Source organism: Variovorax paradoxus NBRC 15149 (genome assembly GCF_001591365.1).
GTDB lineage: Bacteria > Pseudomonadota > Gammaproteobacteria > Burkholderiales > Burkholderiaceae_C > Variovorax > Variovorax paradoxus.
In genome coordinates this window covers 1,058,042-1,168,153 of sequence record NZ_BCUT01000001.1, presented here as the reverse complement: position 1 = coordinate 1,168,153, position 110,112 = coordinate 1,058,042, and the positions used below count along the sequence as shown (strand labels likewise).

General features: G+C 68.0%; 107 protein-coding genes and 2 tRNA genes (1 of these 109 running past the window's edge). 72 read left to right on the top strand and 37 right to left on the bottom strand.

Annotated features, from left to right (window positions below; all coding sequences use genetic code 11):
• Positions 1–32: 32 nt before the first annotated feature.
• Together VPA02S_RS05540 and purM are read right to left on the bottom strand one after the other, a co-directional pair.
• The gene (locus tag VPA02S_RS05540) at positions 33–1,097 is read right to left on the bottom strand and encodes an AI-2E family transporter (RefSeq protein WP_062362690.1); all 1,065 of its coding nucleotides are present in this window, start codon (positions 1,095–1,097) and stop codon (positions 33–35) included.
• A 42-nt stretch (positions 1,098–1,139) separates the two neighbouring features.
• Positions 1,140–2,180: a phosphoribosylformylglycinamidine cyclo-ligase gene (purM, locus tag VPA02S_RS05535; protein WP_062362687.1), complete on the bottom strand. Its 1,041-nt coding sequence runs from the start codon at positions 2,178–2,180 to the stop codon at positions 1,140–1,142.
• 119 nt (positions 2,181–2,299) lie between these two features.
• Here purM and hda point away from each other — a divergent pair, with 119 nt between their 5' ends.
• From hda to VPA02S_RS05510, 5 genes are all read left to right on the top strand, one after another.
• Positions 2,300–2,986: a DnaA regulatory inactivator Hda gene (gene hda / locus VPA02S_RS05530; protein ID WP_026283844.1), complete on the top strand. Its 687-nt coding sequence runs from the start codon at positions 2,300–2,302 to the stop codon at positions 2,984–2,986.
• A gap of 19 nt (positions 2,987–3,005) precedes the next feature.
• Positions 3,006–4,646, top strand: a complete 1,641-nt coding sequence (gene pcnB, locus VPA02S_RS05525; protein WP_062362685.1) for a polynucleotide adenylyltransferase PcnB — start codon at positions 3,006–3,008, stop codon at positions 4,644–4,646.
• Complete coding sequence (gene folK, locus VPA02S_RS05520) at positions 4,643–5,293, top strand: 2-amino-4-hydroxy-6-hydroxymethyldihydropteridine diphosphokinase (protein WP_155736559.1); 651 nt, start codon at positions 4,643–4,645, stop codon at positions 5,291–5,293. The genes pcnB and folK overlap by 4 nt, the downstream gene beginning before the upstream one ends.
• Before the next feature lie 116 nt (positions 5,294–5,409).
• On the top strand, positions 5,410–6,054 hold the full coding sequence (locus tag VPA02S_RS05515) for a DUF47 domain-containing protein (protein WP_012746613.1): 645 nt from the start codon (positions 5,410–5,412) through the stop codon (positions 6,052–6,054).
• Positions 6,055–6,067: 13 nt separating this feature from the next.
• Positions 6,068–7,078 (top strand): inorganic phosphate transporter, encoded by a 1,011-nt coding sequence (locus VPA02S_RS05510; protein WP_012746614.1) that lies wholly within the window; start codon positions 6,068–6,070, stop codon positions 7,076–7,078.
• Positions 7,079–7,102: 24 nt separating this feature from the next.
• On the opposite strand, the gene VPA02S_RS05505 is transcribed toward VPA02S_RS05510, so the two are convergent.
• Together VPA02S_RS05505 and VPA02S_RS05500 are read right to left on the bottom strand one after the other, a co-directional pair.
• Positions 7,103–7,549: an NINE protein gene (locus tag VPA02S_RS05505; RefSeq protein WP_018903297.1), complete on the bottom strand. Its 447-nt coding sequence runs from the start codon at positions 7,547–7,549 to the stop codon at positions 7,103–7,105.
• Complete coding sequence (locus tag VPA02S_RS05500) at positions 7,546–8,070, bottom strand: GNAT family N-acetyltransferase (RefSeq protein WP_012746616.1); 525 nt, start codon at positions 8,068–8,070, stop codon at positions 7,546–7,548. The genes VPA02S_RS05505 and VPA02S_RS05500 overlap by 4 nt, the downstream gene beginning before the upstream one ends.
• Positions 8,071–8,254: 184 nt before the next feature.
• Here VPA02S_RS05500 and rpsP point away from each other — a divergent pair, with 184 nt between their 5' ends.
• The 7 genes from rpsP (at position 8,255) to hisC (ending at position 13,360) form a co-directional block, all read left to right on the top strand.
• A complete protein-coding gene (gene rpsP, locus VPA02S_RS05495) occupies positions 8,255–8,518 on the top strand; it encodes a 30S ribosomal protein S16 (protein ID WP_007831311.1) in 264 nt (87 codons plus the stop codon).
• Positions 8,519–8,534: 16 nt separating this feature from the next.
• Entirely contained in the window at positions 8,535–9,089 is a 555-nt protein-coding gene (gene rimM, locus VPA02S_RS05490; RefSeq protein ID WP_021006209.1) for a ribosome maturation factor RimM, read from the top strand.
• Positions 9,090–9,105: 16 nt separating this feature from the next.
• The gene (trmD, locus tag VPA02S_RS05485) at positions 9,106–9,852 is read left to right on the top strand and encodes a tRNA (guanosine(37)-N1)-methyltransferase TrmD (protein ID WP_012746618.1); all 747 of its coding nucleotides are present in this window, start codon (positions 9,106–9,108) and stop codon (positions 9,850–9,852) included.
• Positions 9,853–9,945: 93 nt separating this feature from the next.
• Entirely contained in the window at positions 9,946–10,329 is a 384-nt protein-coding gene (rplS, locus tag VPA02S_RS05480) for a 50S ribosomal protein L19 (protein WP_018903298.1), read from the top strand.
• A 159-nt stretch (positions 10,330–10,488) separates the two neighbouring features.
• Positions 10,489–11,208: a CoA pyrophosphatase gene (locus VPA02S_RS05475; RefSeq protein WP_012746620.1), complete on the top strand. Its 720-nt coding sequence runs from the start codon at positions 10,489–10,491 to the stop codon at positions 11,206–11,208.
• A 48-nt stretch (positions 11,209–11,256) separates the two neighbouring features.
• Complete coding sequence (locus VPA02S_RS05470; RefSeq protein WP_062362682.1) at positions 11,257–12,258, top strand: CobD/CbiB family protein; 1,002 nt, start codon at positions 11,257–11,259, stop codon at positions 12,256–12,258.
• Positions 12,259–12,271: 13 nt separating this feature from the next.
• Positions 12,272–13,360 (top strand): histidinol-phosphate transaminase, encoded by a 1,089-nt coding sequence (gene hisC, locus VPA02S_RS05465; RefSeq protein ID WP_062362679.1) that lies wholly within the window; start codon positions 12,272–12,274, stop codon positions 13,358–13,360.
• Here the strand turns inward: hisC and rsgA are convergent.
• From rsgA to VPA02S_RS05450, 3 genes are read right to left on the bottom strand one after another with little or no spacing between them, the layout of a single operon-like run.
• Complete coding sequence (gene rsgA, locus VPA02S_RS05460) at positions 13,354–14,310, bottom strand: ribosome small subunit-dependent GTPase A (protein ID WP_062362676.1); 957 nt, start codon at positions 14,308–14,310, stop codon at positions 13,354–13,356. The two genes, hisC and rsgA, sit on opposite strands and share 7 nt — an antisense overlap.
• A 15-nt stretch (positions 14,311–14,325) precedes the next feature.
• Complete coding sequence (locus VPA02S_RS05455; protein ID WP_062362673.1) at positions 14,326–14,673, bottom strand: 4a-hydroxytetrahydrobiopterin dehydratase; 348 nt, start codon at positions 14,671–14,673, stop codon at positions 14,326–14,328.
• Positions 14,674–14,701: 28 nt separating this feature from the next.
• Positions 14,702–15,967: a M48 family metallopeptidase gene (locus VPA02S_RS05450; RefSeq protein WP_012746625.1), complete on the bottom strand. Its 1,266-nt coding sequence runs from the start codon at positions 15,965–15,967 to the stop codon at positions 14,702–14,704.
• Between the two features lie 58 nt (positions 15,968–16,025).
• Here VPA02S_RS05450 and orn point away from each other — a divergent pair, with 58 nt between their 5' ends.
• The 6 genes from orn (at position 16,026) to VPA02S_RS05420 (ending at position 22,739) form a co-directional block, all read left to right on the top strand.
• A complete protein-coding gene (gene orn, locus VPA02S_RS05445; protein ID WP_026283846.1) occupies positions 16,026–16,622 on the top strand; it encodes an oligoribonuclease in 597 nt (198 codons plus the stop codon).
• A 233-nt stretch (positions 16,623–16,855) separates the two neighbouring features.
• Positions 16,856–18,778 carry a DEAD/DEAH box helicase gene (locus tag VPA02S_RS05440; protein WP_041945457.1) on the top strand — a complete coding sequence of 641 codons (1,923 nt, stop codon included), beginning with the start codon at positions 16,856–16,858 and terminating at the stop codon, positions 18,776–18,778.
• Positions 18,779–18,993: 215 nt separating this feature from the next.
• A complete protein-coding gene (locus tag VPA02S_RS05435) occupies positions 18,994–20,067 on the top strand; it encodes an NAD/NADP octopine/nopaline dehydrogenase family protein (RefSeq protein WP_062362670.1) in 1,074 nt (357 codons plus the stop codon).
• The gene (locus VPA02S_RS05430; RefSeq protein ID WP_062362667.1) at positions 20,057–21,064 is read left to right on the top strand and encodes a 3-hydroxybutyryl-CoA dehydrogenase; all 1,008 of its coding nucleotides are present in this window, start codon (positions 20,057–20,059) and stop codon (positions 21,062–21,064) included. The genes VPA02S_RS05435 and VPA02S_RS05430 overlap by 11 nt, the downstream gene beginning before the upstream one ends.
• Entirely contained in the window at positions 21,061–21,864 is an 804-nt protein-coding gene (locus VPA02S_RS05425; RefSeq protein ID WP_062362664.1) for an alpha/beta fold hydrolase, read from the top strand. The genes VPA02S_RS05430 and VPA02S_RS05425 overlap by 4 nt, the downstream gene beginning before the upstream one ends.
• Positions 21,861–22,739, top strand: a complete 879-nt coding sequence (locus VPA02S_RS05420) for a quinone oxidoreductase family protein (RefSeq protein ID WP_062362661.1) — start codon at positions 21,861–21,863, stop codon at positions 22,737–22,739. Before VPA02S_RS05425 ends, VPA02S_RS05420 begins: the two co-directional genes overlap by 4 nt.
• 30 nt (positions 22,740–22,769) lie before the next feature.
• On the opposite strand, the gene VPA02S_RS05415 is transcribed toward VPA02S_RS05420, so the two are convergent.
• Complete coding sequence (locus VPA02S_RS05415) at positions 22,770–23,246, bottom strand: MarR family winged helix-turn-helix transcriptional regulator (RefSeq protein WP_012746632.1); 477 nt, start codon at positions 23,244–23,246, stop codon at positions 22,770–22,772.
• A gap of 159 nt (positions 23,247–23,405) precedes the next feature.
• Between VPA02S_RS05415 and VPA02S_RS05410 the strand changes: the two genes are divergently transcribed.
• The 23 genes from VPA02S_RS05410 to VPA02S_RS05300 all read left to right on the top strand — a co-directional run bounded on the left by VPA02S_RS05410 (position 23,406) and on the right by VPA02S_RS05300 (position 49,195).
• Positions 23,406–25,598, top strand: coding sequence for a thiamine pyrophosphate-dependent enzyme (locus VPA02S_RS05410; protein ID WP_062362659.1), 2,193 nt, complete (start codon positions 23,406–23,408; stop codon positions 25,596–25,598).
• Positions 25,599–25,602: 4 nt separating this feature from the next.
• Positions 25,603–27,111, top strand: coding sequence for an indolepyruvate oxidoreductase subunit beta family protein (locus VPA02S_RS05405; protein WP_062362656.1), 1,509 nt, complete (start codon positions 25,603–25,605; stop codon positions 27,109–27,111).
• 18 nt (positions 27,112–27,129) lie between these two features.
• On the top strand, positions 27,130–28,122 hold the full coding sequence (locus VPA02S_RS05400; protein ID WP_062362654.1) for a PDR/VanB family oxidoreductase: 993 nt from the start codon (positions 27,130–27,132) through the stop codon (positions 28,120–28,122).
• Between the two features lie 19 nt (positions 28,123–28,141).
• On the top strand, positions 28,142–29,455 hold the full coding sequence (locus VPA02S_RS05395) for an aromatic ring-hydroxylating dioxygenase subunit alpha (RefSeq protein ID WP_062362651.1): 1,314 nt from the start codon (positions 28,142–28,144) through the stop codon (positions 29,453–29,455).
• Positions 29,455–29,943 carry an aromatic-ring-hydroxylating dioxygenase subunit beta gene (locus VPA02S_RS05390; RefSeq protein WP_062362648.1) on the top strand — a complete coding sequence of 163 codons (489 nt, stop codon included), beginning with the start codon at positions 29,455–29,457 and terminating at the stop codon, positions 29,941–29,943. The genes VPA02S_RS05395 and VPA02S_RS05390 overlap by 1 nt, the downstream gene beginning before the upstream one ends.
• Positions 29,944–29,950: 7 nt before the next feature.
• Positions 29,951–31,579, top strand: coding sequence for an AMP-binding protein (locus tag VPA02S_RS05385; protein ID WP_062362645.1), 1,629 nt, complete (start codon positions 29,951–29,953; stop codon positions 31,577–31,579).
• Positions 31,576–32,748: a thiolase family protein gene (locus tag VPA02S_RS05380; protein ID WP_062362641.1), complete on the top strand. Its 1,173-nt coding sequence runs from the start codon at positions 31,576–31,578 to the stop codon at positions 32,746–32,748. The genes VPA02S_RS05385 and VPA02S_RS05380 overlap by 4 nt, the downstream gene beginning before the upstream one ends.
• On the top strand, positions 32,745–33,998 hold the full coding sequence (locus VPA02S_RS05375; protein ID WP_062362639.1) for an SDR family NAD(P)-dependent oxidoreductase: 1,254 nt from the start codon (positions 32,745–32,747) through the stop codon (positions 33,996–33,998). Before VPA02S_RS05380 ends, VPA02S_RS05375 begins: the two co-directional genes overlap by 4 nt.
• Before the next feature lie 16 nt (positions 33,999–34,014).
• Positions 34,015–34,830, top strand: coding sequence for a cyclase family protein (locus VPA02S_RS05370; protein WP_062362636.1), 816 nt, complete (start codon positions 34,015–34,017; stop codon positions 34,828–34,830).
• Between the two features lie 145 nt (positions 34,831–34,975).
• The gene (locus tag VPA02S_RS05365) at positions 34,976–35,698 is read left to right on the top strand and encodes an SDR family NAD(P)-dependent oxidoreductase (protein ID WP_062362633.1); all 723 of its coding nucleotides are present in this window, start codon (positions 34,976–34,978) and stop codon (positions 35,696–35,698) included.
• 53 nt (positions 35,699–35,751) lie between these two features.
• Entirely contained in the window at positions 35,752–36,918 is a 1,167-nt protein-coding gene (locus VPA02S_RS05360) for an ABC transporter substrate-binding protein (protein WP_062362630.1), read from the top strand.
• Between the two features lie 333 nt (positions 36,919–37,251).
• Entirely contained in the window at positions 37,252–38,397 is a 1,146-nt protein-coding gene (locus VPA02S_RS05355; RefSeq protein WP_062362627.1) for an ABC transporter substrate-binding protein, read from the top strand.
• A gap of 21 nt (positions 38,398–38,418) precedes the next feature.
• A complete protein-coding gene (locus tag VPA02S_RS05350; protein WP_062362624.1) occupies positions 38,419–39,744 on the top strand; it encodes an aromatic ring-hydroxylating dioxygenase subunit alpha in 1,326 nt (441 codons plus the stop codon).
• A complete protein-coding gene (locus VPA02S_RS05345; RefSeq protein ID WP_012746646.1) occupies positions 39,741–40,208 on the top strand; it encodes an aromatic-ring-hydroxylating dioxygenase subunit beta in 468 nt (155 codons plus the stop codon). The genes VPA02S_RS05350 and VPA02S_RS05345 overlap by 4 nt, the downstream gene beginning before the upstream one ends.
• Positions 40,209–40,251: 43 nt before the next feature.
• The gene (locus VPA02S_RS05340; protein ID WP_062362622.1) at positions 40,252–41,415 is read left to right on the top strand and encodes an ABC transporter substrate-binding protein; all 1,164 of its coding nucleotides are present in this window, start codon (positions 40,252–40,254) and stop codon (positions 41,413–41,415) included.
• Between the two features lie 43 nt (positions 41,416–41,458).
• Positions 41,459–42,514, top strand: coding sequence for a branched-chain amino acid ABC transporter permease (locus VPA02S_RS05335; protein ID WP_062362619.1), 1,056 nt, complete (start codon positions 41,459–41,461; stop codon positions 42,512–42,514).
• Positions 42,511–44,298 (top strand): branched-chain amino acid ABC transporter ATP-binding protein/permease, encoded by a 1,788-nt coding sequence (locus VPA02S_RS05330; RefSeq protein ID WP_062362618.1) that lies wholly within the window; start codon positions 42,511–42,513, stop codon positions 44,296–44,298. Before VPA02S_RS05335 ends, VPA02S_RS05330 begins: the two co-directional genes overlap by 4 nt.
• The gene (locus VPA02S_RS05325; protein ID WP_012746650.1) at positions 44,295–45,026 is read left to right on the top strand and encodes an ABC transporter ATP-binding protein; all 732 of its coding nucleotides are present in this window, start codon (positions 44,295–44,297) and stop codon (positions 45,024–45,026) included. Before VPA02S_RS05330 ends, VPA02S_RS05325 begins: the two co-directional genes overlap by 4 nt.
• Complete coding sequence (locus VPA02S_RS05320; protein WP_062362615.1) at positions 45,016–46,623, top strand: ATP-dependent acyl-CoA ligase; 1,608 nt, start codon at positions 45,016–45,018, stop codon at positions 46,621–46,623. Before VPA02S_RS05325 ends, VPA02S_RS05320 begins: the two co-directional genes overlap by 11 nt.
• A complete protein-coding gene (locus VPA02S_RS05315) occupies positions 46,620–47,381 on the top strand; it encodes an SDR family NAD(P)-dependent oxidoreductase (RefSeq protein ID WP_062362612.1) in 762 nt (253 codons plus the stop codon). The genes VPA02S_RS05320 and VPA02S_RS05315 overlap by 4 nt, the downstream gene beginning before the upstream one ends.
• Positions 47,382–47,433: 52 nt before the next feature.
• Positions 47,434–48,210 carry an SDR family NAD(P)-dependent oxidoreductase gene (locus VPA02S_RS05310; RefSeq protein ID WP_012746653.1) on the top strand — a complete coding sequence of 259 codons (777 nt, stop codon included), beginning with the start codon at positions 47,434–47,436 and terminating at the stop codon, positions 48,208–48,210.
• Positions 48,210–48,737, top strand: a complete 528-nt coding sequence (locus tag VPA02S_RS05305; RefSeq protein ID WP_062362609.1) for a MarR family winged helix-turn-helix transcriptional regulator — start codon at positions 48,210–48,212, stop codon at positions 48,735–48,737. Before VPA02S_RS05310 ends, VPA02S_RS05305 begins: the two co-directional genes overlap by 1 nt.
• Positions 48,737–49,195: an acyl-CoA thioesterase gene (locus tag VPA02S_RS05300; RefSeq protein WP_062362607.1), complete on the top strand. Its 459-nt coding sequence runs from the start codon at positions 48,737–48,739 to the stop codon at positions 49,193–49,195. The genes VPA02S_RS05305 and VPA02S_RS05300 overlap by 1 nt, the downstream gene beginning before the upstream one ends.
• Before the next feature lie 6 nt (positions 49,196–49,201).
• Here the strand turns inward: VPA02S_RS05300 and VPA02S_RS05295 are convergent, their stop codons facing one another.
• Positions 49,202–49,486, bottom strand: coding sequence for a hypothetical protein (locus VPA02S_RS05295; protein ID WP_018903157.1), 285 nt, complete (start codon positions 49,484–49,486; stop codon positions 49,202–49,204).
• 34 nt (positions 49,487–49,520) lie between these two features.
• Between VPA02S_RS05295 and VPA02S_RS05290 the strand changes: the two genes are divergently transcribed.
• Positions 49,521–49,922 (top strand): hypothetical protein, encoded by a 402-nt coding sequence (locus VPA02S_RS05290; protein WP_062362604.1) that lies wholly within the window; start codon positions 49,521–49,523, stop codon positions 49,920–49,922.
• A gap of 29 nt (positions 49,923–49,951) precedes the next feature.
• On the opposite strand, the gene VPA02S_RS05285 is transcribed toward VPA02S_RS05290, so the two are convergent.
• From VPA02S_RS05285 to VPA02S_RS05270, 4 genes are all read right to left on the bottom strand, one after another.
• Entirely contained in the window at positions 49,952–50,392 is a 441-nt protein-coding gene (locus VPA02S_RS05285; protein WP_062362602.1) for an acyl-CoA thioesterase, read from the bottom strand.
• Positions 50,393–50,668: 276 nt separating this feature from the next.
• Positions 50,669–51,004, bottom strand: coding sequence for a HigA family addiction module antitoxin (locus VPA02S_RS05280; protein WP_062362599.1), 336 nt, complete (start codon positions 51,002–51,004; stop codon positions 50,669–50,671).
• Positions 51,005–51,045: 41 nt separating this feature from the next.
• Positions 51,046–51,315, bottom strand: coding sequence for a type II toxin-antitoxin system RelE/ParE family toxin (locus VPA02S_RS05275; RefSeq protein ID WP_062362597.1), 270 nt, complete (start codon positions 51,313–51,315; stop codon positions 51,046–51,048).
• 252 nt (positions 51,316–51,567) lie between these two features.
• A tRNA-Lys gene (locus VPA02S_RS05270) sits at positions 51,568–51,643 on the bottom strand.
• A gap of 138 nt (positions 51,644–51,781) precedes the next feature.
• Here VPA02S_RS05270 and VPA02S_RS05265 point away from each other — a divergent pair.
• From VPA02S_RS05265 to VPA02S_RS05200, 15 genes are all read left to right on the top strand, one after another.
• On the top strand, positions 51,782–52,489 hold the full coding sequence (locus tag VPA02S_RS05265) for an SDR family NAD(P)-dependent oxidoreductase (protein ID WP_012746658.1): 708 nt from the start codon (positions 51,782–51,784) through the stop codon (positions 52,487–52,489).
• A gap of 258 nt (positions 52,490–52,747) precedes the next feature.
• Positions 52,748–52,894, top strand: a complete 147-nt coding sequence (locus VPA02S_RS31950) for a hypothetical protein (protein ID WP_012746659.1) — start codon at positions 52,748–52,750, stop codon at positions 52,892–52,894.
• A 10-nt stretch (positions 52,895–52,904) separates the two neighbouring features.
• Complete coding sequence (locus VPA02S_RS05260; RefSeq protein WP_012746660.1) at positions 52,905–53,489, top strand: A24 family peptidase; 585 nt, start codon at positions 52,905–52,907, stop codon at positions 53,487–53,489.
• Positions 53,490–53,531: 42 nt separating this feature from the next.
• Complete coding sequence (gene cpaB / locus VPA02S_RS05255; RefSeq protein ID WP_012746661.1) at positions 53,532–54,374, top strand: Flp pilus assembly protein CpaB; 843 nt, start codon at positions 53,532–53,534, stop codon at positions 54,372–54,374.
• A gap of 22 nt (positions 54,375–54,396) precedes the next feature.
• The gene (locus VPA02S_RS05250) at positions 54,397–55,911 is read left to right on the top strand and encodes a type II and III secretion system protein family protein (RefSeq protein ID WP_062362594.1); all 1,515 of its coding nucleotides are present in this window, start codon (positions 54,397–54,399) and stop codon (positions 55,909–55,911) included.
• A gap of 20 nt (positions 55,912–55,931) precedes the next feature.
• Positions 55,932–56,228 carry a hypothetical protein gene (locus tag VPA02S_RS05245; RefSeq protein ID WP_062362591.1) on the top strand — a complete coding sequence of 99 codons (297 nt, stop codon included), beginning with the start codon at positions 55,932–55,934 and terminating at the stop codon, positions 56,226–56,228.
• A 123-nt stretch (positions 56,229–56,351) separates the two neighbouring features.
• Complete coding sequence (locus VPA02S_RS05240; RefSeq protein WP_062362588.1) at positions 56,352–56,567, top strand: Flp family type IVb pilin; 216 nt, start codon at positions 56,352–56,354, stop codon at positions 56,565–56,567.
• Between the two features lie 113 nt (positions 56,568–56,680).
• Positions 56,681–56,857: a Flp family type IVb pilin gene (locus VPA02S_RS05235; protein WP_062362585.1), complete on the top strand. Its 177-nt coding sequence runs from the start codon at positions 56,681–56,683 to the stop codon at positions 56,855–56,857.
• 46 nt (positions 56,858–56,903) lie between these two features.
• Entirely contained in the window at positions 56,904–58,133 is a 1,230-nt protein-coding gene (locus tag VPA02S_RS05230) for a pilus assembly protein TadG-related protein (protein ID WP_062362583.1), read from the top strand.
• Positions 58,134–58,143: 10 nt separating this feature from the next.
• The gene (locus tag VPA02S_RS05225; protein WP_062362580.1) at positions 58,144–58,602 is read left to right on the top strand and encodes a TadE/TadG family type IV pilus assembly protein; all 459 of its coding nucleotides are present in this window, start codon (positions 58,144–58,146) and stop codon (positions 58,600–58,602) included.
• On the top strand, positions 58,599–59,048 hold the full coding sequence (locus VPA02S_RS05220; RefSeq protein WP_062362577.1) for a TadE/TadG family type IV pilus assembly protein: 450 nt from the start codon (positions 58,599–58,601) through the stop codon (positions 59,046–59,048). Before VPA02S_RS05225 ends, VPA02S_RS05220 begins: the two co-directional genes overlap by 4 nt.
• Positions 59,049–59,079: 31 nt before the next feature.
• A complete protein-coding gene (locus VPA02S_RS05215) occupies positions 59,080–60,231 on the top strand; it encodes a CpaE/TadZ family protein (RefSeq protein WP_062362575.1) in 1,152 nt (383 codons plus the stop codon).
• 53 nt (positions 60,232–60,284) lie between these two features.
• Positions 60,285–61,658, top strand: coding sequence for a TadA family conjugal transfer-associated ATPase (locus VPA02S_RS05210; RefSeq protein WP_062362574.1), 1,374 nt, complete (start codon positions 60,285–60,287; stop codon positions 61,656–61,658).
• 9 nt (positions 61,659–61,667) lie between these two features.
• Positions 61,668–62,660 carry a type II secretion system F family protein gene (locus tag VPA02S_RS05205; protein WP_062362570.1) on the top strand — a complete coding sequence of 331 codons (993 nt, stop codon included), beginning with the start codon at positions 61,668–61,670 and terminating at the stop codon, positions 62,658–62,660.
• A gap of 12 nt (positions 62,661–62,672) precedes the next feature.
• Positions 62,673–63,578, top strand: coding sequence for a type II secretion system F family protein (locus VPA02S_RS05200; protein ID WP_062362566.1), 906 nt, complete (start codon positions 62,673–62,675; stop codon positions 63,576–63,578).
• Positions 63,579–63,597: 19 nt separating this feature from the next.
• Here VPA02S_RS05200 and VPA02S_RS05195 read toward each other — a convergent pair whose 3' ends face one another.
• From VPA02S_RS05195 to VPA02S_RS05185, 3 genes are all read right to left on the bottom strand, one after another.
• The gene (locus tag VPA02S_RS05195; protein WP_012746674.1) at positions 63,598–64,287 is read right to left on the bottom strand and encodes a response regulator; all 690 of its coding nucleotides are present in this window, start codon (positions 64,285–64,287) and stop codon (positions 63,598–63,600) included.
• Positions 64,288–64,305: 18 nt separating this feature from the next.
• Positions 64,306–65,994, bottom strand: a complete 1,689-nt coding sequence (locus VPA02S_RS05190) for a sensor histidine kinase (RefSeq protein WP_062362563.1) — start codon at positions 65,992–65,994, stop codon at positions 64,306–64,308.
• Between the two features lie 320 nt (positions 65,995–66,314).
• Positions 66,315–66,390, bottom strand: a tRNA-Ala gene (locus VPA02S_RS05185).
• Between the two features lie 94 nt (positions 66,391–66,484).
• Here VPA02S_RS05185 and VPA02S_RS05180 point away from each other — a divergent pair.
• Positions 66,485–67,351: an alpha/beta hydrolase gene (locus VPA02S_RS05180; RefSeq protein WP_062362561.1), complete on the top strand. Its 867-nt coding sequence runs from the start codon at positions 66,485–66,487 to the stop codon at positions 67,349–67,351.
• Positions 67,352–67,362: 11 nt separating this feature from the next.
• Here VPA02S_RS05180 and VPA02S_RS05175 read toward each other — a convergent pair whose 3' ends face one another.
• Positions 67,363–68,340: a GMP reductase gene (locus tag VPA02S_RS05175; RefSeq protein ID WP_062362558.1), complete on the bottom strand. Its 978-nt coding sequence runs from the start codon at positions 68,338–68,340 to the stop codon at positions 67,363–67,365.
• A 344-nt stretch (positions 68,341–68,684) separates the two neighbouring features.
• Here VPA02S_RS05175 and azu point away from each other — a divergent pair, with 344 nt between their 5' ends.
• The 4 genes from azu to VPA02S_RS05155 all read left to right on the top strand — a co-directional run bounded on the left by azu (position 68,685) and on the right by VPA02S_RS05155 (position 76,990).
• On the top strand, positions 68,685–69,146 hold the full coding sequence (azu, locus tag VPA02S_RS05170) for an azurin (RefSeq protein WP_012746678.1): 462 nt from the start codon (positions 68,685–68,687) through the stop codon (positions 69,144–69,146).
• A 61-nt stretch (positions 69,147–69,207) separates the two neighbouring features.
• The gene (locus VPA02S_RS05165) at positions 69,208–71,637 is read left to right on the top strand and encodes a UvrD-helicase domain-containing protein (protein WP_062362555.1); all 2,430 of its coding nucleotides are present in this window, start codon (positions 69,208–69,210) and stop codon (positions 71,635–71,637) included.
• A gap of 131 nt (positions 71,638–71,768) precedes the next feature.
• Positions 71,769–75,473 (top strand): DUF2339 domain-containing protein, encoded by a 3,705-nt coding sequence (locus tag VPA02S_RS05160; RefSeq protein ID WP_244883382.1) that lies wholly within the window; start codon positions 71,769–71,771, stop codon positions 75,471–75,473.
• The gene (locus VPA02S_RS05155) at positions 75,470–76,990 is read left to right on the top strand and encodes a DUF3999 domain-containing protein (protein WP_062362548.1); all 1,521 of its coding nucleotides are present in this window, start codon (positions 75,470–75,472) and stop codon (positions 76,988–76,990) included. The genes VPA02S_RS05160 and VPA02S_RS05155 overlap by 4 nt, the downstream gene beginning before the upstream one ends.
• Before the next feature lie 10 nt (positions 76,991–77,000).
• On the opposite strand, the gene VPA02S_RS05150 is transcribed toward VPA02S_RS05155, so the two are convergent.
• The 3 genes from VPA02S_RS05150 to VPA02S_RS05140 are packed head-to-tail and all read right to left on the bottom strand — an operon-like array spanning position 77,001 to position 79,291.
• Entirely contained in the window at positions 77,001–77,825 is an 825-nt protein-coding gene (locus tag VPA02S_RS05150; protein ID WP_018903138.1) for a BPSS1780 family membrane protein, read from the bottom strand.
• Between the two features lie 10 nt (positions 77,826–77,835).
• Positions 77,836–78,882 (bottom strand): homoserine kinase, encoded by a 1,047-nt coding sequence (locus VPA02S_RS05145; RefSeq protein ID WP_062362545.1) that lies wholly within the window; start codon positions 78,880–78,882, stop codon positions 77,836–77,838.
• Between the two features lie 43 nt (positions 78,883–78,925).
• The gene (locus VPA02S_RS05140; RefSeq protein WP_062362541.1) at positions 78,926–79,291 is read right to left on the bottom strand and encodes a hypothetical protein; all 366 of its coding nucleotides are present in this window, start codon (positions 79,289–79,291) and stop codon (positions 78,926–78,928) included.
• A 97-nt stretch (positions 79,292–79,388) separates the two neighbouring features.
• On the opposite strand from VPA02S_RS05140, the gene polA reads away from it, so the two are divergent.
• The 3 genes from polA to VPA02S_RS05125 are packed head-to-tail and all read left to right on the top strand — an operon-like array spanning position 79,389 to position 84,439.
• Positions 79,389–82,211 carry a DNA polymerase I gene (gene polA / locus VPA02S_RS05135; protein WP_062362538.1) on the top strand — a complete coding sequence of 941 codons (2,823 nt, stop codon included), beginning with the start codon at positions 79,389–79,391 and terminating at the stop codon, positions 82,209–82,211.
• Between the two features lie 31 nt (positions 82,212–82,242).
• On the top strand, positions 82,243–83,529 hold the full coding sequence (locus VPA02S_RS05130; RefSeq protein ID WP_062362536.1) for a M20/M25/M40 family metallo-hydrolase: 1,287 nt from the start codon (positions 82,243–82,245) through the stop codon (positions 83,527–83,529).
• A 7-nt stretch (positions 83,530–83,536) separates the two neighbouring features.
• On the top strand, positions 83,537–84,439 hold the full coding sequence (locus VPA02S_RS05125; protein WP_012746687.1) for a LysR family transcriptional regulator: 903 nt from the start codon (positions 83,537–83,539) through the stop codon (positions 84,437–84,439).
• Between the two features lie 18 nt (positions 84,440–84,457).
• Here VPA02S_RS05125 and VPA02S_RS05120 read toward each other — a convergent pair whose 3' ends face one another.
• Entirely contained in the window at positions 84,458–85,678 is a 1,221-nt protein-coding gene (locus VPA02S_RS05120; protein ID WP_062362533.1) for a D-amino acid dehydrogenase, read from the bottom strand.
• Between the two features lie 235 nt (positions 85,679–85,913).
• Between VPA02S_RS05120 and VPA02S_RS05115 the strand changes: the two genes are divergently transcribed.
• The 5 genes from VPA02S_RS05115 (at position 85,914) to VPA02S_RS05095 (ending at position 89,914) form a co-directional block, all read left to right on the top strand.
• The gene (locus VPA02S_RS05115; RefSeq protein WP_012746689.1) at positions 85,914–86,801 is read left to right on the top strand and encodes a transporter substrate-binding domain-containing protein; all 888 of its coding nucleotides are present in this window, start codon (positions 85,914–85,916) and stop codon (positions 86,799–86,801) included.
• Between the two features lie 19 nt (positions 86,802–86,820).
• Positions 86,821–87,558, top strand: a complete 738-nt coding sequence (locus tag VPA02S_RS05110) for an aspartate/glutamate racemase family protein (RefSeq protein WP_062362530.1) — start codon at positions 86,821–86,823, stop codon at positions 87,556–87,558.
• A gap of 105 nt (positions 87,559–87,663) precedes the next feature.
• The gene (locus VPA02S_RS05105; RefSeq protein ID WP_062362528.1) at positions 87,664–88,563 is read left to right on the top strand and encodes a dienelactone hydrolase family protein; all 900 of its coding nucleotides are present in this window, start codon (positions 87,664–87,666) and stop codon (positions 88,561–88,563) included.
• A 107-nt stretch (positions 88,564–88,670) separates the two neighbouring features.
• On the top strand, positions 88,671–89,567 hold the full coding sequence (locus VPA02S_RS05100) for a ZIP family metal transporter (RefSeq protein WP_062362525.1): 897 nt from the start codon (positions 88,671–88,673) through the stop codon (positions 89,565–89,567).
• 134 nt (positions 89,568–89,701) lie between these two features.
• Positions 89,702–89,914, top strand: coding sequence for a hypothetical protein (locus VPA02S_RS05095; RefSeq protein ID WP_012746693.1), 213 nt, complete (start codon positions 89,702–89,704; stop codon positions 89,912–89,914).
• Positions 89,915–89,920: 6 nt separating this feature from the next.
• Here the strand turns inward: VPA02S_RS05095 and VPA02S_RS05090 are convergent, their stop codons facing one another.
• The 8 genes from VPA02S_RS05090 to VPA02S_RS05055 all read right to left on the bottom strand — a co-directional run bounded on the left by VPA02S_RS05090 (position 89,921) and on the right by VPA02S_RS05055 (position 99,883).
• On the bottom strand, positions 89,921–91,381 hold the full coding sequence (locus VPA02S_RS05090) for an N-acyl-D-amino-acid deacylase family protein (RefSeq protein WP_062362522.1): 1,461 nt from the start codon (positions 91,379–91,381) through the stop codon (positions 89,921–89,923).
• A gap of 328 nt (positions 91,382–91,709) precedes the next feature.
• Positions 91,710–92,708, bottom strand: a complete 999-nt coding sequence (locus VPA02S_RS05085; RefSeq protein WP_062362518.1) for an ABC transporter ATP-binding protein — start codon at positions 92,706–92,708, stop codon at positions 91,710–91,712.
• On the bottom strand, positions 92,705–93,733 hold the full coding sequence (locus tag VPA02S_RS05080) for an ABC transporter ATP-binding protein (protein ID WP_062362515.1): 1,029 nt from the start codon (positions 93,731–93,733) through the stop codon (positions 92,705–92,707). The genes VPA02S_RS05085 and VPA02S_RS05080 overlap by 4 nt, the downstream gene beginning before the upstream one ends.
• Before the next feature lie 8 nt (positions 93,734–93,741).
• Positions 93,742–94,641 carry an ABC transporter permease gene (locus VPA02S_RS05075; RefSeq protein WP_062362512.1) on the bottom strand — a complete coding sequence of 300 codons (900 nt, stop codon included), beginning with the start codon at positions 94,639–94,641 and terminating at the stop codon, positions 93,742–93,744.
• Positions 94,642–94,667: 26 nt separating this feature from the next.
• Positions 94,668–95,603, bottom strand: a complete 936-nt coding sequence (locus VPA02S_RS05070) for an ABC transporter permease (protein WP_012746698.1) — start codon at positions 95,601–95,603, stop codon at positions 94,668–94,670.
• A gap of 21 nt (positions 95,604–95,624) precedes the next feature.
• Entirely contained in the window at positions 95,625–97,205 is a 1,581-nt protein-coding gene (locus VPA02S_RS05065; RefSeq protein WP_062362509.1) for an ABC transporter substrate-binding protein, read from the bottom strand.
• Positions 97,206–97,237: 32 nt separating this feature from the next.
• The gene (locus VPA02S_RS05060; RefSeq protein WP_062362506.1) at positions 97,238–98,689 is read right to left on the bottom strand and encodes a M81 family metallopeptidase; all 1,452 of its coding nucleotides are present in this window, start codon (positions 98,687–98,689) and stop codon (positions 97,238–97,240) included.
• A gap of 33 nt (positions 98,690–98,722) precedes the next feature.
• On the bottom strand, positions 98,723–99,883 hold the full coding sequence (locus VPA02S_RS05055) for an NAD(P)/FAD-dependent oxidoreductase (RefSeq protein ID WP_062362505.1): 1,161 nt from the start codon (positions 99,881–99,883) through the stop codon (positions 98,723–98,725).
• Between the two features lie 203 nt (positions 99,884–100,086).
• On the opposite strand from VPA02S_RS05055, the gene VPA02S_RS05050 reads away from it, so the two are divergent.
• Positions 100,087–100,821, top strand: coding sequence for a helix-turn-helix domain-containing protein (locus VPA02S_RS05050; protein WP_062362503.1), 735 nt, complete (start codon positions 100,087–100,089; stop codon positions 100,819–100,821).
• 97 nt (positions 100,822–100,918) lie between these two features.
• Positions 100,919–102,187 (top strand): glutamate carboxypeptidase, encoded by a 1,269-nt coding sequence (locus VPA02S_RS05045; protein WP_062362501.1) that lies wholly within the window; start codon positions 100,919–100,921, stop codon positions 102,185–102,187.
• 21 nt (positions 102,188–102,208) lie between these two features.
• Here the strand turns inward: VPA02S_RS05045 and VPA02S_RS05040 are convergent, their stop codons facing one another.
• The 8 genes from VPA02S_RS05040 to VPA02S_RS05005 all read right to left on the bottom strand — a co-directional run.
• Entirely contained in the window at positions 102,209–104,182 is a 1,974-nt protein-coding gene (locus tag VPA02S_RS05040; RefSeq protein ID WP_062362500.1) for a DUF3300 domain-containing protein, read from the bottom strand.
• A gap of 152 nt (positions 104,183–104,334) precedes the next feature.
• On the bottom strand, positions 104,335–104,976 hold the full coding sequence (locus VPA02S_RS05035; protein WP_012746705.1) for a DUF3299 domain-containing protein: 642 nt from the start codon (positions 104,974–104,976) through the stop codon (positions 104,335–104,337).
• 3 nt (positions 104,977–104,979) lie between these two features.
• Positions 104,980–106,242 carry an ABC transporter permease gene (locus tag VPA02S_RS05030; protein WP_012746706.1) on the bottom strand — a complete coding sequence of 421 codons (1,263 nt, stop codon included), beginning with the start codon at positions 106,240–106,242 and terminating at the stop codon, positions 104,980–104,982.
• Position 106,243: 1 nt separating this feature from the next.
• A complete protein-coding gene (locus VPA02S_RS05025) occupies positions 106,244–106,993 on the bottom strand; it encodes an ABC transporter ATP-binding protein (RefSeq protein ID WP_062362498.1) in 750 nt (249 codons plus the stop codon).
• A gap of 4 nt (positions 106,994–106,997) precedes the next feature.
• The gene (locus VPA02S_RS05020; protein WP_062362496.1) at positions 106,998–107,579 is read right to left on the bottom strand and encodes a DUF2796 domain-containing protein; all 582 of its coding nucleotides are present in this window, start codon (positions 107,577–107,579) and stop codon (positions 106,998–107,000) included.
• Entirely contained in the window at positions 107,576–108,484 is a 909-nt protein-coding gene (locus VPA02S_RS05015; RefSeq protein WP_062362494.1) for a sulfurtransferase, read from the bottom strand. The genes VPA02S_RS05020 and VPA02S_RS05015 overlap by 4 nt, the downstream gene beginning before the upstream one ends.
• Positions 108,485–108,522: 38 nt before the next feature.
• Positions 108,523–109,440 carry a DMT family transporter gene (locus VPA02S_RS05010; protein ID WP_012746710.1) on the bottom strand — a complete coding sequence of 306 codons (918 nt, stop codon included), beginning with the start codon at positions 109,438–109,440 and terminating at the stop codon, positions 108,523–108,525.
• A gap of 22 nt (positions 109,441–109,462) precedes the next feature.
• On the bottom strand, positions 109,463–110,112 hold the 3' portion of the coding sequence (locus VPA02S_RS05005) for an aromatic ring-hydroxylating oxygenase subunit alpha (RefSeq protein ID WP_062362491.1). It continues 493 nt past the right edge of the window; only the last 650 of its 1,143 coding nucleotides appear in the window; its start codon lies off the right edge, out of view — the gene reads right to left on this strand; its stop codon occupies positions 109,463–109,465.

Sequence of the window (110,112 nt, the reverse complement as noted above, 5' to 3'; positions counted from 1 at the left end):
GGACCAGAACCGATCAAATCAGGACATCAGGGCTAAACCAGGCCTGCGGCCTGCAGCTCTTTCTTGAGGTACGCATAGAAAAGCGGCGCCGCCACCAGCCCGGCCGGGCCGAACACCGCCTCGGCCACGAACATCACTGCCAGCAGTTCCCACACCCGCATCTGCGTGCGGCTGCCGACCACCTTGGCGTTGATCACGTATTCGGCCTTGTGGATGATGATCAGGAACGCCAGGCAGGCCAGCGCCGTCACGGGCGACACCGACAGCGCCACCAGCGTGATCACCGAGTTGCAGACCAGGTTGCCGACGATGGGCACCAGGCCCGCCACGAAGGTCAGCGTGATCAGGGCCGGCGTGTAGGGCAGGTGAGGGCCCCAGAGCGGCATCAGGAACAGCAGGAAGATGGCGGTCAGCAGCGTGTTGAAGGCCGCGATCCAGAACTGCGCGGCCACGATCTGGCCGAAGGCCTCGCCGAAGATCGCGATGCGCCGGTGCAGCTGCGCGGCGAGCGGCCGGCGCTGCAGCGGCGAAGGCGCAATGGCCGCCAGCCCGCCCACGATGAGCCCCACGTAGGCAAACAGCAGGCCGCCGAGCCATGCCCGTTCGGCCAGCGCCAGCGAACCGGCCTGCGCGCGCAGGTAGTTGGCCACCACGCGCTGCACTTCGGCCGCGCCTTCGGGCAGGTAGACCGCAATTTCGGGTGGGAGCTTGAGCCGCAGTTCGAGCACCGTGCGCGCCGTGTAGTCGAGCAGCTCGCGGTACTGGTCGGGCGCGTCGAGGATGTACTCGCGCGCCTGCGACAGGCCCAGGGAGATCAGCGCGATGGGCGCCAGCAGCACCAGCGTGACGGCCAGCACCCGGGCCGGCACGTCGGCACGTTCGAACGGCAGCTTCAGCCGCGCCAGGCCGCCGACGATCAGCCGCGTGAACCAGCGGGTGGCCAGGAAGCCGATGCACACGCACAGCAGGCCGGGCAGCAGGTGCTGCCACATCACCAGCAGCAGCGCGGCCGGCATCAGCAGGTAGCTGGCCAGCACCACGTTGCGCGAGGCGGGCTGGGGCTTGGTTTCGAAAGTGGCGAGGGAGGGCTTGGCCATCAGGGTCCGGGTGCTGCGCTGGCGAGCCTCGGAGCGAGGAAATCAGCCAACCACGACGGCGGCGCCCGTGCCGCGCTCGGCGATGGTGCCGATCTCGAACACCGATTCGCCGGCCGTGCGCAGCGTGGCAGCGCAGGCTGCGGCCTCGGCCGCGTCGATCACCACCACCATGCCGATGCCGTTGTTGAAGGTGCGGTTCATCTCGATGTCGTCGATGCCGGCCACCTTCTGCAGCCAGGCGAAGAGTTCGGTCTGCGGCCAGCTGCCCTTCCTGAGGTGGGCGGCCGTGCCTTCGGGCAGCACGCGCGGAATGTTCTCGAGCAGGCCGCCGCCCGTGATGTGGGCCAGCGCCTTGATCGGGTGCCTGGCCAGCGCCTCGAGCACCGGCTTCACGTAGAGGTGGGTGGGTTCCATCACGGCTTCGCGGAACGGCTTGCCGTCGAGCGTGGCGGGCAGGTCGGCCCCGGCGCGTTCGATCACCTTGCGCACCAGGCTGAAGCCATTGGAATGCACGCCGGCCGAGGCCAGGCCCAGCACCACGTCGCCGGGCTTCACGTTCTGGCCCGTGAGGATCTTCGACTTTTCGACCGCGCCGACCGCGAAGCCCGCCAGGTCGTACTCGCCGGCCGGGTACATGCCGGGCATTTCGGCGGTTTCGCCGCCGATCAGCGCGCAGCCGGAAATCTCGCAGCCGCGGGCGATGCCGCCGATCACGGCCGCGGCCGTGTCCACCTCGAGCTTGCCGCAGGCGAAATAGTCAAGGAAGAAGAGGGGTTCGGCGCCCTGCACCAGCACGTCGTTGACGCTCATGGCCACCAGGTCGATGCCGACCGTGTCGTGCATGTTCCATTCGAAGGCCAGCTTGAGCTTGGTGCCCACGCCGTCGGTGCCGCTCACCAGCACCGGCTCCTTGTAGCGCTTGGGCACCTCGAACAGCGCGCCAAAGCCGCCGATGCCGGCCAGCACGCCTTCGCGCAGGGTCTTCTTGGCGAGCGGCTTGATGCGGTCGACCAGTGCGTCGCCGGCATCGATATCGACACCTGCATCCTTGTAGCTGAGCGGGGTGGGCGTGGGGGAAGTCATGGTCGGACGGTGTCGAGAAGGGCGGGAAGGTGGAGGCGCCGGCGACCGAAGCGGCCGGGCCGATAGAATTCCTCACGATTTTAAGGGCCCTCCGGGCCCCCTCCATGAACCTTCCCGGGATGAAACAGCTCGCGCTCGATATCGGCATTGCGACGGGCCCCAGCTTCGACGCTTTTTTTGCCGGCCCGAACGAGGCGGCGCTGCGGCACCTGCAACTGTGGGTGGGCGGCGCCGGCAGCGCCGTGCCCCACTCTCCCGTGCCCACCTATCTTTGGGGCGAAGGCGGCAGCGGCAAGACCCATCTGCTCGAATCGGTGCGTGTGGCGCTGCGCGAGCAGGGCGCGAGCGTGGGCTGGCTGCATGCCGGCGTGCTGGAGCCGCCCGAATTCGACGAGCGCTGGGGTGCCGTGCTGCTCGACGACGTGCACCTCTACACCGCCGTGCAGCAGCACGCGGCCTTCAACTGGTTCGTCAACGCGCAGACGCTGCAGCGCGGCGTGGTGGCCGCGGGCGCGCTGCCGCCGGCCGACCTGCCGCTGCGCGAGGACCTTCGCACCCGGCTGGGCTGGGGCCATGTGTTCCACCTGCAGGTGCTGAGCGAAAGCGAACGCCGCGCGGTGCTGCGCCAGGCCGCCGACACGCGCGGCGTCATGCTGTCGGACGAGGTGCTCGACTACATGCTGCACCGCTTCAGCCGCGACCTGGGCAGCCTGATGGAGCTGCTCACGCAGCTCGACGGCTATGCCCTTCAGACACAGCGCGCGATCACGATCCCGCTGATCCGATCCATGCTCGAAAACGAATAGAGAAGAGCTTCAACCAACAATGATCAAGAAATTCATCGACAAGCTGCTCGGCAAATCGGCCGGCGGCGCACAGGGCAAGAGCCGCTTCGGCAAGCGCCAGGAGGTGCCGGCAGAGGTTCACAAGATCGATCCAGCCCTGGTCGACGAACGTGCCAGGAACGTCGTCACCACGCTCCAGCAGGCCGGCTACGAGGCCTACGTGGTGGGCGGCGCGGTGCGCGACCTGCTGCTGGGGCTGCGCCCCAAGGACTTCGACGTGGCCACCAACGCCACGCCCGAGCAGGTCAAGTCGCTCTTCCGGCGTGCCTTCATCATCGGGCGGCGCTTTCGCATCGTGCACGTGGTGTACGGCCGCGGCCGCGAGCACGAGGTGATCGAGGTCTCGACCTTCCGCGCCTACATGGACAACGCCGCCGCCGAGCAGGTGGCCGGCAACGAGCGCACCAGCAAGGGCGAGCTCGCGAGCATGAAGCATGCGGTGGACGCCAGCGGCCGCGTGCTGCGCGACAACGTCTGGGGCCCGCAGGAGGAAGACGCGGCGCGCCGCGACTTCACCGTGAACGCCATGTACTACGACCCCGCCAACCAGGTCGTGGTCGACTACCACAACGGCATCCGCGACGCCCAGAAGCTCACGCTGCGCATGATCGGCGACCCGGCCACGCGCTACCGCGAAGACCCGGTGCGCATCATCCGCGCGATCCGCTTCTCGGCCAAGCTCGCGGCGCTGGGCTTCAAGATGGAAGCCAAGACGGCCGCGCCGCTGGTCGAGTCGAGCAAGCTGCTGGCCGACGTGCCGCAGAGCCGCCTGTTCGACGAAATGCTCAAGCTGCTGCAGACCGGCCATGCCATTGCCACGGTCGAGCAACTGCGCAAGCTGGGCCTCGCCAAGGGCATCTATCCGCTGCTCGACGTGGTGGTGGAGCGGGCCGACCAGCCCTTCGTGAAGGCGGCGCTGCAGGACACCGACCGCCGCGTCGGCGAAGGCAAGCCCGTGGCGCCGAGCTTCCTTCTGGCCTGCGTGCTGTGGGCCGACGTGCGCGACGGCTGGGCCCAGCGCGTCGAGGGCCGGCACGGCCAGCGCCCGCAGCCGCCATTCCCGGCGCTGCAGGACGCGATCGACGACGTGTTCAATGCCCGCATCGGCGATGTGTCGGGCCGCGGCAAGCTCGCCGCCGACATGCGCGAGATCTGGATGATGCAGCCGCGCTTCGACAAGCGCACCGGCTCCACGCCCTACAGCCTGGTCGACCAGGCGCGGTTCCGCGCCGCCTTCGACTTCATGCGGCTGCGCGCCGACGTGGGCGAGGTCAGCGAGGCCATCGCCGAGTGGTGGCAGGAGTTCAGCACCGCCGACGACGTGCGCCAGCAAGACCTGCTGGAGCAGGTGCGCGACGAGCAGAAGACCCGCCAGCGCGTGCGAACGCGCGACCCGGTCGCGCCCAAGCCCTCCCGCGGCGAACCGGCGCCGCGCCAGCGCCAGCCCGAGGCCGACACCCGTCAGGGCGACGAGGCCGAGGAAGTCGAGGTCGAGGCCGGCGCCGTGCCGCCCGATGGCGAGCCGGCCGCGCCGCGCAAGCGCCGGCGCCGCCGCAAGCCGCGCACCGGCGGTGGTGGTGATGGCGGCGGCGAGGGCGGCGGGAGCGCCGCAGCCGAATGAGCGCACCGAACCGGCCGAAGGACGGCAAGAGCGGCGGCGGCCAGGGACGGCCGCCATCGCGCGGCGGCCCTTCGCCGAAGCCGAAGAGCAGCGGACCGGCGCCCGCGCGGCGCGCGCCCAGCCGGCCCGCGGGCAAGGCCGGGTCCGCCGGTGCGCCCCCTCGCCGCACGCGCGAGGACTATCCGACCGTGCAGGCCTTCGTCGCCATCGGCGCCAACCTCGGCGACGCCCGGGCCGCCGTGACGGCGGCCATGGACGCCATCGGCACCATCGAGCGCACCGTGGTGACGGCGCGCTCGTCGCTCTACCGCAGCGCGCCGGTCGATGCGGCCGGGCCCGATTTCATCAACGCCGTGGTGGCCGTGCGGACCGGGCTCACGGCCGAGGCCTTCCTGGCCGAGCTGCACCTGCTGGAGGAGCAGGCCGGCCGCGAGCGGCCCTTTCCCAATGCGCCGCGCACGCTCGACCTCGACCTGCTGATGCACGGCAACGCGATCAAGGACACGCCCGCGCTGGCCTTGCCCCACCCGCGCATGCGCGACCGCGCCTTCGTGCTGAAGCCGCTTGCCGAGATCGCGCCCGACAAGGTGCCGCGCGCGGCGCTTGCCCGCGTTTCCTCGCAGGTCATCGAGCGGATTCGCGACTGAGCGGCCAGGGGCGGCGAACCCCGCCGGCCGGGCGGCTTTGCGCCGCCCATTACACTTGCGCGGTTTTTCATGACGTTGTCACGCATTTGTGGCAGCGGCGAACCCAGGAGAGCGCCATGTTCGGCAAGCTGCTGCCCCGCGAGGGGAATTTTTTCGAGATGTTCAACCAGCACGCCGAGCGCATCGTCGAAGCGGCGCGGGCGTTCGAGCAACTCGTGGCCAATTACAGCGACGTGCACCTGCGCGAGCAGTACAACCGCGACGTCGACAATGCCGAGCGTGCGGCCGACCGCGTCACGCATGACGTCAACCGGCTGATCCACAAGACCTTCATCACGCCGATCGACCGCGAGCAGATCCACAAGCTCATCAATACGATGGACGACGTGGCCGACCTGATCCAGGACTCGGCCGAGACCATGGCGCTGTACGACGTGCGCCACATGACCGACGAGATCGTGCGCCTCACGGCGCTGAGCGTGAAGTGCTGCGACCGCCTGAAGGACGCCGTCAAGTTCCTCGGCAAGATCGCCGACCCGGCGGTGGCCGAGGCCACGCTCAAGACCTGCGAGGAAATCGACCGCCTCGAATCGGACGCCGACCGCGTGATGCGCAGTGCCATGAGCAAGCTGTTCCGCGAGGAGCCCGACGTGCGCGAGGTGATCAAGCTCAAGGCAATCTACGAATTGCTCGAGACGATCACCGACAAGTGCGAGGACGTGGCCAACGTCATCGAGGGCATCGTCCTCGAGAATTCCTGAGCGGTAAGCATCGATGGCAACGGTTCAGGTCGCCCTCTGGGTGGTGATGGTGCTGGTCGCGCTGGCGATCCTGTTCGACTTCATGAACGGCTTCCACGATGCGGCGAACTCGATCGCCACCGTGGTGTCGACCGGCGTGCTCAAGCCGGGCCACGCCGTGCTGTTCGCGGCCTTCTTCAACCTGGTCGCGATCTTCATCTTCCACCTGAGCGTGGCGGCAACGGTCGGCAAGGGCATCGCCCAGCCGGGCGTGGTCGATGTGCACGTGGTCTTCGGCGCGCTCGTGGGCGCCATCAGCTGGAACCTCGTGACCTGGTACTACGGCATTCCGAGCAGCTCGTCGCACGCGCTGATCGGCGGCATCGTGGGCGCCGTGATCGCCAAGACCGGTACCGGCGGCCTGGTGGCGTCGGGCATCTGGAAGACCGTGGCCTTCATCTTCGTTTCGCCCTTCCTCGGCTTCGTGCTGGGCTCGATGATGATGGTGCTGGTGGCCTGGGGCTTCCGGCGCGCCACGCCCTCGCGCATCGACCGCTGGTTCCGGCGGCTGCAGCTGGTGTCCGCCGGGGCCTACAGCCTGGGCCACGGCGGCAACGACGCGCAGAAGACCATCGGCATCATCTGGATGCTGCTGATCGCCACCGGCTACGCCTCGGCCACCGACGCGAGCCCGCCGACCTGGACCATCGTGAGCTGCTACGCCGCGATTGCGCTGGGCACCATGTTCGGCGGCTGGCGCATCGTGAAGACCATGGGCCAGAAGATCACCAAGCTCAAGCCCGTGGGCGGCTTCTGCGCGGAAACGGGCGGCGCGCTCACGCTGTTCCTGGCCACCGCGCTGGGCATTCCGGTGTCGACCACCCACACCATCACCGGCGCCATCGTCGGTGTGGGTTCCGCGCAGCGCGCGAGCGCGGTGCGCTGGGGCGTGGCGGGCAACATCGTCTGGGCCTGGATCTTCACGATCCCCGCGTCGGCCTTCGTGGCCGCCATCGCCTACTGGATCAGCCTGCAGATCTTCTGAGTTTCCGGCGCGCGCTGCGGCCGGCTATTGCGAGATCTTCCGGCCCTCTTCGACCTGGTGTTCGAAGTAGCGCTGGAAGCTGAACACGATGCTGGCCATCAGCACCGTGGTGCCGAACAGGAGCGCCAGCACCACGGCGCCGATCGTGGCCCAGTTGGTGCGGCCCGGCGCGGCGTCCGAAGGTGCGCTGCCGTTGAAGCGGGCGTTCCACTTCTCGGGCGCCATGAGGCCGTAGACGATGGCCGTCAGCGCGCATCCCGCGATGGTGAAGCCCAGGAGCGGAATCAGCACCCAGCTCCAGCCGTCGTCCAGGCCGTACATGCGCGCGCGCTCGATGCCGTACAGGCCGAGCGCCGTGGGAATGGGCAGCAGCCAGCCGAGCCAGTCGCCGATGCCGCGCAGGTAGAACCGGTGCAGGCCCAGCGGGCCGCCCAGGAAGGAGAGCCAGGCGGCAATGGTCTTGTTTTTCATTCGGGTTGGGTGGTGCTGCCTTCGCCGAGCACCTTTTCCATCAGGACCACGTCGCGCCATTGGCCGAACTTCCAGCCGCAGTCCTTGAGCACGCCCACGTGCGTGAAGCCCTGGCTGCGGTGCACGCCGACCGAGCCGGCATTGGCCGAATCGCCGATGACGGCGATCAGCTTGCGCACGCCCACCGCTTCGGCGGCCTGCGAGAGGGCGGCCAGCAGCTGGGCGCCCAGGCCCTTGCCGCGTGCGGCTTCGGACATGTAGATCGAGTCTTCGGCCGAAAAGCGGTAGGCCGGGCGCGGCTTGAACCAGTTGCAGTAGGCAAAACCCAACACTTCGCCATCTTCTTCGGCCACGAGGTAGGGCAGGTTCTTGCCGAGCACGTCGGCGCGCCGCGCGGCCATGTCGGCGGCAGAGGGAGCTTCGGTCTCGAAGGTGCCGGTGCCGGTCAGCACGTGGTGGGCGTAGATGGCCGTGATGGCCGCGATGTCTTGGTCGCGGCTGGGGCGGATGGTGAGGGTCATGCAGGTGGCAAACGGAATGCGGCGGGCGCGGAAATTCGGAGAAAACGCAGGTCGGGCTATAATCGCAGGCTTTTCAGCGTGTCGCTGGCCGGGTGGCCATGTCGCGTGTCTCGACGTTGAAAGAACACTGTGAGCGGGCCTCTTGTCAAAAAAACGGGCTTGCTGCACCACCCAAGGATAAATCATGGTCGTCATTCGACTTTCCCGCGGCGGCTCCAAAGGCCGTCCGTTCTTCAACATCGTCGTGTCGGACAAGCGCGTTCGCCGCGATGGCCGTTTCATCGAGCGCCTGGGTTTCTACAACCCGACCGCCAAGGAAAACGAAGAAAGCATCCGTATTGCCCAGGACCGCCTGGCCTACTGGAAGAGCGTTGGCGCACAAGCTTCGCCCACGGTCCTGCGCCTGATCAAGCAAGCCGCAGCCGCAGCCCCCAAGGCAGCTGCCTAAGCTGCCCGGCACGCCGATGCTGCCCGCACTCGAAGCCGCCGAATTGCCGGCGGATGCGATCGAGGTAGGACGCATCGCCGATGCATGGGGCATCAAGGGCTGGTTCAAGGTCCTGCCCCACAGCGCCCAGCCCGAGGCGCTTTTTTCTTCCAAGCGCTGGTTCCTGCAGGCTCCCGGAGCCTCGGCAACCGCGGCTTTCCGGCTCGCGATCCGCGAAGCCAAGGAACATTCCGACTGCATCGTCGCCTCCTCCGAGGACGTGCCTGACCGCAACGCGGCCGAGGCGCTCCGCGGCGCGCGCGTGTTCGTGCCGCGCTCGAGCTTTCCCACGGCCGGCGACGACGAGTACTACTGGGTCGACCTGATCGGCCTTGCGGTGGTCAACCGCGAAGGCGTGGCGCTCGGCACGGTGCGCGAATTGCTCGCCACTGGCCCGCAGACCACGCTGGTGCTCGCGGCCGAGGAAGACGGCAAGGCCATCGAACGCATGGTGCCCTTCGTCTCGGTCTTCGTCGACAAGGTCGACCTCGCCGGCCGCCTCATCACGGTCGACTGGCAGCCCGATTTCTGATTGCGGGCTCGCGCGCATGCGCTTCGACGTCCTCACGCTCTTTCCCGAACTGTTCGCGCCCTTCATGGCCAGCGGCGTGACGCGCCGCGCCTACGAGTCGAAGCAGGTCGAGGTCGTGCTCTGGAACCCGCGCGATTTCGCGCAGGGCAACTACAAGCGCGTGGACGACCGGCCCTTTGGCGGCGGCCCCGGCATGGTGATGATGGCCGAGCCGCTGTCGGCCTGCCTCGACGCGGCGCTGGCCGCGCGCGGCTCGCAGGCGCCGGTCGTGCTGTTCTCGCCCATTGGCGAGACTTTGCGCCACGAAGCGGTCGAGCGCTGGTCGGCCAGCGAGGGCGCGGTGCTGGTCTGCGGGCGCTACGAAGGCATCGACCAGCGCTTCATCGACACGCGGGTGACGCACCAGGTCAGCCTCGGCGACTTCGTTCTCTCGGGCGGCGAGATCGCGGCCATGGCGCTGCTCGATGCCGTGGCGCGGCTGCAGCCCGGCGTGCTGGGCGACGAGGCCAGCCATGTGCAGGACAGCTTCAATCCCTCGCTCGACGGCCTGCTCGATTGCCCGCACTACACCCGGCCGGAGCAATGGAACGGGCAGGGCGTGCCGGCGCCGCTGCTGTCGGGGCACCACGTGCAGATCGAGCGCTGGCGCCGCGACCAGCGCCTGGCCATCACGGCCGCCCGGCGGCCCGACCTGATTGCCGCCGCACGCGCCGCCGGCCGCCTGAGCAAGGCCGATGAGGCGGTCCTGAAAAAAAAGCTATAATCTTCGGTTCCCCGATCCTCTGCCCGGCCGCGCCTGGCTTGAAACCGAAGGCGCCTTTTGTGTAGCGCGAGCACGATCGAATATCAGGAAATCATGAACCTCATCGAAACCCTCGAGCAGGAAGAAATCGCCCGCCTCGGCAAGAAGATCCCCGATTTCATGCCCGGTGACACGGTCATCGTCAGCGTGAGCGTCGTCGAAGGCACCCGCAAGCGCGTGCAGGCCTACGAAGGCGTCGTGATCGCCAAGCGCAATCGTGGCCTCAACAGCGGCTTCACGGTGCGCAAGATCTCCAGCGGCGAAGGCGTGGAGCGTACGTTCCAGACCTACAGCCCGCTGATCGCCGGCATCGAAGTCAAGCGCCGTGGCGATGTCCGCCGCGCCAAGCTGTACTACCTGCGCGAGCGCAGCGGCCGTTCGGCACGCATCAAGGAAAAGCTGCCGGGCAAGTCGCAAGCAGCGTCGGCCGCCAAGTAAGCCGCCTTCCTGCCGTGCAAAAAGCCGCCGCTCTGGCGGCTTTTTGCGTTGTGCGCCGTGCACGCTTCTTGCAAAAAGAAGGCGCGGCCAGACAGCGCGGCTTTTTTACGCTCTACTCCTTCACTGAAACTCTCTCACTTGACCCACTCCACCGCCCCCATGCAACTCGCGCCCGTCGAACCCGTCAATGCCGTGGTGCCGCCCACGCTGCTGCCGTTCGACCCGCGCGAGGCGCCTGTGGTCGGCGGCCCCGACGGCCTGCCCGCGGTGGCGCCCGCGCAATTGACCACCGAGGCCCTGCGCAGGCGATTTGCCACGCCGCCCGAATGGACGCCCGAATTGCGGCGCGAGCCGCGCCTGACCGACCGCGCCCCGGCGCAGGCGGCCGTGCTGGTGCCCATCGTGCAGCGCCCGCAAGGCGCCACCGTGCTGCTGACCGAGCGCACGGCGCATTTGTCCAACCATTCGGGGCAGGTGGCGTTCCCGGGCGGGCGCGTCGACCCCGAGGACGCCAACATCGCGGCGGCCGCGCTGCGCGAGGCCTGGGAAGAAGTGGGGCTCTCGGCCCAGTACATCGAAGTGCTTGGAAGCCTTCCGACCTACACCACCGTCACCTCGTTCATCGTGACGCCGGTGGTCGCGCTGGTGAAGCCGGAGTTCGAACTCACCATCAATCCCTACGAAGTGGCGCTGGCCTTCGAGGTGCCGCTGGCCTGGCTCATGGACCCGGCCAACCACCGCCGCCACACGGTGCCCGCGCCCGACGGCACCCGCCGCGAGTGGTATTCGATGCCCTACCAGGACGGCAGCGAAGAGCGCTTCGTCTGGGGTGCGACCGCGGGCATGCTGCGCAATCTCTATCGCTTCCTCAGCGCCTGATCTCGGCCCGTGCCGCGCCTGTGCAGGCGCCCTCGCTATCATCGAAGGATGAGCTTCTTTGCCATCCTGTGTGCGTTGCTGATCGAGCAGGTGAGGCCGCTTGCCTCCCACAACCCGGTGTACGGCGGCGTGCTGGCCTGGACGCGCTGGACCAGCCGCAATTTCGACGCCGGCAAGCCGCACCACGGATGGGTTGCATGGGGCCTTGCGGTGCTCGTGCCCACGCTGATGACGCTGGGCATCCACCTGCTGCTGGTGTTCACGCTGGGGCTGCCGTTCGCGGTGCTCTGGAGCGTTGCGGTGCTCTACGTCACGCTCGGTTTCCGACAGTTCAGCCACCACTTCACGGACATCCGCGACGCGCTCGACGAAGGCGACGAGCCGCTCGCGCGCTCGCTGCTGGCGCACTGGCAGGGCGTGGACGCGGCCGAACTGCCGCGCAGCGAAATCGTCCGTCACGTGATCGAGCATTCGGTGATCGCGGCGCACCGCCATGTGTTCGGCGTGCTGGCCTGGTTCTCGGTGCTCGCCGCCCTGGGCCTGGGGCCGGCCGGCGCGGTGTTCTACCGCATGAGCGAGTTCGTCTCGCGCTACTGGCACCACAAGAATGGTGCGGCGGTGCAGCCCTCGAGCGTCTCGGTGCAGCGGGCCGCGGAGAGCGCCTGGCATGCGATCGACTGGCTGCCCGCGCGCATCACCGCACTGGGCTTTGCCGTGGTCGGCAGCTTCGAAGAGGCGATCGACTGCTGGCGCAATGACGCGCGGCGCTTTCCGAGCGAGAACGACGGCGTGATCCTCGCGGCGACCTCGGGCGCGGTCAACGTGCGCCTGGGCGGCGGCGCGCTGAGTCCGATTCCCGTCACCGATCCGCTCCCGCGCGCGCAGGCCGGCGATTCGATGGCCGATGGCCGCCGGCTCGACAGCGGCAGCACGCCGGGCCGCGAGCCCGAGCCCGGCCACCTGCGCAGCGTGGTGGGCCTGGTGTGGCGCTCGGTGGTGATGTGGATGGTGCTGCTGGCCCTGCTCACGCTGGCCCGCCTGCTCGGCTGAGCGGCAGAAAATCATGACCACCCCCGCACCGGCCTTCTGGAGCCCGCGCATCGCCGCGCTCGAACCCTACGTGCCCGGCGAGCAGCCGCGCATCGCCAACCTCGTCAAGCTCAACACCAACGAGAACCCGTATCCGCCGTCACCGCTCGCCATCGACGCCATCCAGCAGGCCGCGGCGAATGGCCTGGAGCGCTATCCGGACCCCGCCTCGCTCGCGCTGCGCGAAGCGGTGGCGCGGCGGCACGGCCTGCAGGCCGGCCAGGTCTTTGCGGGCAATGGCTCGGACGAGGTGCTGGCGCATGCCTTCTTTGCCTTCTTCCAGCAGGCCGAGCCGTTGCTGATGCCCGATGTGAGCTACAGCTTCTACCGGGTCTATGCGCAGCTCTACGGCATCGGCTGCGAACTGCTCCCGGTCGACGAAGGCCTGCGCATCGACGTCGATGCCATGGCGGCCCGCGCCCGCGGCGGCTGCGCGGGCCTGGTGATCGCCAACCCGAATGCGCCCACGGGCATCGGGCTGCCGCTCGCGCGCATCGAGCAGCTGCTCGCAGCCTGTCCCGAGCGCGTGGTGCTGGTCGACGAGGCGTATGTCGATTTCGGCGGCGAGAGCGCGCTGCCGCTCATCGGCAAATATCCGAACCTGCTGGTGGTGCAGACCTTGTCCAAGTCGCGTTCGCTGGCGGGCCTGCGGGTCGGCTTTGCCTGCGGGCAGGCGCATCTGGTCGACGCGCTGGTGCGCGTCAAGGACAGCTTCAATTCCTATCCGCTCGACCGGCTTGCCACCGCCGGCGCGGTGGCGGCGCTCGAAGACGAGGCCTGGTTCCAGACCACGCGCGACAAGGTCGTCGACACCCGCGAAGGGCTCAGCCTGCAGCTCGAAGACCTGGGCTTCGAAGTGCTGCCTTCGCAGGCCAACTTCGTGTTCGCGCGCCATCCGAAGCGCGATGCCGCCGAACTGGCGGCGCTGCTGCGCGAGCGCGCGGTGCTGGTGCGGCATTTCAGGCAGCCGCGCATTGCGCAGTACCTGCGCATCAGCATCGGCACGCGCGAGCAGTGCGGGGCGCTGGTGCAGGCGCTCGAATCGATCTTGGGCGTTCAGTAGCGCGACTGGCTGAGCTCGGCGAAGAGTTCGCCGTAGATCCTGTAGCGCGTGGCGCTGATCGGCCCCGGCTTGCCGGGCGTGTCCACGTTCGCGATCACGCCGCAGCCCGGCTCGTGCAGATGGGTGCAGTTGTAGAACTTGCAGTCGTTCGCATGCTCGGCAATGTCGGGCATCAGGCCCGCGAGCTGCATCGGCGCGATGTGGTTGAGGCCGAATTCCTGGAAGCCCGGCGAATCGATCAGGCTGGTGGTGCGCGCCTCGTCGACCCAGTACCAGGTGGTGCTGGTGGTGGTGTGCTTGCCCGAATTCAGCGCCTGCGAGATCTCGCCGGTCAATGCGGTGGCACCGGGCACCAGCAGGTTGATCAGCGTGCTCTTGCCGGCGCCCGAGGGGCCCAGCACCAGCGTGCTCTTGCCAGCCAGCAGCTTCATGAGCGATGCGTAGTCGGCTTCGCCCGACGCCTTGAGCGAGAGCGGCAGCACGCCATGGTGCATGCGGCGGTAGGGCGCGAGCTTGTTCCATGCGCGCTCGAAGGGCTCGGCCAGATCGCTCTTGTTGAGCGCGATGATCGGCGTGATGCGTTCGGCTTCGGCGGCAATGAGCGCTCGCGCGAGTTGATGCTCCGAGAACTCCGGCTCGGCCGCGATCAGGATCAGCACGTGGTCGAGATTGGCAGCGAACGACTTGGTGCGGATTTCGTCCTGGCGGTAGAAGAGGTTGCGCCGCGGCACGACTTCCTCGATGGTGCCTTCGTCTTCGCTGGCCTGCCAGCGCACGCGGTCGCCGACCACGGCCTGGCTCTTCTTGCCGCGCGGATGGCAGATCAGGCGCTCGCCCGCAGGCGTTTCGACCAGGCAATGGCGGCCGTGGCTCGCGATGACCAGGCCGTCGTGAAGAATGCGCGCGGAGGTGCCGGCCCCCTTGGCGGGAGTGCGGCCCGGCTTAGCCAACGGCGGGTTTCCTCATCACGGCGCCGGGCTGGTGACCAGCGCATTCGCCTGGCGCGCGCATTCGAAGTCGGTGCTCGAGAGCCCGCCCACGTCGTGCGTGTTGAAGCGCACCACGCAGCGGTTGTAGTGCACCGACAGGTCCGGATGATGGTCTTGCGTGTGGGCGATGAAAGCCAGCGCGTTCACGAATGCGATGGTCTCGAAGTAGTTGGCGAAGCTGAAGGTCTTCTCGATGGCCACATGGGCACCGTCGCCGTCGAGCTTCCAGCCGTCGAGCTTGGCGAGGCCGGAGACGATTTCGGTGGCGCTCAGTGCCTTGCGGGGAATGTTTTTCCAGTCTTTGGGCTTGAACATGCTGCTCATGGTCTGGGCTTTCCGGCAAATGTCTTCTTCAGGCCGCCGTCATGCGCGCAAGGCGCTCGGAGGCCGGGGGGTGGGAATAGTAGAACTTGACGAACACCGGGTCGGGCGTGAGCGTCGACGCGTTGTCCTGGTAGAGCTTGAGCAGTGCGGCCGACAGGTCGGCGCCGCTGGTTTGCGCCACCGCATAGGCATCGGCCTCGAACTCGTGCTTGCGCGACAGGCGTGCGGGCAGCGGCGCGACGAAGAAGCCGAACACCGGCACCGCGAGCATGAAGAGCAGCAGCGCGAGTGCGTCGTTGGGCGCCGTTGCCGCCATGTTGGGCTGCACGCCGAGCCCCGTGTAGAACCAGGCCTGGGTCGACACCCAGCCCAGCAGTGCGAAGCCCGCCAGGCTCAGCGCGAACATCGCGACGAGCCGCTTCACGATGTGGCGGTGCTTGAAGTGGCCGAGCTCGTGCGCGAGCACGGCCTCGACTTCGGCCGCGTCGAGCTGGCGCAGCAGCGTGTCGTAGAACACCACGCGCTTGCTCGCGCCAAAGCCGGTGAAGTAGGCATTGGCATGCGCGCTGCGGGTGCTGCCGTCCATCACGAACAGGCCCTTGGCGGCAAAGCCGCAGCGCTTCATCAGCGCCGTGACGCGTTCCTTGAGCGTGGGATCGTCGAGCGGCTTGAACTTGTTGAACAGCGGCGCAATGAAGGTGGGGTACACCAGCATCCCCAGCAGGTTGAACCCCATCCACACGGCCCAGGCCCAGAGCCACCAGGTGGCGCCGGCCGCGCCCATGAGCCACAGGATCAGCGCCGCAATCGGCAGGCCGATCGCGGCGCCGAGCGCCGTCGACTTGAGCGTGTCGGCCAGCCAGAGGCGCAAGGTCATCTTGTTGAAGCCGAAGCGCTCCTCGAGCCTGAAGGTCTGCCAGAGCGTGAAGGGCAGCTCGAGCAGGCCGCCAATGGCCGCAAAGGCCGCCAGCAGCGCCAACTGCTGCACCATGCCGCCGCCGAGCCAGGCCAGCAGCAGCCGATTGAGCGCGTCGAGCCCGCCCAGCAGCGTCCAGCCCAGCAGCAGCGCGGTGCTCCAGGCCATTTCGACGAGGCCGAAGCGCGCCTTGGCAATGGTGTAGTCGGCCGCCTTCTGGTGGGCGGCGAGGCTGATGGTGTGTTCGAAAGCTGCCGGCACCGCGCCGCGGTGCCGCGCCACGTGGCGCACCTGCCGCGAGGCGAGCCAGAACTTCACGAGCAGGCCCGCGACCAGTGCAACGGCGAAGGCAGTGGTGAAGATGAGCGAATAGGACATGACGGGCGAGTTTAGCCCTCGGGTCCGGCCGGCGCAGGCCTTCGACGACAATCCTGCCATGCCCGAATCCCTTGACCCCACGACCGTCGCAACCCTCCCTGTCCTCAAGAAAAGCGACCAGAACCTGGTCTGGCTCGACTGCGAAATGAGCGGCCTCGACCCCGAGAAGGAGCGCCTGCTCGAGATTGCCGTGGTCGTCACCGGCCCCGACCTCACGCCCCGCATCGACGGCCCCGTGCTGGTCATCCACCAGAGCGACGCGGTGCTCGACGCCATGGACGCCTGGAACAAGGGCACGCACGGGCGCAGCGGCCTGATCGACAAGGTGAAGGCCTCGACGCTGGACGAAGCCGCGGCCGAGCAGCAGCTGCTGGAATTCGTGGCCCGCTATGTTCCCAGGAGCGGTTCGCCCATGTGCGGCAACACCATCGGGCAGGACCGGCGCTTCCTGGTCAAGTTCATGCCCAAGCTGGAGGCGTACTTCCACTACCGCAACCTCGATGTCAGCACCCTGAAGGAGCTGGCCAAGCGCTGGAAGCCCTCCGCCTACAGCGCCTTCAAGAAGCAGCAGGCGCACACTGCGCTGGCCGACGTGCACGAGTCCATCGAGGAGCTCGCGCATTACAGGGAAACCTTTCTCAAATTGACGGATTAGGTAAAAACCCCGAGTCGTGCCATAATCGATGGCTTCGCTGATCTGGAGGATTTTCCGGTCAGCGTCTCTTGCATCTCCCTATCTTGCACACCGCGCCCGATCGCATCCGCTGATCAAAAAGGGCCGCAGCCTCCGGCGAAAGCCAGAAGTTGAATGTCGTTGGATGGTTGATGTTTTTAACCACCAACGGGGCGCCGCCTACGGCAGCGCTCGCGTTTGAGATTGATATTCACATGACCGACGCTTTTGAAGCGCAGGGCGAGTTCGCGCCTGTGCAATCCACCAACAACAACGAATTCATCGCTGCCCCGGACACCGTGTCCGAAGCGCCGATCCTCGAGGCGCTCGACGCCGCAGCGCCCGAAGCGGCCGCGGCCGAAGAAGCCCGCGTGCCCAACGGCTTCATCAAGCTCGGCCTCGCACCCGAGCTGATCGCCGCCGTGGCCGACCTGGGCTTCACCCAGCCCACGACCGTGCAAGACAAGGTGATTCCGCTCGCCATGGGCGGCGAAGCCGGCCAGGACGGCAAGGCGCGCTTCGTCGACCTGATGGTCTCGAGCCAGACCGGCTCGGGCAAGACCGCCGCCTTCCTGCTGCCCGTGCTGCACACCCTGCTCAAGCGCCAGGCCGAGGCCGAAGCGCAAGCCAAGGCCGAATTCCAGCGCCTGGCCGCCGAAGCCGCCGCGCGCGGCGAAGCCGTGCCGAAGAAGCCCAAGCGCAAGGACCCGACCAACGCCCGCCATTTCAAGGCCGCCACGCCCGGCGCCCTGATCCTGTGCCCGACGCGCGAACTCGCGCAGCAAGTTGCGCACGACGCCATCGAGCTGGTTCGCCACTGCCGCGGCCTGCGCGTAGCCAACGTGGTGGGCGGCATGCCCTACCAGCTGCAGATCGCCAAGCTGCAGAACGCCGACCTCGTGGTGGCCACGCCCGGCCGCCTGCTCGACCTGCAGCGCTCGATGCAGATCAAGCTCGACCAGGTCAAGTTCCTGGTGGTCGACGAAGCCGACCGCATGCTCGATCTCGGCTTTGCCGACGACCTGGCCGAAGTCAACCAGCTCACCATCGAGCGCCAGCAGACCATGATGTTCAGCGCCACCTTCGCGCCGCGCATCCAGCAGCTGGCCCAGCGCGTCATGCGCGAGCCGCAGCGCATCACCATCGACAGCCCGCAAGAGAAGCACGCCAACATCAAGCAGTCGCTGTACTGGGCCGACAACAGCCAGCACAAGCGCAAGCTGCTCGACCACTGGCTGCGCGACACCAGCATCAACCAGGCGATCGTGTTCGCGAGCACCCAGGTCGAGTGCGACGGCCTCGCCAACGACCTGCAGCAGGACGGCTTCAGCGCCGTGGCGCTGCACGGCGCCCTGAGCCAGGGCCTGCGCAATCGCCGCCTGATGGCGCTGCGCCAGGGCCAGGTGCAGATCCTGGTGGCCACCGACGTGGCCGCGCGCGGCATCGACGTGCCCACCATCACCCACGTCTTCAACTTCGGCCTGCCGATGAAGGCCGAGGACTACACCCACCGCATCGGCCGCACCGGCCGTGCCGGCCGCGACGGCCTGGCCATCACCTTTGCCGAGTTCCGCGATCGCCGCAAGATCATGGACATCGAGCAGTACAGCCGCCAGCAGTTCAAGGCCGAAGTGGTGGCCGGCCTCGAGCCGCAGCAGCGCATGCCGCAATCGCGCCCGCCCATGGGCGAGTACCGCGGCGGCCGTGGCGACAACCAGTCGCGCGACCGCAAGTTCGGCAATGGCGGCGGCGGTGGCTACCGCGGCAACAACGGCGGCGGCTATGCCGGCGCCAGCGGCTTCAACGACCGCAACGCCCGTGGTCCGGCGCAGGGCCAGGGCCCGCGCGGCTTCCAGGGCGGCAACAACGCCGGCTTCGGCGGCGGCCGTGACGACGGCGGCAATGGCGGCGGCGCCGGCTACGGCCGCAAGCCGGGCTGGGGCGACAGCGCCCCGCGCGGCGGCCACGGCCAGGGCCACCACGGCGGTGGCCGCGGCGACGGCGGCTTCGCGCCCCGCGAAGGCTTCGCTCCGCGCGAAGGTTTTGCACCGCGCGGCAATGGCGCAGGCCATGGCGGCCCGGGCAAGGTGTTCGTGCCGCGCGACGCACAGAAGCGTGCGTTCAAGCCCACGCGCTGATCCATTCCTGAGCGGCCTTCCGGCCGCCTCGCCCCAAAAGAAAGCCCGCGCTTCGCAAGAAGCGCGGGCTTTTTCATTGCGGGTTTCCGCGGGGGCCACAGGCGCGAAACTTGATTGACATATGAACTGATGAAAAGTAATGTAATAAGGCATTGCTTCCCCCGGTCCGTACCGCGGCTGCCGGTTCATCGACGTCTGCCTTTCAAAGTCCGAACATGAAAATTGCGATTCTTGGTGGTGGCCACGGCGCCTATGCGGCCGCCGCGGACCTGTCCGAAGCCGGCCATGAGGTGCGCCTGTGGCGCCGCGATGCAGCTGCGCTGGAGCCGGTGGTGCAGGCCGGCGCCATCACGCTGAAGGACGCCGATGGCGCGCGGGAGGTGCCGCTGGCATTGGCCACCGCCGACATCGCCGCGGCGCTCCGGGGCGCCGAGCTCATCGTCATTCCCACGCCCGCCATCGCCCAGCACGACATCGCGCTGGCCATGGCGCCGCACCTGGCCGACGGCCAGGTCGTCTTTTTGCCGCCGGGCACCTTCGGCAGCTATGTGATGGCCAGGACGGTGAAAGAGGCCGGCAGCCGCGCCGACGTGGCCTGGGCCGAGACCGGCACCTTGCCGTACCTCGCGCGCAAGCATGGCGAGCGCGAGGTGAACGTCACGATCCGAGCCATCCGCCTGCCGACCGGCGTCTACCCGGCGCGCAAGGAGGCCGAGGCCATCGAGCTGATCCGCCGCGCCTACCCGGCGGTGCATGGCTGCGGCAATGCGCTCTCGGGTGCGCTCATGAACGCCGGCCCGGTCATCCACCCGCCGCTGATGGTGATGAACGCCGCGCCGCTGCAGCACTTCGAGCGCTGGGACATCCACAACGAAGGCACGCAGCGGGCCGTGCGCGACGTGACCGACCGGCTCGACCAGGAGCGCATGGCCGTGCGCGAAGCCTTCGGGCAGCGCGCGCCGCACTATCCGCTGGCCGACCACTACAACAACGACCAGTGGATGTACGGCGACGCGCACAAGCAGCTCGTCAAGTCGGGCGACTGGCGCGAGAACATCGACCTGCACACGCACCGCTACATCACCGAGGACACCGAGCTCGGCCTCGCCTTCCTGGCCTCGGCCGCGCGCCATGCGGGGGTGGACGCGCCCATCGCGCACGGCCTGCTGGCGATCGTCGGCGGCTTTCTCGGCCGCGACCTGCGGCGCGGCTCGCGCACTTTCGAAAGCCTGGGCCTGGCCGATCTGAGCGCGGCGCAGCTCGAAGAGAGGCTGCACGATGGCGAATGAACGCGCGTCGCCGCCCCGCTTCGCGGCCGTTGGCGCGGGCCGCATGGGGCGCGGCATCGCGATCGCCTTTGCCTATGCAGGCCACCGCATCTCGCTGGTCGACCTGCGCCAGCGCAGCGACGAGGCCTGGCAGCGGCTGCAGGCCGAAGCGAAGGCCGAGATCGAAGCCAGCCTTGCAGGCCTGGCGCAGCTCGGCGTGATCGACGCGGCGCAGGTCCAGCCGATTGCCGGCCGGGTGAATTTCGTGAGCGCCGCCGATGCGCCGCAAGCGCTGGCCGCCGCCGAGCTGGTGTTCGAGGGCGTGCCCGAAACCATGGAGGCCAAGCGCGAGGCCTTCGAGCAGCTCAACCGCCATTGCAGGGACGACGCCATCCTCACGTCCACCACCAGCAGCATCCTCGTGACGCAGCTCGCGGCGCTGGTGCGGCTGCCCGGGCGCTTCCTGAACATGCACTGGCTCAACCCGGCCTATGTGATTCCCGTGGTGGAGCTCAGCTGCCATCCCGGCACCGATGCCGCCGTGCTTGCGCGCACCAAGGCGCTGATGGAGGCCATCGGCAAGCTGCCCGTGGTCTGCGGCGCGTCGCCCGGCTACATCGTGCCGCGCCTGCAGGCGCTGGTGATGAACGAGGCGGCCCGCATGATCGAGGAGGGCGCCGCCACCGCCGAGGAAATCGACAAGGCCACGCGCTACGGCCTTGGCCTGCGCTTTGCCGCGCTCGGCGTGGTCGAGTTCATCGACTTCGGCGGCTGCGACATCCTGCACCACGCGAGCCGCGAGATGTCGGCCTCGATCGACATGGGGCGCTACACCGCGCCGGCCATCGTCGATCGCATGGTGGAGGAAGGGCGGCTGGGCCTCAAGAGCGGCAGCGGCTTCTACGACTACCAGGGCCGCGACATCGCCACCTACCGGCGCGACGTGCTGTCGCGCACGCTCGGCGAGTTGAAGCATGCGGGCCTGTGGCGCGCGCCGGCCGGCGAGACGCTCTCATGACCATCCGCCGCGCCTTTGCCGACCTGTCGGTGGGGCAGGTGCACTACGCGGCGTGCGGCGATGCGAGCGCACCGGCCGTGCTGCTGCTGCACCAGTCGCCGCGCAGCTGGGCCGAATACCGCGAGGTGCTGCCGCTGATCGGCGCGCGGTACCGCGCCGTTGCCATGGACACCGCGGGTTTCGGCGATTCGGCGGACGGCGGCGTGCCCGCGAGCATTGCGCAGTGGGCGCGCGTGGCGGGCGAACTGCTCGACGCACTGGGCATTGCGCAGGCCAACGTGGTGGGGCACCACACGGGCGGCGTCATTGCGGTCGAGCTGGCGGCGGCGTTTCCGGGCCGTGTGCGCAGCCTCGTGCTGTCGTCCACGCCATACACCGGCGAAGCCTTTCGCATCGCAAGGGCCGAGCGGCCGCCCATCGACGAAGTGGCGCCCAGTGAAGACGGCAGCCACCTGGCGGCACTCTGGCAGCGGCGCCAGGACTTCTATCCTGAAGGCCGCCCCGATCTGCTCGAGGCCTTCGTGCGCGATGCATTGAAGGTCGGCCATCGCGTGGAGGAGGGCCACCGGGCCGTCGCGTCCTACCGCATGGAAGAGCGCATCGGCCGCGTGACGCAGCCCGCGCTGATCATCCGCGCCACCGCCGATCCCTTTGCTGCGCCGCATGCAGAGGAGCTGCTGCACCACCTGCCGCAGGCCCGCATCGTCGACATCGAAGGCGGCATGGTCCCCTTGCCCGACCAGATGCCCGAGGCCTTCGCGCAGGCGGTGCTCGGCTTTCTTTCGGCGCTGCCCCCATGAAAGCCATCCGCATCCATGGCTTCGACGCGGTGCCGGTGCTCGAAGACCTGCCCGACCCGGTGCCACAGGCCGGCCGCACCATCGTTCGCATGCAGGCCGCCACCGTCGGCCACATCGACCGCACTGTGTGGCGCGGCAGCTTCCTGCGCCATCCGCCGCTGCCCTACACGCCGGGCGTGGAGGCCGCGGGCATCGTCGTGGCCAGCGGGCGCTTTGCCACCGGAGCGCGCGTGTGGCTGCGCGGCAGCGGGCTGGGCACGCTGTTCGACGGCACCTGGTGCGAGCAGATCGATGCACCCGACGAGGCGCTGGGCCTGCTGCCCGACGCGCTCCCGATGGCGGTGGGCGCCGCGTTCTTCTCGCCCACCACGTCGGCATGGGTGGCGCTGCATGAAGTCGCGAAGCTGCAGGCCGGCGAGCAGGTGCTGGTCACGGGTGCGAGCGGCGCCGTGGGCTCGCTCGCCGTGCAGCTGGCGCGCGAGCTTGGCTGCACCGTGCGCGCGGTCGATCCGGACGCCGCGGCCGCGCCGCCTGCGAGTGCGGACCTGTTGATCGACACGGTCGGCGGCGGCGTTCTTTCGGCGGCCTTGCCGGCCGTGCGGCCCGGCGGGCGCGCCGTGCTCATCGGCTACACCGCGGGCCCGACGCTGCAGCTGGACATTGCGCACTTCCTGCAGCGCGACGTGGCGCTGCTGCCGCTCAACATGTTCCGGCGCGAAGCCGCCGGCCGTGCCGCGGCGCCCGAACTGCTCGCGCGGCTGGCCGACGGCCGCCTGCATCTGGAGGTGCGCAGCTTCGCGCTGGCCGATGCCGCCGTCGCGCTCGAATGGATCGCGCAGCGCGGCCATCGCGGCCGCGCGGTGCTGGTGCCTTAGCCGCCCCCCGTACGCAAGGGGCGGGGCGCTTCAGTCTTCTTCCGGCTCCTCGACCGGCACATGCACGTGCAGGTCGATCATCTGCCGCAGCGTCTGCTTCAGTTCCTCGGCGCGCCGCAGGCCGAAGGGTTCGAGCACGCGCCGCTCATGCTCGCGCGCGAGCTCCATGAGGTGCTCCACCGCCTTCAGGCCCTTGCGCGTGATGCGCACCAGCGTGATGCGGCGATCACTCTCGTGGGGCAGCCGCTCGACCTGTCCGCGTGCCTCCATGCGGTCGAGCAGCCGCGTGACGGTCGGCTGCTTGGTCACCGTCACCTGCGCGAGCTGGCCGATGCTGATCGGCTCGCTGCCCGCGAGCGAGGCCATCACGCGCCACTCCGACACCGAGAAGCCGTGCTGCCGCGCCACCTCGTGGAACTCCGAGGAGATCAGCTGGCTGGCCTGCGCCAGCAGCGCCGGCAAGTAGTCGTCGACGAAGCGATGTGTTTCAGGAGGTTGCTCGGCCATGGAGGCACCTCACGGCCAAGCGCCTCGAACCAGCCGCGGGCACGCTGCTTGCATGTCTAGGGTAATTCATGATTGTGGATACATTCATTTGTCAACATTATAGAAAGCACGGTGCGGCAGCTTGCACGCACCGTCCCACGAGAGAGAACAAGGACCGACATGGCTGAGCGTTCGTTCGTCGAAGAAGTCAAGAAGCTGCGGCTTTCTGGCGGAGATGTGTTTCGCGGTGAAGGCATTCTGGCGGTCACCAAGGCTTTGCTCGAATCGGGAGTTTCCTATGTGGCGGGCTACCAGGGGGCACCCATCTCGCACCTGATGGATGTGCTGGCCGATGCGCAGGACATCCTCGCCGAGCAGGGCATCCGCTTCGAGAACAGCGCGAGCGAAGCCACCGCGGCCGCCACGCTGGCCGCTTCCGTCAACTACCCGTTGCGCGGCGCCGTCACCTTCAAGGCTACCGTGGGTACCAACGTGGCCTCGGACGCGCTGGCCAACCTGGCTTCGGGCGGCGTGACCGGCGGCGCGCTGATCATCGTGGGCGAGGACTACGGCGAGGGCTCCTCGATCATGCAGGAGCGCAGCCATGCCTTCGCGATGAAGTCGCAGATCTGGCTGCTCGATCCGCGGCCCAACCTGCCGAGCATCGTCGATGCGGTGAAGCAGGGCTTCGATCTTTCGGAGGCCAGCAACACGCCCGTGATGCTGCAGCTGCGCATCCGCGCCTGCCATGTGCACGGCCACTTCATTGCCGGCGACAACAAGCGCGCGAAGTTCACGCTGAAGGACGCGCTCGAAAATCCGCAGCGCGACGTCGGCCGCATCGTGCTGCCGCCCGCGAGCTTCGTGCACGAGCAGGAGAAGGTGCGGGACCGCTGGCCCGCGGCCGTGCGCTTCATCGAGGAGCGCCAGCTCAACGAGTTCTTCTCCGAAGACGCCGACGACATCGGCATCATCGTGCAGGGCGGCAGCTACAACACGCTGCTGCGCGCGCTCGAGCGGCTCGGCCTGGCCGACGTGTACGGCAACACGCAGGTGCCGCTCTATGTGATGAACGTGGCCTACCCGGTCATCGAGAGCGAGGTGATCCGCTTCTGCGAAGGCAAGCGCGCGGTGCTGATCGTGGAGGAGGGCCAGCCCAACTTCGTCGAACAGAACCTCGCGACCATCCTGCGGCAGGCCGGCTCGGCCACCGCGCTGCATGGCAAGGACATGCTGCCCGTGGCCGGCGAGTACACCGCATCCGAACTGCTGAAGGGCGCGCGCAGCTTCTGCGAGCGCTACGGGCGCCTCGCGCCGCTGCCGGTGCCTGCGCCGGTGCGCAAGGTGATTCCGCTCAAGGAAGTGGCGGCCATCGGCGTCGATGCCGCGCCGGAGCCGGCGCAGCCGTCCACCGCGCTCGCCGAGGTCGTGCATGCGCGCCCGCCGGGCTTTTGCACCGGCTGCCCCGAGCGGCCCATCTTCAGCGCGATGAAGCTGGTCGAGCGCGAGCTGGGTCCGCACCACGTGAGCGCCGACATCGGCTGCCACCTGTTCTCGATCCTGCCGCCCTTCAACATCGGCAACACCACCATGGGCTACGGCCTGGGCGGTGCCGGCGCGGCGGCGCTCAATGCGCCGGCAGGCAAGCGCGCGATCTCGATGATGGGCGACGGCGGCTTCTGGCACAACGGACTGACCAGCGGCGTGGCCAACGCGGTGTTCAACAAGAGCGACAACCTCACCATCGTCGTCGACAACAACTACACCTCGGCCACGGGCGGGCAGGACATCCTCTCGTCGAACGCCGTCAACAAGACGCGCAGCACCGGCCACGAGATCGAGCGCGCGGTGCGCGGGGTGGGCGTGGAATGGGTTAAGACGCTGCGCCGCACCTATGACGTCGCCGGCATGCGCGACGCGCTGAAAGAAGCGCTCACCACGTCGAAGAAGGGCCCCAAGGTGCTGATCGCGCAGTCGGAATGCATGCTCAACAAGCAGCGCCGCGAGAAGCCGCTGGTGCGCAAGGCCATCGCCGACGGCAAGCGCATGGTGCGCGAGAAGTTCGGCGTCGATTCCGACACCTGCACGGGCGACCACTCGTGCATCCGCCTGTCGGGCTGCCCCTCGCTCTCGATCAAGCCCAACCCCGATCCGCTGCGCACCGATCCGGTGGCCACCGTGCTCGACAGCTGCGTGGGCTGCGGCGTGTGCGGCGAGGTCTCGCATGCGGCGGTGCTGTGCCCCTCCTTCTACAAGGCGCAGATCGTGAGCAACCCGAGCCGCTGGGACCTGCTGCGCGAGCGCCTGCGCGCCGCCATTATCGGCTGGCTGCAGCGCGGCGAAGCGCGCCGCCGCGAAACCTATGCCTTCTGAAGCGATGACGAACAAGGCGCAACCGATCAAGATCGCGATCCTTGCCATGGGCGGCGAGGGCGGCGGCGTGCTGGCCGACTGGATCGTCGACATGGGCGAGGCCAACGGCTACGTCGCGCAGACCACCTCGGTGCCCGGCGTGGCGCAGCGCACCGGCGCCACCATTTACTACGTCGAGCTGTATCCCAATGCGCAGGCCGAGGCGGATGGCGGCCGCCCCGTGCTCGCGCTGATGCCGCTGCCGGGCGATGTCGACGTGGTGCTGGCTTCGGAACTCATGGAGGCGGGACGCGCGGTGCAGCGCGGGCTCGTCACCAGCGACCGCACCACGCTGATCGCATCCACGCACCGCGTGTTCTCCATTGCCGAGAAGAGCGCGCTCGGCGACGGCCGCGTCGACAGCGCGCAGTTGCTCGCGCACACCGCGCGGGCCGCCAAGCGCTTCATCCGCTTCGACATGGCGCAGGCGGCCGAAGCTTCGGGCAGCGTGATCAGCGCCGTGCTGTTCGGCGCGCTGGCGGGCTCGGGCGTGCTGCCGTTCAGCCGCGCGCAGTTCGAGGCCACCATCGAGCGCGGCGGCGTCGGCGTGAAGCCCAGCCTCAAGGCCTTTGGTGCAGCATTTGCGCGTGCGCAGGGCGGCGACGACGGCGAGGCGCCGCCGGAAGCGGCAGCGGCCATGCCAACGCCGCAGCCGCGCCATCCGGCCGTGCGTGCCTTGGTCGAGCGTGTGCAGCGCGAATTTCCTGCTGCGGCGCACGGCCTGCTGCTCGAAGGCGTGCGCCGCCTGATCGACTACCAGGACGCGGCCTATGCCAGCCTGTATCTCGACCGCATGGCTGCCGTGGCGGCGCTGCCGGTCGATGGCGACCAGCGGCTGCTGCGCGAGACTGCGCGCCATCTGGCGCTCTGGATGTCGTACGAAGACACGGCCCGCGTGGCTGCGCTCAAGACCCGTGCCACCCGCTTCGAGCGCGTGCGCGGCGAAGCGCGCGTGCAGCCCGGCCAGGTGCTTGCCATCAACGAATACATGCATCCGCGCCTGCAGGAAATCTGCGAGACGCTGCCGGGCGGCATCGGCCGCTGGCTCATGAATTCCACGCTGCCGAAGAGGATCGTCGAGCGCTTCACGCAGCACGGCCGCGTGATCCAGACCAGTTCGCTGCGCGGCTACCTGATGCTGCGCACCGTCGCGGCCATGAAGCGCTGGCGCCGCTCGACGATGCGCTACGCGGAGGAAAACCGCCGCATCGAGGAATGGCTGCAGCGCATCGCCGCCACCGCGAAGCGCAACCCCGAACTGGCCGTCGAGCTCGCGCAGTGCCAGCGCCTGGTCAAGGGCTACAGCGACACGCACGAGCGCGGCATCCGCAACTACGACACCGTGATGCGCGCGGTCGAACGCGCCGGTGCGGCGCTGGCCCCAGCCACGCTGCGCGAGCTGCGCGATGCGGCGCTTGCCGACGAACACGGCCACAAGCTGCAGGCTGCGCTGGCGCAGCACGCATTGGCCTGAAGAGACAACGGACGCACGATGACCGCTCCCACCGCCACGCTCCAGCTTCGCGTTGCCGAAGCGCGCCAGCTCAATCCGCTGATTCGCATGCTGCGCCTCTGCGCCGAAGACGGCCGCGCGCTGCCCGGCTTTGCGGCCGGCGCGCACATCCGCGTGCAGGTCTCGCTGCCGGACGGCAGGACCGACTGGCGCCACTATTCGCTGATCAACTTTGCGACGGCGCGCAACGCCACCAATGCGCCGACGGAATACGTGATTGCCGTGCGCAAGGAGGCCGAGGGCCGCGGCGGCTCGCGCTTCATGCACGAAGGACTGAACGAGGGCGACACGCTCGCCATCGAGGCACCGAAGAACGACTTTCCGCTGCACACCGGCCCCGGCGGCTCGGTGCTGGTGGCGGGCGGCATCGGCGTCACGCCGCTTGCCACCATGGCCGCACGCCGCCGCGCCGAGGGTGCCCCGGTGCGCATGCACTATGCCGGCCGCAGCCGCGAGCTGATGGCCTTCCTGCCCGAGCTGCAGGCGCTGCTCGGCGACGACCTGCGCGTGCATGCCGACGCCGAAGCCGGCGCGCCGCTCGACATCGACGCGCTGCTCGACGGCGTGCCCGCCGGCGACCGCCTCTACGTCTGCGGCCCCAAGGTCATGCTCGACGCCGTGCTGGCCCGCACCCAGGCGCGTGGCTGGGAGCACGACCGCGTGCACTTCGAGCTGTTCACCGAGCCGGTCGCGGAAGAAGGCGACCAGCCCTTCGAGGTGGAGCTTGCCCAATCGGGCCAGCGCTTCACCGTGCCGGCCGGCCAGAGCATCCTCGACTGCCTGATCGAGCACGGCTGCGACCCGATGTTCGACTGCAAGCGCGGCGAATGCGGCGTGTGCGCCGTGCCCGTGCTCGAAGGCGAGATCGATCACCGCGACTACGTGCTGACCGCGCGCGAGAAGGCGCAAGGCAATGTCATGCAGATCTGCATCTCGCGCGCCAAGGGTGCGCGCCTGGTGCTCGACATCTGAAAGAGGAGCCACGAGAACCATGACCTCGTACCGAGACAACCCCGATGCGATCCGCGCGCTGGTCCAGGACGACCGCGTGCACCGCGACCTGTACACCAGCCAGGAGCTGTTCGAGCTGGAGCAGGAACACTTCTTCGCCAACACCTGGAACTACGTCGGCCACGAGAGCCAGCTGCCCAAGCCCGGCGACTGGATCAGCAACGAGATCGCCGGCCGCCCGCTGATCGTCGCGCGCCACTCTGACGGCAGCGTGCGCGCGATGATGAACCGCTGCGCCCACAAGGGCTCGCGGCTGGTGAACGGGCCTTGCGGCAACACCGGCAAGTTCTTCCGCTGCCCCTACCACGCCTGGACCTTCAAGACCGACGGTTCGCTGCTGGCCATTCCGCTCAAGACCGGCTACGAGAACACCGCGCTGCACGAGTGCGAATCGGCCAAGGGCCTGACCACGCTCAGGTATGTGCGCAGCCACCGCGGCTTCATCTTCGTGAAGATCAGCGATGCGGGGCCCGACTTCGATGACTACTTCGGCGATTCGCTGAGCTCCATCGACAACATGGCCGACCGTTCGCCCGAGGGCGAACTGGAAATCGCCGGCGGCTGCCTGCGCTTCATGCACCAGTGCAACTGGAAGATGTTCGTCGAGAACCTCAACGACACCATGCACCCGATGGTGGCGCACGAGTCGTCGGCCGGCACCGCCAAGCGCATGTGGGCCGACAAGCCCGAAGACGAACCCAAGCCCATGGCGGTGGAGCAGTTCGCGCCCTTCATGTCCGACTACAAGTTCTTCGAGGACATGGGCATCCGCACCTACGACAACGGCCACAGCTTCACGGGCGTGCACTTCAGCATCCACAGCAAGTACAAGGCGATCCCGGCCTACGACGACGCCATGAAGGCGCGCTACGGCGAGGCAAAGACCGCGCAGATCCTCGGCATGGCACGGCACAACACGGTGTATTACCCGAACCTCACGATCAAGGGCGCGATCCAGGCGATCCGCGTGGTCAAGCCGATCTCGGCCGACAGGACGCTGATCGAGAGCTGGACCTTCCGCCTGAAGGGTGCACCGCCCGAGCTGCTGCAGCGCACCACCATGTACAACCGGCTCATCAACTCGCCGTTCTCGGTGGTGGGGCACGACGACCTGCAGGCCTACCGAGGCATGCAGGCCGGCCTGCATGCGAGCGGCAACGAGTGGGTGAGCCTGCATCGCAACTACGACCCGTCGGAGCTGAAGGGTGGGGAGATCACCACCGGCGGCACCAACGAGCTGCCGATGCGCAACCAGTACCGCGCGTGGGTGCAGCGCATGACGGAGACGATGTGATGGCCGGCACCGAAGTCACCCGCCAGGACCTGATCGACTTCGTCGTGAACGAAGCGCACCTGCTCGACACCCGCCGCTACGAGGAGTGGAACGCACTCTTCACCGACGATGCCTTCTACTGGGTGCCGCTGGTGCCCGACCAGGAAGACGGCCTCAACCACACCTCGCACCTCTACGAGGACAAGCTGCTGCGCGAACTGCGCATCGAGCGGCTCAAGAGCCCGCGCGCGTTTTCGCAGCAGCCGCCGAGCCGCTGCCATCACCTGCTGCAGGTGCCGGTGGTCGAGCAGTTCGACGCCGAGGGCAATCGCTTCGTGCTGCGCACCGGATTCCACTACACCGAGTCGCAGGGCGACGAACTGCAGTTCTATGTCGGCACCTTCTTCCATCACCTCACCGTGCGGGACGGTGCGCTGCGCATGACGCTCAAGCGCGTGAACCTGCTCAACTGCGACGCGGCGCTGCCGGCCGTGCAGCTTTTCATCTAGGGACGCGATGCAACACGCCACCGTCCATCAAGTTTTCGCAGCGACTGCCGAGCGCACGCCGGAGGCTGAGCTTTTGTTCACTGAATCGGTGACCGCGGCCGCCTACGGCATTGCGGCCGGCGCCACTCGCTGGGGCGAGGCCGTGGCCGAGGTCGAGCGCCTGCGCGCGGCCTATGCGCAAGCCGGCTATGGGCACGGCCACCGCGTCGGCTTGCTGCTGGAGAACCGGCCCGCGTTTCTCTTCCATTGGTTCGCGCTCAATGCGCTGGGCGCGAGCGTGGTGCCGATCAATGCCGAGATGCGCTCGGCCGAACTGGCCTACCTGATCGGCCACAGCGAAATCGGCCTGGCCGTGACGCTGCCCGAGCGCGCTGCCGACCTGCACGCGGCGGCTGCACAGGCCGGTGTGGCCTTCGAGACCATGGGCCCCAACGATGCGGTGCCGAGCGCGAAGACGGCCGCACCGCGGGCGCATGAGCCTGTCGGCATCGACACCGAATGCGGCCTGCTCTACACCTCCGGCACCACCGGCCGCCCCAAGGGCTGCATCCTGAGCAACGCCTACTTCCTGCGTGCCGGCGAGTGGTATGCCGCGCTCGACGGCGTCTGCAGCATCCGGCGCGACGCCGAGCGCGTCATCACGCCGCTGCCGCTCAACCACATGAACGCGATGGCCTTCTCCACCATGGTGGTGCTGGTCGCGGGCGGCTGCCTGGTGCAGCTCGACCGCTTCCATCCGAAGAGCTGGCTCGCGAGCGCACGCGAAAGCGGCGCGACCATCGCCCACTACCTGGGCGTGATGCCCGCGATGCTGCTTTCCGCACCGGCATCGGCGGCCGACCGCGACCATGCGATCCGCTGGGGCTTCGGCGCCGGCGTGGACCGCAAGAACCACGCACCTTTCGAAGAGCGCTTCGGCTTTCCGCTGGTCGAGGCCTGGGCCATGACCGAGACCGGCGCGGCCGCCTGCATTATGGCCAACCAAGAGCCGCGGCTCGTGGGCACGAGCTGCTTCGGGCGGCAGGAAGACTTCGTCGAGATCCGCCTGGTGGGCGAGGACGGCAGCGACGTTGGCACCGATGCCCCGGGCGAGTTGCTGGTGCGCTCGGCCGGCGACGACCCGAAGCGCTACTTCTTCTCCCGCTACCTGAAGGACGACGAAGCCACGCGCGAAGCCTGGGCCGATGGCTGGTTCCACACCGGCGACCTCGTGCGCCGCGATGCCGAAGGCAACTTCTTCTTCGTCGACCGCAAGAAGAACGTGATTCGCCGCAGCGGCGAGAACATCTCGGCCGTCGAGGTGGAGAGCGTGCTCAACCAGCACCCGGCGGTGAAGGCCTCGGCCGTGGCTGCCACGCCCGATGCGGTGCGCGGCGACGAGGTGCTGGCCTGCATCGTGATGCGCGAGGAGGTCGCCGATGCCACGCAGCGCGAGCAGATCGCCGCCAGCATCGTCGAGCATGCGCTTGCGCAGCTGGCCTACTACAAGGCGCCGGGCTATGTCGCCTTCGTCGACGCATTGCCGCTCACGCCGTCGCAGAAGATCCAGCGCGGCCAGCTGCGCGAGATGGCGCAGTCGCTGCCGGGCCAGGGCCATTGCATCGACACGCGCTCCATGAAGAAGAGGCAGGCATGACGAAACGACGACTCTCCTACGAAGGCGTCGCGGTGGCCGTGCCCATCACCGTGCCCTATGTGCGCTACTCCACGCGCACCGCGCACTGGTTCATCGGGCAGGCCATCGAGGCGCTGGTCGAAGCCAGCGGCGTGGCCAAGGAACAGATCGACGGCCTGTGCCTCAGCAGCTTCTCGCTCGCGCCCGACACGGCCGTGGGCGTCACGCAGCACCTGGGCCTTTCGCCGCGCTGGCTCGACCATGTGCCCACGGGCGGCGCCTCGGGCGTGATGTGCCTGCGCCGCGCGGCGCGCGCCGTGCAGGCGGGCGATGCCGACATCGTGGCCTGCGTGGGGGCCGACACCAACCATGTCGACTCCTTCCGCCAGACGCTGGGCAGCTTCAGCAACTTCGCACGCGATGCGAGCTATCCCTACGGTTCGGGCGGACCCAACTCGATCTTCGCGTTCATCACGGCCAACTACATGCGCAGCTACGGCGCTCGGCGCGAGGACTTCGGCCGCATCTGCGTGGACCAGCGCACCAATGCGCTCGGCAATCCGAACGCGATGTTCAAGAAGCCGCTCACGCTCGACGAATACATGGCCGCGCGGCCCATCTCGGACCCGATCCACCTGTTCGACTGCGTGATGCCCTGCGCGGGCGCCGACGCCTTCCTCGTGATGAGCGAGGAGCGTGCACGCGACCTCGGTCTTGCGCATGTGGTGATCCGCGGCGCCATCGAGCGCCACAACGCCTATGCCGACGATCCGGTGATGGTGCAGGGCGGCTGGCGCATGGACCGCGACGATCTGTATGCGCAGGCCGGCGTGCAGCCCGCCGCGCTCGACTTCGTGCAGACCTACGACGACTATCCGGTCATCGTGATGATGCAGTTCGAGGACCTGGGCTTCTGCGAGAAGGGCGAGGGCGCGGCCTTCGTGCAGGCCAACACGATGACCTTCGACGGCAGCTTTCCGAACAACACGAGCGGCGGGCAGCTCTCGGGCGGGCAGGCCGGCGCGGCGGGCGGCTTTCTTGGCATGGTCGAGGCGATCCGCCAGTTGACCGGCCAGGCCGGCCCTCGGGCGGTGCCCGACGCGCAGCTGGGCCTCGTCGCCGGCTTCGGCATGGTGACCTACGACCGCTGCCTCTGTACGGGCGCCGTCATTCTCGGGAGACCCGCATGACGATGCCCCTGATGCGCCCCCCGCGCAAGAACCCGGTGCTGCGCACCCGGCAGATGAACCTGCCGCCCGGCGCGCGCGGCCGCGTGGCGCTCGGCCTCACGGCGGCCGCGGCCGAAGGCCGCTTCGAGCTGCAGACCTGCGACCGATGCGGCACGGTGCAGTACCCACCGCGCGAGGTCTGCCACAAGTGCCTCTCGGCTGCTCTGCGCTGGCGTGCGCAGAGCGGCGAGGGCGAACTGCTCGGCAGCACCACGCTGCACCACAGCAACGACCTGTTCTTCCGCGAGAGGCTGCCCTGGCGGCTGGGCCTGGTGCACCTGGATGCCGGCCCGACGCTCATGGTCCACCTGCATGGCGAGGTCGGCGATGCGCCGCAAAGAGTGCGCGTGGGCGCCCGGCTCGACCGCGCGGGCCAGGCCGTCCTCATTGGTTTTCCGTTTGAAGGGAGTCCCCACATGGCCGACGACAAGATGCTGCGTGAAATGACCAGCGACCCCAAGTTCCGCAAGGTACTGGTGACCGACGGCAAGACCGAGGTCGGCCAGGCCATCGTGCGCGCGCTGGTGAAGGCCGGCGCCGACATCGTCTGGGTCGGCCACGCCGAGCCGTGGAAGAAGATGGGCGAGGGGCTGGACGACATCTCGGCGCTGCCTCAGGTCACGCTGGTGCCGCTGGACCTGACCAACGGCCGGCAGGTGACCGAGCTCGCGGGCTCCATCGGCGGCAAGGTCGACATCGTGATCAACAACGCCGAGGTCCACCGCACTTTCGGCATCGGCGCGCGCCGCGGCACCGACGTGGCCAAGGCCGAGATGGACATCAACTACTTCGGCCTGCTGCGCCTTGCGCAGGAGTTCGGCCCCGCGCTCAAGGGCCGCTCGGCCGACGGCGCGACGGGCGCCACGGCCTGGGTCAACCTGCTGTCGATCTACGCGCTCAGCAACTTCCCGCCGCACGGCACCTTCAGCGCCTCGAAGGCGGCCGCGCATTCGCTTGCGCAGTGCCTGCGCGCCGAGATGCGGCCCGCCGGCATCCGCGTGATCAACGTGTTTCCCGGCCCCATCGACGACGAGTGGAACCAGCACACACCGCCGCCGAAGCTCGCGCCCACCGCGCTGGCCAATGCCATCGTCAAGGCGCTGCGCGACGGTGTCGAGGACGTGTATCCGGGCGACGTGGCGCAGGAGTGGCTGGAGCGCTGGCGCGACAACCCCAAGGTGCTCGAACGCGAGCTCGCGGCAGGCGGCTGAGAACAGGAGCCACACGATGACCACAACCACCACCGAACTGATGTCCGCCGCCGAAATCCTCGGCGGCCTCGTGACCGCGATGGCCAGCGGCCGCATCCGCGTGATCGACCTCACGCAGACGCTCACGCCCGAGTTCCCGCAGATCGCCTTGCCGCCCGAGATGGGCCAGTGCTGGCCCTTCCGCATCGAGGAAGTGTCGAAGTACGACGAGCGCGGCCCGGGCTGGTACTGGAACAATTTTTCCTGCGGCGAGCACACGGGCACGCACTTCGACGCACCGATCCACTGGATCTCGGGCCGCGACCTGCCGAACAATTCGGTCGACACAATTCCGGTGCAGAACTTCGTGGCGCCGGCCTGCGTGATCGATTGCTCGGCCGACGTGCAGGCGAACGACGACTACCTGCTGAGCGTGGCCGACATCGAGCGCTACGAGGCGGCGCATGGCCGCATTCCGAAGGGCGCATGGGTGTTGATGCGCACCGATTGGTCCAAGCGCAGCGACCCCGAGGCCTACCAGAACTTCGACGAAACAGGCCAGCACACGCCCGGCCCGAGCACCGAGGCCGTGCGTTTTTTGGTCGAGCAGCGCGACGTGCTGGGCTTCGGCTCGGAAGCCATCGGCACCGATGCCGGGCAGGGCTACCACCTGCGTCCGCCGTATCCGTGCCACTACTACATGCACGGCGCGGGCCGCTACGGGCTGCAGTGCCTGAGCAACCTCGACCTGCTGCCGCCCTCGGGCGCGGTGCTGATCTGCCCGCCGCTCAAGATCGAGAAGGGCAGCGGGAGTCCGCTGCGTGTGCTGGCGCTGGTGGGAGCCCCGCTATGACTCGCCGTTCCCGCATTGGCTTTGGCTCCTTCTCCCGCTCGCGGGAGAAGGCGGGGAATGAGGGGGCCTGCGAAGGCCTCAGGGGTCACCCTCACCCCAACCCTCTCCCGCAAGCGGGAGAGGGAGCAACACGGGGAGAGCGCGCATGAACAAGGTAGCTGCAGTCACCGGCGGCAGCGCCGGCATTGGCAAGGCCATCTGCGAAGACCTGCTCGCGCAGGGCTACGAAGTGATCTCGCTCGCACGCCGCAAGTCCGGCATCGACCACCCGAAGCTGCACAGCATCGAGGTCGACCTGAGCGACCGCGCCGCCACCGGCGAGGCGGTGCGCGAACTGGTCGATCGCTTTGCGCCGACCACCATCGTCCACAACGCCGGCGTGATCCGCGCGGCCTTGCTGCCCGAAGTGAAGCTCGACGACCTCGATGCGCTGGTCGACCTGCACCTGGGCTGTGCGATCCAGCTGGTGCAGGGCGCATTGCCTGCGATGCGTGCGCAGCGCTTCGGCCGCGTGGTGCTGCTGTCGTCGCGCGCCGCGCTCGGCCTGGCCACGCGCACCAGCTACTCCGCGACCAAGGCCGGCATGCTGGGCATGGCGCGCACCTGGGCGCTCGAACTCGCTGCGGACGGCATCACCGTGAACGTGGTGGCGCCGGGCCCGATCCGCACCGACATGTTCTACGACGTGGTCGAGGCCGGCAGCGAGAAGGAACGCGCACTCGCCGCCTCCGTGCCCGTCAAGCGCCTTGGCGAATCGGCCGATGTGGCACGCGCCGTGCGTTTCTTCGCCGACCCGGACAGCAGCTTCATCACGGGCCAAGTGCTCTACGTCTGCGGCGGCACCAGCGTCGGCAGCCTTGCTCTCTAGTCATCACCGCGTTCACTCGTTCCGTTCAAAAACATCACCTCTGGAGCATCGCCATGAAAGTCCTGAACCGATTCCGTGCCATCGCGGGCATTGCCGCGGCCTTTGGCGCCCTGAGCGCCGCGGGCGCGTGGGCCGCCGATCTCAAGGTCGGCTTCATCACGTCGCTGTCGGGACCAGTGTCGTCGCTCGGCATTCCCTACGAGAAGGGCATGAAGGCCGCGCTCGCCTACAAGGCGGATGTCGGCGGCCGCAAGATCCAGCTGGTGCAGCTCGACGATGCATCCGATCCGTCCACCGCCGCGCGCAATGCCCGCAAGATGATCGATGAGGACAAGGTCGACGTCATCATCGGCACCGCAGGCTCGCCCGGTGCGCTGGCCATTGCCGGCGTGGCGCGCGAGACGAAGACGCCGCTGATCTCGATCGCCAACGCCAACCTGCCGGGCGAGGAGGGCGCCTGGATGGTCACGCTGCCGCAGCCCGCGCCGCTGATGGTGAGCGCGGTGGTCGAGCGCATGAAGAAGTCGGGGGTGAAGACGGTCGGCTACATCGGCTTTTCCGACGCCTGGGGCGACCTGGTCTACGACGCGCTGCAAAAGAGCGCGGAGCCCGCAGGCATCAAGATCGTCTCGAACGAGCGCTATGCGCGCGCGGATTCGTCGGTGACCGGCCAGGTGCTCAAGATCGTGGCGCTGCGTCCTGACGCGGTGATCACCGGCACCTCGGGCACGCCGGGCGCACTGCCTTACCTGGCGCTCGCGGAGCGCGGCTACAAGGGCCAGATCTACGGCATGCACGCACTGATCAACCCCGACTTCGTGCGTGTGGGCGGCGCCTCGGTCGAAGGGCTGCTGGCGCCGACCGGCCCCGTGATCGTGGCCGAGCAGCTGCCGAGCGAGAACCCGATCCGCAAGGTGTCGATGGAATTCCGCGCGGCCTACCAGAAGGCCAACGGCGCACCGCCGACCGATGCCTTCTCGGCCTACACCTTCGATGCCTGGCTGCTGTACCTCGATGCGGCCCAGCGCGCACTCGCCACCAAGGCCGAGCCCGGCACGCCGCAGTTCCGCCTGGCGCTGCGCGACGCCATCGTGAGCACCAAGGAGCTGGTGGGCACGCACTCGGTCTACAACTTCAAGCCGACGGACCGCTATGGCTCCGATGAACGGTCGCGTGTTGTCGTGAAGCTGGAGAAGGGGCAGTGGAAGCTGGTTCCTTGATATGACGGCTTGCTTTTTTGATCGTCGCGGTGCGGGTGCGGGTCATTCGGGGCGCGCTCCCGCCGACGGGGTACCTTGCTCCGCGAATGTCCCCCGGCCTTCGGCCTCCTCCTTGATTTCGCTGCGCAAGGCACCCCATCGACGGGAGCGTTGTGCGGAGGGGTCGTTGATCAGCTGTGCATCCAGAGCGTGTCCTCGTGCACAGGGCATCGGGTGCTCCCCGCAGCGAAATCAAGGAGGAGCCGAAGGCGGAGGACATTCGCGGAGGGGAGTACCCGGTGGCCTGTGCACACGCCCTGAACAGCAGCGCAAAACAACCTTGGAGCACCAACAATGAAACAGAACCTGACCCGAATCCTGGCACTCACCGCAGCAGCACTCGCGACCGCGCAAGCCATGGCGGCCGACCTGAAGATCGGTTTCATCAGCTCGCTCTCGGGCCCGGTCGCTGCACTGGGCGTACCGTACGAGAAGGGCATTCGGGCCGCCATTGCCGAGCATCCCGAGATCGGCGGCCGCAAGGTCCAGCTGATCGTGCTCGACGATGCCTCCGACCCCACCACCGCCGGGCGCAACGCGCGCAAGCTCGTGGTGGAAGACAAGGTCGACGTGCTGATCGGAACCTCGGGCGTGCCGGGCGCGATGGCCATTGCGTCCGTGGCGCGCGAACTCAACACGCCGCTGATCTCGCCCACGCCCGTCACCATCCCCGGCCCCGAAGGCGCGTGGACCGTGACCGTGTCGCAGCCATTCCAGCTCATGGTCGCGGGCGTGGTCGAGCGCATGCAGAAGTCCGGCGTGAAGACCGTGGCCTTCATCGGTTTCTCCGACGCGCTGGGCGACCTGGCCTACGACTCGCTCGTGAAGAGCGCCGATAAGGCCGGCATCAAGGTGGTGGCGAACGAGCGCTATGCGCGCAGCGATTCGTCGGTGGCCGGGCAGGTGCTCAAGATCGTCGCGCAGCGGCCCGATGCGGTGTTTGCCGGCAACTCGGGCACGCCCGGCGCGCTGCCCTACCTCGCGCTGGCCGAGCGCGGCTACAAGGGAAAGATCTACGGCACGCATGGCCTCATCAACGCCGACTTCGTGCGCGTGGGCGGCGCTTCCATCGAAGGCCTGCAGGTGCCCAGCGGCCCCGTGCTGGTGGCCGACCAGTTGCCCGACAGCAACCCGATCAAGAAAGTGTCGATGGGCTTTCGCAGCGCCTACCAGAAGGTCAACGGCGCGGTGCCGACCGATGCCTTCTCGTCCTACACCTACGACGCCTACCTGCTGCTGGCCGATGCCGCCTCGCGCACCAAGGGCGAACCGGGCACTCCGCAGTACCGCAGCGCACTGCGCGACGCCATCGTGGCCACCCGCGAGCTGGTGGGCACGCACGGCATCTACACCTTCAAGCCCGACGACCGCTATGGCTCCGACCAGCGCGGCGTGGTGATCGTGCAGATGAACAAGGGCCAGTGGAAGCTGGTCCCCTGAAAGAAACCTGAGCGCCCGCCGATGACCAGCTACCGCCATCATCCGGACCGCATCGCCGCGCTCGTGCAGAACGACCGCGTGCACCGCGACCTGTACCTGAGCGAGGAGATCTTCGCGCTCGAACAGGAGCACCTGTTCGCGAACACCTGGGTCTATCTCGGTCACGCGAGCCAGGTGCCGGAGCCGGGCGACTTCGTGGCGCAGGACATTGCGGGCCGGCCGCTGCTCATGGTGCGCCAGCCCGACGGCGCGGTGCACGTCATGTACAACCGCTGCGCCCACAAGGGCACGCAGCTCGTGACCGACGAATGCGGCAACACCGGCCGCTTCTTTCGCTGCCCGTATCACGCCTGGACCTACAAGCTCGACGGCGCACCGCTCGGTGTGCCGCTGAAGAACGGCTACGAGGGCACGCAGCTCAAGGCCTGCGAGTCGGGCCGGGGGCTCTCGGTGGTGAAGCACGTGAAGGTCTACCGCGACTTCGTCTTCGTGCGGCTCGCGGACAGCGGCCCCTCGTTCGAAGACTACTTCGGTGAGGTGCTCGGCGCCATCGACAACATGGTCGACCGCTCGCCCGAGGGCCGGCTCACGGTGGGCGGCGGCGTGCTGCGCAACATCGTCCACTGCAACTGGAAGATGTATCTCGAGAACATCAACGACACGGTGCATCCGATGTCGACGCACGAGTCGGCCACCAAGGCGGCCGAGGCGCTGTGGGAAGGCCATGCCCCTTCTGACCCCAAGCCGATGGCAATGGAGCAGATCCTGCCCTTCGGATCCGGCTACGAATTCTTCGACAAGATGGGCGGGCGGGTGTTCGCCAATGGCCACAGCGTGCTGGGCGTGAACTTCAGCATCCACTCCAACTACGCCCAGCTGCCCGAGTACGAAGCTGCGATGCGCGCCGCCCATGGCGAGGAGCACGCGGCCGAGATCCTGCAGCGCTCGCCGCAGAACTCGGTCTTCTATCCGAGCCTGTCGGTCAAGGGCTCGCCGCAGGCCATCCGCGTGATCCGCCCGCTGGCCGCGGACCGCACGCTCATTGAAGCCTGGAGTTTCCGCGCGGCAGGCGCGCCCGAACTGCTGTTCGAACGCGCGATGAACTACAACCGGCTCGTGTTCTCGCCGATGTCGGTGGTCGCGCATGACGACGTGCACCTGTTCGAGAGCATCCAGCAGGGCCTGCGCGCGGGCGGCAACGAATGGGTGAGCCTGCACCGCAATTACGACGCGGCTGAACTCGCGCAATCGACCCTCACCACCAACGGCACCAACGAACTGCTCATGCGCAACCAGTTCCGCGCCTGGGCGAAGTCGATGGTGGCGGGCATGGAGGCCGCGGCATGAACGACGATCCGCGCGATTTCGTGGCGCATGAGGCCGCCTTGCTCGACGAGCGGCGCTTCGACGACTGGCTGGCGCTCTTCACCGAGGACGGCCACTACTGGATACCGCTGCTCGGCGCCGCGCAGGCCGATCCGTTCTCGCACAACTCCCTTGCCTACGAAGACCGGCTGCTGCTGCAGTTGCGTGTGGATCGCCTGAAGAACCCGCGCGCCCATTCGCAGCATCCCGCGAGCCACAGCCAGCATGTGCTGCAGCCTTCGCGCATCGAGGAAGAAGCGAGCGGCGCGGTCCGCCTGCGCACGCCTTTCCTCTACGTCGAAGCGCGCGGCGAATCGCAGATCCTGCTGACCGGCACCGCCCGCCACCACCTCGTGCGCACGCCCACGGGCTGGGCCATCCGCGAGAAGCGCATCGACCTGCTCAACGCCGCGCGCGCCTTGCCCGCGATCCAGCTGTTCATCTGAGTTTTCCGTTCCTTTTCTCCATCCATCTCACCGGAGCTACGACATGAAGAGCCTGATGCTGACCTTGACGCGCGGTGCCATCGCCGCGGCGCTGACCGCCTGTGGTGTTGCGAGCGTGCTGGCGGCCGACCTCAAGGTCGGCCTGAGCGTGTCGTTGTCGGGGCCCAACTCCTCGCTGGGCGTGCCCTATGCCAAGGGCATGCAGGCCGCGCTGGCCTACAAGCCGGAAGTCAACGGCCGCAAGGTGCAGCTCATCGTGCTGGACGACGGCTCCGACCCCACCACGGCCGGGCGCAATGCACGCAAGCTGATCGAGGAGGACAAGGTCGATGTGCTGATGGGCACCTCGGGCGTGCCGGCCGCCATTGCCATGGCGCAGGTCGGCAAGGAAGCCAAGGTGCCGATGATCGGCCTCACGCCCATCCTGCTCGATGCGGCCGAGAACCCCTGGGTCATGACGGTGGCGCAGCCCACGCAGCTGATGATCGATGCGGTGGTCGAGCGCATGAAGCGCAACAACGTCAAGACCGTGGGCTACATCGGCTTCACCGATGCCTGGGGCGACCTGGTCTACAACGCGCTGATGAAGGCCGCGCCCGAGGCCGGCATCAAGGTGGTGAGCAACGAGCGCTATGCGCGCGCCGATGCCTCGGTGACCGGGCAGGTGCTGAAGATCGTGGCGCTTCGGCCCGACGCGGTAATGACCGGCGGCGCCGGCACGCCGGGCGCGCTGCCCTTCCTTGCGCTGCAGGAGCGCGGCTACAAGGGCGGCGTGTACGGCCAGCACGGGCTGATCAACCCCGACTTCGTGCGCGTGGTCGGTGCCGCGGGCCAGAACGCGCTGATGCCCACCGGCCCGGTGATCGTGGCCGAGCAGCTGCCCGACAGCCATCCGACCAAGAAGATCGCGACCGATTTCCGCGCGGTGTTCCAGAAGGTCAACAACGCGCCCACCAGCGATGCCTTCTCGGCCTATTCCTTCGACGGCTGGCTGGTGTTTGCCGATGCCGCTTCGCGCGCCATGAAGAAGGCGGAGCCGGGCACGGCCGAGTTCCGCGTCGCGCTGCGCGATGCCATCTTCAGCACCAAGGAAGTGGTGGGCACGCACGGCGTCTACAGTTTCAAGCCCGGCAGCCTCTACGGCGTGGACGAACGCGCCCGCGTGATCGTCAAGCTCGACAACGGCCAGTGGAAGCTCGCACCTTGAACCATTTCATTCCAACAACAACGATATTGCGAGGGGCTTTTCCATGACATGGGACGTGGCGCTGATTCTCGTCACCGATGGCCTGGCCAACGGTGCCGTCTATCTGCTGGCCGGGCTCGGGCTGGTGCTGATCTTTTCCGTCACGCGGGTGGTCTTCGTGCCGTTCGGCGACATCGCGGCCTTCGCGGCGCTGTCGCTTGCGGCCTTCGAGACCGGCCGTGTACCGCCGACCATCGGCATGGTCGCCGTGCTTGCGGCGCTCGCGCTGGCAACGGAAATCGGCAGCCTGCTGCGGCGCGGCGAGGCCGCGCGCATTCCCAAGGCGTTGCTGATGTGGGGCGTGCTGCCTGCGATTCCGTGTGTGCTGGCCTGGCTGGCGGCTCGGCCCGGCGTGCCGGTGGCGGTGCACATTGCCGTGGCCGTGCTGCTGGTGGTGCCCATTGCGCCGCTGCTCGCGCGGGTGGTGTTCCAGCCGATCGCGGATGCCTCGGTGCTGGTGCTGCTGATCGTCTCGCTGGCGCTGCACTTCCTGCTGTCGGGCCTGGGGCTCCTGTTCTTCGGCCCTGAAGGCTCGCGCACCACGCCGCTCACCAGCGCGGTGTTCACGCTGGGCGACGGCTTCACGGTCAGCGGCCAGGTGGTGCTGATGGTGGGGGCGGCCATCGTGCTGAGCGGCCTCTTCTTCCTGGTGTTCGAGCGCACGGTGGCGGGCAAGGCGCTGCGCGCCACGGCCGTCAACCGCGTGGGCGCGCGGCTGGTCGGCATCCGGCCGGTGCGCACGGCGCTGCTGGCCTATGGCTGCGCCTCGCTGCTGGCCGGGCTCATCGGCGTGCTGATCGCGCCGGTGACCACCATGTACTACGACTCGGGCTTCATCATCGGCCTGAAGGCCTTCGTGGCCGCGATCATCGGTGGGCTCGTGAGCTACCCGATGACGGCCGTGGGCGCGCTCGCCGTGGGCGTGGTGGAAAGCTTCGCCTCGTTCTGGAGCGGGGCGCTGAAGGACGTGATCGTGTTCAGCCTGCTGATCCCGGTGCTGATGCTCAGGTCGTTCATGGCGGCCCATGCCGAAGAGGAAGAAGACGAGGTGGACCAATGAACGCGAATTCCAAACGCACGGCATGGATCGCGGCGGTGGTCGCCGTGCTGGCCCTGGTGCCGGCGGTGGCGGGCAGCTTCACGGTCTCGCTGCTCAACGACATCGGCATCGGCGCGCTGGTGGCGCTCGGGCTGGTGCTGCTCACCGGCGTGGGCGGCGCGACCTCGTTCGGGCAGGCGGCCTTCGTAGGCATCGCGGCCTACGCCACGGCCTGGCTCACCACCACGCAGGGCCTGTCGCCATGGATCGGCCTCTTGTTCGCGCTGCTGCTCACGGGCCTGTCGGCGCTGGCCATCGGCATGCTCACGCTGCGGCTGGGCGGGCACTTCCTGCCGCTCAGCACGATCGCCTGGGGCCTGTCGATCGCGATGCTGTTCGGCAATGTCGATGCGCTCGGGCGCCACACGGGCCTGTCGAACATTCCGGCGCTACGCATCGCGGGCTGGTCGCTGGCCGATCCGCGGTCGATGTACTACCTGATCTGGGTGCTGGTCGGGCTGGCCTGCCTGTTCAGCCACAACCTGCTGCAGTCGCGGCCGGGGCGCGCGATCCGCGGACTGCGCGGCGGTGCCACGCTGCTCGCGAGCGTGGGGGCCGACGCCTACCGCGTGCGGCTCACGCTGTTCGTCACGGCCGCGCTCTTCGCGGGGCTGGCGGGCTGGCTCTATGCGCACATGAACCGCTTCGTGAGCCCGTCGCCCTTCGACGTGCGCGCGAGCATCGAGTACCTGCTGATGGCGGTGGCCGGCGGGCTCGGGCAGCTGGCCGGCGCGCTGGTAGGCGCCGCGCTGGTGCTGGTGCTCAAGAACGGCCTGCAGGACGTGCTGCCGATGCTCACGCAGCGCGCGGGCCAGCTGGAGGCCGTGGCCTTTGCGACGCTCTTCATCCTGCTGCTGCACTTCGCGCGCGGCGGCCTCATGGGCCTGCTGCGGCGCTGGACGCGCCGCCGCGCCGGCACGCAAGCTGCCTCGCGCCACGAGGCGCCCGCGGTCGATCCGCTGCCGCACCGTCAGCTGCCCGCGCGCGGCACGCAGGTGCTGTCGGTGAAAGGCGTGGTCAAGCGCTTTGGCGGACTGGTGGCGGTCAACGACGTGAGCTTCGAAGTGAACGCGGGCGAGATCGTGGGCCTGATCGGGCCCAACGGCGCGGGCAAGTCGACCATGTTCAACCTGCTGACCTGCACGCTGCCGATGAGCGCGGGCCAGGTGCGCTTTCTCGACCACGACATCGCCGGCATGCCGCAGCGGCAGGTGGCGCGGCTGGGCTTGGCGCGCACCTTCCAGCACGTGAAGCTCAGGCCGCACATGAGCCTCTTGGACAACGTGGCGCTGGGCGCGCATTCGCGCACGCGCTCGGGCATCCTGAAGGCGGGCCTGCGGCTGGACCGCAAGGAAGAGATGCAGATCCTGCAGGAGGCGCAGCGCCAGCTCGACCGCATCGGCCTGGGCGACCGCGCGCACGAGCTCGCGGGCAGCCTGCCACTGGGCACTCAGCGCATCCTGGAAATCGCACGTGCGCTGGCCGCCGACCCGGTGCTGCTGGTGCTCGATGAGCCCGCGGCGGGCCTGCGCCGCAAGGAAAAGATGGCGCTCGGCGACCTGCTGCGCAAGCTGCGCGAGGAGGGTGTGACCATCCTCATCGTCGAGCACGACATGGACTTCGTGATGAAACTGGTGGACCGTCTGGTGGTGATGAACTTCGGCTCCAAGCTCGTGGAGGGCGTGCCGTCGGCGGTGCGCGCCGACGAGCGCGTGCAGGCGGCTTATCTTGGGAGCGTGGTATGACCGCGATGCTGGAGATCGGCGACCTGCATGTGTCCTACGGGCAGGTGGAGGCAGTGCGCGGCGTGTCGCTCGACCTGCAGCCGGGGCAGATCATCTCGGTGATCGGGCCCAACGGCGCGGGCAAGACCACGCTGCTCGCGGCGGCGATGGGGCTGCTGCCCTGCAAGGGCACGCTCCGCTTCGAGGGCGAAGACCTGCAGGGCCTCGACGTGGAGGCGCGCGTGGAGCGCGGCCTGTGCCTGGTGCCCGAGAAGCGCGAGCTGTTCGGCGAACTCACCGTGCTCGACAACCTGCAGCTCGGCGCCTATGCCAAGCGGCTGCGCGGCGACGCCATGAAGAAGCGGCTGCAGTCGGTGTACGACCGCTTTCCGCGCCTGGCCGAGCGCCGCGCGCAGCGCGCCGACACGCTCTCGGGCGGCGAGCGGCAGATGCTCGCGGTGGGCCGCGCCCTGATGTCCGCGCCGCGCCTGCTGATGCTCGACGAGCCCAGCCTCGGCCTCGCGCCGCTGATCGTGCGCGACATTCTTTCCATCGTGCGCAAGCTGCGCGAAGACGGCGTCTCGATCCTGCTGGTGGAGCAGAACGCGCGCGCCGCGCTCGAGACCTCGGACCACGGCTACGTGCTGGAAACCGGCGAGATCGCACTGTCGGGCGCATCGGGCGAACTGGCCAGCGACCCGCGCGTGCAGGCCACCTACCTTGGCGGAGGCACGCACGATGACGAGTGAAGCGCGCGCGCTGCCGCCGGGCCAGCGCACGCTGCCCGCGATGCTGCAGCGGCAGTCGGAACGCTTCGCCGGGCGCCCGCTGCTGCGGATCGCGGGCCGGCAGTGGACGCATGGCGACGCGGCCGAGGCGGCTGCGGTGCGCGCCGGCGCGCTGGCCGAGGCCGGCGTGGTACGCGGCGACCGCATCGCCGTGATGTGCGGCAACCGCATCGAGTTTCTCGAGACCTTTCTGGGTGCCGGCTGGCTAGGCGCCTCGGTGGTGCCGGTCAACACTGCGTCGATGGGGCCGCAGATCGAATACTTCCTTGCCAACAGCGAGGCGAAGCTGCTGGTGATCGAGGCGGGCTTTCTCGAGCGGCTGGCGACGGCCGACCTGGGGCGCACGGCACTGCGCGAACTCTGGATCGTCGGCGAGGCGCCTGCTTCATGGACGCCGCCTGCGGGCGTTCGCGCCTCCAGCTACCCGCAAGGCGCACAGGCCATCGCACCGGCCGCGGTGCAGCCTGGCGATCCGCTCGCCATCCTCTACACCTCGGGCACCACCGGCCCGGCCAAGGGTGTGGTCTGTCCGCATGCGCAGTATTTCTGGTGGGGCGTGAACAGCGCCGAAGTGCTCGGCGTCGGCCGCGACGACGTGCTGTGCACCACGCTGCCGCTGTTCCACATCAACGCGCTCAACACCTTTGCGCAGGCCGCGCTGACCGGCGCCGAGGTGGTGTTCGAATCGCGCTTCTCGGCCTCGGGCTTCTGGCCGTCGATGCGCGCCAATGGGGCGACCGTGGTCTACCTGCTGGGCGCGATGGTGCCGATCCTGCTGGCCCAGCCCGAGGGCGAAGGCGAGCGCGATCACCGCGTGCGCATCGGGCTCGGGCCGGGCGTGCCCTCGGCGGCCGGGCAGGCCTTCAGGGCGCGCACCGGCGTGGCGCTGCTCGAAGGCTATGGATCGACCGAGACCAACTTCGCGATTGCCACCGCGCCGGATTCGCCGCGCGGCGGCGTCATGGGCTGGCTGCGCCCCGGCTTTCAGGCGCGCGTGGCCGACGAGGGCGATGTGGAGCTGCCCGCAGGCGAACCCGGCGAATTGCTGCTGCGCGCGGACGAACCCCACGCCTTTGCGAGCGGCTACTTCAACATGCCCGAGAAGACGGTCGAGGCCTGGCGCAACCTCTGGTTCCATACCGGCGACCGCGTGGTGCGCGATGCCGATGGCGCCTTTCGCTTTGTCGACCGCATCAAGGACGCGATACGCAGGCGCGGCGAGAACATCTCGTCCTTCGAAGTCGAGCAGGTGCTGCTGAGCCACCCCGGCGTGGCCTCCTGCGCCGTGTACCCGGTGCAATCCGAACTGGCCGAGGACGAGGTGATGGCCGCGCTGGTGCCGCGCGAAGGCCAGCGCATCGACCCGGCCGAACTGGCGCGCTTCTGCGAGAGCCGCCTGCCGTACTTCGCGGTGCCGCGCTACATCGACGTGCTGGCCGACCTGCCGCGCACCGAGAACGGCAAGGTGCAGAAGTTCAAGCTGCGCGAGCGCGGTGTCAGCGAACAGACCTGGGACGGACGGCCCGCTGCCGTTCGTCCCCCGGCAAGGACCGCATGAGTTCCACGCCGCCACCGCTTGCCGGCCAGGCCGCATTCGTGACCGGCGCGGGGCAGGGCCTGGGTGCCGCCATTGCGCGCGGATTGGCCGAATCGGGTGCGCGCGTGGTGCTTGCCGATGTCGACGCAGGCAGCGCCGAATTGGCGGCCGCGGGCCTGCGCGCCGCGGGCGCCGACTGCGTCGCCATGGAACTCGACGTGCGCAGCGAGCCGGCGTTCGTACGCTGCTTCGAGGCGGCCGTGGCCCGCTTCGGCGCCATCGACCTGCTGGTCAACAACGCCGCGCGCACGCCGTTCACCTCGCCCTGGGACATCACGCCCGACGAGTGGGACGACGTGCTGGCCGTCAACCTGCGCGGCAGCTTCTTCGGCTGCCGCATTGCCGGACGGCACATGCGCGAGCGCGGTTCCGGGCGCATCGTCAACCTGGCGTCGCTGGCGGGCCAGCAGCCCAGCGCCGCAACCGGCGTGCACTATGCGGCCAGCAAGGCGGCGCTGCTGGCACTGACGCGCAGCTTCGCGCAGGAACTCGCACCGCAGGGCGTCACGGTGAATGCACTGGCGCCGGCAGCGGTTCGCAGCCCCGCGCTCGATGCGCTGGATCCGGTGTGGCAGCAGGCGCTGAAGGCCGCCATTCCGCTCGGCCGCTTCGGCGAGGCCGAAGAGGTGGCGGCCGCCGTGGTCTACCTCGCTTCGCCCGCGGCGGCCTTCATGACGGGCGCCACGCTGGACCTCAACGGCGGCCGCTTCATGCGCTGAACAGGCGATGCGCCGCACACGCTAAAATAGTTCAGAACTAAATCATTCAGGTATGCACGCAAATTCACTGACCGGCCGCCATGCCCTCGTCACCGGCGCCGCGCGCGGCATCGGCGCCGAGATCGCCCGCACCCTGGCTGCCGAGGGCGCAACGCTCACGCTGCTGGGACGCGACCTCGATTCACTCCGGCGCGTGGCCGCGACGCTCGCGGGCCAGGGCCACGGCGTGGCCGCAGCGGACGTGGCCGACGCCCAGGCCGTGCAGTCGGCCTTCGCGCTGGCGCGTGCCGAGCGCGGGCCGCTCGCCATCCTCGTCAACAACGCGGGCGCGGCCGAGAGCGCGCCTTTTCTCAAGACCTCGGCCGAGCTCTGGCAGCGCATGCTGTCGGTGAACCTCACCGGCACGTTCCTGTGCACGCAGGCCGCGCTGCCCGACATGCTCGAAGCCGGCTGGGGCCGCATCGTCAACATCGCCAGCACCGCGGGCCAGAAGGGCTATGCCTACGTCGCGGCCTATGCGGCGGCCAAGCATGGCGTGGTCGGGCTCACGCGCTCGCTCGCGCTCGAGGTGGCACGCAAGGGCGTCACGGTGAACGCGGTGTGCCCCGGCTACACCGACACCGACATCCTGCGCGCGAGCGTTGCCAACGTGGTGGGCAAGACCGGCCGCAGCGAAGCCGATGCGCTGGCCGAGTTCTCCAGCGCCAATCCGCAGCGGCGCATCGTGCAGCCCGCCGAAGTGGCCGACGCGGTGCGCTGGCTCTGCGGGGAGGGCGCCGCGTCCGTCACCGGGCAGTCGGTCTCGGTGTCGGGCGGGGAGGTGATGTGATGCGCAACGACGCCTCGCATGCCGCGCTCAGCGACGCCGAGGAGCTCGGCCACGAGGCCCGCGCCGGCCGCGAAGACCACGCCATGCTCAGGCTGTGGCTGCGCATGCTCGCCAGCACCACGCAGATCGAGGCCGAGATCCGGCGCCGGCTGCGCGAGCGCTTCGGCATCTCGCTGGCGCGCTTCGACTACATGGCCCAGCTCTACCGCTATGAAGAGGGCCTGAAGATGCGCGTGCTGTCGCGCTACCTGATGGTGACGGGCGGCAACGTCACGGGCCTGACCGACGAACTCGAGCGCGACGGCCTGGTGGCGCGCGCCCACAGCCCCGACGACCGCCGCTCGTGGATCGTGAGCCTCACGCCCAAGGGCCGCGCGAGTTTCGAGGCCATGGCCAAGGAACACGAGCAATGGATCCTCGAGATGTTCTCGGGCCTCGACATGAAGACCGTCAGGCAGATGCACGCCCAGCTCGGCCAGTTGCGCGTGCACGTGATGCGCAGCGAGCCTGCGGGCGAGGAGGGCTGATGGCGGCCAGCACTGGCGAACCCGAGGCGCCCCAGGCCGAGTTCCAGCGCGCGCGGATGATCCGCTTTTCCGATTGCGACCCCGCGGGCATCGTCTTCTATCCGCAGTACTTCGTCATGCTCAACGGCCTGGTGGAAGACTGGGTGAGCGAAGGGCTCGGCGTTGACTACCACGCGCTCATCGCGAAGCGGCGCATCGGCCTGCCGACGGTGCGGCTCGAGGCCGACTTCCGCGCCGTGAGCCGCATGGGCGATCAAGTCATGCTGGGCCTTGCGGTGGAGCGGCTGGGCTCGCGTTCCATGACGCTCGCGCTGCGCTGCTTCGACCCCGCCAGTGGCGAGCTGCGCATGCAGGTCAAGCAGGTGCTCGTGACCACCTCGCTCGAGAGCCATCGCTCCGTGGAAATTCCGCCAGACCTGCGCACGGCCATCCTGCGCAGCGCGCCCTCGCTCGCCTGAAGCGCATCAGGGCGGCGGCTCTTTGGCGTTGGCCTGCCGCCAGGCCTCGCGCGCGGCTGCGATGAAGCGCTCTTCCGCCGCATCGGGCACTTCGGAGGGACGGTCTTCCTTGTCGAGCCAGCCCGGCTCCACCTCGCAGTGCTGTTCGATCTGCCGCGCCAGGTTGTCGCCGATGGGGAGGGGCTGGCAGGGTGCACTGGCGCTTCCGCTTGCGCCAACGGACCGGAGCCTTGAATATCCCGACCTCGACCAGCGCGTGCGCGAGGTCGGCGAGTGGTAGCAGTGCTGCAAGGCATCGATACGAACACGAAGGAGTGAGTGCCGCATGGACAACAAGCAAGCCATCATCGAAAGCCTCGCGCGGGCATTGGAAAGCTGGGTGCGCCATGCCAGCGCCGCCCAGCTCTGGCAGGTGCAGCAACATGGCGGCCTCGGGGCTTCCATCGCGGTGGAAGAAGACACCGTGCACGTCCGCATCGAACTTGGCGGCCCGCGCAACCCGCTGTCGGACCTGGGCCGCACCGATGGGCGCCTGCCCGTGACGGAGGCCTTTCTAGGCAACGGCGCCGCAGCATGGGGCGCGCCGCCCCCGCACGGAAACCCCGCGCGCGAGGCCTGGTTTCTGTCGAACGAACTGGCCCAGGAACATGCGCGGCAGTACCTGCTGGCGGAAGTGAGGGAAAGGCGGGATGTGCTGGTGCGGTTTGTCGAGGAATGTGCACCGTAGGCATGCCGCGGACTTGCGCGGCCTGCGCGTCAACCCAAGGTCGCGAAGTTGTCGCTGCGCAGCAAGCCCGTAACGCAGGCCGCGATGGCCGCGGTGGGCGGAACAATCTTGCGTTCACGCAGGTTGAACCAGGCACCGGTCATGCGGTATCTGGCTACGGGCAGGGACTTGCGTTGGAACGCAACGGTGTGCACGAAGCGTGAACCATCGGCGGTTTCGGCTGCGGCCAGCATCGACAGCGTCAGGATGTCGCCAAGGCGGACCTCCTTCAGGAAGCTGGTGGTCTCCTCCAGGGTGATGGGCGCCACACCTTCCTGGGCGAAGACTTGCGGATCCAGCCCCGCGCTCTCGAACCATTCGGAGCGGGCAAAGGTGGCCCAATCGGCGTAGGCGCTGTGGCGCAGGTGGCCGTAGGCGTCCACGTCCGCCCAGCGGATTTTCACGGTGACAGCATTCGTCGCATCGTTCATTTGATTACCTTCTGACTCGGGTGGATGGATGACCGGAGACAGAATAGGCGGCTGTTGGCACGTTCCAGGAAGGCGGCCAACCGGCAGCGCAGCGAACATGTCTGTGAGCGCGGACGGGCACCAGGCCGCGGCTACGAGTTCAAGCGGAAGGCGCTTCGGGCGATGGCCGTCGACTGAACAGCGGGCGGACGAAGAGGCTTTCGAGCGCCTTCGATTGGTGACTAATCGTAGGTGCTGCACGCTTGCGCGGTAGGTAGGCTAAGTTGAGAAACCGCCTCAGGCCGCGAAGGCAAAGCGGTCATCATCAGCAGCGCGTGGCTGCACCTCTTTGGCGATCGCCTTCGCTACCGCTTTCTGTGCAACCTTGAAATCGTAGGTCGCTTGCATGTTGATCCAACCCACCGCGTCGGCCTCTTCACCGCCAAAGTAGCGAGTCAGGCGCAGCGCAGTGTCTGGCGAAATGCCACGGCGTTCGAGCACGATGTCATTGATGCGGGACGCAGGCACGTGCAGCGCCTTTGCCAACGCGTTGGCAGTCATGCCAAGGGGCTTGAGGTAGTCCTCGCGGAGGACTTCGCCGGGATGAACCGGGCGCATTCCATTCTTAAACATCGGGTTGCCCTTTCAAGGTGCGGTTTCGGCAGACTGGCCGGTCAGTGCGGGTCATCAATCCTTACGTCGTACGGGCCCGCTTCGCCCCATTTGAAGATCAGCCGCCATTGCTGGTTGATCCTGACGTGCCAGGCACCGTCGTAGAACTTCAGGTCGTTGCCTGGTGGCATCTTCATGAAAACCACCGTCGGCGCAGCGTCCAACTGGGTCAGCTTGCGGGTCGCCACGTCCCGGATATTGGCGAAGCGAGCTTTCTTGCCCGTGGTGAAAAGTTCTTCGGTATCGGGGCAAGAGAAGGACTGAATCGCCATAGGCCATTTTATACCGTTTAACGGGAACCGGTAAGCTCTCGAAGGGTCATCGCCCGCGCCGCCAGCCTGTGGAAATGCGCCGTGATCTATTGGCGATCAACGTGCAGAGGGGCATCGGAATGGAGGGCTACAAAAGAAAAAACCTCCCAGCTTTTCAGCGGGAGGCTTCTCTGTTTTTCGGAACACGTTCTGCAATTGCGGAACAATGCTCCTGAAGAAATAGCGCGGAAACCGCGCAGTTCCTAGTGTTGGTGGTGGGCCCTGAGTGACTCGAACACTCGACCTACGGATTAAGAGTCCGCTGCTCTACCAACTGAGCTAAGAGCCCTTGCACAAAACGTTTTGCGTTTTTTGGCAAGACCGCAAGTATAGCGTAAAAATTCCGGGGCTCAACGATTTTGTGTGCGGCGGGGTTAGGATTCGTCATCATCGACGGGGCTGCGGTCCTTCCATCAGGAGATCTTCCATGACAGATACCACCACCATGTCCCATGTTGTGATCACCGGGGCCGCGGGCGCGCTGGGCCGTGCGGTGGTCCAGCATTTTCTCGAGCAGGGCGCGCGCCTGGCGCTGGTCGACCACCGGGCGGACCGCCTGGCCGAGGTCTTTCCGGGCCTGGACAATTCGCAGCACCTGCTGCTGGCGGGCGACGTGACCTCGGCGGCCGACATGACCGAGCTCGCGAGCCAGGCGCTCAAGGCCTTCGGCCGCATCGACGCGCTGGTCCACATTGCCGGCGGCTTCGAGATGGGCGAGGCCACGCATGCGCTCTCGCGGGCAAGCTGGGACCGCATGATGAACCTCAATGCCTGGTCCTTCGTGGCGGTGACGCAGGCGGTGCTGCCCTCGATGATCGAGCACGGTGCCGGCCGCATCGTGGCGGTGACGGCCAAGGTGGCGGCGCGCGGCCTGCCGGCCATGGCGGCGTACATCGCGTCGAAAAGCGCGCTGCAGCGCCTGGTCGAGGCCGCCGCCGCCGAGGCCGCCCCGCATGGCGTGGCCATCAACAGCGTGGCGCCCAGCGTGCTCGACACGCCGGCCAATCGGCAGGCCATGCCGGACGCCAATCCCGCCGACTGGGTGTCGACCGCCGTCGCGGCCCAGACCATCGGCTTTCTTGCGTCGCCCGCGGCCGCGGCGCTGCACGGCCAGCACCTGACGCTCGACACCTGAGCTGAAACAAGACGAACAAAAAGGGCCCTGGCGGCAACGCCAGGGCCCTTTTTTCGTTCCGCCGCCCGCCGCCCCCAGGCAGGCGGTTTGTCATGGGTGCGGGCCCGGGGGGCGGGGCGCTTGTCTCCCTGGAAAAGGGGCGCACTGCTCATGTGCGCAGGCGGCGCGATTTCTACAGTGACTCCACGGCAAGACGCTTCGGCCCGGCAAGGAAAACGAAGCGGTGCCAGTCGACAACACCATCACTGGGGAACACGCATGGAAACGCTCAACCTGCTGCCACGAAGCTTCATGACCCTGCTGCGCGAGGACGCGGGCATGTCGTTCATGGAGTTCGCGCTCATCGGCTCCCTGGTGGTGGTTGTGTGCCTTCTCCTGCTGCTGGCCGTGCGGCGCAGCGCCTGAGGTTCGCACCATGCAGGAATTCAACGCCGTCCTCGATCTGCTGGCCATGCTGGCCTCGGACTTCCGCATGGGCGGGCTCTTCGTGCTGCTGGTGATGGCCGCCGTGAGCGATGCGCGCTTCTACCGCATTCCCAACTGGCTGACCTTCGGCGGCATGGCCTTCGCGATCATCTACGGCGCCTTCGCGGCGCGCACGCCGATGACCGGCCTGCAGCACGCCCTGGGCGGCCTGGGCACCGGGTTCGCGATCATGCTGCCGTTCTACGTGCTGGGGATCATGGGTGCGGGCGACGTCAAGCTGATGGCAATGGTCGGCGCCTTCATCGGCCCCTACCAGACGCTGGAGGCCATTCTCTTCACCTGCATCGCGGGCGGCTTCGCGGCCGTGGCGGTGGCCATCCACCGGCGCCGGCTCGGCCACATGCTGGCCAACGTCAAGGATGCGGCGCAGGGCATCGTCGTCTCGGGCATTGCGGGCGTGCGACCGAACGGAACGATCGACACGCGGCAATCCATCGGAAAGCTGCCTTACGGCATCTGTATTTGCGTGGGGACGGTTGTACAGGTCCTGGCGCATCAGTTGGGCTTCGTCTAGCCCGTCCCTTCCTCCATCCATCCATCCACGGCGGAGATTCGCATGAAAAACATCAAGGCGCTCGGGCTGCTTCTGCTGGCCCTCCTGACCGGCCTGGCGGCCGCGGTCTACGCAGCGGGCTGGGTCTCCCGGCAGGGCGGAATCGCATCCAACAAGGTGGTGGTGGCCGCGGTCGACATCGAACTGGGCAGCCGGGTCAATCCGCAGATGCTGTCGCTGGTCGACTGGCCGAGCGGCTCGCTGCCGGCCGGCTCGTTCAAGGACGCCAAGTCGCTGGAGGACCGCGTGGTCAAGGTCGGCGTGCTGCGCGGCGAAGCCATCCTGGAAGGCAAGCTCGCGCCGGTCGGCACCCAGGGCGGGCTCTCGGCGGTCATTGCGAGCGGCAAGCGTGCCATGACCGTGCGGGTCAACGACGTGGTGGGCGTGGCGGGCTTCGCGCTGCCGGGCAACTACGTCGATGTGATGGTCAACGCGCAGCAGGACAAGAACCGCGGCGAAGAGGGCCGCCAGATCAGCAAGACTGTGCTCGAGAAGGTGCTGGTGCTGGCGGTGGCGCAGGAAGCCAACCGCGACGACACCAAGCCGAAGGTGGTCAGCGCCGTGACGCTGGAGCTTTCGCTCGAAGACTCCGAAAAGCTCGACCTGGCACGCAGCGTGGGAACCCTCTCGCTGGTGCTGCGCAACCAGATGGACAAGACCACGGTTGCCACCGCAGGCATCACCAAGGGCCAGCTGTTCGGCGAGAAGGACATCCTGCCGATCTCCACCACCGTGGCAGCGCGGCCGGCCCCCGCGCGCATGCCGCGCACCGCCCCCATGGCGCAGCGGCAATCCGAGTGCGTGGAAGTGATCCAGCACGCAGCCCGCACGCTCAACTGCTTCTGATCACCCCGCAGGAGGAACCCAAGTGCAACATCTCTCTTCTTCTTCTTATTCACCCGCCTGGCTGCTGGCGGCACTCATGGCGCTGGCGGCACCCGCGATGGCCGCGGACGCGGTCCCGGCGGCGGCTGCTGCCGTTGCCGCAACCCCGGCCGCAGCGCCGGCCGGGCCCGCCACCCGGCGCTGCACCGCGATCATCCCGGACGACCAGCCGACCTACGCCGTGCTCGGCAAGTCGGTGGTCATCCCGCTGAAGGCACGCGTTGCGCGCATCGTGGTCAGCGGCCAGCCGCCCAGCCGCGCGCCGGCCGCAGCACCCGCAGCCGCAGGGCAGCCGGCACCGGCCCCCGCCACGGCGGCGAACGCGGGCGACGGCATCGCTGATGTCGACGTCACGCTGCTGAGCCCGACCGACCTGTTCTTCCGCGGCCGCCAGGCGGGCTCGATGAACGTCGTGCTGCAAAGCGTCGACGGCACCTGCTACATCAAGGACGTGATCGTCACCATCGATCCGGGCGCGCTGCAGTCCAAGCTCGCCGAGCTGATGCCGGAAGAAAACCACATCCGCGTGCGCAGCGCCGAGAAATCGATCGTGCTCACCGGCGAGATCAGCGATGCGCTCAAGCTCGACGACGTGATGAGCCTGGCCATGGCCTACGGCGCCGACGGCAAGAAGGTGGTGAACCTGCTGCGCGTGACGGCGCCGCAGCAGGTGATGCTCGAAGTGAAGATCGCAGAGGTCAGCAAGACGCTGCTGGACCGGCTCGGTGCGCGCGTCGGCCTGAGCCGCACGGGTGGCGGCGGCCGCGACAGCTACTCGCTGATCTCCAGCTTCCTGAGCGGCGGCGGCGGCCTGCTCGAGGCGATCAGGATCGGGCGCACCTCGGTCGGCATCGACGGACAGAAGGACGACGGCCTGGTGCGCATCCTGGCAGAGCCCAACATCATGGCCATCAGCGGCCAGCAGGCAAGCTTCCTGTCGGGCGGAAAGATCTTCATCCCGGTGGCGCAGAGCGCCGCCGGCGGCGGGGGAACCAACATCACGCTGGAAGAGAAGGAGTTCGGCATCGGGGTCAAGTTCACCCCGACCGTGCTCAACGGCGGGCGCGTCAACCTCAAGATGGTCTCGGAGGTGTCGGACCTGTCGCAGACCGGCTCGCCCTTCACCACCGTGACCGGCGTGACCGCGGTGCTGCCTTCGCTCACGGTGCGCCGCGCCGACACCACCGTGCAGCTCAACGACGGCCAGAGCTTCGTCATCGCGGGGCTCATCAAGAGCAACGTCACCGAATCCATCAAGCGCTACCCCGGGTTGGGCGAAGTGCCGGTGATGGGGGCGCTGTTCCGCAGCACCGAGTTCCAGAACGACCAGACCGAACTGATGTTCGTGATCACGCCGCGCCTGGTGCGTCCGCTGGCCGAGTCGCCGCGCGTGCCGACCGACAACCACGTGGTTCCCAGCCGCGCCGAGGTCTACCTGAACGGCAGCCTCGAAAGCGCCACCCCGGCACCGGTTGCACCGGCCGCCCAACCCCAATGACACCCGCGAGGAGCACCACCATGTTCATCAAGTCGACCACTCTCGCGCTGACGCTGCTGCTGGCCACCGGCTGCTCCCACGTCACGCCCAACTACGACGCGCGCTTTGGCGATGCGGTGCGCGACGCGAAAAGGAAGATGACGATCAATCCCGATGCTGGGAAGGACGGGGACCCGGTCGTGGGCATGGACGGGCGTGCAGCGCGCGAGTCGATGGTGCAGTACCAGAAGTCCTACAAGGCGCCGCCGCCGGCAGTCAACGTCATCAACATCGGTGGCGGGATTGGTGGCGGAACTGGCGGTAGTGAGGGTCGTTAGGCGGCCCTCAACCGATTCTCGAATTCGAACAGAAAGGAGTTGCCTCACAAAGATAGCAGTCAATCAACCCAGAAACCAACGCAAGATTTTTTGTTTTCTTACTGCAATTTCAAAGGTGAAAAAATGAACCAACTTTTTGTCCGCGTCAGCAACTTCATGTCCTCGTTCGCCAAGAAAGAGGACGGCGCGCAAGTTATCGAGTACGCGCTCATCATCGCAGTTGTATCGATTGCCCTGGTCATCGCGCTGCAGGGTCTGACCACCGGAGGTTACTTCGCAACCTTCATTACACGCGTGGCTGCCTGCCTCTCGGGCAACATGGGCGTCTGCAATCCTTAAGTCCGGTAATCGCATTCGCATTTACTGGAACGACGGCGGTGGCGGGGCCGGCTTGCCCGTTGCCCGCCGCCCGTCGTCCATATAACGGTCCGGCACAAAGCGAGGTACTCATCATGTTCGAGTTTTTTCTATGGGATGAAAGCGGTGCCCAGGTGGTGGAGTACGCGCTGGTCGTTGCCGTGATCTCGATCCTGCTGATCGTCGTGTTGAGGCCATTGGTAACGGACACCGGCATTAGCGATCTTGTCGATCTTGTCCGCAACTGCCTCGGCGGCGCGGACTGCGGCTGAAGCGCGGGGCTTTTTCGAACCAAAACCACTGCACAGGAAGTCGATCATGAAAGTCCACACTTCCGGCCACCGCCAAAGCGGCGCGGTGATCATCACCGTCGCGCTGGTCCTGCTGTTCCTCCTCGGATTCATGGGCATTGCGCTGGACTTTGGCCGCCTCTTCATCGTGAAAACGGAGCTGCAGACCGCCCTGGACAGCTGTGCCCTGTCGGCCGCGCAGGAACTCGATGGCGCAAGCGATGCGTTAACGCGAGCCACCAGCGCAGGGAAGACCGCGGCCGATCTCAACAAAATCAACTTTCAAGGCGAGGCGACCGGCATCGCCCAGGCTGAGGTCGTGTTCAGCGACTCGCTGATCGGCACCTACAGCCATACCTTTACGCCCGTCGCGAATGCCCGGTATGTCAAGTGCCTGCACACGAGGTCGGGCATCGCGCCTTGGATCCTCCATGCTCTAAGCGCTTTCAGTGGAAACAGCACGTATGGGGCATCGCAGAGCGTGGCTGCTGTCGCCGTTGCCACTAGAGCGCCGTCGCAAACCAATTGCCTTGTTCCCGTTGGCGTCTGCCAAAGATCCGCCACGCCCGGCTGGGGGTTTGCGCGGGGGGAATGGATCCAAGGCGTGACCAATAGCAACGACGATGTGGAATCCGGTCAGTTCCGCTGGGTGGATTTTTCCGGCAGCGGCGGCGGGGCACGCGAGATCAAGGATCTCCTGACGAGCAGCGGGCAATGCGGTCTTCCCGGCTTAGAGACGAACGTTGGCAAGGCGGGCAAGACCAATGGCGCGGTCGAGGCATGGAATACCCGCTTCGGTATCTATAAGGGCAGCCTCAGCGCTGCAACTGCGGTTCCCGATCAGACCGGGTACGCCTGGTATGCCGACAGCGCTGCCGCCGTGAAGCCAGGCAGGTATGACGATCCCGGCCCGAACGGATTTGCCGCCAAGCGCAACGCATCCGCGCCTTACGAAGGGGACAACAAGAATCCCGACACCAAGAACCTCAACACTCAGGGAAATTTCAGTTCCACCGATTACACGAAGGGCGCCAATCGACGCGTGGTCACGACCGCCGTGGTCGACTGCCCGTCGATCACGCTCAAGGGCTTTGCCTGCATGCTGATGCTGCATCCGCTGGAGAAGAACGCGAGCGGAAAGAATTCGAAGATGTGGCTCGAGTTCATCGGCGATGCGGAGTCAGCTGGCAGTCCCTGTGCCACCGCGGGCCTGGCCGGCGGCACGAGCGGGCCCAAAGTACCTACGCTCGTGCAGTAGGAGAGATGTCATGAAGAAGAAGCAGAACGGGGTGGCGCTGATCGAATTTGCCCTGATCCTTCCATTGCTGCTCATCCTGACGTTCATCACGACGGAATTCGGGCGAGCGCTGTACCAGTACAACACCATCGCGAAATCGCTGCGAGATGCCTCTCGTTATCTGTCCACACAAGATCCGTCGATCGTAACCACGGATCCCGCCAAGGTTACGGCCGCCAAGAACCTGGTGGTCTTTGGCAACCCGGCCGGCGGCGTCTCGCCTCTGGTCCTGGACCTCAAAATTTCTCACGTTCCCGATCCGACCTGGCAGTTCAAGGGCAGCGCCCCGGCCATCAATACCGTGACCATCAAGGTCACGGGATACAAGTTCCGCCCGCTCATCACCGGGGTTTTCGGGCTCACCTTCGGCGATGCGAACGGAGAGATCCCGTTCGGGGACATCAGCGCCACCATGCGAGGTCAATCATGAATCGAACAAGGCAGACCGGTGCGACCACGGTGGAGTTTGCGTTGGTCCTGATGCTCTTCCTGACCTTCCTGCTGGGCATCATGGATTTCGCGCGCATGTTGTGGACGTGGAATGCAGCTGCCGAAGCGACGCGCTGGGGCGCTCGCGCAGCGGTCGTGTGCGATCGAGGCGCCCCCATCGTGCTTTCCAACATGCAGAAGTTCCTGCCTCAATTGACGGCGGCCAACGTCAGCATCGACTGGTACGACGCGGCAGGCAACGTCAGCACGACGTGCACTGCCGCCAATTGCAGCGGCGTGAATGTCCGCATCCTCGATCTCGACTATCAGTGGATCTCGCCTATCGGGTTCGGAACGCATGCGCCGATCCCGATGCCGAGTTTTTCCACCTACCTGCCGCGCGAAATCATGGGACAGGACCCGAACAGCAGCGCCGTCTGCTCCTGACCGCACTTAACTAACCCTGAGTCACATCACCATGAAAATCTCCATCATCTCCCCCAATCCCGCCCACCTGCAGGACATGCGCAAGGTGCTGGAGGCCCGCTCCCACACGGTCTCCGTGTTCGAAGGAGGCAAGAGCCGCATGCAGTGGGTGGTCGAGCAATCGGCGCCCGAGCTGCTGCTGGTGGACGGCATGTGCTGCGACCCCCACGAGGTGGCCATGGTGGAGCAGCTCACGCTGCGCCATCCCGCGCTTGCGGTGGTGCTGCTGTGCGCGATGCAGACGCCCGAGTTCCTGATTCTTGCGATGCGTTCCGGCGTGCGCGAAGTGCTGCCTTCGCCGCCCGAGCCGGCAGCGCTGGAAGCGGCCGTGGAGCGCATTGCGCTCAAGATGGCCGGCACCCAGGCGCGCGAGGCGGGCCAGGTGGTCGCGTTCATGCCGTCCAAGGGCGGCAGCGGCGCCACCTTTCTTGCGACCAACATCGGGCACCAGCTTTCGATGCGCCGATCGGTGCTGCTGATCGACCTGAACCTGCAGTTCGGCGATGCGCTGTCTTACGTGAGCGACCTGCGGCCCACCTCCACGCTGGCCGACGTGGCGCGCGACATCGGCCGGCTCGATGCCTCGCTGCTGGCCGCAAGCACGGTAAAAGTGGCGCCGGGCTTCAGCATCCTTGCAGCCCCCGAAGATCTATCGCGCGCATTGGAGGTCAAGGCCGAGCACATCGATGCCATCCTGCAGGTGGCCGCGGCGCAGTATGACTTCGTGCTGTTCGACCTGGGCCTGCGCATCGATCCGCTCGCCATCCGCGTGCTGGACCGTGCGGACCGGATCTTTCCGGTGCTCCAGCCCAGCCTGCCGCACATCCGCAATGTGACGCGCCTCATGCAGGTGTTCAAGTCGCTCGGCTATGCGGCCGGCAAGGTCGAGCTGCTGGTCAACCGCAGCGCCGGCGGCACGGAGATCGGCCTGGCCGACATGCGCCGTTCGCTGGGCGGGGCCACGCTGGTCAGCGTGCCCGACGGCGGCAAGGACGTGGACGCCTCGATCAACCGTGGCGTGCCGCTGGCCGAGATGTCGCGTGGGAGCGCCCTCTGCAAGCGGCTCGTGGAAATCGCCCACACGCTCAGTCCGCGCCAGAAGGAAGCGCCAGGCTTGATCGGCCGGCTCTTCCGCCGGGCCTGACACCCCACTGCAACCCGACGCATCTTCTTCCTCCAACAGCAAGGCAGGTCCCCATGTCATTCAGAGAACAGCTCAATGCGATCGAAGCCGCACCGGTCGCGCGTGCGCCGGCACCGCCCCTGGCCGATGGGGTGCTGTCGTCCTTCGCCTCGGACTCCTACAAGCTCCTGAAGGAGCGAATGCACTTGAGACTGCTGGACAGGTTCGACCTGGCGGTGCTCGAAACCCTGAAGCCCGAGGTGCTGCGCCAGGAAATCTCCACCATGGTCACCCGGCTGCTGCAGGAGGAGCCCGAGGCGCTGAACGACATCGAGCGGCGCACGCTGATCCGCGACATCCAGCACGAGATGCTCGGCTTCGGCCCGATCGAGCTGCTGATGGCCGACCCCACGGTGTCGGACATCCTGGTCAACTCGCACGACCAGGTCTACGTGGAGCGCAGGGGCCGGCTGGAGCTCACGGACGTGAGCTTCACCGACGAGAAGCACCTGCTGCGCATCATCGACAAGATCGTCTCGCTGGTGGGGCGGCGCATCGATGAATCGAGCCCCATGGTCGATGCCCGGCTGCCGGACGGGTCGCGCGTCAATGCGGTGGTCGCGCCGGTGGCGCTGGACGGCCCGATGATGTCGATCCGCCGCTTCGCGAAGATCCCGCTGAAGATGGAGAACCTGGTGAACGACCTGAAGACGCTCACGCCGCAGATGGGGCTGATGCTCGAAGGGCTGGCCAGCGCGAAGATCAACATGCTGATCTCCGGCGGCACCGGCGCCGGCAAGACGACGCTGCTGAACATTCTCTCGGGCTTCATTCCCGCCACAGAACGCATCATCACCATCGAGGACGCGGCGGAGCTCCAGCTGCAGCAGCCGCACGTCGCCCGCATGGAAACCCGGCCGATGAACATCGAAGGCAAGGGCGAGATCACGCAGCGCGCGCTGGTGCGGAACGCGCTGCGCATGCGGCCCGACCGCATCGTGATTGGCGAGGTGCGCGGGGCCGAGGCGGTCGACATGCTCCAGGCCATGAACACCGGCCATGAAGGCTCGCTGACCACCATCCACGCCAACAGCCCGCGCGACGCGCTGGCACGGCTGGAGAACATGATCAGCATGGCCAACCTGAACCTGCCGCACCACTCGGTGCGCCAGCAGATCGCGTCGGCCATCACGGTCGTGATCCAGGTGCTGCGCATGGTCGACGGGCGGCGCAAGGTCACCAGCATCCAGGAGATCACCGGCATGGAAGGCGAGGTGGTCACGATGCAGGAGATCTTCGCATTCCGCCAGACCGGCATGGGCCCCGACGGCCGCGTGCGCGGCTACTTCCATGCCACGGGCGTGCGGCCGAAATTCGTCGAGCGCCTGCACTCCTTCGGCGTGGTGCTGCCCGACGCCATGTTCGATCCCGACAAGCACTACGAATAGGAGGCCCCCATGTTCCAGAACCTGGTTGGAGACACGCTCATCACGCTGTCGGTGCTGGTCTTCGTGACGGTGCTGATGGTGATCGAGGGGCTGTACATGCTGTGGCGCTCCTACAGGGGCCCTGGCGTGCAGAAGATCGGCAAACGGCTGCAGGCGCTGTCGGCGGCCACCGACCGCATCGCGCAGGCGCGGCTCGTGAAGGACCGCGTGCTCAGCGAGGCGCCATGGATGCAGCGCGTTCTCTTGAAGCTTCCGCGGGCCCACCGGCTGGACCGCTTCATTCTCCAGGCCGGGCTGGAGTGGACCGTGTCCCATGTGCTGCTGGCCTGTGCGCTGTCCGGCATGCTTGCTTTCTTTGCGATGGCATCGCTCGCGAACCAGCCCGCATGGATTGCCCTGCTGGTGGGCGCCGCCGGCGCGGCGGTGCCGCTGCTTTACCTGGATTACCAGCGCAGGCGCCGCCTGGCGCATCTCGAAAGGCAACTGCCGGACGCGCTGGACCTGGTGACGCGCGCCCTGCGCGCGGGCCATTCGTTCGCGAGCAGCGTGCAGATGATCGGCGAGGAAATGTCCGAGCCCATCGCGGGCGAGTTCCGCATGGTGGCCGACGAGGTCGGTTTCGGCGTCTCGCTGCAGCAGGCGCTCACGAATATGAGCGAGCGCGTGCCGCTCACCGACATGCGCTACTTCGTGGTGTCGGTGCTGATCCAGCGCGACTCCGGCGGCAACCTGACCGAGGTGCTGGGCAACCTGAGCCGACTCATCCGCGACCGCCTCAAGCTGCTGGCGCGGGTGCGGGTGCTGTCGGCGGAAGGGCGGCTGTCGGCCTGGATCCTCGGGCTGATGCCTTTTGCACTGGCGGCGCTGATGAACGCATTCAACCCGCAATTTATGTCGCCGTTGTGGACCGACCCGATCGGCATCACCGTCGTCAAGTACATGCTCGGCCTGATGGTGGTCGGCGTGCTGATCCTGCGCAAGATCGTGAAGATCCGTGTCTGAAGGAGAAATGCCATGCTGTTCCCCATTCTCGTTTTCGTGGCCGTCTCTCTCGCCATCGGCGGATTCGCGGTCTGGATGCTGCCCTCGCGCACCGCGCAGCGCTTGAGGGCGGTGGCGCCTGCGAGCAAATCGGCCTGGACCGAGACCGCTGTCAAGATCGTCGGGCCCTTCGCCCAGCTGTCTTCGCCCACCGGCGAAGGCGAGACCTCGCCGCTGCGCTTGAAATTCCTGAGCGCAGGCATCCGCCACCCGGACGCGAGCCTCTTCTATTTCGGCTTGAAGACGCTGCTGCCGCTCGGTCTCGCCGGCCTGGCTTTTGTGGCGATGCGCGCGGCAGGGGCGGACAATGGGCTCACCACCCTGTTGTGGCTGGCAATGGCTGCGCTGCTCGGCTGCTATCTGCCCAACATCGTGCTGCGCACGATGATCAGGAGCCGCCAGCGCGAGATCTTCGAGAACTTTCCCGATGCGGCCGACCTGATGCTGGTCTGCGTCGAGGCGGGCCTCGGGCTCGATGCCGCGCTGGTCAAGGTCACCGAGGAGATCCGCGTCAAGAGCGAGGCCCTGGCGCAAGAGCTGCACTGGACCAACCTCGAGATGCGCGCCGGCGGCACGCGCGAGAAGTCGCTGCGCAATCTTGCGCTTCGCACCGGCGTGGAGGAAATCGGAACCTTTGCCACCATGCTGACCCAGGCCGACCGCTTCGGCACCAGCATCGGCGAGTCGCTGCGCGTGTTCTCGGAAGACCTGCGCCACAAGCGCCAGGTTCGCGCGGAAGAGCTGGCCGCCAAGGTGCCGACCAAGATGCTGCTGCCATTGGTTCTGTGCATCTTTCCATGCATCTCGATGGTCATCCTTACGCCGGCGATCATCCGCATGGTCCGCATCATCGCGCCGATGCTCGTCGGCGGGCATTGAGCCCGGCGCCCGCGCCCCCTCAATGGGGCGCGGCGTCGAGCTGGTGCTTGATGGCGTAGATGTAGAGCTCGAGCCGATTGGCCACGTCGAGCTTCTGGTAGATCGACGTGAGGTGATTGCGGAAGGTGTGCTCGGTCACGAACAGCCGCGAGGCGAGCGTCTTGTTCGCGGCGCCGCTGCCTTCCACCACCGCGCGGATGATCTGCCGCTCCTTCTGCGTGAGGCTCGCGATCCGGGCCGCTTCGGGGTCCGCCTTCACCGGCTTCTTCGGCGCGGTCAGCTCGGAAAATACGCGGCCCATGGCCTGCGCGTCGATGCACAGCTCGCCGTTGTGCACGCGTGCGATCGCATCGATCACCTCTTCGGCCGAAGCATCCTTGCACAGCACACCCCTGGCGCCGCGCAGCACCGCAAGGTCCAGCGTCTGCTGCTTGCGCTCGGCCGTGAGGATGAGCGCGCGCGAGACGTCGTTCGACAGCAGCTTGGGAAGGATGTCGAGGGAGCATCGGCCCCCCAGGTCCAGGTCGAGCAGGATCACGTCGGGCACCAGGTGCTCGGTCCGCTCCAGCGCCTGCTCGAAGCAGTTGGCCGTGGCAACGACCTTCATGCGCGGCTGCTCGCCGTCGATCAGCTTCGACAGGCCCCACAGCATGGTCTGGTGGTCGTCCACGAGCATGACGCCGATGGGGGGTGTTGTTGTGGCTTGCATCTTGACACCTTCGCCTTCCTAGATGGGTATTTCGATCAGTACGGCCGTGGCGCCGCCCGCGCCCTGGCCGACCTGCGCATGCCCGCCGAGGGCGGCTGCGCGTTCGCTGATGGAACGTGGGCGGAAGTTCGAGAAGTCCATGCCGCAGGACTCGTTTTCGATCCTGATCTGCAGCTTGCCGTCCCCGCAGCCGATGCGGATGCAGCCGCGGTGCGCATGGGTGTGCTTGCAGATGTTGTTCAGTCCTTCGCGCACCAGCTGCAGCACTTCGGCCGTCATCCGGTCGTCCAGGTGGACATCGCCATCGACCAGGATCTCCATGTCGATGCCGTAGAGCGTCTTGATGCGCGCGGCCTGGCGGTGCAGGTGCGGAAGAATGAACTCGCAGTGGCTTTCGCCGCCATGCTTGACGATGCCTGCATAGTGGCGCAGGTCGGCCACCACGCCATCGGCCATGCTGGCGAGCTTGTCCAGGTCTTCGACCAGCGGGTTGTCGGCGCCCGCCTTCTTGCGCAGCGCACTCAGCCCCAGCTTCAGGCCGATGTAGGGCTGGATCGCGGTGTCGTGCAGGTCCAGCGAGATCTTCAGGCGCTCCTTCGAGGCCGCCTCCGAGGCCATCCGGTCGAGCACCCCGATCGTCTCGATCACGGGAAAGACCTGGTTCATCATGTGCGAGAGGAACAGCGCATCCGATTTGCGGAAATGCCCGTCGCCGGACGAGACGTAGATGCGTCCTTCTCCCTGGCGCATCGGCAGCGGTGCGCTGATGAAGGAGCGCGCCTCCAGCATGGCGGCAACCGCGGCGCTGCGCCGCAGGCCCGGCTCGTCCTGCGGGTACCAGCGGCGCAGGCGCAGGTCGAAGGCATGCCCCTGCACGCACAGCCGGCTCAGCGGCCAGGGCAGGCGGTTGCGCAGCACGATGTGGCCGGGGTTCAGCGTCATCAGCGGCAATTCGAAAGCTTGGTCGATAGTCTCGACGTCGACCGCCTCGCCCGCGTGGCTTTGCCTGAGCGTGCGCATGACCCAGCTGCCGGTGGCCGTGTCGCGCGTCAGGAGCACGCAGTGGCTTGCCTTGTAGAAGGCCAGCGTCTTCTCCATGGTGCTGGCGATCGTGCGGGCCACGCCGAACCGGGGGTTCGACAGCCGGCTCACCTGGCTCAGCAGGGAAAGGCGCCGCCGCAGCTCGACCTTCGATCCGCCCCAGTGCCCGATCATGTGGCCCAGTGCCAGCAGGAAGGTCGTGCGCATCAGCAGCTGCGGCGTGTCGCCCGCGAGGCTCGCTCCCAGGCCGCAGACGGCAAACGAGGCGACCGAGGCCATGGTGACCCGGGCGCCTTCCTCGTATCCCCACCGGAAGGACGACGTGAGGATGGCGAAGAAGTAGAAAAGAAAATAAAGGCTGCCCGTGCCGCCGCTCGCGAAGACGATCTGCGTGAACCACAGCACGTCGAACCAGTGGATGGCCTTGCCCTGGAAATAGGGCTGGCCCTTGCGCGTGCAGATATACACGCCCAGGCTGTAGATCGCGTAGCAGGAGAAGGTGAGCCAGACGGCGCCGCCTATGCGCAGCTGCGGGTCGCGAAGGTCAACTGCGACCGCCAGCAGCGCCGACACCGACAGCACCAGCCGCATCCGCGCCACCATGAGCGCATCGGCACTGAGGCTGGAGTCGGTCCCGGAATCCGGGTCGATGGAGTGGGCTTGCATGGCGCGGTTTCGAGTGCATAGAACGGCTCATGCCTCGCCAGCCATCCACGACAGGGCACCGATGCCCCTGGGACGGAAGCTCTGGGAGGTAACACCTTGGTTCACTTTTGCGCCAAAATTAATAACTGCGAGGATTTCACATTACTACTTTTGTAGTCGAAAGCAATACTTTTTGTTTAACCCCGACCGCAATGTGTACTTTTGTTACTTAATGATGCAAATTGCGGCTGCCAGCCAGCAGATGTATCGGCGCTCGGAGGAGTGCCCGGTGGCCAGGCAAAGAAAAAGGGCTCGGAAAAATCCGAGCCCTTCTGATGGGATGGTGGAGAGGATGAGGATCGAACTCACGACCTCCGCATTGCGAACGCGGCGCTCTCCCAGCTGAGCTACCCCCCCAACGCAAACCGGATTTTAACCAGAACAGGCCCGGCAGCGCATGGCCCGCATGCCAAGATGCGCCCTTCGAAAAAAGAAGGAAAGCACCACCTGCATGGCCTCGTACGAACCCGCCTGGCTGGAAGGCATGTACAACAATCTTGCGCGCGTGAAGGATCACCCGGCGTACTTCGCCCGCTGGGGGCGCGACTCGCAAGCCGTGCGCGAAGCCCTGGCCGGCCGCATCGACGTGCCCTATGGCCCGGGCGTGAACGAGACGCTCGACATCTTTCCCGCACCCGTGCCCGGCGCGCCGGTGCTGGTGTTCATTCACGGCGGCTACTGGCGCGCGATGGACAAGCGGGACCATTCGTTCATTGCGCCCGCATTCAACGACCGCGGCGTGTGCGTGGTGATGCCCAACTACGCGCTGTGCCCCGGAACGGCGGAGGAACCCGTCACCGTGCCGGGCATCCTCATGCAGATGGTGCGCGCGCTCGAGTGGACCTGGCGCCATGCCGCGAGCTTTGGCGCCGACCCCTCGCGCATCACCGTGGCCGGGCACTCGGCCGGCGGCCACATGGCGGCCGCGCTGCTGGCCTGCGACTGGAAGGCGGTCGCGCCCGACCTGCCGGCGCAACTGGTGCGCAATGCGCTGTCGATCTCGGGCCTGCACGACCTTCGGCCGCTGCAGCGCACGCCGTTCCTCGAAAACGTCCTGAAGCTCGGCGATGCGGATGCGCGACGCGCCAGCCCCGCGCTCTGGACGGCCCCCGCGCGCGGCCAGCTGCATGCGCTGGTGGGGGCCGAGGAGAGCGAAGAGTTCATTCGCCAGAATGCGTTGATTCGCCAGGCGTGGGGCCGCAACGCCGTGCCCGTGTGCGAATCGCTTGCCGGGCTGAACCACTTCAGCATCGTCGACGCGCTAGCGGATCCGGCCCACAGGCTGCATCGCGATGCGGTGCAGCTGCTGGAGGCCTGACCCGGCCGTGCCTACATCAGCAGGTGCTCGCCCGCGTTGTCGCCGCCGAGCGTGACGTAGTTGACCTTGCGGATGTCCATCAGCGCGCGGCCGCCCGCGTAGCTGATGGAGCTTTGCACGTCCTGCTCCATCTCGATCAGCGTGTCGGCCAGCTTGCCCTTGATGGGCTCGAGGATGCGCTTGCCCTCGACGTGCTTGTATTCGCCCTTGTTGAAGTCGCTGGCGGAGCCGTAGTACTCCTTGAAGAGCGTGCCGTCGACCTCGACGGTGCGGCCCGGCGATTCCTCGTGCCCCGCAAAGAGCGAGCCGATCATCACCATCGAGGCGCCGAAGCGCACGCTCTTGGCAATGTCGCCATGGTCGCGAATGCCGCCGTCCGCGATGATCGGCTTGGTTGCCACGCGCGCGCACCACTTGAGCGCGCTGAGCTGCCAGCCGCCGGTGCCGAAGCCGGTCTTGAGCTTGGTGATGCAGACCTTGCCCGGGCCGATGCCGACCTTGGTGGCGTCGGCGCCCCAGTTTTCGAGGTCGATCACCGCTTCGGGCGTGCCGATGTTGCCGGCAATCACGAAGGAGCCCGGCAGCTTCTGCTTGAGGTAGCCGATCATGTTCTTCACGCTGTCGGCATGGCCGTGCGCGATGTCGATCGTGATGTATTCGGGCACCAGGCCCTCGGCCACCAGCTGGTCGACGGTGTCGTAGTCGGGCTTCTTCACGCCCAGCGAGATCGAGGCGAACACGCCCTTGGCGTGCATCTGCTTGACGAACTTCACGTTGTCCAGGTCGAAGCGGTGCATCACGTAGAAGTAGCCGTTCTGCGCGAGCCACAGGCAGATCGGCTCGTCCACCACCGTCTTCATGTTGGCCGGCACCACCGGCAGGCGGAAGCTGCGCGCGCCGAGCGTCACGCTGGCGTCGCACTCCGAGCGGCTTTCCACGCGGCACTTGCGCGGAAGCAAAAGGATGTTGTCGTAATCGAAGATCTGCATGAGAAACCAAGCTTCCTGTGAAAGGTGCGCCGCCGAACGATTTCGGAGCGGCGTGGGCGCTTGGTCCCGGCCCGGTCATTGGCGCCATGCAGGCACAAAAAACCGGGCGACAAGAAACTTGGGCCCGGTGATTGATTATAGGGAGGTGGCGCCGCGCCTTCCTGCGCGCTTTCGTATAGACCTTATTCGCCAGCCGGTCTGCCCGGCCGGGCCGTATTGGCGAAGCGCGCCCCGCAGCAGTACCATTTGACGCAGATCAGTGCCGCGCGGCGGGCGCGCTCGACAATGCCGCTGGCGCAGCACCTCTTGCGCCCCGTTCATTTCTTCTTCTGGAGACCGTTCCCATGCTTCGCCGCCGCCTCGCCGCCACCGCCGTTCTGGCGCTCGCTTCTCTCGCCGCTTCCTCCGCCTTCGCTGCCGACTGCAGCGTGGAGATCGAAGGCAACGACGCCATGCAGTTCAACAAGCCTGCCATCGAGGTGAGCAAGAGCTGCAAGGAATTCACCGTCAAGCTCAAGCACGCCGGCAAGCTGCCGAAGCAGGCCATGGGCCACAACTGGGTGCTTGCCAAGACGGCCGACGTGCAGGCGGTCGCCGCCGACGGCGTTGCTGCCGGCCTGCCGCAAGATTATGTGAAGGCCGGCGACGCGCGCGTCGTGGCGCACACCAAGGTCGTGGGCGGCGGCGAAAGCGACAGCGTGAGCTTTCCGGTCGCCAAGCTGGGCGCGGCCGACAGCTACACCTTCTTCTGCTCCTTCCCGGGCCATTCGTCGATCATGAAGGGCACGCTGAAACTCGTGAAGTAAAAGAAGGGCGCGGGCAACCCCGCCGCCGCGTCGGGACGCCCCGGCTTCCTACAATGCCGGGATGTCTCTTTTCGGCTCGTACGACGCCACTGCCGGCGCACCCCCATCCCCAGCGGCCGATTCGCCCCTGCTTGCCAACCTCAACCCCGAGCAGCGTGCCGCGGTCACCTTGCCTGCGGGCAATGCGCTGATCCTTGCCGGCGCCGGTTCGGGCAAGACGCGGGTGCTGACCACCCGCATCGCCTGGCTGCTGCAGACCGGCCAGGTCTCCCCCGGCGGCATCCTGGCCGTGACCTTCACCAACAAGGCCGCCAAGGAAATGATGACGCGGCTCACGGCAATGCTGCCGGTCAACGTGCGCGGCATGTGGATCGGCACCTTCCATGGCCTGTGCAACCGCTTTTTGCGCGCGCACTGGAAGCTGGCCAACCTGCCGTCCACCTTCCAGATCCTCGACACGCAGGACCAGCTCTCGGCCATCAAGCGGCTCATGAAGCAGTTCAACGTCGACGACGAGCGCTTTCCGGCCAAGCAGACCCAGTGGTTCATTGCCGGCGCCAAGGAAGACGGCCTGCGCCCGAAGGACGTGGAGATCCGCACGGAAGACGACCGCAAGAAGGTCGAGCTCTACCAGCTCTACGAAGAGCAGTGCCAGCGCGAAGGCGTGGTCGACTTCGGCGAACTCATGCTGCGCAGCTACGAACTGCTGCGCGACAACGACCCGGTGCGCGAGCACTACCAGCGGCGCTTCCGCCACATCCTGATCGACGAGTTCCAGGACACCAACCGCCTGCAGTACGCATGGATCAAGATGCTCTCGGGCAGCACCGCGGCCGGAGGCCAGTTCGTGCCGGGCGAGAACAACAGCGTGATTGCCGTGGGCGACGATGACCAGAGCATCTACGCCTTTCGCGGCGCACGCGTGGGCAACATGGCCGACTTCGTGCGCGAGTTCGATGTGCGCCACCAGATCAAGCTGGAGCAGAACTACCGCAGCTACAGCAACATCCTCGACTCGGCCAACGAGCTCATCAGCCACAACAAGAAGCGCCTGGGCAAGAACCTGCGCACCGACCAGGGCCCCGGCGAGCCGGTGCGCGTGTACGAGTCGCCCACCGACCTGGCCGAGGCGCAGTGGATGGTCGAGGAAATGCGCCAGCTCGTGCGCGACGGCTTCGACCGCAAGGAAATGGCCGTGCTCTACCGCAGCAATGCGCAGAGCCGGGTGATCGAGACGGCGCTCTTCAACGCCTCGGTGCCGTACCGCGTGTATGGGGGCCTGCGCTTCTTCGAGCGCGCCGAAATCAAGCACGCGCTGGCCTACCTGCGCCTGCTCGAGAACAAGGACGACGACACCAGCTTCCTGCGCGTGGTCAACTTTCCGCCGCGCGGCATCGGTGCGCGCACGCTGGAACAGCTGCAGGACGCGGCGCGCACGGCCGGCCGCTCGCTGCACGACGCGGTGCATGCCGTCGGCGGCAAGGCGGGCTCGAACCTCACGGCCTTCGTCGCTAAGATCGACGTGCTGCGCGAGCAGACGCAGGGCGCGAGCCTGCGCGAGATCATCGAGCTGGTGCTCGACCACAGCGGCCTCGTCGAACACTACAAGGCCGACCGCGAAGGCGCCGACCGCATCGAGAACCTGGAAGAACTGGTGAATGCGGCCGAGAGTTTCGTCACGCAGGAAGGCTTCGGCCGCGATGCCGTGGCGCTGCCCATCGACGAACTGCGCCAGTCGCCCGCGAGCCAGGGCCTGGACCCGAACCGGCCCGTCATCGACGAGCCGCTCGCGCCCGATGCCGAAACCGGCGAAACGCTGAGCCCGCTGGCCGCCTTCCTCACGCATGCGGCGCTCGAGTCGGGCGACAACCAGGCGCAGGCCGGGCAGGACGCGGTGCAGCTCATGACCGTCCACGCCGCCAAGGGCCTGGAGTTCGACTGCGTGTTCATCACCGGCATGGAAGAGGGCCTGTTCCCGCACGAGAACTCGATGAGCGACTTCGAGAGCCTCGAGGAAGAGCGCCGCCTGATGTACGTGGCGATCACGCGCGCACGCAAGCGCCTGTACCTGAGCCATTCGCAGACGCGCATGCTGCACGGCCAGACGCGCTACAACGTGAAGAGCCGCTTCTTCGAGGAGTTGCCCGAAGGCGCGCTCAAGTGGCTCACGCCAAAGAACCAGGCCTTCACGCCCTCGGCCTTCGGCTATGGCGGCGGCTATGCGAGCACGCGCGGCGGTGGCGGCAGTTACAGCAGCGGTGGCGGCTACGGCGGCAGCAAGGACACTTTCGCGAGCCCGCCGGTGCCGCCGCAGAAGGCCGCGCCCTCGCACGGCCTGCGCTCGGGCATGCAGGTGTTCCACAACAAGTTCGGCGAAGGCACGGTGCTGTCGCTCGAAGGCAGCGGCGACGACGCGCGCGCGCAGGTCAAGTTTGCGCGCCATGGCGTGAAGTGGCTTGCGCTGTCTGTGGCCAAGCTCACGCCGGTGTGAGCGCGCGCTGCTATTAAACAAATAGCTGAGGCCGCAGTAACCACGGGCTTTTTGAGCGATTTTTAGTCGGGCAACCGCCGTACACTCCATGCTCGCCAAAAACGGGGGAGTTGAGGATGTGGTTCCTTGGCATGATCGCCGGCCTTTTCATCGGGGCCCTGGCTGAATCGGTTCCGGCCGCACTGATCCTGGCGGTGGTCGGCGCGTTCGCGCTGCCGAAGATCATCGGCAAGAAAACCGCCGCCGGACCCGCGCGCAGCGAGGCTGAGAGCGCACAGCCTTCCAGCGGTGCGGCCGCGCCACCCGCAGGCAGCACCTCGACGCTGCAGCAGCGCGTGGCCGAACTCGAACAGCGCGTGAGCCTGCTGGAGCAGCGGCTGGCGCAGGGGGCCGGTGGTGCGGTGGCTGCGCCAGTTGTCGATCAGGCAACTGAGGCCGCGCCGCCCGTGCCGCTTGCCGTGCGGCCCGCGGCAGTGGCCGATGCAGGTGTGGCCGCGGCGCATGTTCCGCTGACGGAGATCCGGCCCGCAGCAATCCAGCCGCCGCCCGAAGCCGCCGCGCCCGCCAGGCCGCCCGCGGCCATGCCGGCAACACCGCGGCGCCCGCCACCGCCGCCACCACCACCGCCGGTCCCGCTGCGCGACCGCCTGCCCGCGCCCATCGCCAACCTGGTCTTCGGCGGCAACATGCTGGTGAAGCTCGGCGTGCTGATCCTCTTCCTGGGGCTGGCCTTCCTGCTGCGCTACACGGCCGAGCGCGTCACGGTGCCTGTCGAGCTGCGCTATGCGGCCGTGGCGCTGGTGGGCGTGGGCCTGCTCGCGCTGGGCTGGCTGCTGCGCCGCAAGCGCACCGGCTACGCGCTGATCCTGCAGGGCGCCGGCATCGGCGTGTTCTACCTGACGACGCTGGCGGCGATGAAGCTGCACGAGCTGCTGCCGCCGACCGCCGGCTTCGCCTTCCTGTTCGGCGTGGCCGTGCTGAGCGCGGTGCTCGCGGTGCTGCAGAACGCGCCGCTGCTGGCCATCGTTGCGGTGCTCGAGGGCTTTGCGGCGCCGGTGCTCGCGTCCACCGGGCAGAACCGGCCGGTGGGGCTTTTTACCTACCTGCTGGTGCTCGACGTGGGCATCGTGCTGATCGCATGGTTCAAGGCCTGGCGCGTGCTGAACCTGATCGGCTTCGTCGGCACCTTCACGCTGGCCGCGGGCTGGGCGCACAGGTACTACACGCCCGACCAGTACGGCATCGTGCAGCCCTTCCTGCTGGTGTTCTTCCTGCTGTTCGTCGCCATCGGCCTGCTGTTCGCGCGCCGCACATTGTTCGACGCGCCGGTGCAGCCCGCGCAGCCGCTGGCCGCGCGTGCGCTCGATACGCTGCGCCGTGCGGGCCGCGTCGACAGCTCGCTGGTGTTCGGCACGCCCATGGTCGCCTTCGGCATGCAGGTGCTGCTGATGCAGCCGTGGGAATACGGCGCGGCGTTCTCGGCCATGGCGCTTGCGGCCTTCTACCTGGTGCTGGGCCGCCTGGTGTTCGCCACGCAGCCCAAGGGCCTCGCGCTGCTGGCGGAGGCCTACGCCATCGTGGGCGTGATCTTCGGCACGCTCGCCATTCCGCTGGGCCTCGAAGGCCGGTGGACCGGTGCGGCCTGGGCCGTGGAAGCGGCCGGCATGTACTGGCTGGGCGCGCGGCAGCAGCGCGTGTATGCGCGCGCCTTCTCGTTCGTGGTGTTTGCCGGCGCCGTGTGGAAGCTGCTCGAAGCCACGCAGCTCGACGCGGCGGCGGGGCATCCGCTGCTGCAGGGATCGGTCATCGGGCCGCTGCTGGTCGCGGTCAGCGGCTTCGCGATGTGGGCGATTCATCGCAGAGCCGGGCTCGACGAAGGCAATGGCTGGGAGGCGCTCGTGGGGACCGCGCTGCCGTGGCTCGGCATGGGTGCGCTCACGCTGCTGCTGTGGCAGTGGTTCACGCCGCCATGGGCAGCGGCGGCCACCGCGGTGCTGGCCTCCATCGCCTTTGCGGTGGCGGTGCGCTTGCAACTGCGCCCGCTGGCTTTCGTGAGCTACGGCATGCAGGCGCTGGCGGTGGCCGGCTTCATCGCCACGCTGCACCAGGCGGTCGACGCGCGCGGCGGCGACGAGGTGCTGGCGAGCGGCTGGCAGGGCGCAGTGGCGGCGAGCCTGATCGCGCTGAGCCTGCTCGGCAGCGCCGCGTGGTCGATGCTGCAGGCGCACCGCGCGGCATTGGTGCGCGGCATCCAGCCGGTGTGGTCGCTGGGCAATGCGATCGCGGTGATCGCGGGCGTGGGCCTGCTGCATCTGGCGATGCTGTTCCAGCTGAGCCTTGCGCAGGCGGCGCTGCTGTGGCCGATCACGGCGACCGTGGTGCTCTGGGTGGCGCTGCGCATCGCGCACGGGCCGCTCGCGGCGCTGGCGGGCGTGCTGCAGCTTGTCTCGGCGCTGCTTCACATCTACGGCCGCATCTTTCATGCCGAAGCCGCGCCGCCGGCTTTCGCGCACCTGGGCTTCTGGACGCCGGTGGTGCTGGGGCTCGCGGCGCTGCTGGCCGGCGGCTGGATCAGCGGCGAAGCAGGGCGGCGCGCCACCGGCGGCGCGGCGGCTCCGCGCAAGCGCTGGATCAACGACTGGTGTGCCCATCCGCTGGCGCTGTGGCTGCCGGTGGTCTGGGGGCTGGGCTGGTGGCTCTTCGGCTGGCTCGACGAAAGTGGCGAGGTACTGCGCCGCAACGGGCTGGCCGCGCACCTGGCCGCGGCCGCGGTGGCGATCGTGCTCGTGACCTCCGCGCTTTCGGCGCTCGTGGCGCACCGTCGCGGCTGGCCGCAGCTCGGCCGCGCGACCTTGGCCACCTTGCCGGACCTCGGCCTGATCGCCGTCCATGCCGTTGCGCTGGCAGCGCCGCTGGTCTACGTGCCGTCGCGTGCGCTCGGCTGGATCGCCTGGCCGCTGGCGCTGCTGTGGCACCTGCGGCTGCTGCATGCGCAAAGGCGCTGGCTGGGCGCATCGGCGCTGGTGCCTTTCCACGTGGCGGGCTTCTGGTTCTTTGTGCTGCTCGCGGCGCGCGAGTGCCAGTGGCAGCTCGGGCGCGTCGGCGCGGAATGGTCGAGCTGGCAATTGCTGGGCTGGGCCATCGTGCCCGCGGTGGCGCTGTGGATGCTGCGCTCGCGCGCGCTGCTGCAGCGCTGGCCGCTGGCCGAATACCGCGCCGCCTACCTCGAAGTCGCGGCGATGCCGGTGGCGGCCTATCTGCTCGCCTGGGCCTGGGTCACCAACGGCGCGAGCCCGGGCGACGCGGCGCCGCTGCCCTACGTGCCGCTCTTGAACCCGCTCGAACTCGCGCAGTGGCTGGTGCTGTTCGCGCTGGTGCTGTGGTGGCGCGCCTTGCCCGAGGCGTCGTTCGCGCGCGTGCAGCCCATGGTGGCGAAGGGCGTGCTCGGCCTCACCGGCCTGGCGCTCCTGACGGGCATGGTGCTGCGCAGCTGCCATCACTATGCGGGCGTCGAGTGGCGCTTCGATGCGCTCTACGCCTCGTGGCTCACGCAGGCGGCGCTTTCGATCACCTGGGCCGTCTGCGGCGTGGCCGCCATGGTGCTCGGCCATGCACGCGGGGTGCGCACCCTGTGGGTCGGCGGCGCGGCGCTGCTTGGCGTTGTGGTGCTGAAACTGTTCTTTGTCGAGTTGGCGGACCGGGGCGGGTTGTTCCGCATCGTGTCGTTCATCGCGGTGGGCGCATTGCTGCTGCTGGTGGGCTATTTCGCGCCCGTGCCGCCAAAGAAGATCGAAAAGGAGAAAGATGTTGTGTTGCCCGAAGGAGGTGCAGCATGAAGCAGAACACGAAGCCGTCGCTTCTCCTGGCGGGTGTTCGCCTCGCCGTGGCCATGGCCGCGGCCTGGTGTGGTGCGGCTGGCGCGCAGCCCGCCACCACCGCGCCCATTGCCCTGCAGGGCAGCGGGCCGTACTACCGGCTCACACTGCCGCTGGGCATCCACGGCCTGGCCGCGCGCAGCGACCTGCGCGACATCCGGGTGCGCAATGCCACCGGCAATGCCGTGCCCTATGCATGGCTGCGCGACGAGGCCGCGGCCCCGCGCTTCAGCTCGAAGGAAGTGCCGATCTTTGCGCTGCCCGCGAGTGCCGCAGATGCATCGGACGATGCATCGCTGGGCTTCAGGGTGCGGCCCGACGGCTCGCTGGCGCTGGCCCGCAGGCCGGCGCGCCAGCAGGCCGAGGCGGCGCAGTGGCTGATCGATGCGAGCCAGCTCAAGGGCGGCCTGCTGCAGGCGCGCTTCGAGGTGGCGCCGGAGGCGCGCGGCCTGTTCGCCTTCAGGCTGGAGGCCAGCGACGACCTGCGGCACTGGCGGCCCGTGGGAGGCGAGGAGCAGCTGGTGCGGCTCGCGCACGGCGGGCAGACCATCGAACGCCTCGCGGTCGAACTGGGCGGCGTGCATGCGCGCTTCCTGCGCCTGCGCTGGAGCGATCCGCAGAACGGCGTGCCGCTGACCGGCGTGGCAATCGACAGCGTGCAGGAGGCCGAACCCGCGGCGCCGCTCCAATGGTCCGGCGCGCTCAAGCCGGAGCGCTGCGGCGCCGACCATTGCGACTACGCACTGCCGCGCGGCCTGCCGGTGGAAGCGCTGCGCATCGACCTGGCCGACGTCAACACGCTGGCGCAGGTCGGCATCTCGGGCCTGCTCGCCGCCACACCGACGGTTCCCGCCGACCCGGCGCCCGTGCCGCGCAATCCGCTCTATGCGCTGCGGCATCGGCAGCGCCCGCCTGTGGCGCCCACCGGCAGCGCGGGCGAGGTGCCGCTGCTCGACACGGTGGTGTACCGCCTTGCGCAAACGGGCGGCGAGGCGCGCTCGCCGGTGCTGGCGCTGGACGGCGCGCGCTACACGCACCTGCGGCTGCGCACCGCCGGACCGGTGAGCCTGCTGGGCGCGGCGCCGCCGTCGATTGTGGTGGGCGCCACGCCGCGCACGCTGGTGTTCCTGGCGCAAGGTGCCGCGCCTTATTCGCTGGCCTGGAATGCCGTGCCGCCGAAGAACGCCGTGCAGGGCGGTCCGCCCGGCGCGGCGCTCGCGCTTGCCACCCTGCTGCCGGGCTACAGCGCGAACAAGCCGGTGGCGGCGGACGAGGCCACCGTCGTGCTGCCGCAGCCGCCGGTGGCCGCCGTCGATGCAGCAGTGGCCGCGGCGGCGCAATTGCCGGTGCCCACGCCGCCGGATCCGGCGCGCAAGTGGTGGCTGTGGGGCGCGCTGGGCATCGGCCTCTTGCTGCTGGCCGGCATGGCCTGGTCGCTGTTCGCGAGCCTGCGCAAGGACAAGCCCGCGGCCGATTGAGGAAGGCGGATCAGCTCGGATCGAAGCTGTCGCGGAAGGTGAACCAGGTGGAGCTCAGCGACATCGCCGCGAGCACCAGCGCCGATCCCACGATCAGCACGTTGCCGATGAGCGCCGCGCCGCCGGCCGCCGCGCCCACGCCGATCAGCACGGTGGCGATGAGCCCCATTCCGATGCCCGCGAGCAGGAACACGCCGAACCACGCCAGCACGAAGAGCGCGTAGGCGCCGAAGTTGCGGAACAGCGCCACCACGCTGAAGAAGATGCTCTTGACCGGTTCCACGCCGTGCCAGTGCACGAGCGCCGGGGCGTGCCACATCGCCAGCGAGAGCGGCAGGTTCAGGCACATGAGGAACATGCGCGCGACCTGGAAGTCGCTGCTCGCGATGGTCTCGGCCGAGGGCATGTCGTCGAGCAGGTAGGCGCGTGCCAGCTGCCCGCCGTCGATGAAGCTCGTGAGCAGCACCGCCACCACGAAATACGCCGCCGAGATCACGCCGAGCTTGACCAGCGAGCGCCACTCGGTGCGCATGGCGGCCGCCACCGCCACGAACATGGCCGAGCCGGTGGGCCGCTGCGCATGGCCGGCGGTGCCGGCACCCTCGGCGTTGTCGGTGTAGGCAATTGAAGTGGCCACCATCAGGCCCAGCGTCATGAAGGGCAGCAGGATCGGCGCCAGCACGCTGCCCACCAGCGGCAGCAGCGACACCGTCGAGATCAGCGCCATCAGCAGGAAGAACAGCGAGATGAAGGCGAGCGGCTGCCGCCAGAAGGTCTTGAGCCCGAGGCGGACCCATTCGGCGCCGGTTCGCGCCGGCACGATGTGGAGTTTCATTCTTGAAGGCTCAGGCGGGCAGCGGCTCGAGCGACTGCGCCATGGCATGCGGATGGGTGGCGCGCTCGCGCAGCACGCGCTCGAAGTGCGCCGGGTCGTGCGGCTTGAGCATGCTGGCTTCGCGCGGCAGGTGAAAGTCCCACAGCCGCGAAATCCAGAAGCGCAGCGCCGCGGCGCGCAGCATGGCGGGCAGCAGGGCGCGCTCGGACGCATTCAGCGGGCGCACGCTTTCATAGGCCGCGAGCAGCGCATCGGCGCGTTCGGCGTCGTGCCGGCCCGTTGAAAGATCGATGGCCCAGTCGTTCAGGCACACGGCCAGGTCGAACAGCCAGGTGTCGGTGCCCGCGAAATAGAAGTCGAACACGCCGGTGAGGCGCGGCGCCGCGCCGGCGTCTTCACCGGTGGCGAACATCACGTTGTCGCGGAACATGTCGGCATGCACCGGGCCGCGCGGCAGCGCCGCGTAGGCCGACGATTCGGCGATGTGGTTTTGATACGCGAGTTCGGCGCTCAGCAGCGCCGCCTGCGATTCGTCCACGTAGGGCAGCACCACCGGCACGGTGTCGTTCCACCATGCGAGGCCGCGCAGGTTCGGCTGGATGCGCGGAAAGTCGCGCGCGGCCAGGTGCATGCGCGCGAGCAGGGCGCCCAGCTCGGCGCAATGGGCCGTGCCCGGCGCGAGCTCGCTGCGGCCCGAGAGCCGCTGCACCAGTGCGGCCGGCTTGCCCGCCACCTTGAGCAGCAGTTCGCACGGGGCGTTCGCGGGAATCGTCAGCGCATGGCCCGAGGGCGGCTGGATGGCCGGATCGGCCACCGGCTCGGGCACCGGCAGGCCGCGGCCCGCCAGGTGCTTCATGAGGCCAAGGTAGTAGGGAAGCTGCTCGGCGCCGAGGCGCTCGAACAGCGTCAGCACGAACTCGCCGCTTTCGGCGGTCGCGAAGTAGTTGGTGTTCTCGATGCCGCCCTCGATGCCGCGCAGCTCGCGCAGCGGGCCGAGGCCCAGGCGCTGCACGAGCGCGTCCGCCTCGCCGAACTCGACTTCGGTAAAAACTGCCATGGCGGTGCTCAGCGTCTTGCTGCAGTTGGAAGGCGCGGCACGGTCAGAACTTCATCACGTTCCAGACCCGGGCGCCGTTGCCGTTCGAGTTGGCATCGCCGGAACCCGCACGCGCGCCTGGATCGTTGGGCCGCACCTCGTAGCCCGGCACGTTGGCCTTGGGCTTCACGTTGATGCTCTGCGTGCGGCCGCCGTAGCGCACTTCGTCGACCGAGGCGCCGCTGTCTTCCGTGTGGATGTGCTCGACCTTCTGGTTGCGGCGGCCCTCGGCCTGCTCCTGATTTTGTAGCGGCTCGGCCGGCGCAGGCGTTGCGGCGGGCGCGGGCTGCGCCTGGACGGCGGCAACGGGGACGGCAAAGGCCAGCGCCAGCAGGATGCGGCGGGCGACCAGGAGTGTGGGGCTAGGCATGGAGGGATTGTAGGCGCGGGGGCGCTTTCGGCGTGTCGGCGGGCGGCGCTTGCAGGCGTGGTTCGGGATGCCGGTCCGGGCACGGCAAAATGGCCCGATGACCGACAAGAAAACGCTGCTGCTCGTCGATGGCTCGAGCTATCTCTACCGCGCCTTCCATGCCATGCCCGACCTGCGGGCCGTGCCCGGCGATCCGAAGAGCCCGGCGACCGGCGCCATCCGCGGAATGATCAACATGATGACGGCGCTGCGCCGCGAGGTGCGCGCCGACTATGCGGCCTGCATCTTCGATGCGCCCGGCAAGACCTTCCGCGACGACCTGTATCCCGAATACAAGGCCAACCGCTCCCCCATGCCCGACGACCTGCGCAGCCAGATCGACCCCATCCACGAGGTGGTCAAGCTGATGGGCTGGCCGGTGCTGTGCGTGCCCGACATCGAGGCCGACGACGTGATCGGCACGCTCGCCAAGACCGCGGCGCAGCAGGGCGTCGAGGTGATCGTTTCGAGCGGCGACAAGGACCTGAGCCAGCTGGTGGACGAGCACATCACCATCATCGACACGATGAACGGCAAGAAGCGCGACGTGGCGGGCGTCACGTCGGAGTTCGGCGTGCCGCCCAACCTGATGATCGACTACCAGACGCTGGTCGGCGATGCGGTCGACAACGTGCCCGGCGTCGAGAAGGTCGGCCCCAAGACAGCCGCCAAATGGCTGCTCGAGTACGGTTCGCTCGATGCACTGATCGAGCGCGCCGCGGAGGTCAAGGGCCAGGCGGGTGAAAACCTGCGCAAGGCCTTGGACAAGCTCCCGCTGAGCCGCCAGCTCGTCACCATCCGCACCGATTGCGACCTGGCCGCGCACGTCGCCGGCCTGCCTTCGCTCGAAGGCCTGCCGGTGGGCGCGCCGCAGACCGCCGAGCTCAAGCCTTTCTACGAGCGGTTCGGCTTCAAGAGCCTGGTCAAGTCGATCGAGGCGCTGGAAGTGCCGCCCGAGCTGATCGAGGAGAACATCAAGAAGCAGATGGCCCGCGGCGCCGCTGCGAGCGCCGACCAGGGCGGCCTGTTCGACGAATCGGCCGAACTCGGCGCGCTGGAGGCCGCTGCGCCCGCGAGCAACCTGAAGTACGAGACGATCACGACTTGGGCCCAGTTCGACGCCTGGCTCGCAAAGCTGGAAGCCGCGGACCTGGCCGCCATCGACACCGAGACCACGTCGCTCGATGAAATGGTCGCGCAGATCGTGGGCGTGAGCTTCAGCGTCGAGCCCGGCGAGGCGGCCTACATTCCACTGGCGCACAACTACCCCGATGCACCCGCGCAGCTGCCCATCGACGAGGTGCTCGCCAGGCTCAAGCCCTGGCTCGAAAACCCCGCGAAGAAAAAACTCGGCCAGCACATCAAGTACGACCGCCATGTGTTCGCCAACCACAGCATCGAGGTGCAGGGCTATGCGCACGACACCATGCTGCAGAGCTACGTGCTCGAGGCGCACCGTCCGCACGGGCTTGCGAGCCTGGCCGAGCGCCACCTGGGCCGCAGCGGCATCTCGTACGAAGACCTGTGCGGCAAGGGCGCGCACCAGATCCCGTTCAGCCAGGTCGACATCGCCAAGGCCGCCGAATATTCGTGCGAGGACAGCGACCAGACGCTCGACGTCCACCTGGCGCTGTGGCCGCAGATCGAGCGCGACGAGAAGCTGCGCTTCATCTACCAGCTCGAGATGGATTCGAGCGAGGCGCTCTACCGCGTCGAGCGCAACGGCGTGCTGATCGATGCGCCCACGCTGGCCGCGCAGAGCCACGAGCTCGGCACGCGCATCATGGCGCTCGAGCAGGAGGCCTACGAGATCGCGGGCCAGCCCTTCAACCTGGGTTCGCCCAAGCAGATCGGCGAGATCTTCTTCACCAAGCTGGGCCTGCCGGTGGTCAAGAAGACGCCGAGCGGCGCGCCGAGCACCGACGAGGAAGTGCTCGAGAAACTGGCCGAGGACTATCCGCTGCCGGCCAAGATCCTCGAGCACCGCGGCCTGTCCAAGCTCAAGGGCACCTACACCGACAAGCTCGGCCAGCTCGCCAACCCGCGCACCGGCCGCGTCCACACGCACTATGCGCAGGCGGTGGCGGTGACGGGGCGGCTGTCGAGCAACGACCCCAACCTGCAGAACATCCCGATCCGCACGCCCGAAGGCCGCCGCGTGCGCGAGGCCTTCATTGCACCGGCCGGCAGCGTGATCGCGAGCGCCGACTACTCGCAGATCGAGCTGCGCATCATGGCCCACATCAGCGGCGACGAGTCGCTGCTGCGCGCCTTCAGGGAGGGCATCGACGTGCACCGCGCCACCGCGGCGGAGGTGTTCGGCGCCACGCCCGACCAGGTGTCGAGCGAGCAGCGCCGCTATGCCAAGGTGATCAACTTCGGGCTCATCTACGGCATGAGCAGCTTCGGCCTGGCGCGCAACCTGGGCATCGAGACCAAGGCCGCGGCCTCCTACATCGACCGCTACTTTGCGCGCTATCCGGGCGTGAAGGCGTACATGGACGAGACCAAGGCGCTGGCCAAGGAAAAGGGCTATGTCGAGACCGTGTTCGGCCGGCGCCTCTACCTGCCCGAGATCAATTCGCCCAACGGCCCGCGCCGCGGCGGCGCCGAGCGCGCGGCCATCAACGCGCCGATGCAGGGCACGGCGGCCGACCTCATCAAGCTCAGCATGATCAAGGTACAGAACGTGCTTGACGAAGAGAAGCGCGCCACCCGCATGATCATGCAGGTGCACGACGAACTGGTGTTCGAGGTGCCCGAGGCAGAGATCGAATGGGTGCGCACCGAAATCCCGCGCCTGATGGCCGGCGTGGCCGAACTCAAGGTGCCGCTGCTGGCCGAGATCGGCATCGGTCCCAACTGGGACAAGGCGCACTGATCAACCGACGAAAGAAAGAAGAAGCACGCACATGACATTCCAGCCCCGCAAATTCCTGCTCGCCGCCGTTTGCGCCGCCTGCCTGGGCACCGCGTTTGCCGCCCCCGATGCCCGCATCGCCTCGCTGGCCGCCAAGGAAAAGCTCGCGCTGCTCGAGACGCTGAAGGAGCTGGTCTCGATCGAATCGGGCAGCCGCGACCTCGAAGGCCTGGAGAAGATCTCCGACCTCATCGCCGCAAAGTTCAAGGCCATGGGCGGCGAGGTCGAGCTCGTCGACACCAGCGCCGAGGCCTACCGCATGGAAGACACGCCCGAGAAGATCGGCCGGGCGGTGCGCGCCACCTTCAAGGGCACGGGCAAGAAGAAGATCATGCTCATCGCGCACATGGACACGGTCTACACCGTGGGCATGCTCGACAAGCAGCCGTTCCGCGTCGAAGGCGACAAGGCCTATGGCCTGGGCATTGCCGACGACAAGCAGGGCGTGGCCGTCATCACGCACACGGTCGCGATGCTGCAGGCGCTGAAGTTCAAGGACTACGGCACGCTCACGGTGCTCATCAACGGCGACGAGGAAATCAGCTCGCCCGGTTCGCGCGCGCTCATCACGCGGCTGGGCAGCGAGCACGACGCGGTGCTGTCGTTCGAGGGCGCATCGGTCAAGGAAGACAAGCTCTCGCTGGCCACCGCGGGCATTGCCTCGGTTTCGCTCAACGTCACGGGCAAGGCCTCGCATGCAGGCTCGGCGCCGGAGCTGGGCGTGAATGCGCTCTACGAGCTGTCGCACCAGATCCTGCAGATGCGCGACCTGTCCGACCCGGCCACCGGGCTCAAGATGAACTGGACCATCTCGCGTTCGGGCAGCAACCGCAACGTGATTCCGGCCAGCGCCACCGCGGGCGCCGATGTGCGCGTGCTCAAGGTGAGCGACTACGACCGCATTGAGCAGCAGGTGCAGGAGCGCGTGAAGAAGCAGCTGATCCCGGAGGCCAAGGTCGCGATGAAGTTCGAGCGCCGCCGTCCGCCGCTCGAAGCCACCGATGCCTCGCTCGCGCTTGCCAAGCACGCGCAGCAGATCTACAAGGACGAGCTCGGCCGGCCGCTGGGCGCCGACGACAAGGTGGCCGGCGGCGGCACCGATGCCGCCTTTGCCGCGCTCAAGACCAAGGCGCCGGTGGTGGAGCGCTTCGGCCTGCAGGGCTTCGGCGCGCATTCGGCCGATGCCGAGTACGTGCTGGTCGACTCCATCGAGCCGAGGCTCTATCTTGCGACCCGCATGGTGATGGACCTCTCCCGCAGCAAGATCGCAGGCAACTGAGCCGGCCATGCGCCTGCGCCACATCGAAGTTTTCAACGCGATCATGCTCACGGGCAGCGTGAGCGCGGCGGCGCGGCTCATCAACATCACGCAGCCGGCGGTGAGCCGCACCTTGCAGCATGCCGAACTGCAGCTGGGCTTTCCGCTGTTCCAGCGCGCCAAGGGCCGGCTCACACCGACCACCGAGGCGCTCACGCTGTATCCGCACATCGAGCGGCTGTTTGCGCAGCTCGACGAGGTGCAGCGCCTCGCGGCCAACCTGCGCGCGGGCAGCGACACCGGCGAGCTGCGCATCCTGAGCGTGCTGGCGCTGAGCTACGAGGTGCTGCCGCGCGCGCTCAAGGCCTTCCGCGAGAAGCACCCGGGCTATGCGATCACGGTGGAATCGCTGCACTCGCCGCAGATCATGTCGGCGCTGTTGCTGCAGGAGGCCGACGTGGGTTTTGTCTTCAGCCCCGCGGTGCATCCCTCGCTCACGCAGGAAACCTTGGCCGACACGCGCATGGTGTGCATCGCGCCCAAGGGCATGCTGCCGCGCGCGCTGGTGCGCAACGGCTCGGTGGCGCTGCACGACTTGGTCGACCGGCCGGTCATCGGGCTCGACAGCCGCGATCCGGTGGGCACCAGCCTGAGCCAGGCCTGCCGCCAGGCGGGCGTCGGCTTCCAGCAGGCGGTGGTCACGGTGCAGACTTACCACGCCGCCCTGTCGATGGCGCACCACGGCCTCGGCGTGGCGCTGGTCGACGGCTGCACGGCCCGCTCGGCGGACGCCGCCAAGGTCGACGTGCTGGCGCTGGAGCCGCACATTCCGGTGCCGGTGCGCGCCCTGCGCTTTGCGGGCAAGCCCGATTCGGTGGCAGTGCGCGGCATCACGCGCTGCATGCGCGAGGCGATCGAGCAGGCCGTCTGACACCGCTGGCGCGGCAACTCAGGAAGCCGCGGGCTCCAGCGCCTCGGCAATCCGCTGTGCCGAGCCGAAAGCCAGCGTGAAGCCCAGTGCGCCATGCCCCGTGTTGAACAGCATGTTCGCGGGCGCGCTCGCCAGCCGCCCGATGATCGGCAGCCCCTTGGGCGTGGCCGGCCGCATGCCGGTCCACGGATGCAGCTCCTCGAGCCGGCTTGCATGCGGGAACACGGCGCGCGTGGCGGCAGCCAGCGTCTCGATGCGCGTGGCCGGGATGCTCGCGTCGTGCCCCACCAGTTCCGCCATGCCCGCCACGCGCAGCCGCGAGCCGATGCGCGCGAACACCACCTTGCGGGCGCTGTCGGTCACGTTCACCGTGGGCGCGGCGCCGGGCGAGGGGTCGACCTCCACCGTGATGCTGTAGCCCTTGAGCGGATACACCGGCAGGTAGGCGCCCAGCGCGCGCCCGAGCCTGTGTGACGCCGAGCCCAGCGCCATCACGAAGGCATCGGCCTCGATGTCGCCGGCGCTCGTCTGCACCGCCGCCACCCGGCCGTTGCTGCGCGCGAAGCCATGCACGTCGGTGCCGAGCAAAAAGCGCACGCCGCGCGCGCCGAGCACCCGCTGCAGTTCGGCGCAGACCTTGAGGCAGTCGGCCGCGCATTCGCTCGGCGTGTAGACGGCGCCCGCCATCTGGCCGCGGTAGTCCGCGAGCGCGGGTTCGATGGCGGCGCATTCGTCGGGCGAGACGATGCGCTGCTCGCTGCCCATGGCGCGCTGCAGTTCGAGCTGCGCGCGTGCGCCGTCGAGCGAGGCTGCGCTGGCGTACAGCACCAGCTTGCCGGTGGCGGAAAAGTCGCAGTCGGGTGCCACGTCGGCCTGCATTTCCTCGAAGCCGGTGCGGCTGAGCGCGGCCAGCGCGAGCAGTTGGGCGGTGGTGCCGCGGGAGGTCTGCGCATTGCAGGCTGCCAGGAAGGCCAGGCCCCAGCGCCACTGGAGCGGGTCGAGCTGGGGCCGCAGCTTGAGCGGCGACGTGGGCGAGAGCAGCAGCTTGGGCAGCTGCTTCCAGATCGATGGATCGGCCAGCGGCTGCACGTACGAGTAGCTGAGCTGCGCGCCGTTGCCGCCGCTGGCGCCCGCACCGGGGGCGGCGCGGTCGACGACCGTGACCTGGTGGCCCCGGCGTTCGAGCTGCCAGGCGGTGGCCAGGCCCACGATGCCGGCACCGAGCACACACACATGCATGGAGGCAGCTTTCCGAAGAGGGAGTGAAGAGGGGACGGCATCGACTGTAGGTGCGCGCCGCGCCGGCCGGAAATGCCAAAAGCGCGGTGGCCCATAGCCAAAGCGCATGCCCCGTCCGTCCGCCTGCCTTAACCCATAACCTTTGGGTATGGCCTAGGGTTCATTTGGAATTGTCGCGATGTGTCACTCCTTCTTACACTGGCTGTTCTGTTCAACCAACCTGAAGAAGGCTCGCATGAAACTCTCCGCATTGATGGCTGCCGCTGCCGTGGTGCTGCTTACCGCCACGGGCGTCCAGGCCGCCGACACGCTGGCCAAGATCGCCGAGTCCGGCAAGATCACGCTCGCCTACCGCGAGTCGTCGGTGCCCTTCAGCTACCTGGACGGCCCCAACAAGCCGATCGGATTCTCGGTCGAACTCTCCAACGCCGTGGTCGAGGCGGTGAAGAAGAAGCTCAACAAGCCCAGCCTGCAGGTGCAGCTGATGCCGGTGACCTCGCAGAACCGCATTCCGCTCATCACCAACGGCACCGTCGACCTGGAGTGCGGCTCCACCACCAACAACAGCGCGCGCGGCAAGGACGTGGCCTTTGCCGTGAACCATTTCTACACCGGCACGCGCCTGCTGGTGAAGAAGTCCTCGAAGATCAAGGACTACGCCGACCTCGCCAAGAAGACGGTGGCCAGCACCACCGGCACCACCAATGCGCTGGTCATGCGCAAGTACAACACCGAGAAGAACCTCGACATGGACATCGTGCTCGGCAAGGACCACGCCGATGCCTTCCTGCTCGTGGAAAGCGACCGCGCCGTGGCGTTTGCAATGGACGACATCCTGCTGTTCGGCCTGATCGCCAACGCCAAGAACCCGGCCGACTACGAGGTGGTGGGCGAGCCGCTGCAGGTCGAGCCCTATGCCTGCATGCTGCCCAAGGACGACCCGGCCTTCAAGAAGCTGGTGGACGACACCTTCATCGGCATGATGAAGAGCGGCGAGTTCGAGAAGCTCTACAACAAGTGGTTCATGTCGCCGATCCCGCCGAAGAACGTGCCGCTGAACCTGCCCATGAGCCAGCAGCTCAAGGACAACATCAAGGCGCCTTCCGACAAGCCAGCGACCTGACCCACGGACGGACCGGACCATGGCTTCCACGAACGTAGTCGGCATCCTGGGCGGCATGGGCCCTGCGGCGGGAGCCGATTTCGTCCGGCTGTTCGTGCAGGCCTGCGCGCAGCAGATGCGCGCGCGCGGGGAGCCGGTGCGGGACCAGTCCTTTCCGGAGCACTGGCTCGCGCAGGTGCCGGTGCCCGACCGCACCGATGCGCTGGGCTCGGCCGAGAACGGCGCGCACCAGCCGCTCGAGCCGATGCTGCAGGCGCTCGGGCGGCTTGCCGCGCTGGGCAGCCAGGCGGTGGCCATTGCCTGCAACACCGCGCATGCCTGGCATGCCCGGCTGCAGGAACGCTTTCCGCAGGTCGAGTTGCTGCACATGGCACGCGAGGTGGCGCTGCATCTGGCCGCGCAGGGCACGGGCAGCGTGGCGCTGATGGCCACCGAAGGCACCTACCGCGTGCGGCTCTACGAACAGGCGCTGGCCGAGGCGGGGCTCGACTGCCATGTGCCGCTGGCCGAGGAGCGCCGCATCATCACGCGCGGCATCTTCGACGGCGTCAAGGCCGGCAACATGCAGCTCGCCGAGGCCTGTTTTTCTCAGGTGGCGCTGCGGCTCGCAGAGCGCCACGGGCCGGTCACCATCATCATGGGCTGCACCGAGGTTCCGCTCGGGCTGCAGGGCTCGGCCGCCGTGGCCGGGCTGAGCCTGGTCGACCCGGCACAGGTGCTGGCCGCCGCACTGGCGCGCCGCGCCTACCGCGACTAGCAAGCAACCCTGCCGGCAGACGGGGCTGGCTGATTTCGCCTACATTGCGGCGTGCGTTTTTCGTGCATGCCGTCCTTGTCCGACGATTCAACTGGAGCCCTACCCATGTCCCTTCGCGACGACAGCCGTTCCGATTTCGATTCGCTTCGTCCCGGCCAGAGCACCGAGCAGGGCGCCACGCGGCGCACCGCGCTCAAGGCCGCCATTGGCGTGGGCTACGCGGCTGCGGTCATGCCGGTCGTGGCGCAGACTGCCATCAGCACCTCGGCCGAAGGCCTGAAGGCCGGCCCCGTCAAGTACACCGTCAATGGCTTCGAGGTGCCGGCCTATACGGCCGCGCCGGCCGGCAAGACCGGCCTGCCCGTGATCCTGGTGGTGCAGGAGATCTTCGGCGTGCACGAATACATCGCCGACACCTGCCGCCGCTTCGCCCAGCTCGGCTACCTGGCCATTGCGCCCGAGCTCTATGCGCGCCAGGGCGATGCCAAGAGCTACACCGACATTCCCAAGCTGCAGGCAGACATCGTGAGCAAGGTGCCCGATGCGCAGGTGCTGGCCGACCTCGACGGCGCGCTCGCGTACGCCGCGGCCAACGGCGGCAACGTGGCCAAGGCGGGCATCACCGGCTTCTGCTGGGGCGGGCGCTTCGTGTGGCTCTACGCGGCCACCGGCAAGGTCAAGGCCGGCGTGGCCTGGTACGGCCGGCTGGTCGGCCAGCCGAGCCAACTCACGCCCAGGCATCCGATCGACGTCGCGGCCAGCCTGCAGGCGCCGGTGCTCGGCCTCTACGGCGGCAAGGACCAGGGCATCCCCCTTGACACGGTTGATAAGATGAAAGCCGCCCTCGCCACCGGAACCCCGGCGGCCAAGGCTTCGAGCTTCGTCGTGTATCCCGAAGCAGGCCACGCGTTCCATGCCGACTACCGCCCGAGCTACGTGAAGAGCGCGGCCGAAGACGGATGGCAGCGCGCCACGGCCTGGTTCAAAGCCAATGGCGTCGCCTGACGGGCAGCCAGCAGCCACCCTCCGCCGAAGGCCGTCCCCGTGACGGCCTTTTCTCTTTTTATGAACGGTATCGGGCATCGATGCCCATCGACATTGCGCAAGCAGCTATGAATTTGATAGTGATCATCGCGGCGACCCTGGTGGCCGGCATCGGAAGCGTGTGGCTGGCCGCATTGCTCTTGCGCGTGGGCGTTCGCAACGGTTCGGGCGGCGTGAATTCGCAGCACCTGCTGAGCCTGGCCGCAGGCGCGCTGCTGGCCACCGCGTTCATGCACCTGTTGCCCGAAGCCTTCGAAAGCCGCATCGAGCCCGCGCTGCTGTTCGGCGTGCTGCTGTTCGGCCTGGTGTTCTTCTTCCTGCTCGACAAGGCCGAGCTCTGGCACCACGGGCACGAGCACCATCACGGCGATCACGGCGATCACGGCGATCACGGCCATGGCCACGACCACGGCCACCACCACGGCCATGCGCATGCCCACGCGCCCCGCACCGGCGGCGGCTGGGCCGTGCTCACCGGCGACAGCGTGCACTGCTTCGGCGACGGCATCCTGATTGCGTCGGCCTTCATCGCGGACATACGCCTCGGCCTGGTGGCGGCCGTGGCCGTGCTGGCGCACGAGGTGCCGCACCACATCGGCGACCTGGTCGTGCTGCGCCAGAGCTCGGCCAACCAGCGCGCGGCGCTCGTCAAGGTGTCGCTGGCCGGCACCATGACCATGCTCGGCGGCATCGTGGGATGGTGGCTGGTCGACCAGCTGCACGGCTGGCTGCCGTACTTCCTGGTGCTGGCCAGCAGCAGCTTCGTCTACGTGGCGCTGGCCGACCTGATTCCCCAGCTGCAGAAGCGGCTGCCCGCGCGGCAGACCGCGGCGCAGATCGTGTGGCTGGTGGTGGGCATCGCGCTGGTCACGCTGGTGAGCCGGCTCGCGCACGGCGAGCACGGCCACGGCGACCATGGCCAGGACGAAGGCCACGGGGAACATGGCCACGTCCACAAGGACTGAGAGCAGGGCGGCCAGGCCGCCGGCGCCGGTGCAGCGAAACTTTCCGACACCGACGCCGCGCCTGAGGTGAACCGGAATGGCCGAAACAGGCGCACTATAGGGGTTCGTTCCGTATTCAGCCTGAGGAGCCGATCATGATTCACGTCGACGCCACCGCGCGTTCCGCCTCGTCGTCCGACGAAGACGACGACAACACGCCAGCCGACGACTTCGAGGAGACCGACAGCGAAATCTCCGACGACCTGTCGGAGGAAACCGGCATCGATCTCACCGATGCGAGCGAGCTCGACGCCGACAACGTTCCGGCCGACGAGGAGTTCGACCGCGTGATGAACGCCCCCGACTGATCCCCGTCAGGCCTTCGCGTCGCGCCGCGTGATCACCTGCCCGTTGCGCGCGCCGCTGTGCGCGCCGTGCTGCCAGGTGACGGCGCCGTTCACGATCACCGCATCGATGCCTTCGGCCGGCAAGGTCGGCGACGCGTAGCTGGCCGTGTCGCGCACCGCCTGGGCATCGAAGATCACCACGTCCGCATGGTGGCCCGGCTTCAGCGCGCCGCGCTCGTGCAGCCCGAAGTTGCGCGCGGTGAGCCCGGTCATCTTCCACACCGCCGTCTCCAGCGGAAACAGGCCGACGTCGCGGCTGTAGTGGCCCAGCACGCGCGGGAAGGTGCCCCATAGCCGCGGATGCGGCTTCTCGCCGAGCGGAATGCCGTCGGAGCCGATCATGGTGTCCTCGAAGGCGAGGATGCGCTGCACGTCGTCCTCGTCCATCATGAAATAGATCGCGCTGCCCGGCGAAAGCCGCTTGGCCGCCTCTTCGCCGGACACGCCCCATTCGACCGCGATGTCCTTCAGGTCGCGCCCGGCGCATTCGGGGTGCGGCACGCTCGATGCAATCAGCACGCGGCCGTCCATCATGCCGCGGTCGGTGCGGATCATGGTGGAGCCTGCCGTGTAGGGATAGCAGTCGAGCCCGATGCACTGGTGGCGCATCGCTTCCTTGATGAAGGGCAGCGTGACCTTGCTCTTGCCGAAGTTCTGCGCGTTCTGCACCTTGTGGTGCGACACCACCACGGGAATGCCGAGCGCGCGGCCGATGTGGAAGGTTTCTTCGAGCGACTCCATCACGCGGTCGGCCTCGTCGCGCATGTGCGTCACGTAGAGCGCCTTGCGCGCGCTGAGCGGGCGGGCGACCTCGATGATCTCCTCGGTCGTCGCCTTGACGGCCGGTGGGTAGAAGGTGCCGGTCGACAGGCCGATGGCGCCGGCCTGCATCGCTTCCTCGACCAGGGCCTGCATGGCGGCAATCTCGCTGTCGTTGGCGGGTCGGTCGAGGTCGGACATGACCACGGCGCGCAGGGTCGAGTGCCCCACCATCGCGGCCACGTTCACGGACGATGGCGTGGCGCGCAGCGCATCGAGGTAGGCCGCGAAGCTCGTGAAGCGTCCCGCGGCCGGCGACTCGAGCAGGCTCAGCGGCATCGGCAGCTCCATGTCTTCGCGCAGCGGCGCGGCGCTGATGCCGCAGTTGCCCGCGATCACGGTGGTCACGCCCTGCGACACCTTGAACGGCATCTGCGCCTGCGACAGCACGGCCTGGTCGTCGTGCGTGTGCGAGTCGATGAAGCCGGGCGCGACAATGCGGCCGGTGGCGTCGAGCGTCCGGTCGGCGGTGTGGCCTGCAAGATTGCCGATGGCGGCGATGCGGCCGCGGGCAATGCCTACGTCGGCCTCGAAGCGCGGCGCCTTGGTGCCGTCGATCACGGTGCCGCCGCGGATCAGCAGGTCGTAGTGGTTTTTGAGTGTGCTCATGCGAGGCCTTTCATGTTTTCAAGGACGTTTGTTTGGGGCGCTCTTGTTCGGGGCGCGTGCACAGGCCACCGGGTACTCCCCTCCGCGAATGTCCCCCGGCCTGCGGCCTCCTCCTTGATTTCGCTGCGGGGAGCACCCGATGCCCTGTGCACCTGGGCACGCTCTGGGTGTACCGCTGATCGACGACTGCTCTGTCCAACGCACCCGCTGATGGGGTGCCTTGCGCAGCGAAATCAAGGGGGAGGCCGCAGGCCGGAGGACATTCGCGGAGCAAGGTACCCCGTCGGCGGGAGCAACGCCCTGAACAAGCGGCATCCACACCTCCACCTCAGCGAAAGTGGCAAGCCACCCAATGCCCGCCATTGGAAGACGAGGGTCGTTCCGTCAACTCGGGCACCTGTTCCTTGCACACCGCCTGTGCCATCGGGCAGCGCGTGTGGAAGCGGCAGCCCGACGGCGGGTTGGCGGGACTCGGCGGGTCGCCCTGCAGCAGCATGCGGCACGCCGGTGTGCGCGGATTGGGCACGGGCACGGCCGAAAGAAGGATCTCGGTGTAGGGATGCCGCGGCGCGGAAAACAGCGTGTTCCGGTCCGCGATCTCGACGATGTGGCCGAGGTACATCACGGCCACGCGGTGGCTGATGTGGCGCACCACCGCGAGATCGTGCGCGACGAACAGGTAGGCGATGCCGAACTCGGCCTGCAGGTCCATCAGCAGGTTCACCACCTGCGCCTGCACCGACACGTCGAGCGCGGACACCGGCTCGTCGCAGACGATCAGCTTGGGGTTGAGCGCCAGCGCGCGCGCAATGCCCAGACGCTGCCGCTGGCCGCCCGAGAACTCGTGCGGAAACTTCTTCGCCGCCTCGGGCCTGAGGCCCACGCGCGAGAACAGCCACTGCACGCGTTCGCGCCGCTCGGCCGCCGTGCCCGTGCCGAAGCTGCTGAAGTTGCGCATCGGCTCGGCCACGATGTCGCCGGCCGTGAGGCGCGGATTGAGCGAGGCATACGGGTCCTGGAAGATGATCTGCAGCTGGCGCCGGCGCAGCCGCATCTCGTTGGCGGAGAGCGTCAGCAATTCCTCGCCTTCGAGCTCCACCGAGCCCGAGGTCGGCTCCACCAGCCGCATCACCGACTTGGCGGTGGTCGTCTTGCCGCAGCCCGATTCGCCGACCAGCGACAGCGTTTCGCCGCGCGCCACCGAGAACGAGACGCCGTCGACCGCCTGGATCGCGGGCCTGGCCGGCCGCAGCCAGCGCTTGGGCGAGAGGTAGTGCTTGCGCAGGTTGCGCACCTGGAGCAGCGGGGCTGTGGTTGTCGTCGTCATGCGCTCACCTCGGCGGCATCGGCCCATTGTTCTTCGACGGCGAAGCAGGCCACCACGTGGTCGCCGCCCTGCAGTGTGAGGTGCGGCGTCTCCGCGCGGCAGCGCTCGCGCGCCTGGCTGCAGCGCGCCGCAAAGGCGCAGCCGCGGCCCAGTTCGTGCGCGGCCGGCACCAGCCCCGGGATCTCGGCCAGCCGCGTGCTCGCGGTGTTCATCGACGGCATCGAGGCCATCAGCGCGCGCGTGTAGGGGTGCAGCGGCCGGTCGAACAGGTCGACTACGTCGGCCTCTTCGACCTTCTTGCCGGCATACATCACGACCACGCGGTCGCAGCTCTCGGCCACCACGCCGAGGTCGTGCGTGATCATCACCACGCCCATGCCCAGTTCCTTCTGCAGCCGCTTGATGAGGTCGAGGATCTGCGCCTGGATCGTCACGTCGAGCGCGGTGGTGGGCTCGTCGGCAATCAGCACCTCGGGGTTGCAGGCCAGGGCCAGCGCGATCATCACGCGCTGGCGCATGCCGCCAGAGAGCTGGTGCGGATACTCCTTCACGCGCCGCTCGGGCTCGGGGATCTGCACCACGCGCAGCATTTCCACCGCGCGCTGCAGCGCGTCGGCGCGGCTGGCCTTCTGGTGCAGCTGCACCGTCTCGGCGATCTGCCGGCCCACGGTGAGCACCGGGTTCAGCGAGGTCATCGGCTCCTGGAAGATCATCGAGATGCGGTTGCCGCGGATCTGCCGCATCTCGCGTTCGCTGAGCCGCATCAGGTCGGTGCCGCGCAGGCGCACCGCGCCCATGTGGCGGCCGGGCGGCGTGGGCACCAGCCGCAGGATCGAGAGCGCGGTCACGCTCTTGCCGCAGCCCGACTCGCCGACCACGCCGAGCGTGCGGCCCGCGCGCACGGTGTATGAAACGCCGTCGACCGAGCGCACCACGCCGGCCATCGTATGGAAATGGGTGCGCAGGTTGTCGACTTCGAGCAGGGGCTCGCCGGGCGCGAGCGCAAGATGGGACATGGGTGCCATGGCGGGCCTCACAGCTGCCGCGCCAGGCGCGGGTCGAGCGCATCGCGCAGGCCGTCGCCCAGCAGGTTGATTGCCAGCACCGTGGCCGCCAGCAGCAGGCCCGGGTACAGGATGATGTGGAACGCCACCGCCACGAAGTTGCGGCCCTCGGCCATCATGTTGCCCCAGCTCGGCGTCTGCGCCGGCACGCCCACGCCAAGGAAGGAAAGCGCCGCTTCGGTCAGCACCGCGGCGGCGGCCACGAAGGTCGACTGCACGATCAAGGGCGCCACCATGTTGGGCAGCACGTGGCGCAGCAGGATCACCGGCAAGCGCGTACCGACCGCATGCGCGGCCTCGACATACAGCTGCTCGCGCAGGGTGAGCGCGAGCGAGCGCACCAGCCGCACCACGCGCGGGATCTCCGGCACCGTGATGGCGACGATCACCGTCGTGAGGCTGGCGCGCGTCACCGCCATGAGCGCAATGGCCAGCAGGATGCCGGGAATGGCCATGAGCCCGTCCATCACGCGCATCACCGGCCCGTCGGCCCAGCGCACGAAGCCCGCGAAAAGGCCGATCAATACGCCGAAGAAGGTGGCGAGCAGCGCAACCGAGGCGCCGACGATCATCGACACCTGCCCGCCCCACACGGCGCGGCTGAACACGTCGCGGCCGAGCGCATCGGTGCCGAACAGGTGCTCGGCCGAGGGCGGCTGCATGCGCGCGAGCGGATCGATGTCCTGCGGATCGAAGGTGGCGATCCAGGGCGCGCCGATGGAGACGGCGGCCACTGCCACCAGCAGCAGCCCGCCGACGATCAGCGTCGGATGCTTGCGCACCCAGCGCCAGCGCGGCGGCACGAAGGGCGCTTCGTCGGCCATGGCCACGGGCGCGGCGGTGGCAACGGGTGGTGGAAGTTCACTCATCGGAAGTACGGTGGACATGAGGACATCTAGTACGTGATGCGCGGATCGAACAAGCGGTAGCTCAGGTCGATCAGCAGGTTGATCAGCACGTACACGCCGGCCGACAGCAGCAGCACGCTCTGGATCACCGGGTAGTCGTGGCGCTGCACCGAATCGATCACGAGGCGGCCCACGCCCGGAATGGCGAACACCGTCTCCGTCACCACCACGCCGCCGATCAACAGGGCGATGCCCACGCCCACCGTGGTGGCGATGGGAATGGCCGCGTTGCGCAGCGCATGGCCCAGCACCGGCAGCACGCCCAGGCCCTTGGCGCGCGCGGTGCGGATGTAGTCTTCATGCAGCACCTCGAGCACGGTGGCGCGCGTCATGCGTGTGACGAGCGCGATGTACACCAGCGCGAGGTTCACGCAGGGCAGCACCAGGCCGCGCAGCCACTGCCCAGGGCTGTCGGAAAAGCGCACGTAGCCTTGCACCGGAAACCACGGCAGCTGGATCGCAAAAGCGTAGATCAGCAGGTAGCCCACCAGGAACACCGGCACCGAGAACGCGAGCACCGCGAACAGCATCACGAGCCGGTCGATCCAGCTGCCCGCGCGGTAGGCCGCGAGCGTGCCCAGCGGCACCGCCAGCACCAGCGTGAGCGCCATGGTCAGCACCGCGATCGACACCGTGGGCTCCAGCCGCTGCGCGAGCAGCTGCGCCACCGGCACCTGCGTGAAGATCGAGGTGCCGAGGTCGCCCGTGAAGAGCTTGCCGAGCCAGATCGCGAACTGCTGCCACAGCGGCAGGTTCAGTCCCAGCGCGGCGCGCAGCTTCTCGATATCTTCGACGGAGGCCAGGTCGCCCGCGATCAGCGCCGCCGGGTCGCCCGGCGACAGGTGGATCAGCAGGAACACCACCACCGCCACCACTGCCATCACCGGCAGCGTCGAGAGAAATCGCCTGAGGATGTAGCCCATGGTGCTGCCGTGTGGTGCCGCTTACTTGTCGAGCATCCAGACCGTCGGCATGCCGGCCCAGAGCTTGTCGGTGCCCTTGAGGCTGGCGCGGGCGGCAAACGCGGCCGTGTACTGGCCTGCGTTGATGTAGGGCACCGTTTCATAGGCACGGGCCTGGAAGGCGTCGAGGATCTCGCGCCGCTTGGCCGGCACGGTTTCCTTCAGCCAGGCGTTGCGCAGGTCATCGAGCGTCTTGTCGCAGGGCCAGCCGGGCAGCGTGTTGCCGCAGGCCGCGCTCAGGTAGGCGTTGGTGATGGGGGAGTTGACGTCGAACTCGCCGGCCACGGTGACGTACATGTTCCAGCCGCCCGCTTCCGGCGCGTCGCGCTTGGCGCGGCGCGCGCCGATGGAGGCCCAGTCCATGGTCTGCGCATCGACGTTCATGCCGATGCTGCGCATGGTCTGTGCGGCCATCAGCGCCTCGGCATTGAGGTAGGTGACGTCGCTCGGCACCAGGATGGTGACCTTCTCGCCCTTGTAGCCCGCGTCCGCGAGCAGCTTCTTGGCCTTGGCCACGTCGGCCTTGCGGTAGGGCTCGGCGCCCGCGGGGGTTTCGTTGGGGCTGCCGCAGATGAAGAAGGTCGGGCAGTAGGCCATGCGCATGTCCAGCGGATAGCCCATGGCCGCGACGATGCGCTCCTGGCTCACGGCCTGCAGCAGCGCCTGGCGGATCTTCGGGTTGTTGAAGGGCGGCAGCAGGTGGTTCATGACCAGGAAGCCCTGGTAGGTGCCGCCCGAGCCGATCTTCACGCCGGGGTCGGTGCGCAGCGGCGCGATGTAGTCGGGTGGCACCTGCTCCACCAGGTCGACCTCGCCGCGCTTGAGCGCCGCGATGGCGCTGTTGGCGTCGGGCAGGTAGAGCCATTCCACGCGGTCGAAGCTGGTCTTCTTGCTGCCGGCCAGGCCGCTCGGCGGTTCGCTGCGCGGCAGGTAGTTGGGGTTGCGCACGAAGACGGTCTTGTTGCCCGGCACCCATTCGTCGCGCTTGAAGATGAAGGGGCCGGAGCCGATCACCTCGGGCAGCGGCGCCGTGGCGGGCATCTTCGCGAGCCGCTCGGGCAGGATCACGGGCGGAAAGCTCGAGGGCTTGGCCAGGCCCTCGAGCACCAGGCCGAAGGGCTCGGCGAGCGTGAGCGTGAAGGTGCGCGCATCCACCGCCTTCCACTCGGCGCCGCCCGCCACCATGGCGCGGCCGATGCTGTCGCGCGCGGCCCAGCGCTGCAGCGAGGCAATGGCATCGGCCGAGGTCACGGCGGCGCCGTCGGAGAACTTCAGGCCCGGGCGCAGCGTGAAGCTCCACTGCTTGCCGTCCTTGGAGCTGGTGTACTTCTCGGCCATCTGCGGCTGCGGCTTGCCGTTTGCATCCTGCGCGAACAGCGTGTCGTAGACCATGTAGCCGAAGTTGCGCGAGATGTAGGCGGTGGTGAAGGTCGGGTCGAGGATCTTCAGGTCGGCATGCGCCACCACCTTGAGCGTCTTGGGCGCCGGCGTCTGGGCGAGGGCCGGCAGGCACGCGGCGGAAAGCGCCAGGGTGGCAAGGGCGGCAAGCGTTCGTCGTTTCATCGTCGGTTCTCCGTTGGGGGCGAAAGAAAAGGTCAGGCGGCGACGCCGATGGGCCACTTGGGCAGGCGCGCCTTGCGGTAGGGCAGGGTGTTGAGGTCGAGCGTCACTGCACCGGGAGCGCCGGCGTAGATCACGTGCTTCGCGACTTTCGAGTACGAGGCATAGAAGTGCTGCGACGACTTCACGACGATGATCTTCTTGGCCGCAAGGTCGCAGCCCAGCTGCGTGAACAGGTCGGTGCCCATGGCCTGGTTGCGCAGCGTGATCAGCACGATCTCGATGCCGTTGGCCTCGACCAGCGCGCTGTCGCCCATGAGCGTGGGCGTGCCCGCGAGGCCCGTCATCACCAGGTCGTGCTTGAGCGCCTTCACGGTGCAGTCGAGGTCGATCGGGTCGCCCGACAGCGGGCTGATCTTGCCGCCGATGCGCATCGCGAGCTTGGCGCCCACGCCTGCATCGAAGGCAATGCGCACCGCGATCGGATCCCACATCGGGCCAATGGCCGCGTTGGTGATGCCGCGCTCGACCATGCGGCGCAGGATGAAGGTGGAGTCGCTGGCCGCGCCGCCGCCGGGGTTGTCGGCGCCGTCGGACAGCACCACCGGGCCGCCGTCGAAGGCCAGCGCCTGGTCGAGCGAGGCGTCGATGCCCGGGTAGTCGATCGCGAGGCCCTCGCGCATGGCGATGACTTCGTCGGCCAGCTGGCGGGCCAGCGCATCGGCCTTGGCCTGGTCGCCGTCGGTGTAGACCAGCACCTTGGTGCCCATCTCGGGCACGTCGCCCCACGAGAAGCCATGCGTGAGCGAGATCGACAGCACGCCGTCCTTGCCCTCGAGCGACTGCATGCGCTCGACGAAGCCGCGCGCCGGCTCGCGCGAGGTGTGCACCGTGACGATCATGTCGCAGTCGACCACCGCGGCCACCGGCTTCACCTTGCCTTCGGCCATCGCGGCGCAGATGTCCACCAGCTCCAGGCCGCGTTCGAGCACGTCGGTGTGCGGATATTCCTTGAACGAGATCATCAGGTCGGCGTTGGCTACCATCTGCGGCGTGAGATGGTTGTGCGGATCGAGCTCGGCGCCGATCACCACGCCCGGCCCGACGATCTGCCGCACACGCGCCAGCAGGTCGCCTTCGCAGTCGTCGTAGCCGTCGGCCACCATCGCGCCGTGCAGGCCGAGCAGCACCATGTCGACCGGCAGCACCGCACGCAGGTCGGCCAGCAACTCGTCGCGCAGCGTTTCGTAGGCGTGGCGCGTGGTGGTGCCGCTGGGCTGCGCGCCGGCCACCATGCCCTCGAACAGCTCCCAGCCGCGGTCGGCGCCGCGCATGCGTGCGGCCCACAGCGGGCCCGAGAACAGCGTCATCGCGTCCGGATGCCGGCCGGCCGGGAAGTAGCCGCGGTCCTTGAAGGAGGCGAGGCCGGTCGGCATCGGGCCGAAGGTGTTGGTTTCGGTGGCCAGGGAGGCGCTGAAGACACGCATGGGTTTGTCTCTGTGGTGGTGGGAGTGTTCTTGTCAGCCGGCTGCGGCCGTGCGCAGCCGCTGCGGCCCGAGCATCTCGGCCGTGAGGCCGAAGCCCGCGATGCGTTCGGGCAGCGGCAGTCCGCGCGCCAGCGCGGCGCAGGCCTCGCCCATGGCCGCCGAGGTCTGGATGCCGTAGCCGCCCTGCGCCGCAACCCAGAAGAAGCCCGGCGCGTCCGGATCGAAGCCGCCCACCAGGTCGCCGTCGGCCACGAAGGAGCGCAGGCCGGCCCAGGTGCGCGCGGGCCGGCGGATGGCGAGCGTGGTCGCTTCCTCGATGCGGTGGATCGCGAAGGCGATGTCCAGCTCCTCGGGCTGCACGTCCTGCGGCTCGACCAGGTCGGCATTGGCCGGCGAGCCGAGCAGCATGCCGGCATCGGGCTTGATGTACCAGCCTTCGTCGGCGCCGAACACCATGGGCCAGTGCGCGACGCTGCTGCCTTCGGGCGGCGCGAAGACGAAGGCCGAGCGCCGGCGCGGCTCGATGCCGATGGGCTTCACACCGGCCATCCGCGCGATGGTGTCGACCCAGGCGCCCGCGGCGTTGAGCAGCACCGGTGCTTCGTAGACATTGCCGCCAGCCGTCACGCGCCAGCGCTCGCCGATGCGTTCGATGGCCGTCACGCCGGCATCGCACACCAGCTTGCCGCCGGCCTGCCGCATGCCGCGCAGGTAGCCCTGGTGGATGGCGTGCACGTCCATGTCGGCGGCGTCGGGTTCGTAGACGGCGCCGGCCACCTGCCCGGGCCTGAGCGCAGGCACCATTGCCAGCGCTTCTTCGCTGCCAAGCCGCGTGGCGCCGGTGTTCATGGCGCGCAGCACGTTCCAGTGGGCCTCGAGCTCGGCCAGGTGCTCGGTGCTCGCGACCATCATCGCGCCGCGCGGCGTGAGCAGCGGGTGCTCGGAAAAGCCTTCGGGCGGATGCTCGAGAAAGGCGCGGCTCGCCATGGTGAGGGCGCGCACCTGCGCGGTGCCGTAGCTTTCCATGAAGAGCGCGGCCGAGCGGCCGGTGGAGTGGTAGCCCGGCTGGGCTTCGCGTTCGAGCAGGATAACGCGGGCATGCGGGGCGAGCCAGTGGGCCACCGAAGCCCCGGCAATGCCGCCGCCAATCACAAGGTAGTCGGCCACCGTGGGCGCTTTGGAGTTTGCAGTCATCGGCGAAAAGTGTAGGTAGAAATTTGCGGATACGCAAATAAAATAGGAGGCACCAAGGGGAAACCATGGTGCACAGCATCGGTGAAATTTGCGTCAACGCAATTTGCGCATACGCAAATTCCAGGCCTGCGCCGTGCGGGCTGTCATGGATGGCGCGGCGCCGGGCTGGCAGAATTGCGCTGCACCACAAGAGAAAGCCAAGCGTGAATCCACACACAGGGACCAAGCCGGGAACAAGGCCGAAGGACGAGGCGCCCACGCTGGACCGCACCACTTTCGGCCATCGGCTGCGCGCCGCGCGCAAGCGCTTCGGCTGGACGCTGGCGCAGCTGGCCGAGCGCTCGGGCGTGTCGATCACCACCATCTCGCGCGCCGAGCGCGGCCAGCTCGCGCTGGGCTACGAGAACTTCACCGCACTCGGCCGCGCGCTCGAGATGGACATGAACGCCATGTTCGCGGGCGCCGGCGTCAAGCCCGCGCAGCTCGACGGGCCGGTCGTCACGCGCGCCGGCAAGGGCGTGGTGTACCGGGGCCTCTCGATCGCCTACGAATTCCTCGGCACCACGGCGGCCGGCAAGCAGATGAGCCCCATCGTGGGCACGGTGCATGCGCGGCGCATCCATGGGCCGGAAGACTTCGTGCGGCATGCGGGCGAGGAATTCGCCTATGTGCTGTCGGGCGAGATCGAGGTGCACTTCGAGAACGGCGAAGTGGTGCAGCTTGCGCGCGGCGACTCGCTGTATTTCGACAGCCGGCTCGGCCATGCCTATGTGAGCGTGAGCCGGCAGCTCGCGAAGATCGTGGGCATGACCACGGCGGAGAGCGGGCACATGCGGTCGGCGCGCGAGGCGCCTGCTTCCGGGCCGGTGGGGAAGGTGCCGCCCAGATCCAAGCCCGCAGCCGCCACGAAGAAAGCCACGCGAGGCCGCGGGGCCTGACGCTTCGCCGCGCCGTCCTGCTGTCGCCGATTTGCGCGCGAATGCTGGCGAGGGTCGCTATGCTGGCGCCCGCCAATCACTCCGACAAGAAACCATCATGAACCTGCCCTCGTCCTTCCTTGCCCTGCGGTCCGTGTCGCTGGCCTGCAGCCTCGCCCTTGGCGCCGCCGCCGCCGTGCACGCCGCGCCCGATGCCAAGCTGCTCGCCGCCGCCGAAAAGGCGCAGCCCGCGGTGATCGACAACCTCAAGGAAATGGTGCTGATCGAATCGGGCAGCCTCAACGTCGACGGCCTGCTCAAGATGGCCGACGTGGTGGAAGCGCGCCTGAAGGCCGCGGGCTTCAAGACGGAGCGGCGCAAGGCCACGGCGGGCGCGGGCGCCGACATCGTCATCGGCACCCTCAAGGGCACGGGCAAGCGCAGGATCATGCTGCAGGGCCACATGGACACGGTGTACGCCGCCGGCATCCTGAACAGCCAGCCCTACAAGGTCGACGGCAACCGCATCTACGGGCCGGGCATCGCGGACGACAAGGGCGGGCTCGCGGTCATGATGGCTTCGCTGAAGATCCTGGCCGATGCGGGCTGGCGCGACTACGACACGCTCACGGTGCTCATGAACCCCGACGAGGAAGTGGGCTCGGTGGGCTCGGGCGAGCTCATCGCAACCATGGCCGACCAGCACGACACGGTGCTGTCCTTCGAGCCCACCGCCGCCAAGTCGGTGGCCAAGGGCGAATCGCTGCTGCTGGGCGCGGCCGGCATCGCGCAGGCCACGCTCGACGTGAAGGGCCGCGCATCGCATGCGGGCGCCGCACCCGAGCTGGGCCGCAACGCGCTGTACGAGCTGTCGTACCAGCTGCTGCAGACCCGCGACGTGGCCAAGGACATCCCCGGCGTGGCACTCAACTGGACCGTGGCGCGCGCCACCGGCCCGATCAACCAGATCACCGAGAAGGCGCAGGCGCTCGGCGACATCCGCATCACGCAGCCCGGCGCCGAGAAGAAGCTCGAAGCCGCGCTGCAGGCGAAGCTCGCGAGCGGCAAGCTGGTGCCCGACACCGAGACCACGCTCAAGGTGGAAGTGGGCCGCCCGGCTTTCGTGGCGGGCGAGAAGGGCCGCGCGCTGGGCGAGAAGGCCCAGGCCATCTACAAGGAGATCGACCGCGAGCTCGCGCTCACGCCCATGACCGGCGGCGGCACCGATGCGGGCTATGCGGGCCGCTCCGGCAAGGCCACCGTGGTCGAGAGCTTCGGCCTCGCGGGCTTCGGCTATCACGCACGCGACGAATACATCGAGGTCGACTCGATCGTGCCGCGCCTTTATCTCGTCACCCGGTTGCTGACGGAAATCGGCAAGCAGTAACCGGCCTCGCGGCCGCCGCCTTCAGGGCTGGTCCTTGGGCGGTTCGCCGGGGCGGCCGGGCGGGCGCCGATGGGCCGCTGCGGCGGCGGCCGCGTGCTGCTGGGCCTGTTGCTGCTGCTGGCGGATTTGCTGTGCCTGCTGCGCTTGCTGTTGAGCCTGTTGCTGTTGGCGTTGCTGCTGCTGTTGCTGCTGTTGTTGGATCGCCTGCTGCCGCTGTTGCTGCTGGCGCGCTGCTTGCGCTTCTTGCTGCTGCCGCTGCAGTTGCTCTTGATGCTGCTGTTGCCGGGCCTGCTGCTGCGCCTGCTGCCGCTGCATCTGCTGCTGTTGCGCTTGCTGCTGCTGGAGCACGCGGGCCTGCTGCTGGGCTTGCTGTTGCTGCATCTGCTGGCGCCGTGATTGCTCCTGCTGCGCCGATTGCCTTTGTTGCTGGCGCTCCTGCATGGCCTGCTGCTGCTGGGCCTGGCTGGCCGCGCGCGCCTGTTGCTGTTGCTGTTGCTGCTGGGCCGCCTGCTGCCGCCGCGCGAGGTCCTGCTGCTGCTGCTGTTGTTGAAGCAAGGCCTGCGGCGCTTGCGGGGGCGTGTTGTGCGCCTGCTGCCGCGCCAGCCGCTCCTGTTGTCGTGCCTGTTGCCGCGCCTGTCGCTGTGCTTGTTGCTGCGCCTGTTGCTGCGCCTGTTGCGCTTGCTGGCGCTGCAATGGGTCTTGCTGCGGGTGCTGCTGAAGGCGTGCCTGCCGCTCCTGCTGCTCCTGCTGGCGCTGGCGGGCCTGCAGCTGCTGTGCTTGTTGTGCGGCTTGCTGCTGCTCCTGCTGCTGGCGCATGAAGGCTTGCTGCTGCCGTGCCTGCTGCTCCCGTTGCTGTTGTTGCTGCTGTTGCGCGAACTGGGCGTTCTGTGGCGGGGGCAGACCCGGCGCGGCCGCGAAATTGGGCGGGGGCGCGCCCGGCGGCAGGCCGCGCGGCGCGTTGTTGTTGTAGACATTGCGCACGTTGTTGACCACGGTCGTCGAGCGCGAGATGTAGGTGCTGTTGTTGTAGACCACGGCGGGCCGCGCATAGGCCGGCGGCACCGCGCGGTCGCGATCCCGGTAGCGCGGCGCGCCCCAGTTCACGTCCCACGAGCGCCAGCCCCAGTCGTGCCGCTCGAGCGCGGCGCCCACCACCACGCCGAGCCCGAAGGTGAACGCGCCGGCCGCCGCCATCTGGCCGCGGCTGTAGCCGGGCGCAACCTCGACGGGCGGGGTGTACGCATAGCCGGGATACACGGGCACGGGTTCGCCGTAGATGCGCTGCGGGTCGTAGCTCGGCACGTAGACCACGTCGGGCTGCGCAGGCTCGATGGTGATGAACTGCGGCGGCGGCTCGACGACGGCGGGGCCCGCATAGACGGGCTGCACGTCAGGCGCCGGTGCGTAGTTGCGCGGTGTGGCGGCGCTGGCCACGCGCAGCTTGTCGTTGTTCTTGAGCCGGCCCGCCGCCGATGCGCGCTGGCGCATGACCTGGATCGCGTTCATCACGTCGGCCGGATCGTTGTAGTAGGCCTGTCCGAGCGCTTCGGTCCACGCGATGTTGCCGGCCATCTGGTCCAGCACGGGGCGGAATGCGGTGAGCGATTTCACGCTCGGGTCCCAGGGCTGCTGGTTGGCTGCGTCCGCGAGCGGACCGCCCTTGAGGGACGCGTTCTGCGCGAGCCAGCCGTGCGCGGCCGTGATCTGGTCGGGATAGGTGGCACCAGCCAGCACCTGCGCCACCAGCTTGTCGGGGTACAGCGCGATGGGCGCGACCAGCTGGTAGAGCTGCTCGGCGGAGGGCGGCGTGTAGGCCGCTGGCGCGGGGGCGGCCGGCGCAGGTGCCGGCGCGGCGGCCGCTGGAGGTGCAGGCGCGGGTGCCGGTGCCGAAGGCGTGCCGTCGGTCTTGTTGCAGCCGGCGATGCCGATTGCGCCGATGCACAGCGAGATCGTCAGGAGCCGCGCGAGCGGGGTGCGGCGCAGTGATGTTGTCATCTGGAGTTCCTATGGGCGCGGAAGCCGCGCCTTCGAAACTCTTCAACGGCGCGCCACCTGTAGCGACGACGCCAGCCTGCATCGTCGATGCAACGGTCTGTGTCGGTGTTGCGCCGCCTGCGCTGTCGGCGCAGAACCACAAGCCCCAGGCTCTACTTGGCGCCGCCCGTGTACTTGGTGACGCTCGTCGCGTTCACGTGGTAGCCGCTCACGCCCATCATCGAATCGTTGCGCAGCGTCTGCAGCTTGCCGGTGACCCACACGGTGTCCATGGCGCGGAACTTGGCGCCCTTGGGCGTGACCACGTGCAGGATCTGGTTGGCCGGAGGCGGCGGCGTGTGGATGCAGGCGCCGAAGTAGGGCACGAGCAGGAACTCGGTCACTTCGCCCTTGGCTTCCTCGAGCGGCACGATGAAGCCCGGGATCTTGATGTCCGCGCCGTTCATGGAGGGGTTGGTCGGCGCGTTGTTCGACACTTCCTGCATCTTCATGAGCAGCTCGTTGGCGCGCGGGTCGCCGTCGTTGAGCGCGCTCAGGTCCATGCCCTTGAATTCCTTGGCCGGGTCCCAGTCCTTGGGCACGAGCTCTTCCCAGGTGATCTGGCGCGGCTGGCCTGGCGCAGCCTTGGCTGCGGCAGCAGGCGGTGCGGCCTTGCCGCCGAGCGGGTTCGATGCGGTCGTGTCCTTGGGTGCCGGGTCGGCGGCCCATGTGGCGGCGGCAAGGCCGGCGCCAGCCAGCAGCATCGAAAGCCGCGTGAAGGCGTTGATCGTGGAGTTCTTCTTTGCGATGCGCATGGTTCAAATCCTCGGGGAAAGGCCGTCGGCCAACGAGAGCCTATAGGCGCGGATGCCCGGCAGCAGGCTTGCCAGCCAGCCCGCGACCAGCAGGCTCGCCATCAGCAGCCATTCGTTCAGTGTAGGTGGCGAAAGGCTCAATGTCAGCCCGAACTGCGCCTGCAGCCATGGCGCGAGCAGGGCAATGCCAAGCACCGCCATCACCACGCCGAAGGCCACGCCCAGCACGGTGACCATGGCGCCCTCCAGCGCAAGCAGCGCCAGCACATGGCGCAGGCCGGCACCCACGGCGCGCAGCACGGCCAGCTCGCGCCGCCTTTCGTTCAGCCCCGCCATCACCACCGAGACCAGGCCCGCAAGGCTCACCAGCGCCACCAGCGCCGACATCAGCAGCAGGGCGTTCTCGCCGATGCCGATCACGCTCCACAGCTCGTCGAGCGCCACGCCGGGCAGGATGGCCATCAGCGGCTCGCCGGTGTAGGTGGAGATCCAGCGCTGCACGCCGAACACGGCCGAGCGGTTCTTCAGGCCCACGAGCGCGGCCGTCACGTTCTTGGGCGTGAGGTCGAACTTGCGCACCTGCTCGGCCGGGATCTTCACGCCCGGCATCGGCGCGCCGCCCACCCATTCGAGGTGGATCGCTTCCATCGCTTCGAGGCCGATGTGCACCGTGCGGTCGACCGGCGTGCCGGTGCGCGCGAGCACGCCCACCACGGTGAAGGGCTTGTCGGCATGCTCGGACGCATTGAGTTCGCCGCTGCCATGCGCGAGCGTGATCCTCTGGCCGACGTGGTAGCCGAGCTTGTCGGCCACCTCGGCGCCCACCACCGCATCGAACAGCGCGCTGAAGGGCTTGCCCTCGCGCAGCGCGAGCGGCTGGCGGTTGCCGTAGCGAAAGCGCGCGAAGTATTCGGGCGAGGTTGCGAGCACCGCGAAGCCGCGGTGCGAGTCGCCGAGCGAAAGCGGCACCACCCAGTCGACGCCCGGATGCGCGGCCAGGGCCTGCACGCTCTTCCAGGAAATGTTGTTGGTGGCCGCGCCGATGCGGAACACCGAGTACAGCAGCAATTGCGTGGCGCCGGTGCGCGCGCCCACGATCAGGTCGGTGCCCGAGACGGACGATGCGAAGTTCTCGCGCAGCTCGGTGCGGATGCGCTCCACGCCGAGCAGCAGGAAGGTCGACAGCGCGATCGAGAACACCGTGAGCGCCAGCGTGAAGCGCCGATTCCAGGCGCTGCGCCAGGCAATGGAAAAAAGTGCCTTCATCTCAGCTGTCCGCCGCCATGGCCGCGGGCGCCGCGCGGTTGATCTCGGGCAGCAGCACGTGCCGCGCAAAGCGCTGCGCAATGCGCTGGTCGTGGCTCACGAACACGAGCGCGCTGTTGTTCACGGCGCAGGCCGTCAGCAGCACGTCGAGGAAGGCTTCGCGCCGGTCCTCGTCGAGCGCCGAGGTGGGTTCGTCGGCAATCACCACTTCGGGCTGGCCGATGAGCGCGCGCGCCGCGGCCACGCGCTGCTGCTGGCCCACGGAGAGCTGCATCGCCTGGCGCTTCCAGAGGTTGCGGTCGAGTCCCATCTGATCGAGCAGGTGCTCGGCCTCTTCGCGCGCGCTGCCGCCGCGTGCGGCCTGCGCCTCTCGCCGCTGCGAGAAGCGGCAGGGCAGCAGCACGTTGTCGAGCACGTTCAGGTAGGGCAGCAGGTTGAACTGCTGGAAGATGTAGCCGACGTGCGCAACGCGGCAGCGGTCGCGCGCGGCGCCCGAGAGCTGCGACCAGTCGTGCCCCAGCAGCGTGACGCGGCCTTCGTCCGCCACCAGCACGCCGGCCAGAAGCGACAGCAGCGTGCTCTTGCCGCAGCCGCTCGGCCCGTGCAGGAAGACGGCCTCGCCCGCGGTGATGCGCAAGGCCTCGATATCGATGCACGGCCTTGGCATGCCGGGCCACGAGAAGCGCAACCCTTCGGCGGCGAGCACCACGCGCAGCGGCGGCGCGGCCTCGCCCTGGGGGACGGTGCTCACAGTGTCACTTGCCCAGGTTCAGGCGAACGGGCTGGGCGGCCTGTGCGCCGGCCGGGCGCTTGAGCTGGCGCTTGAACTGGCCTTGGGCGGATGCAATCTGCGAATCGATCTGGCGCGTGCCCTTGAAGGCGGAGAACAGATTCACATCGATGAACTTTGCCGCGGCCCCATGGGTGCAGTTGAACGAAAAGGTCGCGTCGAGGTCGGCATGGCCCGCGGGCTCTGCCGGGTCGGGGTTGCCAAGGCCCAGTGCGCTGGAGCGCAGCTCGACCGGGCCGAGCTTGCAGTTGGCGGCCGGGTCGATGGCAAACAGCTTGTCGGCTGCGCGCAGCTGGGCGATAGCGTCTTCGGCGGTCTTCTTCTCGGCGTCGGTCTTGGGCGCGCGCTCGAAGCCGACGATGTTGTCCAGTGGCGATTCCATGTCGATCACCACCGTGGGTCCGTCGATCGCCACATCGAGCTTGAGCTGGCCGTGCACATGCGCATGCTGCTGCTGCGCCTGGGCGGAAAGAAAGGGGGCTGCGAACAGCGCCGCGGCCAATGCGAGGCCGGATGAAATGCGTCGTCGAAGTCGGGTCTTGCTCATGGTTCTGCGCCTTGCCGGGTCGGCAGCCCCGGCGTGTTGCTCCACTCGCTCCAGCTGCCGGCATAGAGCGCCGTCGTCCCAAGGCCCGCGATCTGCATCGCGAGCAGGTTGGGCACAGCGCTCACGCCGCTGCCGCATTGGTGGACGACCGTCGCCGGATCGCGTCCCGCGAGCAGCGCTTCGAACTCGGCGCGCAATTGCGATGCCGGCTTGAACTTGCCGTCGGGGCCGAGGTTCTCGGCGAAGGGCCGGTTCACAGCCCCGGGGATGTGACCCGCAATCGGGTCCAGAGGTTCCACCTCTCCGCGATAACGTGCGGCGGCACGCGCGTCGATCAGGTTCTGGTCAGGCTGGCCGAGCCGGCGCGCCACCACGTCGGTGGCCACGAGCTTCACCAGCGGCTCGCCCATCACGAAGTTCGACTGGAAGTGCGCGGGCTCCTCGCGGTTCGTGACTTCGCCGCCCGCGGCCTGCCAGGCCTGCAGGCCGCCGTCGAGCACGGCCACCGCGTCGTGGCCCATCCACTTGAGCATCCACCAGAGCCGGCCGCAGTAGTTGGCGCCGTTGCGGTCGTACACCACGGCCTGCATGTCGTTGGAAAAGCCGATGCTCGACAGCCAGGCCGCGAACTTCTCGCGGCTGGGCAGCGGATGGCGCCCGCCCGAGGCCGGCACGCCGTCTTCCTGCGCGATGACCACGTCGCCCTGCGCGCCCGGCATGCCGTGCTTGGCGCTCAGGTCGGTGTCGAGGTTCGCGTACACCGCGCCCGGGATGTGGGCGGCGGCATATTGCTGCGCGCCGGCTTCGGGCTTCATGAGATCGAAGCTGCAGTCGAAGACCATGTGGGGCGCGTCGCCGGCCTGCAGCTGCTGGAGTTGTTCGACGCTGAGGAGGGTGGTGTACATGGCGGGGTTCCTTCGTTGTCGATGAGGGTCGATGCGGATCAGTGTTCTTCGGCCGGCGCCTTGGGCACTGCGCGCTGGCGCAGCACGGTGGCCGCGATGCCGCTCACGATGATGAGCGCCATGCCGGTCCAGCCGGCGGCGTCGATGCGGTCGTCGAACAGCACCACGCTGTACAACGCCGCAAAGATGATGCCGGAGTACTGCAGGTTGGCCACTACCAGCGTGCCGGCCTGCGTCTTGGCCGTGGCGTAGGCGCGCGTCATGCACAGCTGCCCGAGGGCCGCCAGAAGGCCGATCGGCAGCAGCCACAGCGCATGCTGCCACGTCCAGGAATTTCCGCCCGAAAACCCCGTGGCGGCCGTGGCAAAGGCGCCCGCCACCGCGGAGCCCACCGCGAAATAGAACACCGTGCGCAGCTCGGGTTCGCCGATGCGCGACAGCGCCACCACCTGCATGTAGGCAAAGGCGGCCGTGAGGCCCGACAGCAGGCCCAGCATTCCTGCGAAGCCGTCGCTGCCGCTGACCGTGGGCTTGAGCATCAGCACCACGCCGGCAAAGCCCGCGAGCACGGTCAGCGCGAGCGTGCCCTGCAGCGGCGGCCGCTCGATGCGCCCGTCGCGCCCGGGCACCGGCACCCAGGCCAGCAGCGCGCCGCCGACCAGGAAGGCCGCGATCCACACGCTGCTCATGTAGTTGAGCGTGACGGCCGTGGCCAGCGGCATGTGGGCAATGGCATAGAACCACGCGCCCAGCGACACCACGCCGATGGTGCTGCGCCAGGCGTGCATGCCGGGGTAGCGGGTGGCCATGGAGACGCCGCGGTTGCGCGCCAGCAGCCACAGGAACACGATGCCGATCAGGCCGCGCCCGAGCACCATCTCGCCGCTGTTGAACCAGGCCGAGGCCACCTTGACGACCACGCTCATGGTGGCGAACAAGAAGGCGCCCAGCACCATCCAGAGTGCTTGCACTATCGGCTCAGGCGTTGTTCTGCATTGCGCTGCGGTACCACTCGTGGAACTGCTGCATGCCGTCTTCCATCGGGCTCTGGTAGGGGCCGCTCTCGTCGTCGCCGCGCAGCATGAGCGCGCGGCGGCCGGCGTCCATGCGCTCGGCGATCTCGTCGTCCTCCACGCAGGTTTCCATGTAGGCGGCCTGCTGGGCCTCGACGAATTCGCGCTCGAAGGCCACGATCTCCTCGGGGTAGAAGAACTCCACCATGTTGAGCGTCTTGGTAGGGCTCACCGGATGCAGCGTCGACACCGTGAGCACATGCGGATACCACTCGATCATCACGTGCGGATAGTAGGTGAGCCAGATGGCGCCGTACTTGGGCGGCTTGCCTTCGCGGTACTGGAGCAGCTGCTCCTGCCACTTCTGGTAGATCGGGCTGCCCGCGCGGCCGAGCCGGTTGGCCACGCCCACGGTCTGCACCGAGAAGTTGCGGTTGAACTCCCAGCGCAGGTCGTCGCAGGTGACGAAGCTGCCCAGGCCCGGGTGGAACGGGCCGACGTGGTAGTCCTCCAGGTAGACCTCGATGAAGGTCTTCCAGTTGTAGTTGCACTCGTGCAGCTCGACGCGGTCGAGCGCGTAGCCCGTGAAGTCGAGGTCGGCGCGCGGGCCGAGTT

What these genes read in the sequence shown, in the direction of transcription:
- VPA02S_RS05500 (WP_012746616.1), bottom strand. Translation starts at nt 8,070, where the DNA reads ATGACCCTCACCATCCGCCCCAGCCGCGACCAAGACATCGCGGCCATC.
- VPA02S_RS05195 (WP_012746674.1), bottom strand. Translation starts at nt 64,287, where the DNA reads ATGCAAGCCACAACAACACCCCCCATCGGCGTCATGCTCGTGGACGAC.
- VPA02S_RS05360 (WP_062362630.1), top strand. Translation starts at nt 35,752, where the DNA reads ATGAAAGTCCTGAACCGATTCCGTGCCATCGCGGGCATTGCCGCGGCC.
- VPA02S_RS05375 (WP_062362639.1), top strand. Translation starts at nt 32,745, where the DNA reads ATGACGATGCCCCTGATGCGCCCCCCGCGCAAGAACCCGGTGCTGCGC.
- VPA02S_RS05175 (WP_062362558.1), bottom strand. Translation starts at nt 68,340, where the DNA reads ATGCAGATCTTCGATTACGACAACATCCTTTTGCTTCCGCGCAAGTGC.
- VPA02S_RS05435 (WP_062362670.1), top strand. Translation starts at nt 18,994, where the DNA reads ATGAAAATTGCGATTCTTGGTGGTGGCCACGGCGCCTATGCGGCCGCC.
- VPA02S_RS05285 (WP_062362602.1), bottom strand. Translation starts at nt 50,392, where the DNA reads ATGAACGATGCGACGAATGCTGTCACCGTGAAAATCCGCTGGGCGGAC.
- VPA02S_RS05035 (WP_012746705.1), bottom strand. Translation starts at nt 104,976, where the DNA reads ATGCGCATCGCAAAGAAGAACTCCACGATCAACGCCTTCACGCGGCTT.
- VPA02S_RS05470 (WP_062362682.1), top strand. Translation starts at nt 11,257, where the DNA reads ATGAGCTTCTTTGCCATCCTGTGTGCGTTGCTGATCGAGCAGGTGAGG.
- VPA02S_RS05365 (WP_062362633.1), top strand. Translation starts at nt 34,976, where the DNA reads ATGAACAAGGTAGCTGCAGTCACCGGCGGCAGCGCCGGCATTGGCAAG.
- VPA02S_RS05420 (WP_062362661.1), top strand. Translation starts at nt 21,861, where the DNA reads ATGAAAGCCATCCGCATCCATGGCTTCGACGCGGTGCCGGTGCTCGAA.
- VPA02S_RS05340 (WP_062362622.1), top strand. Translation starts at nt 40,252, where the DNA reads ATGAAGAGCCTGATGCTGACCTTGACGCGCGGTGCCATCGCCGCGGCG.
- VPA02S_RS05245 (WP_062362591.1), top strand. Translation starts at nt 55,932, where the DNA reads ATGTTCATCAAGTCGACCACTCTCGCGCTGACGCTGCTGCTGGCCACC.
- VPA02S_RS31950 (WP_012746659.1), top strand. Translation starts at nt 52,748, where the DNA reads ATGGAAACGCTCAACCTGCTGCCACGAAGCTTCATGACCCTGCTGCGC.
- VPA02S_RS05120 (WP_062362533.1), bottom strand. Translation starts at nt 85,678, where the DNA reads ATGCATGTGTGTGTGCTCGGTGCCGGCATCGTGGGCCTGGCCACCGCC.
- VPA02S_RS05405 (WP_062362656.1), top strand. Translation starts at nt 25,603, where the DNA reads ATGACGAACAAGGCGCAACCGATCAAGATCGCGATCCTTGCCATGGGC.
- VPA02S_RS05425 (WP_062362664.1), top strand. Translation starts at nt 21,061, where the DNA reads ATGACCATCCGCCGCGCCTTTGCCGACCTGTCGGTGGGGCAGGTGCAC.
- VPA02S_RS05400 (WP_062362654.1), top strand. Translation starts at nt 27,130, where the DNA reads ATGACCGCTCCCACCGCCACGCTCCAGCTTCGCGTTGCCGAAGCGCGC.
- VPA02S_RS05150 (WP_018903138.1), bottom strand. Translation starts at nt 77,825, where the DNA reads ATGAAACTCCACATCGTGCCGGCGCGAACCGGCGCCGAATGGGTCCGC.
- VPA02S_RS05415 (WP_012746632.1), bottom strand. Translation starts at nt 23,246, where the DNA reads ATGGCCGAGCAACCTCCTGAAACACATCGCTTCGTCGACGACTACTTG.
- rpsP (WP_007831311.1), top strand. Translation starts at nt 8,255, where the DNA reads ATGGTCGTCATTCGACTTTCCCGCGGCGGCTCCAAAGGCCGTCCGTTC.
- VPA02S_RS05095 (WP_012746693.1), top strand. Translation starts at nt 89,702, where the DNA reads ATGATTCACGTCGACGCCACCGCGCGTTCCGCCTCGTCGTCCGACGAA.
- VPA02S_RS05240 (WP_062362588.1), top strand. Translation starts at nt 56,352, where the DNA reads ATGAACCAACTTTTTGTCCGCGTCAGCAACTTCATGTCCTCGTTCGCC.
- VPA02S_RS05450 (WP_012746625.1), bottom strand. Translation starts at nt 15,967, where the DNA reads ATGTCCTATTCGCTCATCTTCACCACTGCCTTCGCCGTTGCACTGGTC.
- VPA02S_RS05065 (WP_062362509.1), bottom strand. Translation starts at nt 97,205, where the DNA reads ATGAAACGACGAACGCTTGCCGCCCTTGCCACCCTGGCGCTTTCCGCC.
- VPA02S_RS05275 (WP_062362597.1), bottom strand. Translation starts at nt 51,315, where the DNA reads ATGGCGATTCAGTCCTTCTCTTGCCCCGATACCGAAGAACTTTTCACC.
- VPA02S_RS05390 (WP_062362648.1), top strand. Translation starts at nt 29,455, where the DNA reads ATGGCCGGCACCGAAGTCACCCGCCAGGACCTGATCGACTTCGTCGTG.
- VPA02S_RS05410 (WP_062362659.1), top strand. Translation starts at nt 23,406, where the DNA reads ATGGCTGAGCGTTCGTTCGTCGAAGAAGTCAAGAAGCTGCGGCTTTCT.
- VPA02S_RS05230 (WP_062362583.1), top strand. Translation starts at nt 56,904, where the DNA reads ATGAAAGTCCACACTTCCGGCCACCGCCAAAGCGGCGCGGTGATCATC.
- VPA02S_RS05105 (WP_062362528.1), top strand. Translation starts at nt 87,664, where the DNA reads ATGTCCCTTCGCGACGACAGCCGTTCCGATTTCGATTCGCTTCGTCCC.
- cpaB (WP_012746661.1), top strand. Translation starts at nt 53,532, where the DNA reads ATGAAAAACATCAAGGCGCTCGGGCTGCTTCTGCTGGCCCTCCTGACC.
- folK (WP_155736559.1), top strand. Translation starts at nt 4,643, where the DNA reads ATGAGCGCACCGAACCGGCCGAAGGACGGCAAGAGCGGCGGCGGCCAG.
- VPA02S_RS05350 (WP_062362624.1), top strand. Translation starts at nt 38,419, where the DNA reads ATGACCAGCTACCGCCATCATCCGGACCGCATCGCCGCGCTCGTGCAG.
- VPA02S_RS05265 (WP_012746658.1), top strand. Translation starts at nt 51,782, where the DNA reads ATGACAGATACCACCACCATGTCCCATGTTGTGATCACCGGGGCCGCG.
- VPA02S_RS05055 (WP_062362505.1), bottom strand. Translation starts at nt 99,883, where the DNA reads ATGACTGCAAACTCCAAAGCGCCCACGGTGGCCGACTACCTTGTGATT.
- VPA02S_RS05430 (WP_062362667.1), top strand. Translation starts at nt 20,057, where the DNA reads ATGGCGAATGAACGCGCGTCGCCGCCCCGCTTCGCGGCCGTTGGCGCG.
- VPA02S_RS05075 (WP_062362512.1), bottom strand. Translation starts at nt 94,641, where the DNA reads ATGAGTGAACTTCCACCACCCGTTGCCACCGCCGCGCCCGTGGCCATG.
- VPA02S_RS05200 (WP_062362566.1), top strand. Translation starts at nt 62,673, where the DNA reads ATGCTGTTCCCCATTCTCGTTTTCGTGGCCGTCTCTCTCGCCATCGGC.
- pcnB (WP_062362685.1), top strand. Translation starts at nt 3,006, where the DNA reads ATGATCAAGAAATTCATCGACAAGCTGCTCGGCAAATCGGCCGGCGGC.
- VPA02S_RS05165 (WP_062362555.1), top strand. Translation starts at nt 69,208, where the DNA reads ATGTCTCTTTTCGGCTCGTACGACGCCACTGCCGGCGCACCCCCATCC.
- VPA02S_RS05085 (WP_062362518.1), bottom strand. Translation starts at nt 92,708, where the DNA reads ATGACGACGACAACCACAGCCCCGCTGCTCCAGGTGCGCAACCTGCGC.
- VPA02S_RS05440 (WP_041945457.1), top strand. Translation starts at nt 16,856, where the DNA reads ATGACCGACGCTTTTGAAGCGCAGGGCGAGTTCGCGCCTGTGCAATCC.
- VPA02S_RS05300 (WP_062362607.1), top strand. Translation starts at nt 48,737, where the DNA reads ATGGCGGCCAGCACTGGCGAACCCGAGGCGCCCCAGGCCGAGTTCCAG.
- VPA02S_RS05145 (WP_062362545.1), bottom strand. Translation starts at nt 78,882, where the DNA reads ATGGCAGTTTTTACCGAAGTCGAGTTCGGCGAGGCGGACGCGCTCGTG.
- VPA02S_RS05160 (WP_244883382.1), top strand. Translation starts at nt 71,769, where the DNA reads ATGATCGCCGGCCTTTTCATCGGGGCCCTGGCTGAATCGGTTCCGGCC.
- orn (WP_026283846.1), top strand. Translation starts at nt 16,026, where the DNA reads ATGCCCGAATCCCTTGACCCCACGACCGTCGCAACCCTCCCTGTCCTC.
- VPA02S_RS05205 (WP_062362570.1), top strand. Translation starts at nt 61,668, where the DNA reads ATGTTCCAGAACCTGGTTGGAGACACGCTCATCACGCTGTCGGTGCTG.
- VPA02S_RS05385 (WP_062362645.1), top strand. Translation starts at nt 29,951, where the DNA reads ATGCAACACGCCACCGTCCATCAAGTTTTCGCAGCGACTGCCGAGCGC.
- VPA02S_RS05310 (WP_012746653.1), top strand. Translation starts at nt 47,434, where the DNA reads ATGCACGCAAATTCACTGACCGGCCGCCATGCCCTCGTCACCGGCGCC.
- VPA02S_RS05115 (WP_012746689.1), top strand. Translation starts at nt 85,914, where the DNA reads ATGAAACTCTCCGCATTGATGGCTGCCGCTGCCGTGGTGCTGCTTACC.
- rimM (WP_021006209.1), top strand. Translation starts at nt 8,535, where the DNA reads ATGCTGCCCGCACTCGAAGCCGCCGAATTGCCGGCGGATGCGATCGAG.
- azu (WP_012746678.1), top strand. Translation starts at nt 68,685, where the DNA reads ATGCTTCGCCGCCGCCTCGCCGCCACCGCCGTTCTGGCGCTCGCTTCT.
- VPA02S_RS05140 (WP_062362541.1), bottom strand. Translation starts at nt 79,291, where the DNA reads ATGCCTAGCCCCACACTCCTGGTCGCCCGCCGCATCCTGCTGGCGCTG.
- VPA02S_RS05355 (WP_062362627.1), top strand. Translation starts at nt 37,252, where the DNA reads ATGAAACAGAACCTGACCCGAATCCTGGCACTCACCGCAGCAGCACTC.
- VPA02S_RS05220 (WP_062362577.1), top strand. Translation starts at nt 58,599, where the DNA reads ATGAATCGAACAAGGCAGACCGGTGCGACCACGGTGGAGTTTGCGTTG.
- VPA02S_RS05040 (WP_062362500.1), bottom strand. Translation starts at nt 104,182, where the DNA reads ATGACAACATCACTGCGCCGCACCCCGCTCGCGCGGCTCCTGACGATC.
- rplS (WP_018903298.1), top strand. Translation starts at nt 9,946, where the DNA reads ATGAACCTCATCGAAACCCTCGAGCAGGAAGAAATCGCCCGCCTCGGC.
- purM (WP_062362687.1), bottom strand. Translation starts at nt 2,180, where the DNA reads ATGACTTCCCCCACGCCCACCCCGCTCAGCTACAAGGATGCAGGTGTC.
- hda (WP_026283844.1), top strand. Translation starts at nt 2,300, where the DNA reads ATGAAACAGCTCGCGCTCGATATCGGCATTGCGACGGGCCCCAGCTTC.
- VPA02S_RS05070 (WP_012746698.1), bottom strand. Translation starts at nt 95,603, where the DNA reads ATGGGCTACATCCTCAGGCGATTTCTCTCGACGCTGCCGGTGATGGCA.
- VPA02S_RS05515 (WP_012746613.1), top strand. Translation starts at nt 5,410, where the DNA reads ATGTTCGGCAAGCTGCTGCCCCGCGAGGGGAATTTTTTCGAGATGTTC.
- VPA02S_RS05345 (WP_012746646.1), top strand. Translation starts at nt 39,741, where the DNA reads ATGAACGACGATCCGCGCGATTTCGTGGCGCATGAGGCCGCCTTGCTC.
- VPA02S_RS05080 (WP_062362515.1), bottom strand. Translation starts at nt 93,733, where the DNA reads ATGGCACCCATGTCCCATCTTGCGCTCGCGCCCGGCGAGCCCCTGCTC.
- VPA02S_RS05315 (WP_062362612.1), top strand. Translation starts at nt 46,620, where the DNA reads ATGAGTTCCACGCCGCCACCGCTTGCCGGCCAGGCCGCATTCGTGACC.
- VPA02S_RS05290 (WP_062362604.1), top strand. Translation starts at nt 49,521, where the DNA reads ATGGACAACAAGCAAGCCATCATCGAAAGCCTCGCGCGGGCATTGGAA.
- VPA02S_RS05210 (WP_062362574.1), top strand. Translation starts at nt 60,285, where the DNA reads ATGTCATTCAGAGAACAGCTCAATGCGATCGAAGCCGCACCGGTCGCG.
- VPA02S_RS05510 (WP_012746614.1), top strand. Translation starts at nt 6,068, where the DNA reads ATGGCAACGGTTCAGGTCGCCCTCTGGGTGGTGATGGTGCTGGTCGCG.
- VPA02S_RS05280 (WP_062362599.1), bottom strand. Translation starts at nt 51,004, where the DNA reads ATGTTTAAGAATGGAATGCGCCCGGTTCATCCCGGCGAAGTCCTCCGC.
- VPA02S_RS05030 (WP_012746706.1), bottom strand. Translation starts at nt 106,242, where the DNA reads ATGAAGGCACTTTTTTCCATTGCCTGGCGCAGCGCCTGGAATCGGCGC.
- VPA02S_RS05180 (WP_062362561.1), top strand. Translation starts at nt 66,485, where the DNA reads ATGGCCTCGTACGAACCCGCCTGGCTGGAAGGCATGTACAACAATCTT.
- VPA02S_RS05305 (WP_062362609.1), top strand. Translation starts at nt 48,210, where the DNA reads ATGCGCAACGACGCCTCGCATGCCGCGCTCAGCGACGCCGAGGAGCTC.
- VPA02S_RS05130 (WP_062362536.1), top strand. Translation starts at nt 82,243, where the DNA reads ATGACATTCCAGCCCCGCAAATTCCTGCTCGCCGCCGTTTGCGCCGCC.
- VPA02S_RS05100 (WP_062362525.1), top strand. Translation starts at nt 88,671, where the DNA reads ATGAATTTGATAGTGATCATCGCGGCGACCCTGGTGGCCGGCATCGGA.
- VPA02S_RS05260 (WP_012746660.1), top strand. Translation starts at nt 52,905, where the DNA reads ATGCAGGAATTCAACGCCGTCCTCGATCTGCTGGCCATGCTGGCCTCG.
- VPA02S_RS05190 (WP_062362563.1), bottom strand. Translation starts at nt 65,994, where the DNA reads ATGCAAGCCCACTCCATCGACCCGGATTCCGGGACCGACTCCAGCCTC.
- VPA02S_RS05225 (WP_062362580.1), top strand. Translation starts at nt 58,144, where the DNA reads ATGAAGAAGAAGCAGAACGGGGTGGCGCTGATCGAATTTGCCCTGATC.
- VPA02S_RS05215 (WP_062362575.1), top strand. Translation starts at nt 59,080, where the DNA reads ATGAAAATCTCCATCATCTCCCCCAATCCCGCCCACCTGCAGGACATG.
- trmD (WP_012746618.1), top strand. Translation starts at nt 9,106, where the DNA reads ATGCGCTTCGACGTCCTCACGCTCTTTCCCGAACTGTTCGCGCCCTTC.
- VPA02S_RS05020 (WP_062362496.1), bottom strand. Translation starts at nt 107,579, where the DNA reads ATGAGCAAGACCCGACTTCGACGACGCATTTCATCCGGCCTCGCATTG.
- VPA02S_RS05330 (WP_062362618.1), top strand. Translation starts at nt 42,511, where the DNA reads ATGAACGCGAATTCCAAACGCACGGCATGGATCGCGGCGGTGGTCGCC.
- VPA02S_RS05125 (WP_012746687.1), top strand. Translation starts at nt 83,537, where the DNA reads ATGCGCCTGCGCCACATCGAAGTTTTCAACGCGATCATGCTCACGGGC.
- polA (WP_062362538.1), top strand. Translation starts at nt 79,389, where the DNA reads ATGACCGACAAGAAAACGCTGCTGCTCGTCGATGGCTCGAGCTATCTC.
- VPA02S_RS05475 (WP_012746620.1), top strand. Translation starts at nt 10,489, where the DNA reads ATGCAACTCGCGCCCGTCGAACCCGTCAATGCCGTGGTGCCGCCCACG.
- VPA02S_RS05505 (WP_018903297.1), bottom strand. Translation starts at nt 7,549, where the DNA reads ATGAAAAACAAGACCATTGCCGCCTGGCTCTCCTTCCTGGGCGGCCCG.
- VPA02S_RS05155 (WP_062362548.1), top strand. Translation starts at nt 75,470, where the DNA reads ATGAAGCAGAACACGAAGCCGTCGCTTCTCCTGGCGGGTGTTCGCCTC.
- VPA02S_RS05320 (WP_062362615.1), top strand. Translation starts at nt 45,016, where the DNA reads ATGACGAGTGAAGCGCGCGCGCTGCCGCCGGGCCAGCGCACGCTGCCC.
- VPA02S_RS05325 (WP_012746650.1), top strand. Translation starts at nt 44,295, where the DNA reads ATGACCGCGATGCTGGAGATCGGCGACCTGCATGTGTCCTACGGGCAG.
- VPA02S_RS05235 (WP_062362585.1), top strand. Translation starts at nt 56,681, where the DNA reads ATGTTCGAGTTTTTTCTATGGGATGAAAGCGGTGCCCAGGTGGTGGAG.
- VPA02S_RS05015 (WP_062362494.1), bottom strand. Translation starts at nt 108,484, where the DNA reads ATGTACACCACCCTCCTCAGCGTCGAACAACTCCAGCAGCTGCAGGCC.
- VPA02S_RS05060 (WP_062362506.1), bottom strand. Translation starts at nt 98,689, where the DNA reads ATGCGTGTCTTCAGCGCCTCCCTGGCCACCGAAACCAACACCTTCGGC.
- VPA02S_RS05395 (WP_062362651.1), top strand. Translation starts at nt 28,142, where the DNA reads ATGACCTCGTACCGAGACAACCCCGATGCGATCCGCGCGCTGGTCCAG.
- VPA02S_RS05540 (WP_062362690.1), bottom strand. Translation starts at nt 1,097, where the DNA reads ATGGCCAAGCCCTCCCTCGCCACTTTCGAAACCAAGCCCCAGCCCGCC.
- VPA02S_RS05380 (WP_062362641.1), top strand. Translation starts at nt 31,576, where the DNA reads ATGACGAAACGACGACTCTCCTACGAAGGCGTCGCGGTGGCCGTGCCC.
- hisC (WP_062362679.1), top strand. Translation starts at nt 12,272, where the DNA reads ATGACCACCCCCGCACCGGCCTTCTGGAGCCCGCGCATCGCCGCGCTC.
- VPA02S_RS05110 (WP_062362530.1), top strand. Translation starts at nt 86,821, where the DNA reads ATGGCTTCCACGAACGTAGTCGGCATCCTGGGCGGCATGGGCCCTGCG.
- VPA02S_RS05455 (WP_062362673.1), bottom strand. Translation starts at nt 14,673, where the DNA reads ATGAGCAGCATGTTCAAGCCCAAAGACTGGAAAAACATTCCCCGCAAG.
- VPA02S_RS05045 (WP_062362501.1), top strand. Translation starts at nt 100,919, where the DNA reads ATGAACCTGCCCTCGTCCTTCCTTGCCCTGCGGTCCGTGTCGCTGGCC.
- VPA02S_RS05370 (WP_062362636.1), top strand. Translation starts at nt 34,015, where the DNA reads ATGACCACAACCACCACCGAACTGATGTCCGCCGCCGAAATCCTCGGC.
- VPA02S_RS05090 (WP_062362522.1), bottom strand. Translation starts at nt 91,381, where the DNA reads ATGAGCACACTCAAAAACCACTACGACCTGCTGATCCGCGGCGGCACC.
- VPA02S_RS05335 (WP_062362619.1), top strand. Translation starts at nt 41,459, where the DNA reads ATGACATGGGACGTGGCGCTGATTCTCGTCACCGATGGCCTGGCCAAC.
- VPA02S_RS05010 (WP_012746710.1), bottom strand. Translation starts at nt 109,440, where the DNA reads ATGGTGCTGGGCGCCTTCTTGTTCGCCACCATGAGCGTGGTCGTCAAG.